Origin of the sequence: Rosistilla ulvae (assembly GCF_007741475.1) — a bacterium.
Classification (GTDB): Bacteria; Planctomycetota; Planctomycetia; order Pirellulales; family Pirellulaceae; genus Rosistilla; species Rosistilla ulvae.
This window is the reverse complement of sequence record NZ_CP036261.1, coordinates 7,209,460-7,324,802: the sequence shown is the minus strand read 5'-3', so window position 1 is coordinate 7,324,802 and position 115,343 is coordinate 7,209,460. Positions and strand designations below refer to the sequence as shown.

General features: G+C 58.7%; 93 protein-coding genes and 1 riboswitch (2 of these 94 only partly in view). Of the genes, 50 read left to right on the top strand and 43 right to left on the bottom strand.

The features are described 5' to 3' along the window. The 13 genes from EC9_RS25815 to EC9_RS25755 form a co-directional block, all read left to right on the top strand. Nucleotides 1-491 carry the 3' portion of a hypothetical protein gene (locus EC9_RS25815; protein WP_145348853.1) on the top strand. Its footprint begins 154 nt before the window's first position, so the window shows 491 of its 645 coding nt (coding positions 155-645); its start codon lies off the left edge, out of view; it ends in the stop codon at nucleotides 489-491. Then, nucleotides 488-1,444, top strand: a complete 957-nt coding sequence (locus tag EC9_RS25810) for an HTTM domain-containing protein (protein WP_145348852.1) — start codon at nucleotides 488-490, stop codon at nucleotides 1,442-1,444. The genes EC9_RS25815 and EC9_RS25810 overlap by 4 nt, the downstream gene beginning before the upstream one ends. A 185-nt stretch (nucleotides 1,445-1,629) precedes the next feature. Next, the gene (gene gpmI, locus EC9_RS25805) at nucleotides 1,630-3,246 is read left to right on the top strand and encodes a 2,3-bisphosphoglycerate-independent phosphoglycerate mutase (RefSeq protein WP_145348851.1); all 1,617 of its coding nucleotides are present in this window, start codon (nucleotides 1,630-1,632) and stop codon (nucleotides 3,244-3,246) included. Nucleotides 3,247-3,306: 60 nt separating this feature from the next. Further along, on the top strand, nucleotides 3,307-4,590 hold the full coding sequence (locus EC9_RS25800) for a glucose-6-phosphate isomerase (RefSeq protein ID WP_145348850.1): 1,284 nt from the start codon (nucleotides 3,307-3,309) through the stop codon (nucleotides 4,588-4,590). 488 nt (nucleotides 4,591-5,078) lie between these two features. Further along, nucleotides 5,079-6,425 carry a sodium:proton antiporter NhaD gene (gene nhaD / locus EC9_RS25795; protein WP_145348849.1) on the top strand — a complete coding sequence of 449 codons (1,347 nt, stop codon included), beginning with the start codon at nucleotides 5,079-5,081 and terminating at the stop codon, nucleotides 6,423-6,425. A gap of 78 nt (nucleotides 6,426-6,503) precedes the next feature. Continuing rightward, the gene (locus EC9_RS25790; protein ID WP_145348848.1) at nucleotides 6,504-7,874 is read left to right on the top strand and encodes an NAD(P)/FAD-dependent oxidoreductase; all 1,371 of its coding nucleotides are present in this window, start codon (nucleotides 6,504-6,506) and stop codon (nucleotides 7,872-7,874) included. A 178-nt stretch (nucleotides 7,875-8,052) separates the two neighbouring features. Beyond that, on the top strand, nucleotides 8,053-8,481 hold the full coding sequence (locus tag EC9_RS25785; RefSeq protein WP_145348847.1) for a hypothetical protein: 429 nt from the start codon (nucleotides 8,053-8,055) through the stop codon (nucleotides 8,479-8,481). A 305-nt stretch (nucleotides 8,482-8,786) separates the two neighbouring features. After that, entirely contained in the window at nucleotides 8,787-10,310 is a 1,524-nt protein-coding gene (locus EC9_RS25780; RefSeq protein WP_145348846.1) for an efflux RND transporter periplasmic adaptor subunit, read from the top strand. A 12-nt stretch (nucleotides 10,311-10,322) separates the two neighbouring features. Then, nucleotides 10,323-13,550 (top strand): efflux RND transporter permease subunit, encoded by a 3,228-nt coding sequence (locus EC9_RS25775; protein ID WP_145348845.1) that lies wholly within the window; start codon nucleotides 10,323-10,325, stop codon nucleotides 13,548-13,550. A gap of 169 nt (nucleotides 13,551-13,719) precedes the next feature. Then, complete coding sequence (locus EC9_RS25770) at nucleotides 13,720-14,241, top strand: hypothetical protein (protein ID WP_246105880.1); 522 nt, start codon at nucleotides 13,720-13,722, stop codon at nucleotides 14,239-14,241. A 129-nt stretch (nucleotides 14,242-14,370) separates the two neighbouring features. Beyond that, a complete protein-coding gene (locus EC9_RS25765; RefSeq protein ID WP_145348844.1) occupies nucleotides 14,371-15,147 on the top strand; it encodes a hypothetical protein in 777 nt (258 codons plus the stop codon). Nucleotides 15,148-15,291: 144 nt separating this feature from the next. Next, a complete protein-coding gene (locus EC9_RS25760; protein ID WP_145348843.1) occupies nucleotides 15,292-16,524 on the top strand; it encodes an ABC transporter permease in 1,233 nt (410 codons plus the stop codon). A 62-nt stretch (nucleotides 16,525-16,586) separates the two neighbouring features. Further along, on the top strand, nucleotides 16,587-17,270 hold the full coding sequence (locus EC9_RS25755) for an ABC transporter ATP-binding protein (RefSeq protein WP_145123467.1): 684 nt from the start codon (nucleotides 16,587-16,589) through the stop codon (nucleotides 17,268-17,270). A gap of 223 nt (nucleotides 17,271-17,493) precedes the next feature. Here EC9_RS25755 and EC9_RS25750 read toward each other — a convergent pair whose 3' ends face one another. The 5 genes from EC9_RS25750 to EC9_RS25730 all read right to left on the bottom strand — a co-directional run bounded on the left by EC9_RS25750 (nucleotide 17,494) and on the right by EC9_RS25730 (nucleotide 22,471). Further along, entirely contained in the window at nucleotides 17,494-18,384 is an 891-nt protein-coding gene (locus tag EC9_RS25750) for a cupin-like domain-containing protein (protein WP_145348842.1), read from the bottom strand. A gap of 1 nt (nucleotide 18,385) precedes the next feature. Continuing rightward, complete coding sequence (locus EC9_RS25745; protein ID WP_218934454.1) at nucleotides 18,386-19,606, bottom strand: GNAT family N-acetyltransferase; 1,221 nt, start codon at nucleotides 19,604-19,606, stop codon at nucleotides 18,386-18,388. Continuing rightward, on the bottom strand, nucleotides 19,603-20,700 hold the full coding sequence (locus tag EC9_RS25740; RefSeq protein ID WP_145348840.1) for a GNAT family N-acetyltransferase: 1,098 nt from the start codon (nucleotides 20,698-20,700) through the stop codon (nucleotides 19,603-19,605). Before EC9_RS25740 ends, EC9_RS25745 begins: the two co-directional genes overlap by 4 nt. Nucleotides 20,701-21,005: 305 nt before the next feature. Continuing rightward, entirely contained in the window at nucleotides 21,006-21,347 is a 342-nt protein-coding gene (locus EC9_RS25735) for a hypothetical protein (RefSeq protein ID WP_145348839.1), read from the bottom strand. Continuing rightward, on the bottom strand, nucleotides 21,347-22,471 hold the full coding sequence (locus tag EC9_RS25730; protein ID WP_145348838.1) for a DUF1559 domain-containing protein: 1,125 nt from the start codon (nucleotides 22,469-22,471) through the stop codon (nucleotides 21,347-21,349). Before EC9_RS25730 ends, EC9_RS25735 begins: the two co-directional genes overlap by 1 nt. Before the next feature lie 220 nt (nucleotides 22,472-22,691). Between EC9_RS25730 and mntR the strand changes: the two genes are divergently transcribed. After that, nucleotides 22,692-23,153 carry a manganese-binding transcriptional regulator MntR gene (gene mntR / locus EC9_RS25725; protein WP_145348837.1) on the top strand — a complete coding sequence of 154 codons (462 nt, stop codon included), beginning with the start codon at nucleotides 22,692-22,694 and terminating at the stop codon, nucleotides 23,151-23,153. Nucleotides 23,154-23,245: 92 nt separating this feature from the next. Here mntR and EC9_RS25720 read toward each other — a convergent pair whose 3' ends face one another. Continuing rightward, nucleotides 23,246-25,015, bottom strand: a complete 1,770-nt coding sequence (locus EC9_RS25720) for a glycoside hydrolase family protein (protein WP_246105878.1) — start codon at nucleotides 25,013-25,015, stop codon at nucleotides 23,246-23,248. Between EC9_RS25720 and EC9_RS25715 the strand changes: the two genes are divergently transcribed. Further along, on the top strand, nucleotides 25,010-25,645 hold the full coding sequence (locus tag EC9_RS25715) for a YaiI/YqxD family protein (RefSeq protein ID WP_246105877.1): 636 nt from the start codon (nucleotides 25,010-25,012) through the stop codon (nucleotides 25,643-25,645). The two genes, EC9_RS25720 and EC9_RS25715, sit on opposite strands and share 6 nt — an antisense overlap. A gap of 236 nt (nucleotides 25,646-25,881) precedes the next feature. On the opposite strand, the gene EC9_RS25710 is transcribed toward EC9_RS25715, so the two are convergent. After that, a complete protein-coding gene (locus EC9_RS25710) occupies nucleotides 25,882-27,360 on the bottom strand; it encodes an SGNH/GDSL hydrolase family protein (RefSeq protein WP_145348835.1) in 1,479 nt (492 codons plus the stop codon). Nucleotides 27,361-27,383: 23 nt separating this feature from the next. On the opposite strand from EC9_RS25710, the gene EC9_RS25705 reads away from it, so the two are divergent. The 3 genes from EC9_RS25705 to EC9_RS25695 all read left to right on the top strand — a co-directional run bounded on the left by EC9_RS25705 (nucleotide 27,384) and on the right by EC9_RS25695 (nucleotide 30,852). Next, nucleotides 27,384-28,985, top strand: a complete 1,602-nt coding sequence (locus tag EC9_RS25705) for an aldehyde dehydrogenase (NADP(+)) (protein ID WP_145348834.1) — start codon at nucleotides 27,384-27,386, stop codon at nucleotides 28,983-28,985. A gap of 101 nt (nucleotides 28,986-29,086) precedes the next feature. Continuing rightward, entirely contained in the window at nucleotides 29,087-30,364 is a 1,278-nt protein-coding gene (gene tyrS / locus EC9_RS25700; protein WP_145348833.1) for a tyrosine--tRNA ligase, read from the top strand. 41 nt (nucleotides 30,365-30,405) lie between these two features. After that, nucleotides 30,406-30,852, top strand: coding sequence for a DUF4430 domain-containing protein (locus EC9_RS25695; protein WP_145348832.1), 447 nt, complete (start codon nucleotides 30,406-30,408; stop codon nucleotides 30,850-30,852). A gap of 160 nt (nucleotides 30,853-31,012) precedes the next feature. Here EC9_RS25695 and EC9_RS25690 read toward each other — a convergent pair whose 3' ends face one another. Next, nucleotides 31,013-31,333 (bottom strand): P-II family nitrogen regulator, encoded by a 321-nt coding sequence (locus tag EC9_RS25690; RefSeq protein WP_145348831.1) that lies wholly within the window; start codon nucleotides 31,331-31,333, stop codon nucleotides 31,013-31,015. Between the two features lie 165 nt (nucleotides 31,334-31,498). Between EC9_RS25690 and hisS the strand changes: the two genes are divergently transcribed. Both hisS and EC9_RS25680 read left to right on the top strand, forming a co-directional pair. Then, nucleotides 31,499-32,836, top strand: coding sequence for a histidine--tRNA ligase (gene hisS, locus EC9_RS25685; RefSeq protein ID WP_145348830.1), 1,338 nt, complete (start codon nucleotides 31,499-31,501; stop codon nucleotides 32,834-32,836). A 140-nt stretch (nucleotides 32,837-32,976) separates the two neighbouring features. Next, nucleotides 32,977-33,963, top strand: a complete 987-nt coding sequence (locus EC9_RS25680; protein ID WP_145348829.1) for an AAA family ATPase — start codon at nucleotides 32,977-32,979, stop codon at nucleotides 33,961-33,963. A 22-nt stretch (nucleotides 33,964-33,985) separates the two neighbouring features. Here the strand turns inward: EC9_RS25680 and EC9_RS25675 are convergent, their stop codons facing one another. Further along, nucleotides 33,986-34,288, bottom strand: a complete 303-nt coding sequence (locus EC9_RS25675; RefSeq protein ID WP_145348828.1) for a hypothetical protein — start codon at nucleotides 34,286-34,288, stop codon at nucleotides 33,986-33,988. A 465-nt stretch (nucleotides 34,289-34,753) separates the two neighbouring features. Here EC9_RS25675 and EC9_RS25670 point away from each other — a divergent pair, with 465 nt between their 5' ends. The 6 genes from EC9_RS25670 to EC9_RS25645 all read left to right on the top strand — a co-directional run bounded on the left by EC9_RS25670 (nucleotide 34,754) and on the right by EC9_RS25645 (nucleotide 45,552). Continuing rightward, nucleotides 34,754-36,946, top strand: a complete 2,193-nt coding sequence (locus tag EC9_RS25670) for a peroxidase family protein (protein ID WP_145348827.1) — start codon at nucleotides 34,754-34,756, stop codon at nucleotides 36,944-36,946. Between the two features lie 1,575 nt (nucleotides 36,947-38,521). Further along, the gene (locus tag EC9_RS25665; protein ID WP_145348826.1) at nucleotides 38,522-38,956 is read left to right on the top strand and encodes a hypothetical protein; all 435 of its coding nucleotides are present in this window, start codon (nucleotides 38,522-38,524) and stop codon (nucleotides 38,954-38,956) included. Nucleotides 38,957-39,047: 91 nt separating this feature from the next. Then, nucleotides 39,048-40,829, top strand: a complete 1,782-nt coding sequence (locus tag EC9_RS25660; protein WP_246105876.1) for a matrixin family metalloprotease — start codon at nucleotides 39,048-39,050, stop codon at nucleotides 40,827-40,829. A gap of 142 nt (nucleotides 40,830-40,971) precedes the next feature. Then, entirely contained in the window at nucleotides 40,972-41,646 is a 675-nt protein-coding gene (locus EC9_RS25655) for a sigma-70 family RNA polymerase sigma factor (protein ID WP_145349352.1), read from the top strand. Then, nucleotides 41,633-44,290, top strand: a complete 2,658-nt coding sequence (locus EC9_RS25650) for a serine/threonine-protein kinase (RefSeq protein WP_145348825.1) — start codon at nucleotides 41,633-41,635, stop codon at nucleotides 44,288-44,290. The genes EC9_RS25655 and EC9_RS25650 overlap by 14 nt, the downstream gene beginning before the upstream one ends. Further along, complete coding sequence (locus EC9_RS25645; protein ID WP_145348824.1) at nucleotides 44,287-45,552, top strand: hypothetical protein; 1,266 nt, start codon at nucleotides 44,287-44,289, stop codon at nucleotides 45,550-45,552. Before EC9_RS25650 ends, EC9_RS25645 begins: the two co-directional genes overlap by 4 nt. A 423-nt stretch (nucleotides 45,553-45,975) precedes the next feature. Here the strand turns inward: EC9_RS25645 and EC9_RS25640 are convergent, their stop codons facing one another. From EC9_RS25640 to EC9_RS25625, 4 genes are all read right to left on the bottom strand, one after another. After that, a complete protein-coding gene (locus EC9_RS25640) occupies nucleotides 45,976-47,277 on the bottom strand; it encodes a DUF1501 domain-containing protein (RefSeq protein WP_145348823.1) in 1,302 nt (433 codons plus the stop codon). Between the two features lie 28 nt (nucleotides 47,278-47,305). Next, complete coding sequence (locus tag EC9_RS25635) at nucleotides 47,306-48,982, bottom strand: DUF1553 domain-containing protein (protein ID WP_145348822.1); 1,677 nt, start codon at nucleotides 48,980-48,982, stop codon at nucleotides 47,306-47,308. Between the two features lie 330 nt (nucleotides 48,983-49,312). Continuing rightward, nucleotides 49,313-49,639 (bottom strand): Rieske (2Fe-2S) protein, encoded by a 327-nt coding sequence (locus EC9_RS25630; protein WP_246105875.1) that lies wholly within the window; start codon nucleotides 49,637-49,639, stop codon nucleotides 49,313-49,315. Between the two features lie 30 nt (nucleotides 49,640-49,669). Then, on the bottom strand, nucleotides 49,670-50,746 hold the full coding sequence (locus EC9_RS25625) for a Gfo/Idh/MocA family protein (protein ID WP_145348820.1): 1,077 nt from the start codon (nucleotides 50,744-50,746) through the stop codon (nucleotides 49,670-49,672). Between the two features lie 431 nt (nucleotides 50,747-51,177). Here EC9_RS25625 and accD point away from each other — a divergent pair, with 431 nt between their 5' ends. The 5 genes from accD to EC9_RS25600 all read left to right on the top strand — a co-directional run bounded on the left by accD (nucleotide 51,178) and on the right by EC9_RS25600 (nucleotide 55,493). Then, on the top strand, nucleotides 51,178-52,017 hold the full coding sequence (gene accD, locus EC9_RS25620) for an acetyl-CoA carboxylase, carboxyltransferase subunit beta (RefSeq protein ID WP_145123441.1): 840 nt from the start codon (nucleotides 51,178-51,180) through the stop codon (nucleotides 52,015-52,017). Between the two features lie 29 nt (nucleotides 52,018-52,046). Next, a complete protein-coding gene (locus EC9_RS25615) occupies nucleotides 52,047-53,000 on the top strand; it encodes a serine/threonine-protein kinase (protein ID WP_145348819.1) in 954 nt (317 codons plus the stop codon). Between the two features lie 296 nt (nucleotides 53,001-53,296). Beyond that, complete coding sequence (locus tag EC9_RS25610) at nucleotides 53,297-54,136, top strand: hypothetical protein (protein ID WP_145348818.1); 840 nt, start codon at nucleotides 53,297-53,299, stop codon at nucleotides 54,134-54,136. Further along, nucleotides 54,114-54,326, top strand: a complete 213-nt coding sequence (locus tag EC9_RS25605) for a hypothetical protein (protein WP_145348817.1) — start codon at nucleotides 54,114-54,116, stop codon at nucleotides 54,324-54,326. The genes EC9_RS25610 and EC9_RS25605 overlap by 23 nt, the downstream gene beginning before the upstream one ends. Nucleotides 54,327-54,554: 228 nt before the next feature. Next, nucleotides 54,555-55,493, top strand: coding sequence for a glycosyltransferase family A protein (locus EC9_RS25600; RefSeq protein ID WP_145348816.1), 939 nt, complete (start codon nucleotides 54,555-54,557; stop codon nucleotides 55,491-55,493). Nucleotides 55,494-55,585: 92 nt separating this feature from the next. Here EC9_RS25600 and EC9_RS25595 read toward each other — a convergent pair whose 3' ends face one another. From EC9_RS25595 to EC9_RS25515, 18 genes are all read right to left on the bottom strand, one after another. Beyond that, on the bottom strand, nucleotides 55,586-56,239 hold the full coding sequence (locus tag EC9_RS25595) for a histidine phosphatase family protein (protein ID WP_145348815.1): 654 nt from the start codon (nucleotides 56,237-56,239) through the stop codon (nucleotides 55,586-55,588). After that, nucleotides 56,236-57,048: an adenosylcobinamide-GDP ribazoletransferase gene (locus EC9_RS25590; RefSeq protein ID WP_218934453.1), complete on the bottom strand. Its 813-nt coding sequence runs from the start codon at nucleotides 57,046-57,048 to the stop codon at nucleotides 56,236-56,238. The genes EC9_RS25595 and EC9_RS25590 overlap by 4 nt, the downstream gene beginning before the upstream one ends. Beyond that, nucleotides 57,048-58,100 carry a nicotinate-nucleotide--dimethylbenzimidazole phosphoribosyltransferase gene (locus tag EC9_RS25585; RefSeq protein WP_145348813.1) on the bottom strand — a complete coding sequence of 351 codons (1,053 nt, stop codon included), beginning with the start codon at nucleotides 58,098-58,100 and terminating at the stop codon, nucleotides 57,048-57,050. Before EC9_RS25585 ends, EC9_RS25590 begins: the two co-directional genes overlap by 1 nt. After that, nucleotides 58,097-62,248, bottom strand: a complete 4,152-nt coding sequence (gene cobN, locus EC9_RS25580) for a cobaltochelatase subunit CobN (protein ID WP_218934452.1) — start codon at nucleotides 62,246-62,248, stop codon at nucleotides 58,097-58,099. Before cobN ends, EC9_RS25585 begins: the two co-directional genes overlap by 4 nt. 119 nt (nucleotides 62,249-62,367) lie before the next feature. Beyond that, on the bottom strand, nucleotides 62,368-62,718 hold the full coding sequence (locus tag EC9_RS25575; RefSeq protein WP_145348811.1) for a DUF2149 domain-containing protein: 351 nt from the start codon (nucleotides 62,716-62,718) through the stop codon (nucleotides 62,368-62,370). Further along, nucleotides 62,715-63,197 (bottom strand): MotA/TolQ/ExbB proton channel family protein, encoded by a 483-nt coding sequence (locus tag EC9_RS25570; protein WP_145348810.1) that lies wholly within the window; start codon nucleotides 63,195-63,197, stop codon nucleotides 62,715-62,717. Before EC9_RS25570 ends, EC9_RS25575 begins: the two co-directional genes overlap by 4 nt. Continuing rightward, entirely contained in the window at nucleotides 63,194-64,936 is a 1,743-nt protein-coding gene (gene bluB / locus EC9_RS25565) for a 5,6-dimethylbenzimidazole synthase (protein WP_145348809.1), read from the bottom strand. Before bluB ends, EC9_RS25570 begins: the two co-directional genes overlap by 4 nt. Then, a complete protein-coding gene (gene cbiB, locus EC9_RS25560; protein ID WP_218934451.1) occupies nucleotides 64,933-65,919 on the bottom strand; it encodes an adenosylcobinamide-phosphate synthase CbiB in 987 nt (328 codons plus the stop codon). Before cbiB ends, bluB begins: the two co-directional genes overlap by 4 nt. A 5-nt stretch (nucleotides 65,920-65,924) precedes the next feature. After that, nucleotides 65,925-66,722, bottom strand: coding sequence for an ABC transporter ATP-binding protein (locus tag EC9_RS25555; protein WP_145348807.1), 798 nt, complete (start codon nucleotides 66,720-66,722; stop codon nucleotides 65,925-65,927). Then, on the bottom strand, nucleotides 66,719-67,723 hold the full coding sequence (locus EC9_RS25550) for a FecCD family ABC transporter permease (protein WP_145348806.1): 1,005 nt from the start codon (nucleotides 67,721-67,723) through the stop codon (nucleotides 66,719-66,721). The genes EC9_RS25555 and EC9_RS25550 overlap by 4 nt, the downstream gene beginning before the upstream one ends. After that, nucleotides 67,724-68,719, bottom strand: coding sequence for an ABC transporter substrate-binding protein (locus tag EC9_RS25545; RefSeq protein WP_145348805.1), 996 nt, complete (start codon nucleotides 68,717-68,719; stop codon nucleotides 67,724-67,726). Further along, nucleotides 68,716-69,384 carry a bifunctional adenosylcobinamide kinase/adenosylcobinamide-phosphate guanylyltransferase gene (gene cobU / locus EC9_RS25540; protein ID WP_145348804.1) on the bottom strand — a complete coding sequence of 223 codons (669 nt, stop codon included), beginning with the start codon at nucleotides 69,382-69,384 and terminating at the stop codon, nucleotides 68,716-68,718. The genes EC9_RS25545 and cobU overlap by 4 nt, the downstream gene beginning before the upstream one ends. Continuing rightward, a complete protein-coding gene (cobO, locus tag EC9_RS25535; RefSeq protein WP_145286146.1) occupies nucleotides 69,384-69,998 on the bottom strand; it encodes a cob(I)yrinic acid a,c-diamide adenosyltransferase in 615 nt (204 codons plus the stop codon). Before cobO ends, cobU begins: the two co-directional genes overlap by 1 nt. Next, the gene (locus EC9_RS25530) at nucleotides 69,988-71,559 is read right to left on the bottom strand and encodes a cobyric acid synthase (protein ID WP_218934450.1); all 1,572 of its coding nucleotides are present in this window, start codon (nucleotides 71,557-71,559) and stop codon (nucleotides 69,988-69,990) included. Before EC9_RS25530 ends, cobO begins: the two co-directional genes overlap by 11 nt. After that, nucleotides 71,552-72,607, bottom strand: a complete 1,056-nt coding sequence (locus tag EC9_RS25525; RefSeq protein WP_218934449.1) for a DUF1559 family PulG-like putative transporter — start codon at nucleotides 72,605-72,607, stop codon at nucleotides 71,552-71,554. The genes EC9_RS25530 and EC9_RS25525 overlap by 8 nt, the downstream gene beginning before the upstream one ends. Before the next feature lie 170 nt (nucleotides 72,608-72,777). After that, nucleotides 72,778-73,002, bottom strand: a riboswitch (cobalamin riboswitch). A gap of 262 nt (nucleotides 73,003-73,264) precedes the next feature. Next, entirely contained in the window at nucleotides 73,265-73,390 is a 126-nt protein-coding gene (locus tag EC9_RS27230; RefSeq protein ID WP_261342915.1) for a hypothetical protein, read from the bottom strand. Nucleotides 73,391-73,403: 13 nt separating this feature from the next. After that, nucleotides 73,404-73,964 carry a hypothetical protein gene (locus tag EC9_RS25520; protein WP_145348802.1) on the bottom strand — a complete coding sequence of 187 codons (561 nt, stop codon included), beginning with the start codon at nucleotides 73,962-73,964 and terminating at the stop codon, nucleotides 73,404-73,406. 85 nt (nucleotides 73,965-74,049) lie between these two features. Continuing rightward, on the bottom strand, nucleotides 74,050-74,829 hold the full coding sequence (locus tag EC9_RS25515; protein ID WP_218934448.1) for an RES family NAD+ phosphorylase: 780 nt from the start codon (nucleotides 74,827-74,829) through the stop codon (nucleotides 74,050-74,052). Between the two features lie 381 nt (nucleotides 74,830-75,210). On the opposite strand from EC9_RS25515, the gene EC9_RS25510 reads away from it, so the two are divergent. From EC9_RS25510 to EC9_RS25490, 5 genes are all read left to right on the top strand, one after another. Beyond that, the gene (locus tag EC9_RS25510; protein WP_145348800.1) at nucleotides 75,211-75,612 is read left to right on the top strand and encodes a hypothetical protein; all 402 of its coding nucleotides are present in this window, start codon (nucleotides 75,211-75,213) and stop codon (nucleotides 75,610-75,612) included. 71 nt (nucleotides 75,613-75,683) lie between these two features. Then, entirely contained in the window at nucleotides 75,684-76,262 is a 579-nt protein-coding gene (locus tag EC9_RS25505; protein WP_145348799.1) for a tetratricopeptide repeat protein, read from the top strand. 430 nt (nucleotides 76,263-76,692) lie between these two features. Further along, on the top strand, nucleotides 76,693-77,028 hold the full coding sequence (locus tag EC9_RS25500; RefSeq protein WP_218934447.1) for a hypothetical protein: 336 nt from the start codon (nucleotides 76,693-76,695) through the stop codon (nucleotides 77,026-77,028). A gap of 98 nt (nucleotides 77,029-77,126) precedes the next feature. Then, on the top strand, nucleotides 77,127-78,662 hold the full coding sequence (locus EC9_RS25495; RefSeq protein ID WP_145349349.1) for a YifB family Mg chelatase-like AAA ATPase: 1,536 nt from the start codon (nucleotides 77,127-77,129) through the stop codon (nucleotides 78,660-78,662). Nucleotides 78,663-79,144: 482 nt separating this feature from the next. Then, on the top strand, nucleotides 79,145-80,401 hold the full coding sequence (locus EC9_RS25490) for a DEAD/DEAH box helicase (RefSeq protein ID WP_145348798.1): 1,257 nt from the start codon (nucleotides 79,145-79,147) through the stop codon (nucleotides 80,399-80,401). A gap of 33 nt (nucleotides 80,402-80,434) precedes the next feature. Here EC9_RS25490 and EC9_RS25485 read toward each other — a convergent pair whose 3' ends face one another. From EC9_RS25485 to EC9_RS25470, 4 genes are all read right to left on the bottom strand, one after another. Next, nucleotides 80,435-81,412 carry a sugar phosphate isomerase/epimerase family protein gene (locus EC9_RS25485; protein ID WP_145348797.1) on the bottom strand — a complete coding sequence of 326 codons (978 nt, stop codon included), beginning with the start codon at nucleotides 81,410-81,412 and terminating at the stop codon, nucleotides 80,435-80,437. A 32-nt stretch (nucleotides 81,413-81,444) separates the two neighbouring features. Continuing rightward, a complete protein-coding gene (lipA, locus tag EC9_RS25480) occupies nucleotides 81,445-82,359 on the bottom strand; it encodes a lipoyl synthase (protein WP_145348796.1) in 915 nt (304 codons plus the stop codon). A 93-nt stretch (nucleotides 82,360-82,452) separates the two neighbouring features. Then, entirely contained in the window at nucleotides 82,453-83,340 is an 888-nt protein-coding gene (locus EC9_RS25475; RefSeq protein WP_145348795.1) for a cysteine peptidase family C39 domain-containing protein, read from the bottom strand. Then, nucleotides 83,337-84,941, bottom strand: a complete 1,605-nt coding sequence (locus tag EC9_RS25470; RefSeq protein WP_145348794.1) for an amidophosphoribosyltransferase — start codon at nucleotides 84,939-84,941, stop codon at nucleotides 83,337-83,339. The genes EC9_RS25475 and EC9_RS25470 overlap by 4 nt, the downstream gene beginning before the upstream one ends. A gap of 615 nt (nucleotides 84,942-85,556) precedes the next feature. Between EC9_RS25470 and EC9_RS25465 the strand changes: the two genes are divergently transcribed. Beyond that, nucleotides 85,557-86,996 (top strand): RICIN domain-containing protein, encoded by a 1,440-nt coding sequence (locus tag EC9_RS25465; protein WP_145348793.1) that lies wholly within the window; start codon nucleotides 85,557-85,559, stop codon nucleotides 86,994-86,996. 289 nt (nucleotides 86,997-87,285) lie between these two features. Next, nucleotides 87,286-89,811, top strand: coding sequence for a S8 family peptidase (locus EC9_RS25460; protein ID WP_246105874.1), 2,526 nt, complete (start codon nucleotides 87,286-87,288; stop codon nucleotides 89,809-89,811). Nucleotides 89,812-89,854: 43 nt separating this feature from the next. Here the strand turns inward: EC9_RS25460 and EC9_RS25455 are convergent, their stop codons facing one another. Further along, nucleotides 89,855-90,103: a hypothetical protein gene (locus tag EC9_RS25455; RefSeq protein WP_145348791.1), complete on the bottom strand. Its 249-nt coding sequence runs from the start codon at nucleotides 90,101-90,103 to the stop codon at nucleotides 89,855-89,857. A gap of 84 nt (nucleotides 90,104-90,187) precedes the next feature. Continuing rightward, the gene (locus tag EC9_RS25450) at nucleotides 90,188-90,703 is read right to left on the bottom strand and encodes a DUF2802 domain-containing protein (protein ID WP_145348790.1); all 516 of its coding nucleotides are present in this window, start codon (nucleotides 90,701-90,703) and stop codon (nucleotides 90,188-90,190) included. A gap of 395 nt (nucleotides 90,704-91,098) precedes the next feature. Between EC9_RS25450 and EC9_RS25445 the strand changes: the two genes are divergently transcribed. The 7 genes from EC9_RS25445 (at nucleotide 91,099) to EC9_RS25415 (ending at nucleotide 105,470) form a co-directional block, all read left to right on the top strand. Continuing rightward, complete coding sequence (locus tag EC9_RS25445; RefSeq protein WP_218934446.1) at nucleotides 91,099-96,093, top strand: neutral/alkaline non-lysosomal ceramidase N-terminal domain-containing protein; 4,995 nt, start codon at nucleotides 91,099-91,101, stop codon at nucleotides 96,091-96,093. A 271-nt stretch (nucleotides 96,094-96,364) separates the two neighbouring features. Next, complete coding sequence (locus EC9_RS25440; protein ID WP_145348788.1) at nucleotides 96,365-98,089, top strand: hypothetical protein; 1,725 nt, start codon at nucleotides 96,365-96,367, stop codon at nucleotides 98,087-98,089. A gap of 117 nt (nucleotides 98,090-98,206) precedes the next feature. Beyond that, nucleotides 98,207-99,397 (top strand): c-type cytochrome, encoded by a 1,191-nt coding sequence (locus EC9_RS25435; RefSeq protein ID WP_218934445.1) that lies wholly within the window; start codon nucleotides 98,207-98,209, stop codon nucleotides 99,395-99,397. A gap of 312 nt (nucleotides 99,398-99,709) precedes the next feature. Continuing rightward, entirely contained in the window at nucleotides 99,710-101,233 is a 1,524-nt protein-coding gene (locus EC9_RS25430) for a sulfatase family protein (protein ID WP_145348786.1), read from the top strand. A gap of 100 nt (nucleotides 101,234-101,333) precedes the next feature. After that, complete coding sequence (locus EC9_RS25425) at nucleotides 101,334-102,491, top strand: glycosyltransferase (RefSeq protein ID WP_218934444.1); 1,158 nt, start codon at nucleotides 101,334-101,336, stop codon at nucleotides 102,489-102,491. Nucleotides 102,492-102,512: 21 nt separating this feature from the next. Continuing rightward, complete coding sequence (locus tag EC9_RS25420) at nucleotides 102,513-103,511, top strand: vWA domain-containing protein (protein WP_145348784.1); 999 nt, start codon at nucleotides 102,513-102,515, stop codon at nucleotides 103,509-103,511. 198 nt (nucleotides 103,512-103,709) lie between these two features. Continuing rightward, complete coding sequence (locus EC9_RS25415; RefSeq protein ID WP_246105873.1) at nucleotides 103,710-105,470, top strand: alanine/glycine:cation symporter family protein; 1,761 nt, start codon at nucleotides 103,710-103,712, stop codon at nucleotides 105,468-105,470. An 81-nt stretch (nucleotides 105,471-105,551) separates the two neighbouring features. Here EC9_RS25415 and dusB read toward each other — a convergent pair whose 3' ends face one another. Further along, the gene (dusB, locus tag EC9_RS25410; protein ID WP_145286189.1) at nucleotides 105,552-106,589 is read right to left on the bottom strand and encodes a tRNA dihydrouridine synthase DusB; all 1,038 of its coding nucleotides are present in this window, start codon (nucleotides 106,587-106,589) and stop codon (nucleotides 105,552-105,554) included. Between the two features lie 199 nt (nucleotides 106,590-106,788). Next, a complete protein-coding gene (locus EC9_RS25405) occupies nucleotides 106,789-107,214 on the bottom strand; it encodes a response regulator (protein ID WP_145348782.1) in 426 nt (141 codons plus the stop codon). Between the two features lie 410 nt (nucleotides 107,215-107,624). Between EC9_RS25405 and EC9_RS25400 the strand changes: the two genes are divergently transcribed. Both EC9_RS25400 and EC9_RS25395 read left to right on the top strand, forming a co-directional pair. Then, complete coding sequence (locus EC9_RS25400; protein WP_145348781.1) at nucleotides 107,625-108,503, top strand: hypothetical protein; 879 nt, start codon at nucleotides 107,625-107,627, stop codon at nucleotides 108,501-108,503. Nucleotides 108,504-108,549: 46 nt separating this feature from the next. Beyond that, complete coding sequence (locus tag EC9_RS25395; RefSeq protein ID WP_145348780.1) at nucleotides 108,550-108,807, top strand: hypothetical protein; 258 nt, start codon at nucleotides 108,550-108,552, stop codon at nucleotides 108,805-108,807. A gap of 75 nt (nucleotides 108,808-108,882) precedes the next feature. Here the strand turns inward: EC9_RS25395 and EC9_RS25390 are convergent, their stop codons facing one another. Genes EC9_RS25390 through EC9_RS25380 form a run of 3 tightly spaced genes read right to left on the bottom strand, consistent with a single transcriptional unit; the run spans nucleotide 108,883 to nucleotide 111,144 of the window. Further along, on the bottom strand, nucleotides 108,883-109,545 hold the full coding sequence (locus tag EC9_RS25390; protein WP_218934443.1) for a TadE/TadG family type IV pilus assembly protein: 663 nt from the start codon (nucleotides 109,543-109,545) through the stop codon (nucleotides 108,883-108,885). A gap of 46 nt (nucleotides 109,546-109,591) precedes the next feature. Beyond that, nucleotides 109,592-110,737 carry a vWA domain-containing protein gene (locus EC9_RS25385; RefSeq protein WP_218934442.1) on the bottom strand — a complete coding sequence of 382 codons (1,146 nt, stop codon included), beginning with the start codon at nucleotides 110,735-110,737 and terminating at the stop codon, nucleotides 109,592-109,594. Continuing rightward, nucleotides 110,734-111,144, bottom strand: coding sequence for a TadE/TadG family type IV pilus assembly protein (locus tag EC9_RS25380; protein WP_218934441.1), 411 nt, complete (start codon nucleotides 111,142-111,144; stop codon nucleotides 110,734-110,736). Before EC9_RS25380 ends, EC9_RS25385 begins: the two co-directional genes overlap by 4 nt. Before the next feature lie 476 nt (nucleotides 111,145-111,620). Here EC9_RS25380 and EC9_RS26810 point away from each other — a divergent pair, with 476 nt between their 5' ends. The 3 genes from EC9_RS26810 (at nucleotide 111,621) to EC9_RS25360 (ending at nucleotide 115,024) form a co-directional block, all read left to right on the top strand. Next, nucleotides 111,621-112,826 carry a peptidase associated/transthyretin-like domain-containing protein gene (locus EC9_RS26810; protein WP_218934440.1) on the top strand — a complete coding sequence of 402 codons (1,206 nt, stop codon included), beginning with the start codon at nucleotides 111,621-111,623 and terminating at the stop codon, nucleotides 112,824-112,826. A gap of 281 nt (nucleotides 112,827-113,107) precedes the next feature. Beyond that, complete coding sequence (locus EC9_RS25365; RefSeq protein ID WP_145348775.1) at nucleotides 113,108-114,022, top strand: dihydrodipicolinate synthase family protein; 915 nt, start codon at nucleotides 113,108-113,110, stop codon at nucleotides 114,020-114,022. A gap of 165 nt (nucleotides 114,023-114,187) precedes the next feature. Beyond that, nucleotides 114,188-115,024, top strand: coding sequence for a hypothetical protein (locus EC9_RS25360; protein WP_145348774.1), 837 nt, complete (start codon nucleotides 114,188-114,190; stop codon nucleotides 115,022-115,024). Nucleotides 115,025-115,140: 116 nt separating this feature from the next. Here the strand turns inward: EC9_RS25360 and EC9_RS25355 are convergent, their stop codons facing one another. Beyond that, nucleotides 115,141-115,343, bottom strand: the end of a protein-coding gene (locus EC9_RS25355) for an ABC transporter permease (protein ID WP_145348773.1). Its footprint extends 1,207 nt past the window's final position; 203 of the gene's 1,410 nt are visible here — the last part of the coding sequence; the start codon falls outside the window, past its right edge; it ends in the stop codon at nucleotides 115,141-115,143.

The window sequence follows — 115,343 nt, the reverse complement described above, 5'->3', positions numbered from 1 at the left end:
CCTTTCGCGCCCCGGTCGGTCGCTACGTCGACTTCCTTTATTTAAGTCACGGCTACGCGTTTTTCGCTCCCGATCCCGGCCCCAGCCATCTCGTTGCGGCCAGCTGGATCGATGCCGATGGCCAGCCGCAAACCGAGACGTTTCCCGATCGCAACAACCAGTGGCCTCGTTTGCTGTATCACCGCCACTTCATGTTGACCGAGTTTTTGCACAACATGCACGAACCGCGGTCGCTGCCGCCCGACGTGCCGCGCGACAGCGTGATCTTTCGCGATTGGCGGTCCGGCCGCGATCGATATGAAATGATCCGCGACGGTTTTGCCAATCATCTGCAACACGTCCATGGCGGTAGCGCGGTGCAGATCGATCGCGTCGAGCATCGCATGCCCGGCATCCCCGAGTTCGTCGAGGAACGGATCGATTTGCAAAACGAGCGGCTGTATCTGACGCTGCCCGATGGCCTGCCGGCTTTCGATGGGATCGCACCATGAACAAACCGCGTCGCTGGATCGCCAGCTATTTCACCGAACTCACCACGCTGTGGGATCGGTTCTGGTTCACTCCCACCGCCCCGCATACCTTGGCCGCGATCCGGATCGCGATCGGGTTGATGCTGCTGTACACGCACCTTGTGCTGGCGTCTCAACTGCTTGCGTTTGTTGGCACCGATGCCTGGGTCACGACCGACACGGTTCGCCAGCTGCACGAAAACGATTACGCCTGGTCCTATCTTTGGTACGTCGATAGCCCAGCGATCCTGTGGACACATCACCTAGTCACGATCGCCGTGACGATCTGTTTCACCTGCGGGATCTTCACGCGGCTGACCGCTCCGGCGGCGTGGTTTCTTCAGTTGATGTACATGCATCGTCTGACCGGCGCGTTGTTTGGCTTGGACCAAATGACGACGATGATCACGATGTATCTGATGCTGACGCCGTGCGGATCGGTCTGGTCGGTCGACGCTTGGCTACATCGTCGCCGTGAAGCCGCGGGTCGACCGTCGCGTTGGTGGTTGCCATCGGCATCCCCTTCGATCGCTGCCAACATCGGCACCCGGCTGTTGCAACTGCATCTGTGTGTGATCTATCTGTTTGGCGGTGTCAGCAAGATGCGCGGCGAGATGTGGTGGGATGGAACGGCGACCTGGTTCGCGGTTTCCAATTACGAATACCAATCGATGGACATGACTTGGATCGTCCACTATCCGATCCTGTTCGCCGCTCTTTCGCACGCCACCGTCCTTTGGGAAACCTTCTACTGTGCGTTGGTTTGGCCGCGGCTGACTCGCCCCTGGGTGCTGTTGACGGCGGTGATGGTCCACGGCGGAATCGCTCTGTTCCTGGGCATGATCACCTTTGGCGTGACGATGATCATCGCTAACGCAATCTTCATCCCGCCAGCGATCTTGCAGACGCTCTGTCGACGGCAACCAAAAGCCTGATTTTTGCGGCGTTAACGTCGCCAGCGGCTCGATTTGCGAGCAACCGCTGGCGCCGGGCCGGTATCGAAAAAAAGACGTTTTCGGTACGATGGATCCTCTCGCTGGCTGCCGGCCGCTGGTCCGATCTCGCGACCACGCCCGTCGTTTGTCAGAGTTTGCCTGACTTATTATTTGGAGAGTCACCTGTGACTGAAGTTCGCCGAAAACCTGTTGTTGTGATCGTTCGTGATGGTTGGGGACAAAATCCCTTTTCGAAATGGGATCAATCCAATGCGGTCCTCATGGGCAAGACTCCAGTCTCCGACGCTTTGATGCAAAGCTATCCCAACACGCTGATCAAGACATCGGGCGAAGATGTTGGTCTGCCAGCCGGCGTGATGGGGAACAGCGAAGTCGGCCACCAGAACATCGGTGCCGGCCGGATCGTCGATCAAGAAGTGATGCGGATCACCCGTTCGATTCGCAAGGGTGAGTTCTTCGAGAACCCCGTGCTGCAAGAAGCGATCGCGCACGTCAAAGCTTCCGGCGGCTCGCTGCACCTGGTCGGATTGATGTCCGACGGACGCGTGCACAGCGACCTGGAACACGCGTTTGCCGTCACCGAATTGGTTAAGCGAAGCGGCTTGGCGGGCGACCGCTACATCGTCCATGCGATCACCGACGGCCGCGACACCGCGCCGACTGGCGGCCTGGGCTACGTGGCAAAGCTGCAAGAGAACCTGACCTCCGAGGGCATCGGGAAAGTCGGCAGCGTGATCGGCCGTTATTACGCGATGGACCGCGACTTGCGTTGGGACCGCGTCAAGCTCGCCTACGACATGATGACTCGCGGCGCCGATCAGATCGCAGCGACAGCTAGCGAAGCGATCCAAAGCTATTACGACAACCCAACCGAATCGAATCGTACCGGCGACGAATTCATCACTCCGGTCACCGTATCGGACGCCGACACCGTCGATCCGAAGCAGCTTGTCAAAGCGGGCGACGCGGTGATCTTCTTGAACTACCGCGGCGACCGAACGCGCGAACTAACTAAAGCATTCACCTACTCCGACACCGAGTGGGCGAACATCGACGGTGGCGGATTCGATCGCGGCGAAAAGATCGACAACCTCTACTTCGCCACGATGACCGGCTACGAAACCGGCCTGCCCGTCCACGTGATCTTCGAAAAACCAGCGAAGATGCCAAACATCCTGGGCCAGTACATCAGCACCTTGGGCCTGAAGCAGTTCCGTTGTGCGGAGACCGAAAAGTATCCTCACGTCACCTTCTTCTTCAACGACTACCGCGACGATCCTTTCGAAAACGAAGAGCGTGGGATGTTGCAGTCGCCGCGCGACGTGTCGACCTACGATCAGAAGCCGGAGATGTCGGCCGCCGGGATCACCGACCGCGTGCTGCAAGAGCTCGCAGCGGGCAAGACCGATCTGATCATCATGAACTACGCCAACGGCGACATGGTTGGCCACACCGGCAACCTGAACGCAGCGATCAAGGCGGTCGAAGTTGTCGATGAATGTGTCGGCAAGATCGTCGAAGCGACATTGGCCGCGGGCGGTTCGCTGATCGTGACCGCCGACCACGGCAATTGCGAACAGATGATCAATCCGGAAACCGGCGGACCGCACACCGCGCACACCACTTACGATGTGCCGTTGATCGTCGTCGAACCAGGCCTGGACGGCAAGCAACTGCGCAGCGGCGGCCGATTGGCCGATATCGCACCGACCGCTCTGGCCCTGCTGGGCTTGGAAAAGCCGGAAGAGATGACCGGCGAATCGTTGATCGCCATCGATTGATCGGGGCCTCCCCGCGGACGATCCCGCCGCGGTTCATGACATCTCTTGCAAAGGCATTTTGTGGGTCTGATTCAATTTGATTTTTCGGGTGCGGTCGACGCCGATTATGGCGTGACCGAAGCTCAAATTGCGGACCTGGCCCCCAAGTTGCTCGACTTGCGACAGCAGATCGTCGACGTCGCGCCGCCGTTCGCCTCGCTGCCGCGCGAACTACTGGACGGCTACACCGAGCTTCGCGACGACAGCCCGCTGGGACAGATCTTCCGCGTCGCCAATCGCTTGCACGATGAAGTCGATGCGGTCGTCGTCCTCGCTGGCGGCGGCACCTATCGCGGCACCCAAGCGCTCCGCGACGCCTGCTGCGATCCCTACCACAACGAATTGTCTCGCGGCGGCCGTGGCAGCAAGCCGCGAATGTATTTCACCGGCAACGATCTCGACAACGATGCGTCGAGTGCTCTGCTGCATCGGCTGGGCCGCGATCTGACAGCGATCGATCCAGTCGTTCGACGTTGGGCGATGGTCGTGATCGATCCGGCGGGGGAAACGCGAGAGCGAGCGTTAGCGCTGCGTCAGTTCCTGCCGGCGCTGCAGGAATCGCTCGCCGACGACGTGGCACAGTGGCTGCCCGAATTGCTCCTTCCCGTGACCGACCAACCGAGCAAGCTGCGCGACCTAGCCCAGGCGATCGGTTGCAAGGAGATCTTCCCGATCCCCGCGGCGATCGATGAACGGTTCAACGTCCTCTCCGCGGCCGGTGTCTTGCCCGCCGCGATGCTTGGGTTGGACTGCGTCCAGCTGCTCGAAGGAGCCGCGGCGATGGACGAACACTTCAAGACCGCCCCTCCCGAAACCAACCTCGTGCTGCAGTACGTCGCCATCCATCATCTGCTGCAAACGCATCGCGGGATCGATCGACGCGTGATGAATGTCTGGGGCTCGGCGCTCGAAACGTTTGGCCTCTGGCACGACCAACTGTTCGCCGGTTCGGGCAACCAGACGCTACCGCTGACAACAGTCAGCCCTCGCGACGGGCACCACCTGGATCCAGCGAACCTGCAGGGCAAAGTCGTCAATCATTTGATCGTCCAACAGCATCGCGCCGACCCGTGGCAGGTCGGCCTGAGCGATGGCGACCACGACGGGCTGAACGCGTTATCCGACCGCAAACTGCCCGACTTGATGACCGAAGCGATCGCCGATATCGACGCCGCACTGCATGCCGCCGGATGCCCGACGACTCAGCTGCGGATGCCCGAGATCGACACGCACTCGCTCGGACAGCTGTTCCAGATGCTGATGCTCGCCACAACCGTTGAATCCCGGTTGCCCCGCGACGTGTAGACTCGTTGGTCGGTGACTCCTCTTCCAGGCGAGCCCAAGGGCATTGGCAGATCGGCCGCGAGCATTTGTTGGTCGTGGCGAGCAGATAGTCCCCAGTCGTTCAGCGGTCGACAGCGGGAATTCTCTCCTTTTAATGCCATTGGACCGATCGCGTGGCGTTTGGCACGGATCGTGCCTATGTGGACGGCGGCATTCCCTTTTACGACGGTCTCCTTTTGGAAGCTCCGCTTCGTTTCCCCGATGCTAGGAATTTTTGTTCCACAATCCCCTCCCACCGACGCGTTTTCTAGGGGCCGCATTTCCGTCGCGATTCCGCAGGCTCACCCGCCAGTTGTTTCGCGGGCGTCGCGGTACTGCCTGCGAACGGTTTGGTATTCGATGGGAAAGGGCGTGAGTCCAAGTGCCTACAGTCCAGTGACCAACCGACGTGCTGAATTTGGATTGTCGGTCCCCATTCACCATTGCTCAACGAACCTGCTTCACCATCTATGCTCACTCTGATCCTCTGCATCTTTGTCGCCGGCTATCTAGCGATCGCGTTTGAACACAAATTGAAGATCAACAAGGCAGCTAGCGCTCTGTTCATCGGTGTCGCTTGTTGGTCGATCTATACGGTTGAGGTCAACGACTTGTTGCCTCGCGATGCGATTCCCGATTGGTTTCGCCAGGAAGCGATCGCCGAACAGGTGGAGAATGTGCGGCTGCATTATGCGATCGATGCCCAGCACCTGATCCAGACCGGCGAGATCGCCAGCATCCTCTTCTTTCTGATGGGAGCGATGACGATCGTCGAGCTTGTCGATTCGCACGAAGGGTTTGCGTTGATCACCGATCGCATCCGGACCCGCAACAAGCGGACGCTGCTGTGGACGGTTGGTCTGCTGACGTTTGTCCTCTCGGCGATCCTCGACAATCTGACGACCACGATCGTGATGGTCTCGCTGTTGCGGAAACTGATCGGCGACCGGGAGGACCGGTTACGGTTCGTCGGCTTGGTTGTGATCGCCGCCAACGCAGGCGGTGCTTGGACGGTGATCGGCGACGTGACGACGACGATGTTGTGGATCAAGCACAAGGTGGGGACCGTCGAAGTGATGCGCGAACTGTTTGTCGGATCGCTTGTCTGCTTGATCGTTCCGCTGATCGGATTTGCCCGTTCGATGCCAGGCAAGTTTCAGCCGCCGGAGGTCGACGAATCGCACGTCGCCAAAGACATTCGCCCCTGGCACCAATGGTTGTTTCTGATCCTGGGAGTGCTGGGGCTGATCGGCGTTCCGATCTTTAAAACGATCACGCATCTGCCCCCTTACATGGGCATGATGTTGAGTCTGTCGGTGCTGTGGGTTGTCTCGGAATTAGTCGGGCACACGTTGGATGAACAGACGCGTTCGAGTACCGGGGTGCTCCCTGCGCTGCGGCGAGTCGACATGTCGAGCATCCTCTTCTTTCTCGGGATTTTGTTGGCCGTTGGTGCTTTGGGAGCCACCGGTACGCTCGCGTCGGCCGCGACTTGGCTCGATTCGGTGCTACCTAATCGCGACGTGGTGGCGGTTGTCATCGGGCTGGTCTCTTCGGTTGTCGACAACGTTCCGTTGGTCGCGGCGGGAATTGAGATGTACGACCTGCCGATGAATCATCCGTTTTGGATGTTGCTAGCTTATTGTGCGGGAACCGGCGGCAGTTGTTTGATCATCGGATCGGCTGCGGGTGTGGCGGCGATGGGAATCGAGCACGTCGATTTCATGTGGTACCTGAAACGGATCGCCCCTTGGGCAGTGATCGGTTACCTAGCCGGCGCGGCCGTGGTTGTCGCGATGCAAACGTTTATCAGCTAACCTATTGGCGATTGTGTTTCGGATAATCAACGTCTTCGGCGTTGCCGTTGTTGAACCATCGACCAAGCAGTTTTAACGATGAACACCCAACCTCATGTCGTCATCGTCGGCGGCGGTTTTGGCGGATTACAAGCCGCCAAGCAGCTCCGCAAGACAAACGCTCGCGTGACGCTTGTCGACCGCCACAATTACCATCTGTTTCAACCGCTGTTGTACCAAGTCGCAACCGGCGGTTTGTCGCCAGCAAACATCGCCACTCCGCTGCGTGCGATTCTGCGGAAGCAAGCGAATTGCCAGGTGCTGCTGGCGGAGGTGACCGATTTTGATGTCGCCAACAAGCGTTTGGTGTTGGCCGACGGCGAACTCACCTACGACACGCTGGTGGTGGCCGCCGGAGCGACGCACAGCTACTTCGGGAACGACCAGTGGGCCGAGTTCGCGCCGGGGTTGAAAACGATCGGCGATGCGACCGAAATTCGCCGCCGCATCTATCTAGCGTTTGAAGCGGCGGAGCGGGAGACGGATCCGGAAGCCCGCAAAGCCTTGATGACCTTCGTTGTTGTGGGTGGTGGACCGACCGGCGTCGAGTTGGCGGGAACGCTTTCGGAGATCGCCGAGCACACGCTCGCCCGCGACTTCCGCAATATCCGTCCCCAGGACGCGCGGATCATGATCGTCGAAGGCGCTCCGCATGTGTTGAGTCATTACGATGAGGCGTTGAGTCAGCGGGCTGCCGACAAAATCCGTCAGTTCAATATCGAAGTGCATACCCACACCCGAGTCACCGAGATCACCGCCGATCATGTCCGCATGAGCTCCGAGGGCTGTGAAACCATCGTTCCGACGAGGACTGTTCTGTGGGGAGCAGGGGTGCAAGCGAACCCGTTGGGCAAGCGACTGGCTGCCGGTTGTGGCTTGGAGACCGATCGCGCGGGGCACATCCCCGTCGATGAATTTCTGAATGTGGTGGGGCACGAAAACATCTTTGCCATCGGCGACATCGCCACGTGTCTCGATGAGGAGGGCAAGCCGTTGCCGGGGCTCGCCGCCGTGGCGATGCAGCAGGGCGGTTATGTCGCCGACGCGATCGCGGCACGTGTCGCAGGGAAAGGCCAGCCGGAACCATTTCACTACAAAAACAAAGGGACGATGGCGACGATCGGTCGCGCCGCGGCGGTGGTGCAGATCGGCAAACGCCAGTTTTGCGGGTTCTTTGCGTGGTTGTTGTGGCTGTTCGTCCACTTGTTGTTGATCGTGCAGTTCCAGAATCGCGTGCTGATTCTGTTTCAGTGGGCGTGGAATTACGCCACGTTCAACCGAAGTGCGCGACTGATCACCGGCGAGGAGCACGTGGTGATCGTGCGACAACCCAAGCCGACGGAATTTGCGGATGAGGACTCGCTGACAGTCCCTGCTGGCAACCTGTCCGCCGATTCTGGGAAAGGTTGATCCGCTACCAGTGCCTGCAAAATGCTGGCAATTCGTGGTGACAGCGTTTAATTTGTCCTTTGGGTTACTTCTTCTTTTAACGAGAAGTAATGTAGACCAAACGATAGGTAACCGATACAAATTAACGTAGCACGGCGCTCCAAATTCAGCGCCGATTCCACTCCAGATGACTTTGGACATGATTCAAAACATCCTCACCCTATCGACCACGGTCGCAATTGTGCTTCACGCACTTTTGGGGTGTTGTGTGCATCACGAACATGCTTGCGCGTCGCAGGAGGTTGCGACGGTTTCCCAATCGATCGATCATTGCCACGGGCATCACCACGATGCTGGCAATCCATGCGGCGATGGCGAAACCGATCAACAGGGCCAAGACGCTCCGCATGCCCCTTGCGATGAAATCGATTGCAGTCTGATCTCGGTCGTTCGCAATCTGGATGTCAGCCTGTTGTTCTCGGTAACCACTTGGGTTCCCGCGATCGACTACGCCGCCGCCCATTCGGCTCAAGCGTCGCTGACCAGCCGCTACGGTAGCAATGATCCACCCGATCTCTTCTTCGGCAACCAGCCGCTGCGCACTCTGACGCAGGTTTGGCGACTGTAGAGCGGCCATCCGTCGATCTTCAACAGATCGATGGGATTGTCTTCCGCTCGTGCTTTGTCTGCTGCTATCGAACTCGCCAATGGCCTCGCCCTGAGGTTGATGTTCGGTCTCGCTTGCGCATGCAAAACGCTTCGGTTCGCCTTCTCACATCCTGTTGATCGATCGACACGCCTGCGCGTTGTCTCTCTACTAATCCTTGGACTGTTACTTCGACGAACCGTAGCGAATCATGCGGCGGTTGCGGCGAGTCGATCCCTGGGCAAGTGGAAAACTCTCTGGCTGGATGTTCCGTTGGAATCATTGCGATGAAGTTCCGTATTCCCCAATCAAAAAAACTCGCCCAATGGGCCTGGCTCGGCGGCCTGTTGCTGGCTGTGCTGGTCGCAGGTTTTACTTGGCAGCGATGGTTTCCCGCGACACAGTCCTGGGTCGGTCGAACCGTTGCGGTTTTCCGGTCGGGCGGTTCCGAATCGGATCATGGAGGTGAAGCCGCAGCCGATCCGCACGCCGGGCACGATCACTCGGGACATGCGCACGCCGGTCACGACGAAGCCTCCTCTTTGGAACTCTCGGCGCAAGCGATCCGCAACATCGGTCTGTCGGATGAAACGATCCAGCCGGTGCGGTTGGAGACCTATCGCAAATCGATCACCGTTCCGGCCGTGATCGTTGAACGCCCCGGGCGATCGCGCGTCCAAGTCGCCACGCCGATGACTGGCGTGGTCTCCCATGTCCACGCGGTTCAAGGCGAAGCGATCGAGCCGGGAGCTCTGCTGTTTCAGATCCGCTTGACCCACGAAGACCTCGTCCAAGCCCAGACCGAATTTGTCCGAACGCTTGGCGAATGGGATGTCGAACAGCGCGAGATCGCTCGGCTGCAAGACGTCACCCGCAGCGGCGCTGTGGCTGGCAAGGTGTTGTTGGAACGGGAGTACGCGAAGGACAAATTGGAAGCCGCGCTCAGCGCCCAACGCGAATCGCTGCGACTGCACGGTCTGTCGGATAAACAAGTCGAACAGATTGCAGAAGAACGTCGCTTGTTGCGCGAACTGCAGATCTATGCTCCCTCGGTCGACAACCATTCCGAAGACGAATTGAAGCTGTCGATGAATCCAATCCAATCCGCAGCGTACACTCGCAATCGCCAGGTCGCGCAACCGGCCAACGATCTTCCGGCGGTGGCTGGACCTTTGATCCTGCAAGACCTGGCGGTTCACAAGGGCCAGTCGGTCAATGCGGGCGAGACGCTGTGCATCCTGGCCGAATACGACGAATTGTTTATCGAGGGGCTGGCCTTCGAACAGGATATCGATCAACTGCGTCGCGCGTCGCAGAACGATTGGACTGTCGACGCCGTCTTCGACCAACCCAATGACAAAAAGCAGATCGTCGCCGGACTGCGGATCGTCTATTTGGACAATCGCGTCGATCCCGATTCGCGAACGTTGAACTTCTACGTCCGGTTGACCAATCAAGTGACGAAGGATCAACGCGGCGACGGCAACCGTTATATCGAGTGGCGATACCTTCCCGGCCAACGACTGCAGTTGCGGGTGCCGGTCGAAGAGTGGCCCCAACAGATCGTCTTGCCGGTTGAAGCCGTTGCCCGCGAGGGAGCTGAGTTTTTCGTCTTCCAACAGAACGGAAACCACTTCGATCGGATCCCCGTCCACGTCAAATACCGCGATCAATATTCGGCGGTCATCGCCAACGATGGCTCGCTGTTTCCCGGCGACGTGGTTGCGATGCGTGGTGCACATCAGATGCAAATGGCCCTGAAGAACAAAGCTGGCGGCGGAGTTGATCCGCATGCAGGCCACAACCACTAAAGGGCATCGCACATGTTAAACGCAATCATCCGATTCGCGCTCCACCAGCGGTTGCTGGTGATCGCCGCTGCATTGTTTCTTGTCGGTTATGGAGCCTGGCAGGCGATGCATTCGCAGATCGATGTGTTTCCGGATCTGAACCGACCGCGAGTCGTGATCATGACCGAAGCACCGGGGCTGGCCCCCGAAGAGGTCGAGACGCTTATCACGTTTCCGATCGAAACGACGATGAACGGTGCCAACGGCGTGCAAGCGGTTCGCAGCGCGTCGGGCGTCGGGATCTCGGTGATCTATGTCGAATTCGACTGGGGCACCGACATCTACAACGACCGCCAGATCGTCAACGAACGGCTGCAACTTGTCCAAGAGCGGATGCCGGAAGGCGTCAAGCCAACGCTGGCACCAATCTCATCGATCATGGGCCAGATCCTGATGCTGGGGATGTGGAGCGAAGATGACAGCACGCCGCCGTTGGAGCTGCGTACGTTGGGCGATTGGGTCGTGCGGCAACGGTTGCTGACGATCCCCGGCGTCTCGCAAGTTTTCACGATGGGAGGCGGCCGCAAGCAGTTCCAAGTCCTGGTCGATCCCGATGCGATGCTGCGATTTGGCGTGGCGCTACACGAAGTGAAACAAGCGGTCCAGAACAGCAACGAAAACGCGACCGGCGGCTATCTGGATGAACAGGGGCCCAACGAATTGCTGGTCCGTGCGTTGGGGCGAGTGCAGTCGATCGAGGACCTTCAAAAAGTTGTCGTTACGATGCGCGAGGGCCGACCGATCGCGTTGGGCCAGATCGCTACCGTCGTCGCCGGGCCGCAGGTGCGCCGCGGCGACAGCGCCGCCTATCTCCGCGATGACGAAGGGAAGTTTTCCGGCGGCCCTGCCGTCATTCTCACGATCAACAAGCAGCCTGGAGCCGACACCCGCCGCGTGACCGAGGACGTGCTGGCGGCGATCGACGATCTGCGTCCTTCGCTTCCCGAGGGACTGCGGATCGAACCGCTGTACACGCAGAAGTCGTTTATCGATCGGGCGATCGCCAACGTTGTCGAAGCGCTTCGCGACGGCGGCTTCCTGGTCGTGATCATCCTGTTTTTGTTCTTGATGAACGTCCGCACGACCTTCATCACGCTGACCGCAATCCCGTTGTCGCTGGTGATGACGGCGATCGTCTTTTCGTTCTTCGGGATCTCGATCAACACGATGACCCTGGGCGGACTGGCGGTGGCGATCGGCGAACTTGTCGACGACGCGATCGTCGACGTCGAAAACATCTTCCGGCGGCTAAAAGAAAACCGAGCCCTCGCGAATCCGAAGCCGCCGCTGTTGGTCGTGTTCCGCGCCAGCATCGAGATCCGCAACTCGATCGTCTTCGGCACGATGATCGTGATCCTGGTCTTCATTCCATTGTTTGCACTGACTGGCATGGAAGGTCGGCTGTTCGCGCCACTGGGCATCGCCTACATCGTGTCGATTTTGTCTTCGCTGCTGGTCTCGTTGACCGTCACGCCCGTGTTGTCGTATTGGTTGTTGGGCAAACAAAAGCTGGTCGATCACCAGCGGGACGGCTTGCTGCTGCGGGGGATCAAATGGATCGGCGACCGCGTGATTCGGTTCAGCCTGCGACTGCCGCGATTGAACCTGACAGTCACCGCCCTCTTGGTCGCGTTGGCGGGGCTGTTTGCCTTTTCGTTGGAACGCGATTTTCTGCCGCCGTTTAACGAAGGAGCGGTTCAGTTAAACGTCGTGCTTCCGCCGGGGACTTCGTTGGAGACATCGAATCAGATCGCCCAACGCGTCGAACAGCGACTGCAGCAGGTCGACGATGTTCAGCAGTTCATTCGCCGGACCGGTCGAGCCGAACTGGACGAACATGCCGAGGGGGTGAACATGAGCGAGTTCATCCTGGAACTGGATCCCGAATCGCCTCGGCCGCGCGAGTCGCAACTGGAAGAGATCCGCGAAGCGATGGCCGATATCCCCGGCATCGTGACTGCTGTCGAACAACCGATCGCCCACCTGATTTCGCACATGCTCTCGGGCGTCAAAGCTCAGATCGGTATCAAAATCTATGGCGACGATCTCGACACGCTGCGTCGCAAGGCGGAGGAGATGCAGTCGGCGATCGGGGCGGTTGCAGGAGTCAAAGACCTGATGGTCGAACCGCAGGTGACGATCCCACAATTGCGGATCGAACTGGACCGCGACAAACTGCTGGTCCATGGTCTGACGCCCGCGGAGGTGAACGAATTTATCGAGACCGCGATGAATGGACAGGTCGTTTCCGAAGTCCTGATCGGCCAGCGGACCTTCGATTTGCTGATCCGCCTGGACGAAGACTACCGCGAAAATCTGCGGTCATTGCGACGCTTGACGATCAACCTGAAAGATGGCGGCATGCTTCCGTTGGAAGCTGTCGCGAAGATCTACGAATCGGGCGGCCCCAACACGATCAATCGCGAGAACGTCCGCCGACGGATCGTGCTGCAATGCAACGTTGCCGACCGCGGCGTCGTCGATGTCGTGCAAGACATTCAGGAACGGGTCGCGCCGGTCGTCGCCTCGCTGCCGCCGGGCTATTTCGTCCAGTACAGCGGCCAGTTCGAAAGCCAGCAATCGGCATCGCGCGTGATCGGGGCTCTGTTCGCCGTCACTTTGGTCGGCGTCTTCTTGGTCCTGTTCACGATGTTCCGCAGCGTCAACCTTTCGTTGCAAGTGATGGCCGCTCTGCCGATGGCGTTCATCGGGTCGGTGATCGCGTTGGTGGTGACCGGCCAGACGTTGACCGTTGCCGCGATGGTCGGCTTCATTTCGCTAGCTGGAATCGCGTCGCGAAACGGAATCCTGCTGCTCAACCACTACCTGCACCTGGTCCGCCACGAAGGCGAAGACTGGACTCAGGAGATGATCGTCCGCGCCGGCTTAGAACGCTTGGCTCCCGTCTTGATGACCGCGCTCACTTCGGGGATCGGACTGGTTCCGTTGGTCCTGGCGGCGGGCGAACCGGGTAAAGAGATCCTCTACCCGGTGGCGACTGTCATCCTGGGCGGATTGATCAGTTCGACCATGCTCGACTTTTTTGTTCACCCCGCTCTGTTTTGGCTGTTCGGAATCGATGAAGCCCGCCGCGTCGTCGAGGAATCGGGCAACGAATTGGAGCTGACAGAAGAGTCGGATGACCTGGACCACGAATCACCAACGAACCCTCCACCGCTCACGGCACCGGTGGCCACCTAACTCAACACCTGTTTATTTCCGCTACGAATTTTCACCCCTTGCCGATGCGGTCGCTCAATACGAGCAACGCATTGGTTGAACCAATCGCTAGCAACCTATTGGCTAGCAAATCCTGTTGCGTTTTGCTCTCACCCCCAACTGAAAAATAGCGTATTCACTGGAGCACACTATGAAGAAACTGACGACCACGTTCGCCATCGGCTTCGCATGTCTTGCCATCAGCCTGACCGGCTGCAAACCCGCACCAACCGCCGATTCCGGCGCGGCCGACGCACATCAAGGAGAGGCCGCTCATGCTCATCCCACCGAGGGTCCGCATCACGGTTCATTGATCGAACTGGGGAACGAGGAATATCACGCCGAACTGGTTCACGACGACGCTGCAGGGACGGTCACGATCTACGTGCTCGATTCGGCAGCCAAGGCGCAGGTTCCAATCGCGGCGACGGAGATCACGATCAACGCCACGCATGATGGGACGCCCGAGCAGTTTCCGCTAGCAGCATCCCCCGACGAGAACGATCCAGAAGGCCAATCCTCGCGGTTCGTTTCGACCGATAAGGAACTAGCGGCACACCTGGATGAAGAGGGAGCCGAGCCGCGATTGGTGTTGAGCATCAATGGCAAATCGTATCGCGGGACGATCCATCACGACCACGATGGAGAGGGCCACCACGATCACGATCACTAGAAGTTAAAGAGCCTTAGCCACTTGGGAATCGCTAGCGTCGATTCTCAGCACACTATTTTGACCAGAATCCGATTGCCGAGCGGATTCTGGTCGGATCGACACCTCGGCAGCTAATGAAGGATGCTAACCATGACACGGAATGTCACCAAGTTCGCACTGACGTTGACTCTGATCGCCACTTGCATTGCCCAGAGTTCGACCGCTCGTGGTGCCAGCCCTGTCGAGCAGATGCTCGACACCGTCGCCAATAATCAACAGTTCGCCTACATCCTGTTCTATCGCAACAACGATGCCGCGACGCAGAGCATGCATGGCGTGTTGCAATCGACCTTCGCCGAACGGCGCGATGCCGCGATCCTGCCGGTGCAAATCACCGACGTCGCCGAACGCGATCTCGTTAAACGATTTGATGCCACGCGTTTGCCGATGCCTGCCGTCGCTGTATTGGCTCCCAATGGCGCCGTCTGCAGCGTCTTCCCACAACGCGTCACCGGGCACCAATTGACCTCGGCGATCGTCTCGCCCGGACAAGCAAAGTGCCTCAAGGCGTTGCAGGACAAGAAGATCGTCCTGCTGTGTGCTCAGCCCGCCGCCGGTGCTGCAATCCCGATGGGAGTTCGCCAATTCATGGCCGACTCGCTTTATCAAGATCGCTCGACCGTCGTCACCGTGGAAGCCAACGATCCGGGCGAAGCGAAGTTTCTGAATCAATTGAAGGTTCGCACAGACCAACCGACATCGGTCGTCGCCTTCATGGCACCTCCGGGCGTGATGATCGGGATCTTCAATGGCAGCGTCACCCACAGCACGCTAGCTGAAAAACTGGCTGCGGCTGGCAAATGCTGCGACGACGAAAATTGCAAGCATCACAAATCGGCTGGCGCTTCCCAACCCGCTCGCCGCTAGCAAGCCCGCGCCTCGACGCGCCGTGGCCTCTTCGCCCGATGATTCGCCAAACCGTTTGCGTTTGGCGGGCGCGAGCGTCCCCGCGGTGTTGCTGAAAATCGCCCCTCTCCAAAAAACGAAAAGCTCTCTCAAGGAACGGAATCCATGCAACTGAAGTCCATGATTTGGAAAGAACTGTGGCAGCGGCCGACCCCGATGCTGACAAGTCTGCTGGCGGTAACCCTTGGCGTGACCGCGCTGGTTGCGATCCAGAACATCACGGTTTTTTCGGAGCGAAAAATCGCAGGGGACATGGAATCGCTGGGAGCCAACGTCTTGGTGCTGCCACCGAACGTTAGCTTGCAAGATTATTATTCGGCCGATATGCATGGCCACACGATGCCCGAATCGTATGTCAGCCAGCTGGCCCTGGCGCGACTGGCCGGCGTCGAAAACCTGGCTCCGAAATTGTGCGTCGCCGCCGACGTCGATTCGATTCCCGTGACGCTGACTGGCATCTTGCCACGCAGCGAATTCCAAGCCAAGTCGGCTTGGCAGGGGCTCGGGATGTTGACTAATGCCGTTGGCACCGACGCCGGTTGCTGTGCCCCCAAAGCTTCCGTTCCATCGGCTGGCGACAACGATCCCGATTCCTTGGCGACCAACCGCACGATCGACGAATTGGGCGATCGCGACGTGATCTTGGGACGCGACATCGCCACACAATTGGGAGCCAGCGTCGGCGACAAGCTGCCGTTGTTGGGCGAAGAATTTAAGGTGCTGACGATTCTGCCAGCCACCGGAACGATCGATGACGGCCGCGTCTTTGCTCACCTGCACAGCGTGCAAGATCTCTCCGAAGCTGGCCCGGTTGTGAACGTGATCGAGATCATGGCCTGCTGTGAAGAAGCCGCCGGCGGATTGATCGGCAAGCTGTCGGCTGAGTTGCCGGACACGCGCGTGATCACAATCGCTCAAGTGGTCGAGACACAGATCGCCGTTAACGGTCTGATGTCGCGATTGTCGTGGGTCTTCTTTTCGATCCTGTTGCTGGTCGGTGGTGCGAGCATCGCCAGCGTGATGTACGCCAACGTAACCGAACGCCGCAAAGAGATCGGCACGCTGATGGCTCTTGGTGCCACCCGCGGCTTCGTGACAAAAATGTTCTTGGGCAAAGCGACGTTGTTGGGCTTGGCCGGCGGCGTCGGCGGGTTTGCTGCCGGAACGATCCTGGCCGCGATCCTCGGCCCTCAATTGTTAGGCGTTCACGTCCAACCGATGCCCAGCCTGCTTGGCGTCGGCATGGCCACCGCCACTGTCGTCGCTGTATTGGCCAGCCTGCTGCCAGCTCGCCGCGCCGCTGGAGTCGATCCCTGCCTGGTCTTCAACGACGCCTGATTCGCAAGTCTTTGCGAACCATCACCACAATTCAACGCTCTCATTTTCAAGGAAGGACTGTCATGTATCGCCTGCAATCGGTCACTCATACGTACCAGCGTCGCGGTCAAATCGTGACCGCTCTGGACGACTCCAATCTCGAAATCGCCGACAATGACTTCATCGCGATCGTTGGTCCCAGCGGCAGCGGAAAGACGACGTTGCTGTCGGTGTTGGGAGGCATGTTGGCTCCCACGACCGGTCAGATCATGCTCGATGGCCAGTCGCTGTACGATCTGTCGATCGAGAGCCGAGCTGAGCTGCGGCGCGAAAAGATCGGCTTCGTATTCCAGTCGTTCAATCTGATCCATTGGCTCTCCGCATGTGAAAACGTGCAGATTCCACTGATGCTGTCGGGACTGAGCGCTCAACAGCAGCGAGAGCACGCGTTGGAGTTGTTGGATCGCGTCGGACTCGCCGACCGCAGCGATCACCGTCCGTCGGAGATGAGCCAAGGGCAACAACAACGCGTCGCACTGGCGCGGACGTTGGCCAACGATCCTCAGATCATCTTAGCCGACGAACCGACGGGAAATCTCGACGCCGAGACTCGCGTGCAAGTGATGGAATATCTGACCGAGTTCCACAACGACGGACGCACGATCGTGATGGTAACTCACGATGCCCAGACCGCGTCGTTCGCCAACCGAACGATCCGTCTAGTCGCGGGCGTGACACAAGAAGTTGCCACAGCCAAAGCCGCCTAGCACGTGTTGGTCGGAGTTGCAGTTGTGTTCGCCACGGTGATCCCGAAGGGATCGCGCAGATGGTAGCCGGAGGTCGACGCGCAGCGGCGCACCTCCGGAACACGATACCACGGCACGCGACGCTCCCGAAGGGATCGCAGATCGACGTGCGTCCCCGCCGGGGGCGGCGTTTGAATTCACGAACGGTTCCTCGCCCCTCAACGGGCCAAAGGCCCGACGGTTACTACGCGTCCGCGGGACGGCGCACGATATTCTTCACCTTCCGCAGCGTCCGCAACATCGCCAATTTTGCGTTGTCGCGACCGGGACGCTCACCGACGTTCGACGGCGTCAAACCGATCCGTCGCAGGTGGCGGTTGAAGCGATGAAGGGTTTGCCGATCCGAGGAGTCTTGGGTCTGGAAGGTGATGCTGAACGAGACCGAGACCTCGGGGCCATTTTCGACGTAGTGCGGCGCCACGACGGGGAAGTGCAAACCTTCGCCGGGTGACAGATCGAACTGCTCGCCACGCTCGCGGAACCGTTCTTCGAACTGCATGTTCCGGTGAGCGCCGGAGAAGAAGTCTTCGACTTGCGTTTCGGGGAGGACTTCGCGATCGTTCTGCCCGAACATCCAGACCTTCTTCGTGCCGCGGATCTGCAGGAGAAAATTGTTCTCCGGATCGATATGGAATGGCGTCACCGAACCGGGAGACGAAATGAAGATGAAGCCCTGCTTGTGCGTCATCCCTTCGGAGACCAACGCCGCCAGTGGCTTGACCTGGTCCAGGCATTGATCCAACAGATCGCCATACTGATTGTTCAGTTCGACATTTTTCAACACCAACCATGACTGGCACTGTTGAATCCGTTGGATCGTCTCTTCCACCGACAGCCCATTTTGTGGCGTCGATGTCGGGTCTTGTGATACCGGCAGGTTGCCAGCGTTGTATTCGACGCGGTCGGCCGGCAAGTCTTTCGACAATTCGATCAACGATTCCAATGCGAACAACGGGTGATCGCTCAATTGATGCCCGATCTTAAACGGACGGCGATTGAAATCGTCGATAAACTTCTGCTGGTTCAGGTCGCACAAATGGTCTTGGCTGAGCGCGGTGGGGAGTGGTTGTAGCATCTTATTTTCCCTTCTTCTTAAATGAGTGACGAACCAGCTGGAGCATCGGTAGGCTGGCCACGGCGACTTGCGACAGCTTGCCGCCCAACGCCACGACGAGACTTTGAAATCGGATCCGGTCGGGCCAGACGCGGTTGATCATCGAGTGGTCCGGATCGGCGCACGAATCGACGATCTCCAATCCACGGTCGTGCATGATCGGGATGTTCTCCAGTTCGGCGATCAAGCCGGGCGAATATTCGTGTAGCGTTTCGTCGAAGGTGGTTTTGAAATGCGCCCCGCGTTCGGATGTCACTAGATCGCACATCATGCTGATCGGGCGATCGTCGAGCGAAACCTTGAGGATCTGCATTTTGTTCTTCTCTAGCATCCGCGTTGCCATCTCGCGAAAGAATTCACGAGATCCATCGCTGCTGTCAAACGCGGTCCCTTGGCGTCCCTTCCATCCCGCCGCTTCCAACGCGATGTACTCTTCGATCCACGTCGCGTGGTCGTCTTGATCGGCGCAACCTGTTGTCAGTGCGCCCTGCTGGGCCAGCTTGCGACTCAATCGCTGCGTTCCCTTTCGCGTGCTCTTGGAGACTTGAGCATTTAGATAGGTTTCCGCATCGGGGGCCGGCTGGAAGCAGGCTCGCGTGAATGCGTCGCGGTGGAAGACTGTCGTCGACGCGGCGTAGAAATGATCGGTGATCAGATTCGCAAATTGGTCCTGCCCGCTGACCGTATTCATGCTCAGCAATTGCACGCCCTGCTCGGTCGCCAAATATTCGAGCGCAAACCGCCAGGCTTCGGCGGCGCAATCCCGGCGTAACAGCGGAGTGCAATCGAAGCACTGATCGTGTTTCCAGATTTCGCGGCCAGACAATGGCAGGCCGTAAATTCGTTTACGGATCAACGGCATCAGCCCGCACAGGACCGGATCCCCTTCGGGATGCATTCGCCGCGGGGCTTCGATCACCAGTACCGCCGCATCGCGATCGTTCAGGTGCCGTAGCGCGGGGATCAGGAAATCGGGGTCGAAGAAGAGATTGGGGTGGATCGCGGTTTCCATCAATCGCTGCCAGCGATCGACGATCGATTCGAGTTCTTCGAGGTCGCGAACGATCCGGCCGTGGAAGTCGAGTTGCGGCAGATCGACTTCGGCCACGCGGTAATGTTTTTGCCCGATTTTGGACTTTGAAGCCGTTGATTTCAGCAGTGACGTCGACAGCTTTTGGATCATCGAGCCACTCCCAGCCCACGCCATTGAAAGCTGCGTAGATCGTTTTTCAGTCGCCGTGCGCCAAGAGCCAGCTTATGCCCAGCAGTCGTGAACAAACTCTTCGACACACACCGCACCGTTGCTAAGTGGACAGGGCGAGCACCCCAGAACTTTTTGTAGGGTTCGTCGCCGCGGAGGAAGTCGAACTCCGCAATCCCTTCACCGATCGTCCGCCGGATGACATGAGTGAACAGCAGATATCCGGGTTCCAGTTCCATTGCATCGCGCGACGCGCCGGACTGATACAACTGGGGACCGCGTGGGCCCTGCAAGTTGAAATGGACGGCGATCGGTTTGCCTTGATGTTCCGCAATCAGGATTTCAGCTTTCCCCTGAGGGATCAAATCGGCCGCGGCGGCATGCAGGAAGCGGACGTATTCGGGATCGCAAAACGCCGACTGCAGCCCCTTGGCATCGGTTCGTTCCAGATGCAGACGGACCAGCGTCGCAAATGCCGATTCGACCGACAGGTCGTCGCGGGTCGAACGGATCTGCACCTCGCCGCCGTCGATCCGGCGGGCAGCTTTGCGAACCTTGCGGCGTAAATTGGAAGCCGATTGCTTGAGGAATTGGTCCCAAGAATCAGGCAGTTCCAAAAGCCAAGACGAATCGACGTCGCGGTCGTATCGCCAGAAGGGAGTTCCCAATTGGTCGACGATCTTGAGGTCGGGGTTTTGGGAGGGATCGGCTAGGACGCCGTCGAGTTCGACCATCCGGATGAACCGCGACTGGCGGACGTCTTCGGCGATCTCGGAAAGGAAATCTTGGCGGTGTTCGTCGGCGACGATCAATTGCGCGTAATCGCTGCATGTGATCCCGCTGCCGAGGAACTTCAAAGCGCGTTGGCCAAGGCGACGGTCAAAATAGAACGGTGCGATTCCGACAACGGTCCCTTGATCTTCGTAGCAATAGATCCGCAGCGCGTTATAGCGGCTGAAGCTTTGCCACCATGCGAAGTTCCAGGCGAAGCTCTGCATCGGTGCGGGATCCAGCGCGTCCCAGGCTTCCTGCAGCTGCATGAATTCAGCTTCGCTTTTGACAATCCGTAGATTCATTCGTCGGCTTACCAGCGTCTTGAGTTGTGAGTGGAGGCTTCATCGCGCCGAGGATAGATGCGCGTTCATCACCTGCTGTCAGCCCATCGCCGGGCGTGTTCAACGTGCAATTTTTGAAGGGGTTGAAGCCGCATGCGATCGCATCGATGGATCGGGCACGCCTAGTAAACGTAGATCACAAATCTGCCGCCAGCCGACTGGGAAGGTTCGAATTATGAGCAACCGATCCGATCGGCCGATCGCTGCGATGAGACTGCACCGATCGCAGCGATCGCGCCGAACATGACGGCAGCACCGCCCGGCGCTCAGCGTTTGACTTGGTCTTCCAACGCCCGACGCGATGCTCGGGCTGCTGATTCCCAGTCTCCGGCTTTCGCTTGAGCAACGATCGCCGCGACGATCCCATGCGATGGATCGCTCGCCGCCGCCGTCGATCGACTCTCGTCCAACAACTCCTCGATCCGCTGCAGCCCCTCGTCGCTGCGTTGGTTGCAAACGCGATAGAGGGCGATCGTCAGGTCGTATCCGTTTTCGCTGAGCGGTGCCGGCGGTTGCATCCACCACCACAGTCCCGCAGCGACGATCGCAACTGCAACGCTCGCCCAGCCGAAACGTGCCAGCGATGTTTCTGATTTCGAAGCTCCCATCACAGCGCCTCCCCAGCGATGACTTCCCCTTCGTTCATGCTCGACAGTTCCGCCCACAGGAACAGATCGACGTATTCGCTGACAAAGCGAACGCTTCCATCGCCCATGCAAACCATCCCGCCGCCGGGATGCTGCGAGTACATTTGACCGACGTGATAGGTGGGGAAGTTGACCGGGTGAATGATCGGGCTGCCGGTGATATCCAGCTCGCCACCCGATGGCCCGGCGTGTACCAGCGTCAGCGTCGCCGCGGCGTCGGGACCGTTTTCGGGCGAAGAAAACTGTGGATGTGTGTAGGCACCGGGCACGACGCCCACCCACGTTTTGTCGCTCAGCGCGGAACTGTGCTCACCAAAAAAGATCGTGTTGGTGGTCCCATCGGTCACGTCGCGGAATCGCGTTTTGGAATTCCGAAAGAACGGCCCGTCGGCCACTCGCCCCGCATCGCCATCGATCGCCACGATCGTTGTCGTCGACGTGTAGATGTTTGTAAAAATCTCTCCCGTCGCTGCCGAACCGCATTCGCCCCAACAACTCTCTTGACCGTGGCTGGCGACATAGTGGCTGCGTCCGACGCGAACCGTCCCGCCACCGATGCTCAAAGGGTTGCCCGACGCGCCCTGAACGTCAAACGGTTCGTCGCCGCCGGTGGCGCTGGGGCACAAAAACAATGGCAGCGTTGTTGCGATCGCTTGTCGGTTCGCAACGGACCAGATCGGTTGATCGATTCGCATGTTGTCGATCAACGTGCTTGCTTCGACAAACGGCAGCAACCCCGTCGACCAACCCCAGCCGGGACCGGCGTCCCAGGTCAGCGGATCGATCTGAACCGAAGCGGGGGCCGAACCGTTCCTTGTCGGATAAGAGACGTAGCCCGAAGGGAACCGTCCGAAGGTGGAGTGGTAGTTGTGCGTTGCCAGTCCAATTTGTTTCAGTTGATTGCTGCACGTCATCCGCCGCGCCGTCTCGCGAGCCGCCTGGACGGCTGGCAATAACAGGCCGACTAGCAGCCCGATGATCGCGATCACAACAAGCAGTTCGACTAGCGTAAACCCTCGTCGGCGAGACCTTTTGTGGTGGGCGGTTTGGAAATCTTTGCGAATGAGAAAACGTTCGACTCGCATGATATGACCCTTCGGTTGTGGTTGATTGAATTTTCAGAGTTAGCGGAGGCTAAGTTTGCATGCAAGTAAGAGAAGCAGGTTCTTCGTCGTGTCTGCCTCGAGTTAGTGCGGGCTAACTTAGGTGGTGCTAAACTAGTGCGGCGGGTGGGGCAAGATCAAGGGGGTTCAGTCGAAAATTCAAAATTGATAGAATCCAGGGTCCCCCGCGAGCCGGGAATTTCTGCCGCCTGACAGCGGAACCGACGCCGCATCCGCACCTTTAAGGGATCCTGGTTTGCCCTCCAAGACGCATCAACGCACTCGATCCGACCACGCTAGCGAGGTTGCGGAGGACTATGTCGAAGCGATCGCCGACGCGATCGCTCAGCGTGGGGTCTGTCGCGCCGTCGATTTAGTCAATCAATTTGCTGTTACGCACGCCACGGTCAACAATACGATCGGGCGTTTGCAGCGGGACGGGTTGGTGCAGACCGAGCCGTATCAGCCGATCGAACTTACAGCGAAGGGGAAGCGATTGGCGACGCAATCGCGGAAGCGGCACGAGATTGTCGAGGCGTTTCTGCGTCGATTGGGTGTCAGCGAGCAGACGGCCGCCGCGGACACCGAGGGGATCGAGCATCATGTCAGCAAAGAAACGCTGGCTGCGATGAAACGCGTCCTGACCAAAGGCTGGCCCGAATAATTCGGGCGCATTGGCTGGGTTGACCAGCCTCTCACCGCTTGAATTCAAGCGGCGGAGGCTATGTTGCAGCACGGTTATCGAATCGGCGATGGCTACTTCGAGACAGCGGTTCCGATTCCGGTGGTGCCGTAGCCGTTGCCGCAATAGAACATCCGCAGATGGTCTCCTTCGCGGATCACGGTTGGGTATTCGACCATCTGTTTTTCCCAGCCCGAACCGTTGGGAGTGAGTTGCAGGTTGTCGTCCGATTTAACTCCGCGGCGCCAATAGATGCCATCGTCCGATTCGGCGTACGCGATCGAATAAAAGCCCCATCGCGTGCCGATCGCTGAATACCACATGCGGTACAGGCCGTCGTCATCCCGCAGCACCACGGGGCCAGCGACGGCGATGTTTTCGTAGTCGCGTTCGGGGTTGCGGAGCATCACGGCGCCACGCTTTTCCCAGTGGATGCCGTCGTCGGAAACCGCCAGGCAGATCGTCTTCTGCTGGTTGAGCGCATGCGCCTTGCCGGTCGTTGGACATCCGGTGTAATAGAACCACCACTGCTTCGACCCGTCGGGCTGATCGACCGCGATCAACGATCCGCCAGCGATCCCGATCGCGTCGGGAGTGCCGTATTCTCCGCTGGGAGCTAGAACCGGCGGGCGATCGCTGCGAGTCCAGTTGATTCCATCGCTGCTGGTCGCCACGCCAAGTCCTGGAAAGGAGCTCAGCCCCACGCCACGCCCGGCGTTGCCGGTGTAATACAGATGCCACTGCGCCTCGCCAAATTTGACAGCATGTGGCAGCACGCACCACTTGGCGTCAAACGAACCGGGGGCGCCGGAGCCGAACAGCGGACCTGTTCGCTCCCAATCTGCGAGGTCGCCAATTGCCGACGTCGCCATCCCGAGCGTGTGCGTCCCCGCCTTGTCCCTGCCGGCGTAGAAGACGCGATAGTTGTCGCCGCTGCGGACGACCCATGGGTTCATGCAACGCGTGGCATCAAATCCTTCGCCCCGCGGCGGTATCACGGGATTGTTTTTATTGCGAACCCACTCCACCGGACGCTTCAATTTCGTGAACTCTTCGGTGTTGGACATCTGCATCGCAACGACTTCTTTGTTGCCACGGACGATCCCGTACAGCGATCCGACGTCGCTGCGGTCCCATGCGATGCCCTGCCCCGCGATCGGCGCGGCCAGTGTGTTGACATGGATCAATTCGCCGTCGGCCTCAGGAACGTCCAAAACATACAGTTCGCCGCGATCGTGCCCGGTCACGTACAGGTTGCCGTTGGGGCCAAAGCTGCCGCCGGAGTTGCTGTTGGGCAGGAATCGCTGAACGACCGGTTCCGGGAAACTCCAGTGGCCTGTCGGTTTCCAGTTGTCGTCGTATCGAACCAGCTGGGTTCGGCTGGCCTCTTCGCCGTAAAACGCAAACACGATCCACCACGCGTCGTGTTGGCGATCGATCCAGTTGATCGCTCCTTCGCTTTCGGGAAACGCCTTGCTCTCCAAAGGTTTCAGCGTCGCGGCGTCAAAGATTTCAAGCGTGTTCTTCAGCGGCGAGGCGGGCCAGTTGGAATGGGCACAATACAGACGGCCGTCGTAGACGAGACCGCTGTTCAGATGCTGGATCGTCGAATCGGCGGGTGCTGTCCAATTGGCGATCGGTTTGTTGGTTTGTTTTTCATAGCGACCGATCGATTGGCTGGAGATCGCGCAATAAGAAGTCGCGTCGACGGCGACGGCCTGTTGGGCTTCGGCGGCGGCGAAGCGGTTCAGTTCGCGGATCGATGGTTCAGCGGCACCACAGGCGGGAGCCACGAGAAACAAGGCGACCGCGACGACAATGCGGTTTGAGAAGGAGAGTTGCATGCGATTCATTTGGGGCAGGATTTTCAAAGGTGGGCAGACGAAGGTAAGCTGGAACTATGTTACACGACTGCCGTTGTCGGTTCTTTGGCTGCGGTTGGAATCTTGGAAAAATTGAAGTGCCCCGTCCGTGGCGGCGACGCTCAGGAGCTCAGCGAAGTGAAGATTTGGATCGATGCCGATGCGGCTCCCATGGATGTCAAGCAGATCGTATTTCGCGCCGCCAAGCGATTGGATGTCGAAACGATTTTGGTCGCCAACCGAATGATGGAGGTTCCCGCCAGTTTGTCGATGGTTCGATCGATCCAGGTTCGCGAGGGAGCGGATCAGGCGGATCGCTACATCGCAGCGGAGGGCCAGCGAGGCGATCTGGCGATCACGGCCGATCTGCCGTTGGCGGGTGACTTAGTCGAGAAAGGGTTGTTTGTGATCGACCCGCGCGGCGAAGAGTATTCGCCCGAAACGATCACCAGCCGGTTGTCGATGCGTAACTTTATGGACGACCTTCGCGGTGCGGGGATGGTTGTCGGCCGAACCGCTCCCTACGGCGAGACCGATAAAAAAGCGTTTGCCGCCACCTTCGACCGCCTGTTGACCCGAGCCCTCCGGTTGGCCGAGCGTGCGAAGAAGTAGCGGCACTTGTCAAGAGTTTCGGTTGTTGGGTAGGAGCGTCCCGAAGGGGCAGTCATTTGCATAGCCCAGGGCAACGCCCTGGGTGTCATCGGGTGTGTCGGAATCGCTAGTCCTGAAAGGGCGGCTCTTCTTCGCTTGCCCTTACAGGGCGTCATCCATTAAATGCTTTTCCGGCCCCCAGGGCTTCGTCGCCCTGGGCTATGCAAATGGCTGCCCCTTCGGGGCGTATCGCGTCACTATCTCGCTCGGCCGGCGGCCCATTGCTTGAGTCCTTCCAGACGCTGTTGGCCGCGGACGAAGTAGCTTTCGTCGAGCGATCGCAGGTGATCGGCATAGGCTGCTTCGCGGTTGCTTTGGCAATCGACGTCGCTTGTTGTCAGACGCTGGTCGACGAAGATCTCCCGTAGAGCGTCGGCGATCATTTGATGGCCGTGGACCGTCGGGTGGACATGGTCGACCATCCACTTTGCCCCGACCAATCCGTTGCGGCTGTGCGATTGCATCAGTCGATCGACGTCCAGCAGCGGCACCTGTCGTTGCGCGGCGATCGCACGGATCTGACTCTGCATCGAACTGCGAATCCGCAACGGGCAACTGTCGTTGTCGGCGGCAAGTGTCAGTTGTTGCCGCGCCGTCTCGATTTCCCCGGCCTGCAACATCAGTCGCCCCAGCCGATACGCGACGCTTGGGTTTGGGGGATCGATCGCTTGCGCCGTGCGAAGCGCCGCGATGCGGTCGGCTGCCGCGGCCTGTTCGTCGGTCGCTGTCGCCATCGCCACGTCGAATGCTCGCTGATCGGAATCGTCCAGCGGCACCAGCGGTTCCGATTTGAATGGCGGACAATCGACAAGGTTCCTCGCCGGACAGCAGACGATGACCGGCACATTCCGCTGCCTGCAATAGGCGATCATCGCGTCGAGGTTGTCGGCAAACGCCTCTTCCACCGCCTCGCGCGGCGGCGCATCGGGATGATATTCCGCCAGGCCGCCTTGGTTGTCCAGCAGTGCGTCGACGTTGTGAGTCAGCAATTCGCGGGTGCTCGGTTCCAACGCGGCGTCGGCGAAGATCTGGCTGCGCAGCAATTGAAACGTCCTCATCCGCTCCACCGCACTCAGCGACGGGACTAGCCAGTCGGGCAAGCGTTGCAGCTGGCCGAACGACTGACGCTCCAGAAATTCATTGTGTCCGATGTATAAGATGATCGCATCGGGTTGGTATTGGAGCACTTCGTCGAGGATCGCCGCCACGCGATAGCTGGCATATGAAACGCCGCCGCAATTGACAACTTCCCATCGATGTCGGGGATGACACGACTGCAGCGCCAGCCCCAGCCAAGTCGAAAACGCTGTCTCGATTTGATAGGGGCGGCCCTGGACGGTCGAACCTCCCAGCACAAAAACGCGTCTCAGGTCGGCTGGCTTTTCAGCGACAAAAGAATCGGGGCGGAACAGGTTCAACCGATCCGGAGCGATCTCATACCGTCCGGTCGCCCGATTGAGAAGGAACAGGCGACGCGTGCCGTTGGCTTCGCCGATCGCTTCGATCCTCGATTCGGCTCGCGGCAAATCGAGCACCCAGAGGGTCGATTCGATCATCAGCAATGGCAGCAAGCCGATCGCGAGGGCGATCAATCGAAAGGCGATCCCGCGGGCTCGGCACACTCGCCAAAAGCCAGCTCGGGCGATATGCTTGGAAGCCTTATTGATTGGATACAAGTCCCAACGAATCCTGGAAAATCATGTCCACAACAGCCCAATCCGAACCTGTATTGATTGCCGGTCAATGGCGGCCCGCTTCGCTCGACACCGCGAATACTAACGTATTTCAAGCGACCGATCCAAGCAACATGGAATTGCTGAGCCCTGTTTTTCCGGTCAGTTCGTGGCAGGATTGCGACGAAGCGCTGAACGCTGCCGCTGCCGCTTATGCTGAACTGCGTCAGCTGCCACGCGAGCGAATCGCTGCGTTTTTGGAAGCCTTTGCCGACCGCATCGACGCCGCCAAAGATCGCTTGGTCGCCGCGGCGAACCGCGAAACCGGGCTGCCTGCCAGCCCGCGATTAGCCGACGTCGAACTGCCGCGGACGACGAACCAGTTGCGTTTGGCGGCCGCCGCCTGCCGCAGTGGCGATTGGGCCGCCGCGACGATCGATACCAAAGCGGGCATCCGATCGTGTTACCAGTCCTTGGGGCCGGTCTGCGTCTTTGGCCCCAATAACTTTCCGTTCGCCTTCGGCAGCCTCAGCGGAGGCGATTTCGCCGCCGCGATCGCAGCGGGCAACCCCGTGATCGGCAAAGCGAACAGCTCGCATCCCGAAACGACCAAGATCTTCGCTGAAGAAGCGTTTGCCGCGCTGCAAGCGACCGACCTGCCGACCGCAACGGTTCAATTGATCTATCGTTTGAACCACGCCGATGGCGAGCGATTGGTCGCCGATCCTCGCGTTGGCGCGACCGGATACACCGGTTCGCGTGGCGCCGGTCTGGCGCTCAAAGCGGCTGCCGATCGGGCTGGCAAGCCGATCTATCTTGAATTGTCGAGCGTCAATCCCGTCGCGATCCTGCCCGGTGCGATGGTCGAACGCGGCGATGCGATCATCAAGGACTTTGTCGGTAGCGCCTTGATGGGAACCGGCCAGTTCTGCACCAGCCCGGGGATCATCTTGATGACCAAGGGTGAGAACGCGGACAAATTTGTCGAAGCGGTCTCGGCTGCCTATCAAGCGGCTACGCCCGGCACGTTGCTATCGCCCGCGGTCACGAAGTCGTTGGGGGCGGGAATCCAAACATTGCGCGACGCAGGGGCGGAATTGGTCTGCGGCGGAGGCGATCCGGTCGAAGGTCGCTGTGCCCGATCCAACACGCTGCTGAAAACAACGGGCGGGAAGTTCCTGAGCGATCCCGAAACATTCCAGACCGAAGCGTTTGGCAACGCATCGATGGTTGTGGTTGCCGACGACATCGATCAATTGACCCAAGTGATCGATTCGTTGGAAGGTAATCTGACCGGGTGCATCTATTCGGCGAACGACGGATCCGACGACGCGGTTTATCCGCAAGTCGCCTTCGCGTTGGAACCGAAGGTCGGCCGGATCTTGAACGACAAGATGCCGACCGGCGTCGCTGTCAGTCCCGCGATGAATCACGGCGGTCCCTATCCATCGACCGGCCACCCCGGCTTCACCGCCGTCGGCATTCCAGCCGCGTTGCCACGATTTGCCAAACTGACCTGCTTCGATGCCGTTCGGCCAGCACGCCTGCCCGAATTACTGCAGGACAAAAATCCGACCGGGTCGACTTGGCGGTTCATCGACGGCCAGTGGTCGCAAGCCGACGTTTGATTCGACTTGTTCGATTTTCGTGAACCAAATCGCAGGCCCGGCTGTTGGGCCTGTGTTCGTATTGTTTCCATTCTCTACATCACGCTGCTGTTTTCAGACCTATGACCGACATCCTCTCGGAACTCCGCTGGCGGAACCTGATCCATCAAGTCACAGATGAAGCGGGACTTGCGAAACTCTTGTCCGAAGGTTCTCAAAGCGTCTACGCGGGCTTCGACCCGACGGCCGACAGTCTGCACGTCGGCAGCCTGTTGCCGCTAATGATGCTGCGTCGTTTTCAACGCGCCGGGCATCGTCCGGTCGCGTTGGTCGGCGGTGCGACGGGAATGATCGGCGATCCGAGTGGGAAGAGCGAAGAGCGGAACCTGTTATCGGCCGACCAGCTTGAGAAGAACGTTGCGGGGATCGCGTCGCAGGTTCAGAGTTTCCTCGACTCCGACGGCGACAACGCCGCTCAGTTGGTGAACAACTTCGACTGGATGAAGGACTTTAGCTACCTGAACTTCCTGCGTGATGTCGGCAAGAACTTTCCCGTCGGTGTGATGATGGGGAAGGAATCGGTTAAGTCGCGACTGACTAGCGAGGCGGGGCTCAGCTACACCGAGTTCAGTTACATGCTGTTGCAGGCCTACGACTTTGTCGAACTGAACAAGCAGCTCGGTTGCCGAGTGCAGTTGGGTGGCAGCGATCAATGGGGCAACATCACCGCCGGCATCGACCTCGGTCGCCGGATGGGGACGCCGCAATTGTACGGCATGACCTCGCCACTGCTGCTGACCAGCGATGGCCGCAAGATGGGCAAGACCGAACGGGGAACGATCTGGTTGAGTGCCGAACGGACCAGCCCTTACGAGTTCTTCCAATACTGGCGAAACGTCGACGATAAAGACGTGATGACCTGCTTGCACTACCTGACCGAGATCGACCGCGAGGAATGCGAGTCGCTGGCCCAAGAGCTGGAAACCAATGCAGGTGCCGCGGTCGCACAGAAGCGGCTGGCCGAATGGCTGACGCAGCTGGTCCATGGCGAAGCGGGGCTGAAGAGCGCCCTGAACGCTTCGCAAATCCTGTTTGGTGGCGAGATCAGCGACCTGTCGGATAAAGAGCTGACGCAGATCTTTGCCGATGTCCCGAGCAAGGAGCTGCCGAAGTCGGCGCTCGAAGGTGAGGGGCTTTGGATCGTCGAAGCGTTTAAGACATCGGGGCTCGTTTCCAGCAATGGCGAAGCGCGTCGGGCGGTGCAAGAGGGAAGTGCCTACGTCAACAACCAGCGGCAGCAGGATATCGATATCAAGTTGACGCGTGCCGATCTGGCCAGCGAATCGGTGATGGTGCTGCGTCGCGGCAAGAAGAAATACGCACTGCTGCGATTCGTCTAACGATCGCTAGTGTTCCGCCCCGTCTGCTCGAGGGAGTTTTTATGGTCTTCGTTTGTCAAACCGCCTCCGCGGCGAGGGTTCGTCGCATCGTTGCGATCACCTGTTTGTTGTTGCTTGCTGTGGCCGGATGCCAGAATGCGGACGATCCCGTCGCAGCTCCGCCGGCGGATTCAGCGAAGATCGCGGTCGGGTTTGTCTTCGAATTTGGCGAAGGAGAACCTGTCGAGATCGCACTCGACGCGGTGCCAGCTGGTTCGACGGTCGCCGATGCGATGCGTCAGATCGCGGAGATGCCCGGCACGGTCCAGCTGGAGATCGTCGGGAAGGGCGACATGACGTTTGTCCAATCGATCAACGGCAAAACGACTTCCGGAAACGAAGGCTGGTCGTATTACGTGAACGAAGAATGGGCTCAGGCGGGCGTCGGGGCGATCGAACTGAAAGAGGGCGATCTGGTTCGCTGGACTTATGGCGAGTCGGAGTTCTAAGCGGGCTAGCTTTTCGTTTAACCGCGTGGGCAACGCCCCGCGTTTTTAGTCTGGCACAATCTTGAAGGCGCTTGATTGACCCAAAATGCGATGTGATGAGCGTTTGATCGCGCGATCGGTAGCCGCTGGCGGCGTTTCAGCGGGCCAGAGCGATCGGCGGCTAGGCACCGCTTGGTTCTTCCAGGAACCCGAGCACCGGCATCACGAAGATCTTGCCGTCTCCCATCCGACCGCTGCGGGCGACGGAGACCAGTTTCGCCAGGATCTCCTCGACGCGAGCGTCTTCGACCCACGCGGTGATCTCGACTTTGGGCAGAAACGCCTCGGAATATTCGCTGTCTCCGTATTGGTCGAGATAGCTTTTCTGGCGTCCAAAACCTTTGACCTCGGTGACTGTGATCGCTTCGATCGGCGCACGTTCCAGGCTGCCCAGGACTTTCTGAGCGAGATACGGCTTCACGACGGCGATGACTTGTTTCACGAAAGGGAATCCGTAGGCGACGACTGGAGTTGGGACTCGATCGTCCACTATAACCGGCCTCGCTAGGGGAGAACAAGCGCGGCGGTGGGTTGCTTACGCCCTGGGGCGGTTCGCGTTAAAATCCCACCTTACTGAGTGTTTCCTCCTTCACGCACCCACAATCGTATGTCATTAATCACGCCGCGAACGCTTCGAGGCTTCCGCGATTATCTGCCCGAAGTCATGATGCCGCGGGAACGCTGCATGGAGATCGCTCGCGAAGTTTTCCGCAGTTTTGGCTTCGCGCCGATCGATACACCGGCGCTGGAATACCTTGAGGTTTTGACCGGCAAGGGGAGCGACGAGACCGATCGCCAGTTGTACCAATTTGTCGATCAAGGAGATCGTCACGTCGGGATGCGGTTCGATCTGACGGTCCCTTTCGCCCGCTTTGCCGCCCAGCACATCAACGAATTGGGAACGCCGTTCAAGCGGTATCACATCGCGCCGGTTTGGCGAGGTGAGAAATCGCAAGCGGGCCGATATCGCGAGTTCATTCAGTGCGATTTCGACACGATCGGCACCCAAAGTGTTGCCGCGGACATCGAGACGCCGCTGGTGATTCACTCGCTGATGCTGGCGCTCGGATTTGAAGCGTTCAAGATTCACATCAACGATCGCCGCGTGTTGACCGGTTTGTTGGAGCACTTGGGAATCGCTGAGCACTCGGTCTTGGTGCTTCGGGCGTTGGACAAGCTGGCCAAAATTGGAGCGGACAAAGTCGCTCAAGAGATGCAGGATACGGCTGGCGTCTCCGAATCGCAGGCCCGCGCCGTCCTCGGCTTGGCTGAGATCGATGTCGACGCCAACGATCTCTACGCTCAATTGAGCACGATCACCGGTGAAAACGCCACAGCTGCCCTGGGGATCGAGCGTCTGCAGCAGATGCGCGAAGGGCTCGCTGCCGCTGGCGTTCCTGCGTCGCGAGTGAAGTTGGACCTGACGATCGCTCGAGGACTCGATTATTACACCGGCGTGATTTTCGAGACCTTCCTGGATGCGTTGCCATCGATCGGCAGCGTCTGCAGCGGCGGTCGCTACGACAACTTGGCCGAACTGTTCACCAAGCAGCACCTGCCGGGCGTCGGGGCTTCGCTGGGACTCGATCGCTTGCTGGCGGCGATGGAACAGTTGGAGATGCTTCCGCAAGTGCGAACGCCGGCACCAGTCTTCATCCCGTATTTCGACAAGGGCCAACTGAACGCTTACCTCCAACTGGCGGCAACGGTCCGCGCGGCGGGGATTGGAGTGGAAGTGTTCCCCGAGCCGAAGAAACTGGGGCAGCAACTGAAGTACGCCGATGGCCGCGGGTTCACGCTGGCGCTGATCGCGGGGACGCAAGAGTTCGACGCGGGGACGTGCCAAATCAAAGACCTCCGCGATAAATCGACAACGGAAGTTGAGTGGTCGGCTGACCAGCCCGAACCGTTGCTCGACGCGATTCGTAGCAAATTGAAATCCTAAGCAGCAAGCAGCAAGCAGGAAGTTATCTAGTTTAACCGCGCGGGCGTCGCCCCGCGTTTTTCAAGGCCGCGCGGCCCGATGGGCTCGCGGTTAAACGAAAAAATACAATACGACCTGCTCAAGAGATCCCAATTCACGATATGACTGCTCCACAAATCGACGAACAAATCGCCCAATATTCGCAAACCTGCACCAAGCTGATCGATGAGGTGGGCCGGGTGCTGGTGGGGCAAGAAGCGATGGTGTCGCGTCTGTTGATCGGCATGTTGACCGGTGGTCACATCCTGCTGGAAGGTGTGCCGGGACTGGCCAAGACGCTGACCGTTAGCAGCCTTGCCAAAGCGATCCACACAGGGTTTTCGCGGATCCAGTTCACGCCTGATATGTTGCCCGCCGACGTGATTGGGACCGAGGTCTTCAATCCCAAAGAGGCGACGTACAGCATCAAGCAGGGGCCGATCTTTTCGAACTTGATCCTGGCCGACGAGATAAACCGAGCCCCTGCCAAAGTGCAAGCCGCGTTGTTGGAAGCGATGCAGGAGCGGCAGGTCACGATCGGCACCGAGACGTTCCGGTTTGAGGATCCGTTTCTTGTCATGGCGACACAGAACCCGATCGATCAAGAGGGAACGTATCCGTTGCCCGAAGCTCAAGTCGATCGCTTCATGCTGAAGGTGATGGTCGATTACCCGACTCGCGATGAAGAGCGCAAAGTGGTCGATCGGATGGCCGGTGGCAAACCGATGCCGGAGATCAGTGCGATCGCGACTCCCGAGGATATCATGGGAGCCCGCGGCGTCGTCGAGAAGATTTGGTGCGATGACAAAGTCCGCGACTATGTCGTCGATGTCGTTCGGGCGACGCGGAATCCGGCGGAATTGGGCGTCCGCGGCCTCGAAGGGATGATCGAAACGGGAGCCAGCCCGCGCGGTTCGATCAATCTAATGAAGGCGAGCAAGGCGCATGCGTTCCTGCAAGGCCGCAACTACATCACACCGCACGATGTCAAATCGTTAGCTCCCGACGTGCTTCGGCATCGCGTGATGTTGAGCTACGAAGCGGAAGCCGAAGGCAAAACGGTCGACGACTGCATCCGGCAGATCTTGGACAACGTTCCCGTTCCATAACCGGCGGCAATGGGCACGCGATTCAGCTGGCCAACAGGCGATATAACAACGCGGTAAAGGGGATCACCAACAGCCCCAACGCCGCGGTCAGCAATGCGCAAGCGAACAGAGGGAACTCACCGCGCTCTCTTTTGAATTCCCAATAGGCAGCTGTCACTTCGTTGACCTTCTCGAGTCGAACTCGCATGTTCAGCGAATAGGAGAGCCAGCGGATCGGCACGCCTCGCCGTCGCAGTTCGATCCCCATCGCGGCGATCGACAGGTTGGTCAGCATAAATGAAAACCAGGTCGCCATGCCAAAGCGGATCAGGATCGGGTCGGTCATTATCGAAGGGACTGTCAAAATGTGTGCGTCGTTTATCAGCTTGCGGGGTTCGGTGAGTTCGCGTTGAGATATCGCCGCGAGCTGCATCGATTCTACTCGGAGTGCGATTCACTTTAGCAAAATACCGCGGAAGGGAAAGCGTGTGGCGGTCGGTGTGTGCAGTGGGAATCAGCCGCCACGCGTTAACGTCCGGTTGGCTGGAGAACCGAACGGTAGAGCGTGCCGGTCGATTCTTCAGGCTGAAAAAGACTGAATATCTCTAGAGCGTGGTGACCCCTCTGGTTGTTGCGGGCTGCCTGGTGTGACTGCTTGCAAGGTGGCGTGAGGCGCCGCTGCGAGGGACGTCCGATCTGTCGACTCAGAAAAATTTGTCCTTCGCGCGTGACAAATGAGCCCGGCAAATTGCCTTTCAAGAGAAGCGTGACTCTCTTCTTCTCTTCTCCAGTCATTGGACAAAGGTGTGGTATGAAACCTGCAGATACCTTTCGTGCGCTTTACAACTCGTTGTGGTCCAAATCGAATCGCGCTTCCAAACGGTCGCGCCGCCGCCGTCGCCGACTGCGCAGCGAAACGCTCGAATCGCGTCAGATGCTGGCTGCCGATCTGAATCTGTTCCAACACAACTACTTCGATGCCGAAGATGTAAACGACGACGGAATCGTTTCGCCGGTCGATGCGTTGGCCATTTTGAATGCGATTCAGCGGAATCAACGCGACGAAGGGGGGATGTTCACCGACGTTAACAACGACGGTCGACGCGGTCCGATCGACGCGCTTCGCGTGCTCAACCGGATCAATCGCGGTGGCCAGGATCGCCACGACTCGCCGATCGACAATGGCAGCACGATCCCCGACCTGCCCGATGAGGTCCGTTCGATCGACGGCACGGGGAACAACTTGGAGGATGAGAACCTTGGGGCCGCTGGAACGACGTTGTTGCGAGTCGCCGATGCCGACTATGCCGATGGGATATCGGAGCCCGGTGGCGAGGATCGGCCGAGCGCTCGAGAGATCAGCAATGTGTTGAGCGATGCCAGCGTCGATAGCGAGGGGAACGATCGTGGCCTGTCGGCGTTCCTCTACGTTTGGGGACAGTTCATCGACCACGACATCGATCTCTCGCTGTCTCAAGAGGATGGCGAAACGTTCGACATCGCAGTACCCGCCGGCGATCCGTACTTCGACCCGAGTGGTTCGGGCGACGTGACGATTGGGCTGAGTCGTTCGGTGTACGATTTGACCACCGGCACCTCGGTCGACAATCCGCGGGAACAGGTCAACGCGATCACCGCCTACATCGATGGTTCGCAGGTCTATGGATCGGATCAAGAGACCGCCGACGGATTGCGTTCGTTTGAAGGAGGCCGCTTGGTGATCACCGACGATGGCCTGCTGCCGTTGGATGAATCGGGAATGGTGATCGCGGGCGATATTCGTGCCAGCGAAAACATTTCGCTGACCGCGATCCAAACGTTGTTCGCACGCGAACATAATCGCCTGGCCGACGAAATCTCTGCGGCGGATCCCGATCTGACCGACGAGGAGATCTACCAACAAGCCCGCGCGATCGTGATCGCAGAAATCCAATCGATCACCTACAACGAGTTTCTGCCGGCGCTGTTGGGTAACAATGCGGTCGACTCCTACGATGGTTACGATGCGTCGGTCAATCCTTCGATCGCCAACGAGTTCTCGACTGCCGCGTTCCGGTTTGGCCACAGTACGCTTAACGACGACATCGAATTTTTCGACAACGATGGGCTTGAGGTCCGCGACGAAATTTCGTTGACCGAAGCGTTTTTCAACCCCTCGCTGTTGGAAGAGACGGGGATCGATTCGATCCTGAAATACGATGCTTCGTCGCAATCGATGCAGATCGATTTGGAGGTCGTCGATAGCCTGCGGAACTTCCTGTTCGGGCCTCCCGGTGCTGGCGGTTTTGATCTGGTGTCGCTGAACATCCAACGCGGCCGCGATCATGGCTTGGCTGATTACAACAGCACCCGCGTCGCTTATGGGCTCGATCCGGTCGAGAGCTTCGCCGACATCACCAGCGATGTCGAACTGCAAGGCAAGCTGGAGTCGCTGTATGGCGACGTCAACAACATCGATCTGTGGGTCGGTCTGTTGGCGGAGGATCATGTTCGCGGAGCGTCGGTTGGCGAAACTCATCAAGCGATCATCTCCGATCAATTCGAAAGGATCCGCGACGGAGATCGGTTCTGGTATGAGAACGTCTTCGAAGGTCGCGAGCTGAAAGAGTTGCAGCAGACGACGTTGGCCGACATCATCGAGCGAAACACCAACGTCGAAGGCTTGCAGGAGGACGTCTTCTTCATGAACGCCACGGTCAGTGGAACGGTCACGCAAGCCGTCGACAATTCCGCGTCGAATCGGTCGCGAAGCTCGTCGTCGAATCGGAACAACCATTCGAGTCGCGATGTGGCTGTCGAAGGAGTCGAATTGGAGTTGTTGGATGACGAAGGGAACGTGATCGACAGCACGACGACCGATCGCAAAGGGAGCTATCGCTTCAGCAACTTCGTCCACACGGGCGAGTATCAGATCCGTCTCGCCGAGACCGGTGAAACACTCGACCTCCTCGTCTCCAACGGCGCCACCCGCTTGCGAGGCCTCGATTTCGAGATTGTCGTCTAACGAGTAGGGGCGAGGGGGGATCACATGGAAATGTAGAGACGGACAGGCAGGCCCAAAGCGATTGGGCCTGTTTTCTCGTTTTGTCACCGAGAGAACGGAGCAAGATGCAAGGGGAGGGTTTCCATTCAGGAGGGTGTTGGTTGAACGGAGTTCGCTCCCAATCAACACGATGGTTCTGAGTGACTAACGGCTCCGAACCTTCAGTTGCTCCAACTCCTGGTGCTCCTGTCGATCAGTGAAGATCAGCGGGTCGTAAACAGGAACACTGATCCGCCCTAATCGACGCTGATGACTTCGTGTGAAAAGTCGCCGAACAATAGCTCCGAAACTTTAGTCGCGCCAACTCCTGTCGATCAGTGAAGATCAGTGTCGATCAGTGAAGATCAGTGTCGATCAGTGAAGATCAGTGAAGATCAGTGAAGATCAGTGAAGATCAGTGAAGATCAGTGAAGATCAGTGGTTGGAAGTCAGGAACACTGATCCGCCCGAATCGACACTGATGGCTTCATACGATGCGTCGCCAATCAACGGGGCCGAAACTTTAGTCGCTTGAATTCCTGTCAATCAGCGTCGATCAGTGAAGATTAGCGGTTGGAAGACAGAAACACTGATCCGCTCTAATCGACGCTGATGGCTTTTTGCGAATTGTCGCCAATCAACGGGGCCGAAACTTTAGTCGCTCCATCTCCAGTCAATCAGTGTCGATCAGTGAAGATCAGCGGTTGGAAGTCACGAACACTGATCCGCCCGAAGCGACACTGATGACTTCATGCGAAGAGTCGCCGAACAATGGCTCCTTAGCTTCAGTCGCTCCACCTCCAGTCAATCAGTGTCGATCAGTGAAGATCAGTGAAGATCAGCGGTTGGTAAACAGGAACACTGATCTGCCCTAATCGACGCTGATGACTTCATGCGAAGAGTCGCCGAACAATGGCTCCGTAGCTTCAGTCGCTCCACCTCCAGTCAATCAGTGTCGATCCGTGAAGATCAGCGGTTCGTAAACAGGAACACTGATCCGCTCTAATCGACGCTGATGACTTCATGCGAAGAGTCGCCGAACAATGGCTCCGTAGCTCCAGTCGCTCCACCTCCTGTCGATCAGTGTCGATTCGTGAAGATCAGCGGTTGGTAAACAGGAACACTGATCTGCCCTAATCGGCCCTGATGACTTCATACGAAGAGTCGCCGAACAATGGCTCCATAGCTTTAGTCGTTCCGACTCCAGTCAATCAGTGTCGATCAGTGAAGATCAGCGGTTGGTAAACAGGAACACTGATCCGCTCTAATCGACGCTGATGGCTTTCTGCGAACCATCATCGACGCAGTGATAGCAACAACTTCGATCAGCAAACACTCAGGTGCAAAACTTTTGCGGTGCGTTCCTGCCCGTTGTCGCAAGCGAGCGGCCTTCCAAAGGAGCAGCAACATCCGGTGAGTCAAATTTTTAGAAGAAAGTTGAATTTGACTGTGGTCTTGCCGGTCGGAAAACGCCCCTATTGCCTGAGCCTTGTCGGTTGATGTCGACTGCGCGAGGCGACTGCTTCTCTTTTCTCGCTTTTCGCAGGAAGGTGTTCGATGACGTTTAAACGAGCCTTGACGTTGGCTGTGTTGGTGACCGCAACGATCTTGTTGGCAGGCAACGATGCCCAAGCCCAATGTTCTGGTGGACGCGGAGGTGCGTCGGGGGGATCGGCGGGCCCCGGTTATGCCTTGGGGCAACGCTACGATCCGCTGGCCTATCAACGCGACTACGCCTTGCAACAACAGAGGTACTTGCAGAACCAACAGTTGTATGCGATGCGGCAGCAGACATATCAACAACAGGTGGCGCAGAAGTACCAGCAGCGACAGGACTTATTGGCCGCACGCAAGGAACGAGCGATGTTGAAGCGAGAAGCCCGCGACGCACGGATCGCTCAACTCAAAGCAGCTCGCCAAGCTGAGCGCGAAGCGGAGGCCTCGGCGAGCGAATCTTACGCGTCGGCCGAGACCGTCGTCGCCATGCGTTAGCGAAAGGTCGATCGGTGCGGCGCCGCACTCTGTGGCGTCGCTTGGTTTTGGAAAACCATCAGTCATCCCCTTTGACAGGAAGAAGGTCCCCATGTTTCGTCGTTCAATCATGTCGCAAAAACGCAAGCCACTGCAGCGCCGCAAGTCGCGAATCCTTGTCACCGAGACACTTGAATCGCGCCGCGTGCTGGCTGCCAGTGTCGGCTGGGATGGCCCCGGCTTGGGAAGCGCCGAACTGACCTACAACATCTCCGGCAGTCCGAGTTCGCTGTCGCAAGCCGAGACCACCGCGGCGATCGAAACGGCGTTGAACGCTTGGTCGAGTGTCGTCGATGTCAGCTTTACCCCCACCGACCAATCGGGGTTGCGCGATTCGATCGACATTTCGTTTACCAATATCGATGGTGACGGCGGCACGCTGGCGCAAGCTTATTTTCCCGACGACGTAAATCCCGCGAGGATTGCCGGCGACATCCAATTTGATTCCTCCGAGGTTTGGGAGGTTGGCAATTCGCTTGGCAATCAAGCCTTCGATCTTGTCTGGGTCGCGGTCCATGAGATCGGTCACGCGCTGGGACTGGATCACCTGGATGACGCCAGTGCGGTGCTGGCCCCGTTTGTCTCGCCGAGCCAAAGTTTTGCGGGATTATCGAGCGAAGATATTGCCGAGATCACCAGCCTTTACGCTGCGGCCGACGACAACGTCTTGCCAACCGACGATTCGGATGACACATCCGATCCGGTCGACACATCCGACGACGATACGACGAACGATTCCGATCCAACGGATTCGGGCGATACCGACAACAATCGGTTCAATCGCAACCGCTGGCGTCGCGGCGGCAACTGGCATCGCTTTAGCGGCCGGATCGAAGCGGATGTGCCCCAGAACCACAATCTCTATAACCCAACCGACGTCAATGGCGATTCCGCGACCACGGCGATCGACGCTTTGATGATCTTGAACCAAATCAATCGTGGCACCGCGGCTATCGAAAGCGATTCCGATGCGATGTACGACACCAACGGCGATGGAAGCGTCACCGCGATCGACGCGTTGACGGTGATCAACGCGCTGAATCTTGGAACCGTCGACACCAGCCAGGTCGCGACGATCGAAGGTGAAGAAGAGGCCGAACTGGATGACAGCTTGGACGGCGAGACCGAAGAGATCAGCGACGAGGTCGATGTTGAACTCGATCCGGTCGATGATGTCGACGATACACTCGATTCCGGCGATACAGAGAATGAAGAAACGCTTGATCCTGTCGACGACGGCACCGAAACCGTGGACGATCCGACCGCCGAAGATGATGACTCGCTAGAACCGGTCGATGACGGGGGCGTGTTGGACGATGGTGAGACCGAAGAGACCGACGAACATTGCCTCGACGGATCGCAATTTCGGTTTGGCGTAGGGCTTGGTTTAACCGGTCCGACGGCGGAAGATCTGCTGACGCGGTTGGACACCAACGAAGATGGCGAACTGACCGAGGAGGATGTTTCCAGTCGGTTGTGGGATCGTTTGGTCGATGCGGAGATCGATGCCGATGGAGACGCGGTGATCACGTTGGCGGAAGTCGAAGCGGCGTTGGCGACTGCTCGCGAAGACTTTTTCAGTGCCCTGGACGCCAACGAGGATGGTTTGTTGACCGCCGACGAAGTGAGCGATCGGTTTTGGGAAAAGGTCTCCGATGCCGATAGCGATGCAGACGAAGCGGTTTCGCTGGATGAACTGTCCACTTGGTTGGACGACGGCAATTCGCTTCGCAGCCGCGGCGGGCATCACTCCCATCGCGGATTCCACCACCGCGTCGATGCAGCGTTTTCACTGTTAGGGCGTGCATCGAGCCAACGCGGATTCTTTCGATAAACCGTTTGACTTGGGGTGAACTGGCACGCGGATCGGTCGGCTGTGGAAATTTGATTTTCTCAGCCGCGTGGTTGAAACAAACCGCGACGTTTCCGTTCCTCATTATTGGAAGCCGGTAAACCCTTCAGCGCAGGCAAACATCGTGATCGCAACCGATTCGACCCACCGTTCCGATTCCAGCAGCCAGTCGGGCCAAACGCAGGAATTTCAATCGTTGCTGGAAGCGGCTCGTGATGGCGATTCGGAAGCCTTGGGCCGTTTGCTGCAATGGTACGCCAACTACTTAACGTTGTTGGCCAGCACGCAATTGGATCGCCGACTGCAACGCCGGTTGAATCCGTCGGACATCGTTCAGGAAGCGATGTTGGCCGCCCACCGCGACTTCGGCGATTTTCGCGGCCAGAGCCAAGGAGAGCTGTTGTGCTGGCTGCGACAGATTCTGATCCATACGCTGCATCGCGCTTTTGCCGCGAATGTCAAAGTCGCCAAGCGGGACGTCCGCCGCGAGGTGTCGTTGGACGCCGTGGCCAACGGACTCGAAAACTCCGCCATCAACCTCGCTTCGATCCTGCCCAACCGAGGTGAATCGCCGAGCGCTCCGATGCAAGCGCGTGAGCGCGCCGTCTGGTTGGCCGACAAATTGAGCGAGCTGCATCCGCCCTATCGCGATGTGATCGTCTTCCGCGTCCTGCAGGGAATGTCGTTCGACGAGATCGCCAAGCGGATGGATCGTTCCGGCGGTGCGGTGCGGATGCTTTGGCTGAGAGCACTGGAAGCCTTCAAGACGCAGGGAGAAGCTCGCGATGTCTGTGAATGATTCGGTGCTCGATTCCTGCGACGAACCGGAATTGCTGCGAGCGTTGAACGAGGATCAGAAGCAACGCCTGACCGAACAACTGGATCGCTATCTCCAGTCGCTCGAATCGGGCGAGCCGTTGGATCTGGAGACGCTCGATCGCGAGAACCCCGATCTGTCGGAGGTCTTCGCCAGCTATCTAAGCAAGTTGGACGCACTGTATGGCGTCGCGGTCGGCTTCCAAGACCCGAGCGATCAATTCAGCGACTTGCAGCCAACCTCGGGCAGCCCGATGACGTTGGGCGATTTCACGGTCCAGCGTGAGATCGGCCGCGGTGGGATGGGAGTCGTTTACGAAGCGAATCAGAAGTCGTTGAACCGCCAGGTCGCTTTAAAGCTGTTGCCGATGGCGTCGCTGTTGGACGCTCGCCAAATCGCCCGCTTCAAAAACGAAGCCCGTGCCGCGGGATTGCTGCAACATCCGCACATCGTCCCGGTCTACAGTGTCGGTTCGGAGCGTGGGATCCACTATTTTGCGATGCAGTTGATCGATGGGCTGCCCATCGACGCTTGGATCTTGCAGCAGCGAGAGACCGCCGCGACGTCGCGCGATTGGCGATCGATCGTCGCTTGGGCGATCGATATCGCCGACGCTCTGCATTATGCCCACACATCGGGCGTCGTCCATCGCGACGTCAAACCGTCGAACCTGCTGCTCGATTCGGCGGGCAAAATCTGGATCGCCGACTTCGGTTTGGCTCGCTGCCAAGACGATCGCTCGCTGACCGTCAGTGGCGATCTGTTGGGAACGATGCGTTATATGAGCCCCGAACAGGCGACGGGCAAAGCCGAAGCGGTCGACCATCGGACCGATATCTATTCGCTGGCCGCGACGCTGTTCGAGATGTTGACTTTGCGAACCGCCGTTGTCGGCGACGACGGACCGACCTTGCTGCGAGCGATCGAGCAGGACGAACCGCCACGGCTGCGCAGTCTGTTGCCCCACACGCCCGCCGACTTGAGCGTGGTGTTGCAAAAAGCGATGGCTCGCCGCAAGGATGATCGCTACGAATCGGCCGACCAATTGGCTGCCGATCTGCGAGCGGTCCTCGATGGTCGACCCACATTGGCTAAGCCGCCGACGGTCGTCGCCCGCATGGGACGCTGGACCGCGCGGCATCGTCGCTCGGTCGCTGTTGCCGCTTCGGTCTGCGCGGTGGCGATGTTATGGTTGGTCGCCAGCAGTTTGATCATCTTGCAAAAGAGCAACGACGCCAAATGGAGCGCCGTCCAACGCGATCAATATTTCCGGCACGCCCAATCGGCGGTCGATCATCTGGGAACCGAAGTCGCTGAGCAATTGGCCTCCGTGCCGGGAGCTGAACAGGTGCGGCACGCGCTGTTGTTGCAGACGCTGCGGTATCACGAACAGTTCGCCGCGCAAGCGACGGGCGATCCTGAACTCTCTGCGGAAGTGGCTCGGACCCATTCGCGGATCGGAACGATCGTCAAAGAGTTAAAATCGCCGCGCGATGCGATCGGGCATTTTCGCCGCGCCGCCGAAGGTTATGCGGCGATCATCGAAAGTCCTGAGTCGATTCCTGTCGAACCATCGGCTGTGGAAACGCGGTATCATGCCGCGCAAAACCTGAATCATCTAGGGCTGGCACTGGCCGACATCGGCGAGCCCAACGAGGCATTGCAAATCTATCGGCAGGCTTTGGCGATCCAGCGCGCCTTGGTGCAGAGCGATCCGGAAAACGAGCGTTACGCGGCGGAGTTTGCGTTAACGACAAACAATCTGGCATTGTTATTCATTCAGCTGGGTGATGTCGCTCAGGCGAGGCCCCTGTTGGATGATGCGATTGCGCGGCTGACGACAATTGTCGAAAGGAAACCCGATAACGAACTGGCGGCTCGCGGACTCGCTTCCGCGCTGGCCAACCGGAGCGCCGTCACCGTCGACGATCCACGCAGCGAGATCGAACTGTTGCAGCGAGCGATTCAAATCCGAGCCGCTTCGGTTGGCGAGTCATCGAATCGGTTGAGCGCTTCGGGCGAACTGGCGACGCTTTTGAATAACCTTGGTTCCGCGAACATGCACGCGGGACGCTGGGCTTCGGCGGAGCAGGCGTTCACGCGCGCTGCCGGACTGCAGCGTCAACTGTTGAGCATCGCTCCGGCGATCGATCAGCATCGCCGCGATTTGGCGACCAGTTTGAACAACGTCGCGATGGCGTTTCAGAAACAAGCCAAACATGCTGAAGCGATCGAGGCGTTGGACGAAGCGATCTCGCTGCAGCAGGCGAGCCTGGAGCTCAGCGACGACGACGCCTCGGGGCACAGCCGCATCGGCGCGATGCTGCACAATCGCGGCAGTTCGATGCTGGCGATCGGTGACTTGGCCGCCGCGGAAACGCAGTGGATGCGAGCGATCGAGCAACAACAGCAGGCATTGGCTATCGACCCGCAGCACGCCGAAGCGAAACGTTTTTTGCCGACGCATTATTCCAGCTTGCTGCGCTGCTTGGCTCGCGGCAAACGTTGGCAAGCGATCGATGCGGTGGCTGGCAGCTATCGCGCGGCGGCTGCCGGAAACGGAGCCGCCGAAAAACAAGCCGATCGCGATTTGGCTGCCGTCAACGAATTGGCGGTGGCCCAATGAAAGCACCACTGAAACGATCGTCATCGCGTCGACTGAGGCTCGAGCAATTGGAGGGACGCTGGATGCTGAGCGCCAATCCGTTGACATTGGCCAGCGACGACCTTGGATATCGCGGGGATCAAGGCGATCGATTTTCCGACACGCAGATCGTGGATGGTGGATCGCGCGATGCAGGCCCACGCGACGCAGCCGCTCTAGAGGGCAACGATCGCGGCGGCCCCGAGTCACGCGATTCGGGGGATCGCGAAGAATCACGGTTAGGCCGTTTGGATGACCAGCGTCCCGGGGGAGAGCGCCGCGGCGAGGATCGCAACGGAGAACGTCCACCACGTCGCGATCGCGGCAGCAACGACGGCACGCCAACCATCACGGACAACGATCAATCGTCAACGACGCTCCCCGACGCTGTCAACGTGACGATCCGCAACGAAACATCGTCGACGTCGATTGGCGATTCGACATCGCCAATTCGCACGCCTGTCGTTTCTTCATCGGGGCCTGGCGTCGACTCGAACCCTACGGTTCCCGGAATTTCGGTCGAACCAAACGTTCTTGGCTCCATTCCGGCCGACGGCGCCGGCGAAACCGTGTTGGTATCGGTCACGCCGCGGGGAGAGTTGTGGGAGCTGAGTCCAGAGAGCTTCGATCAAGTCTTGGAAGCCGAGAGCGATACGTTCGCAAATCCGTCCACAGCCGAGGCGGTCGATCAATGGTTGAATCAATCCGACGCGTTCCGAGATCAAATCGAGCAATTGGACCAGGCGATCGAAGACCTGGCCGAAGAGGATCCGGCGGCGGAGCCCGAGGCTTTCGAATTGCACGAAGGGACCGAGTTGCATCCCGATACTGCAGCGGAAGCTGTCCCATCGGAGAGCAATAGCCAGCAGTGGTTATTGGAGACCAGCGGACTGCTGTTGGAGAACGATTCCAGCTCGCGAACGGTCGCCGATCCGCAGCCGACTCGGTCGGGCGAATCGATCGCCAACGCCAATGCAGGCTGGAATGTTGGCATTGGAGTTTTTAAGGCGTTCGAAAGCATGCTGCCCGCCGCGCCACAGCGTTCGCTGTCGGCGGCGCTGTTGCCCACCGTCGCGACGCCACCACGGATTCCATCGCCGGTCGAACCAACGGCCGAAAGCGATTCGCAGCGGAGCCTCGCCTGGTATCAAGGAGCGTCGTTGGCGGTGATCACGATTGCCGGAGTGGTTTATGTTCGGAGGTCGCGAACTGAGACAGTCCGAAACCCGGCCGATTTTGTTTAACCGCGTGCCCATCGGGCCGCGCGTTTGGGTTGGTCTGGTGTTTGGACGCGCGGGGCGTTGCCCACGCGGTTAAACGAGCGCGGCGGGCGTTGAGGATTTTGTTTAACCGCGTGCCCATCGGGCCGCGCGTTTTAGGTTGGTCTGGTGCTTGGACGCGCGGGGCGTTGCCCACGCGGTTAAACGACAGCAGCTGTGCGTTGGGGATTTCGTTTAACCGCGTGCCCATCGGGCCGCGCGTTTTGGGTTGGTCTTGTGTTTGGACGCGCGGGGCGTTGCCCACGCGGTTAAACGACAGCAGCTGTGCGTTGGGGATTTCGTTTAACCGCGTGCCCATCGGGCCGCGTGTTTTGGGTCGGTCTGGTGTTTGGATGCGCGGGGCGTTGCCCACGCGGTTAAACGAGTGCGGCGGGCGGAGGCGATGCGTTAGGAGAGGATCGATTCGATCGGCGTTCCTTCGCTGAGCTTCAGCGGGCGGCCGATCGGCGTGATCAGCTCGCGCTCGAAGCGGACTTCCAACGCCTTCAGAATCGTGGCGTGGATATCTTGAACCGTCACCGGATCGGCGACGTTGGTCAGTAGATCCTTTTCCTTATTGTCGAGCTTGGGGTCGGGGGAGGTTGCGCCGTGGACGATTCCCTGCCGCAAGCCGCAACCGGCCAATGCGATCGAGAAGCCATGCGGCCAGTGATCACGACCGCCGACGGGATTGATCTTCGGCGTCCGACCAAACTCGCCGCCGCAGACGACCAATGTCGAATCGAGCAGATCGCGATCGGCCAGCACCTGCAACAGCGTCGCATAGGCGGGGTCGAGGATTTCGCACTGCGTCCGCTGGCCGTTGTGATTGTCGGCGTGGGTGTCCCAGCCCGACAGGCCAACTTCGACACATCGCACTCCCACTTCGATCAACCGGGCTGCGGCAAGGCATCCACGGCCAAAGGCTGTCTCGCCGAACTGAGATCGCAACGCTTTCGATTCTTTGTCGACTTCAAACGCTGCTAATTGATCGCTGTCCATCATCGTCAGCGCACTCTTGGTGGCGATCCCGTGCAGGGTGCGATCGCGATCGAGATCGCGCAACCGGCCTTTGCGGAAATTCGATTCCACCACGTCCATCAAACCATCGACGCGGCGCTGGAACCGCTTCTCACCGACATAAGGCCGAATGTCGGGGACTTTATTAGCCGGATCGTAGACTTTAAATGCGTCGTATTTCGCTCCTAGATAGCCGCCGCGTCCGGCGGAGTTATCGGGCAGGATCGAGATGTGCCGAGGAATGTCCGCGCCGCCGGGAAGCTCATGGCAAACGATCGATCCGATCGATGGATGGACCACGGTCGGGTCGGGACGCCAGCCAGTTTGGATGTTGTAAAACGCACGTTGATGGTCACCTTCTTTGCTGGTCACCGAACGGACCAACGCAACGCGGTGCATTTGTTCTGCCGTCTGCGGAAGAAACTCAGAGATCTGCACGTCGCGAGCCGTCGTGTCGATCGCTGCGACTTCGCCGCCGTATTTTGTGCCGGCGTGAGGGTCGAAGGTTTCGTATTGGCTGGGAGCTCCTTTGAGCCACAAGATGATGATCGATTTCGGCCGCACAGGCTTCGAGGATTGTTCGCTGCCGCGAGCCAGTTGGTTGGCCAATGCGGTCATGCTGAGTGCGCCGGCGGATTGCAACAGCGAGCGCCGCGAGAGGTGAGCGTGTGAACCACAGTCGATGTTCATGGAATGGACTTCCGCAGGCGAGTGGGGGTTAATGGTTCCAGCTGAATTCGCTGCTGTTGATCAGGATCCAATACAGGTCTTCGACGAACTGTCGACGCGAGACGCCCTGTTCGGATTGTCGAATCCAAGCGGCCGACTCTTCGTCGGTCGGCCGCCGATTTAAGATCGATAGATACGTGATCTCCACGGCGTGGGCGTCGTCGGTGGCGAACATCGCGATCTGCGACGACGCATTCATGAACGGGTTCTCCCCGGTCCGCTCGTTGACAAGTTTGCCATTCATCGCCAACAGCCGTTGCGTAATCGTGATCGCATCCTGTCCAAATTCGTCTTCGCCGGTGTCGCCATAACGATTGATGAAGTCGTTCTTCTCGCCGAAGGCTTGCAGTTGAACCAGCAGAGCCGATTGGCGATCGAGCGTGGCCAGACGGCACGACTGGATGATCGAACTGGCAACCTGTTCGGGACGCAGACGAATCAGCGGGTAGACCGCCCAAGCCTGCTCGTGTTCGCTGGTGACTTCGAAGTCGCAGCGACTGTCGAGTTGAAAGGTTTGCAGATGACTGATGATCCGGATCAAGCGACGCAGGTCCCAGTCATGCTCGGCAAAATCGTGAGCCAACCGATCCAGGCCAGCCGGGAAGGGACCGTGCAACGGGATGTCATCGACTGGATCGGACAACGGTTTACCAAACATCAACGCCCAGACGCGATTGACCGCAGCGCGGGCGGCGGGGATGTTTTCGGGATGGGTGACCCAGTGGGCGAGCTGTTGCCGCGTGGGAAGGTCGTCGGCGGCGGGATCGGTCGTCAGCAGTTCGGGCAGAAACGGGACGATCGGTTCGACCTCTTCGGTCTCGTCCTCGTAAAGGAATTGATATTCGTAAGCCTCGCCGTCGTCGCGAATCCCCTGAATCGAATTCGCAGCGGTGCTGTAGAAGGCGGCAAGGTGATGGAAGTCGCGCTGCGTTCCTTCGAGCGGTTCCGAAGTGGTTCCCAAGTTGACGTTGCCCAGAAAGTCGTCGTGACACTCCAGGCAATCGATCCGCATTCCCAAGAACGCGCGGCTGGTGCGGGCTGCCAGGCGGACCGGATCGACGCGGCCTTTCTCCGTGGTGTCCAACGTCACGGTGAGGAAGTTGACTTGCGGATTTTCGGTCCAGATCCCTTTGGCGGTTATCAGTTGGCGGACGATCTGCGAGTAGGGAACTTGATCGTGCAGTTGTTGCGACAGCCAGGTGATAAAGCGTCGGCGGCGGTAGACGATAAAAGGGCCTTCGTCGGCGCCGACGTATGCGCGGCCCAGACGTTCGGCCCAGTAGTCGGCGAAGCGGTGGTCGGCTAACAAGCGTTCGGTCAACGCATCGACCTGCGTCCCTTCGGGCAGCGACTCCAACCATCGCATATCCTCCAGCGAGATGCTGCTGCCGATCAGCGCCAGCGAGACGCGGCGACTGACCGTCTGCCAATCGGCGGCCGGTGCTGTCGACAAACTCTCGCGAGTCCATGTTGTTTCGAATTCGGCGTCGACATCGCGAACCACCTCCATCCAATCGGCGGTCTCGCTGGCCGTGGTGCCTTTCGGTATCGGCGGCGGCTGCGTCGATCGTCCATCGCCCGATAGGCCGTTGGCAAGGTAGCCGACGCCCAGCAAGCCCACGGCTGCCAGGAGCGTCCAACGTGCGAGCGATTGATACCATTTCATGTTGTCATCACCGGACGCGATTTGTGGTTTCGCAGGGGAATGTGGTTATCGAAACGGTCGTGAGACGTAATCCAATATAACGTTCGCCAGCATTCGTTGCGGGTTTATTGCTAGCACGAATTACTAGCACGAAGCGCAAGCGAGTGTTAACGGTTCGCTCACGAAACGCAGGCGAGGCGATCGTTCCTACGCGTATCACTCGCTTGCGCTTCGTGCTGGTATGGCGGACGCATCGAACGCACTTTCGCGGAGCGAAAGGCGACCATCACACTGTTCGTTGAGCGGTGGGGAAGCTTGGTCGGAAAAAGCGATATTCGAAAGAAAGTTTGTTCAGACCTCGTCGGCGACTATTAATTCGACGATGCCGTCGCGATCGCGGATCGGGAACGTTTCGGCCAAGTTGCGGCCGCTGATCGTATGCCGCCCCGAAGTGAGTTCGAATTGCCAGCCGTGCCAGGGACAGGTGACGCAGCCGTCGCGAACCGCTCCATCGGCCAACGGTCCGCCTTGATGCGGGCAGATTCCATCGATCGCAAACAATTGGCCATCGACTCGAAAGACGGCGACGATCCGCGTGCCGACAAGGAACTCGCGGCCAATCCCCTCTTCGATCTCTTCGGATTTGGCGATCGTTGTCCAGTTTTCAGCGGCGTTCATATTCGGTTCCGTCATCGGGCAGGTATGCCTCTAATTTAACAGCGGCAGCGTTTGCTTGGCCGCGGCGCTGGCGATCGCTGTGTCGACGATCTGTTGTCCGATCCGCGAGGTTTCCGGTGAGAGTGGCCCTTCGATCGGCAATCGGTTTTCCAAACAGTGGATCAGGTAGGCGACGGGATTGCTGTCGATCAGCGGCATCGCATCGACGGGGATCTCCACGCCGGCGGGCTCTTCGCGGGTCTGCAGTCGGACCGTCGGTTGGTAATCGAAACATCCGATCGTTCCTTCGGTGCCGACGATCACAAATCCGCATCGCGGTTGCGGTTGGTGTGTCCAAGGATCGGTGAACGTTCCCCAACGGGTCTCCAACTTGCTGAGTCCGGTTGCATAACGGAGCACCGCCACGCAGTGCTCGTCGACTTCCAGCCCCGCCGGTTGGTCGACGACCGCCGTGACTTCGATCGGGCGTTGGCCGCCGTTGAACCATGTCGCCAACGTCGCTCCATAGCCCAGGTAATCCAACAACGCTCCGCCGCCAGCCGCCTTCTGATAGAACCAGCTGTTCGGTTTGTCGGCGGCAATCTGCTCCGCCGTTCGCTGCTGCTTGCCGGCCGCATGGTGCAGCGGTCCGCGATTGCCGTCGTAATAATGAACCTCGATCACGTCGCCGATCGTCCCTTCGCGGATCAATCGATGAGCGGTGCGATGGGTGGGAAACCAGGCCATCGGCCAATTGATCGCCAGCGTTCGATCAGCCCGCTGCGCCGCGTCGATCATCGAATCGGCTTCGGCGAGCGACGCCGCCATCGGTTTTTCGATCAGCACATCAACTCTATGAGCCATCACACGCTCGGTCCACAGTCCGTGCCCCGCAGCGGCCGGGCACAACAGCACGATGTCGGGCTGTGTCTGGTCCAAGCAAGCCTGCCAATCGCTGAAGACCTTTTCGCTGGGCAGTTGCAATTCCTCGATCGCTTGCTGCATGCGATCGGGTTGTTCATCGCACAGGCCAACGATTTCGACGTCGGGAATCGCCGCGGCCAGCCGCAAGTTGTCGCCCATGTGAAAATGTTCGAAGTTGATACCGGCGATTTTCCAACGTGCCATCGGGTGTGTCTTTCAATAGGTTGGGGATGCACGCCAGTTCCACTTGAGGGGGTGCGAGAGCGATTGAGCGGTCGGTCAGCCGCTTCGACGAACGTGGAGAACTGACGACTTGGGGATGACGGCAGTTTGGGGCGGCAAGTTTGCCGAAGCTCAAACATTTATCAGCCCTGCCGAAACGTCCTTTTACGTGCGACGCAGTGAAAGCTGATTACAATAATCGTATGCTCGCACGCACGCAGGTCGCACGCTATATGCCTAGAAGAAAGTGCAGCGGTATCGTAGGCTAACGGGAGTCGAAGCGTTGCCGGGCCCACTTCTGAATGCGGGCTGGTGAAATCGACGCAGCGAATAATCGCGATTACCGATACACTTGGATTGCGAACAAGGCGAAATTAGTTACTTCACTGACCCTTTGATGGGTGAATAATTGCATGGCGACCGTCGAATCGAACAGCGAAGCCCCGAATACCAAAAAACGCGGTATTCCTGAGGGATTGTGGATTAAATGCCCCGGATGTCTGTCGAGCGTCTACCGCAAAGAGGTCCAACGGCGGCTGAATGTCTGCCCTAAATGCGACCACCATCTTTACGTTTCGGCAGCCGATCGGGTCGAACAGGTCTTGGATGAAGGGACGTTTGAGGCTTGGGACGAAGAGCTGAGGCCCACCGATCCCTTGGAATTTGCTGACCGAAAACGTTATGCCGAGCGATTGCTAGCCGAACAGAAGCGGACCGGATTGGTCGATGCTGCTCTGACCGGCACCGGGATGATTCGGGCTCGCCGGGTTGCGTTTGGAGTTACCGACAGTGCGTTTATCATGGGGAGCATGGGCTCGGTTGTTGGCGAGCGGTTGACGCGGTTGATCGAACGAGCGACCGAACAGAACCTACCCTTGATCATTATTAGTGGCTCCGGCGGCGGGGCTCGGATGCACGAAGGGATCTTGTCGCTGATGCAGATGGCGAAGGTCTCCGCGGCGTTGGCTCGGTATCACGAATCGGGCGGCCTGTTTATCAGCGTACTGACCAACCCCACTATGGGTGGGGTTGCTGCCAGTTTCGCTTCGTTGGGAGATCTCTGTTTCGCTGAGCCCAAGGCGCTGATCGGTTTCGCCGGACCGCGGACGATCAAAGCGACGATCGGCATCGAATTGCCCGAGGGCTTTCAGACCAGCGAATTCCTGTTGGAGCACGGTTTTATCGATCGTATCGTCGCTCGCGATCGACTGAAATCGGAGATCGCTCGCGTCATCGACTACTGTGGCAAATAAAACTCCTTCTCTCGACTGCGATTACGTTTATGGGACTGCTGGATAAAATTCAATCGCTGATCGGCAAAAAGAAGACGGAAGAGGGAGATTCCGACGCCGCTGTGGCTCCGGCGAGCAAGCGGACCAAGGGGAGCAACAGCCTGGACGTCGAAGCCCGCTTTGAGCGGATGCGGTCGGCCGTTTCGGGGACGATGAGTAACTTCATCACCGCCCGGGATCGGCAATACAACCGCGTCGTCGGGCTGAAATTGTGCGACGCCGAAAAAGTAGCCACCTTCGAAGCCCGCTTCAAAGGCCTCAAGAAACCGATCGAAGGGGCGATCGCTGTGCAAATGCAGCACCCCAACGTTGTCGAGACCTACGAATATGGCACCACCAAGCAGGGGCAACCCTATCTGGTGATGGAATATGTCGACGGCCCTGGGCTGTTGCAGGTCATCCAGACGCGGAAAGAAGAGACCTTGGCGGGGAAGCGTTTATCGTTGATCCGACAGATGGCCGAGGGGATGAAGTACGTCCACGAGAAGGGGTTCATTCACCGCGACATCTGCCCTCGCAACTTCATCTGTTCCGCCGACATGGAGCGGGTGAAGCTTATTGATTTCGGTTTGACCGTTCCCGCGTTGCCCCCCTACATGCAGCCGGGCAACCGAACCGGGACGCCTCTTTATATGGCACCGGAAATCGTTCGCCGCCGGCAGACCGATCAACGCGTCGACGTGTTCGCCTTTGGCGTTTCGATCTACACGTTGTGTGCTTTCGATTTTCCTTGGCCGGTCAACGACACCACCGGCAAAGCGGCGCTACAGCACGACACCCATCCGCCGACTCCGATTTTGGAGTTCCGCCCCGATCTGAATCCTGTGCTTGCGACGGCGATCATGCGATGTATCAGCCCCAACGTGCAGGACCGGATGCCATCGATGGAAGCCTTCTTAAGGCAGATCAAAGGGGTCAGGTCGGAGCAGAAGTCGGCGACCTAATTCGAAACCGGGCTCGCAAACCGGTGGACTCATGAGTTCCCCAACCGGCAAACTTGGGGACGATTCGGGGGCGGCGAGTCGCTGTACAGCTGGTAATTCGCTCATTCGCTGCAACCACACCCCCTCTTGCGAGGCATTTTGGGATTCGTGGTTTAATGTTTGAATCATTTTCTGGCGCTGACTATACTTCAAACGTGCTTCAATATTTGTCCGGTCCTAACCTTGTCTGTCGTCCAATTCTCGTGCGACCTGACGGGCAAACTCGGTTCGCTCCGTAACGTGTAGGGAAACCTTCCATGACCTTTCTGGGAAAGATATTTTCAGCGCTGATTTTTGTGCTCAGCATGAGCTTCTTGTTGCTCGCCATCATGGTTACCGCAACGCACAAAAACTGGCGCGACGCCGCAATCAATCCATCGACCGGTCTCAAGCAGATGGTCGAAGCGAAGGAGCGGGGAATCAAACAGTTGCAGGAGTCGTTGACTCGTGCCGAAGTCGCGTTGGCTCACGAGCGAGCTGCTCGGCGGACCGCGCTTGCGGCGCTGCAGACCGAAGCTTCGGAGCTGAAAAGCAACCTGCAGAATGCGGTCAGCGAAGTTCAGACGTTAGAAGGTTTGAAGACTGCGTTGACTCAAGAGGTCAACACGCAGACTCAAGAATTGACTCGTCTAACGACCGAGAACTCCGACCTGCGGATGCAGATTCGCAAGGAACGCGAAGATCGCGATCAATTGTTCTACACCGCCGCTCGGGTCAGCGATGAACTGAACGCGACCAAGGGTGTCGTTTCGGAGATGCAAGAACGCAACGGTCAATTGATCGCTCAGAACACTCGTTACAAAGAAGTGATCACGGCAGCGGACATCAACCCCGAGGATCCGATCGACAACGCTCCGCCCAAACGTAATGGCGTCGTCTTGTTGGTCAGCCAGCCCAGCCGTTTGGTGCAGGTTTCGATCGGTTACGACGAAGGCTTGCGAGAGGGACATTTTCTGGAGGTCACGCGCGGTGGCAAGTATCTGGGACGGCTGCGTGTTCGCAAGACCGAACCGAATCAAAGCGTAGCTGAGATCCTGCCCGAGCTGCAGAGCGGAATCATGAAGGAGGGCGACCGTGTCGACACAAGCATCAAATAGCGTCAAGCAGAAGCAAGCGTTAAGTGTTTATACGGTGATGTTGATCTGCAGTGCTTTGGCCCTGTTTATCGCCTGCATCCTGCTGTATTACGAACTCAAGGCCTACGGTGATTTCCCTTATTGGAACACTCGCGACGCTCAACCGGCATCGGCATCGATCGCCCCCGTCCTACGGACCTTCTTGGCATAGCCAGCTGGCATATTGCTAGCAATTCTTCCTGCACTGCCAATCGGTAAACTGTACCGATTGGCAAAGTGGCGACCTTGGCAGAGTGCATTTTATCTGCCATCTGAATTGGATTGATTGCGTTGTCTTGCATCGCGTTCCGATCAAATCCGCATAGTGCGAGCGACAACATTTGAGGCCCGCCATTCAGGTCCATCCGCTATCTCAAGCGATGTGTGTCAGGAGGTAAACGTGCCACGTTTATCGATCATTATTCCGCTGCGATCCCATTCCGAAGACTTCGAAACCACATTGGTTTCCGTGCTGGAGAATCGTCCCGATGATTGTGAAGTGATCGTTGCCCACGACGGCAATTATGAAGACCCCTTTGAACTGGCCGGTGAGGTTTGTTTTGCTGTCGGTAACGACTGCACGCTGCTGAACCTCGTGCGGGCGGGCAGCGAAATCGCCACCAGTCCAATCGTTCACGTGTTGGCAGATGGCTTTCAAGCCACCTCCGGCTGGACCGATTCGATCGACGAAACCTTTGCCGATCACGACGTTGCTTGCGCTTCGCCGTTGGTTTGCGACATGGACGATCACGATCTGATCCTGGCTGCCGGTTGGACCACCAATGCGCTGCGGTTGCGACGTCCGATCGCCCACGGTGCGACGGCGGTTGGTCGCTTGGAAGCAGACCGGATCAGCGGACTGTTTCTGGCTGCATCGTTCTGGAGAGTTTCGGCGCTCCGGCAGTGCTTAAAAGCCAGTTCGGTCGCCACCGCAGTCGACTTCGAAGCCTTCGCATCGCGGTGGGTGAAGAAGGCGGCTTACGATATTCAGATCGCTGGCGAATCGCGAGTCACGACGTACGAAGATGCCGTCGAGATCGAGAGCGTTGGATTCCGCACGGGATATCAATTGCAATCGGCTGGCCCAGCCAGCGGTGCCGCGGCAACGATCGGTTTTGCGATGCTGTCTTGTTTGACTCAGCCGCATCGGTTCGGAACCTGGACCACGGCAGCAGGCCGGGTTGCAGCTTCGATCTTGGCCGGCAAGCGTCGCCAAGAGATCGATCGCGATCTGCGAAAGCTTGCCTCGGCGTCGATCGAATCGCCCCAGGCGTTCGTGGAATCCCAGCCGCAGACGCTGGCATTCCCCGTCTCCGAACCGCTTCGCCGCGCAGCGTAACGCTGTGCCGTTGGCGGCGGACAAATCAGGGTTTCCATTTGAGGTATCAGCCGGCACGCGCTAGCGTCCGGTTCGCTTGGACAGCCGGCACGCTAACGCATGCCGGCTGTTTGTCGGTCGATCTGCCAGCGTGTTTGCTCTCCGCTGGCGATCTGTCTCACCCGGATCGATTCAAGCGTACCGATCGTGTACGGCTGCCATTGTGTCGGTGGTGTCTTGTGTAGGTGACCTGCCAACGCTGCGATCGGGCCGCTGTGCGAGACGGCGATCAGAGTTTTCGGTCGATCGTGGCCAGATGGATTCAGTTGTTCGCTGAACCACTGGGCGACGCGCGCTTGCATCTGGGAAGTGGTTTCGCCACCGGGCGGTCGATAGTGATCGGGATCTTCGATGAGGCCATCGAAGTTGTCGGGATCGCTCGCGTAGGCGGCGTCCCAGGTTTGCCCCTGCCAATCTCCGTAGTCGCGCTCTCGCAAGCGATGATCCTCGATGCAGGGAACTGCGCCGCCGTACGCTTGGGCGATCTCTTCCGCCAAGAATCGGGTGCGTGACAGGCCGCTGTGGAAGATGACCGACGGGTGAAAGCGTTCGCTCAGCTGTCGAGCTGCCTGCCGAGAGTCGCTGTATCCCTGTTCGCTCAGCGAAACATCCATCGCACCGTAACAGATCCCTTTCCACTGCGGATCGACGGCGCCATGACGCACCATGATGACTTCTTGAACGATCGTTTCTTGTGGGACTGTCATCTTGCTGCAGATCCGATCGTGACAACAAGTTGAATCAGGAATCCGCTGGCCCCCAATAAGTCGCCTGTGGTGCCGCCGATCCGCCGCATGATCTTGCGACGAAACAAAATCAGGGTTATCGCCGATACCAACATCGAAGCTGCGGCGCACGAAGGGGACAACATCAACCAGGCACTCCAGAAAGGAAGGCTCGCCAGGGTGGCTGCGATGACTGTCTTGAGAGTCTGCGAACCGGCGACATCTCGGGCTTGCGAAGCGCGATCGTCGATGGGCGACGTCGTGGCCATCATCACAACGATCGCGATCCGTCCGATCGCTGCCGCGGCGACGATGGCAACGATCGACCAACGGATGTCCGTTTCTCCCATCGCAGCGATCGCCGCGGCGCGGGCTCCCACGCCGGCAACCAATGCGATGGTTCCATAGGTCCCCAGCCGGCTGTCCTTCATGATTTCCAGGACTTGGTCTCGCGTCCATCCACCACCCAACGCGTCACACGTATCGGCAAACGCATCTTCGTGGAACGCGCCGGTCAGCAATGCTTCGAAACCAACCGCGACCAACGCGGAAACCAACGCGGGGACTCCGGCCAGCAGGAGAGTCGCAAAGGTCACTGCCGTGAAGAGCCCGACGAATCCGCCGACGATAGGAAAGAAGAGGACCGATCGGCGAAGGGCCAGCCGGTATTGGTCGCTCGAAAGCTGTCGCTGACGAAAAATCGAAACGCGGGTCAGGAACTGAACCGCGATCACAAAGCATTCCCACAGCGAACAGGCTTGCCGATCGCTGGATTGCGTTGGTTCTGACATCACAGGTCCAGCTCGCCGAGGGTGGCCATCTCGCATAGCATTGCCGCGGCAAGATCCAGGATCGGCAATGCGGCGATCGCGCCGGTCGCCTCTCCGAGCCGCATTTGCAAATCGAGGATCGGCGTCAATTGCAACTTGGCGAGCGCCGCGGCGTGCGCAGGCTCGGTCGACCGATGACCGGCGATCATTTGACATCGCGTTCCGGGATGGATCGCATCGGCCAGCACCGCCGCCGAGGTCGCGATCATGCCATCGATCAATAGAGTCCGGCCAGCTTGGGCGGCTCGAGCGTAAAAGCCCGCCAACGCGACGATCTCCAATCCGCCAACTTCGCATCCGATTTGTTTTGCGTCGGGCGTTCCCATTCGCCGTACCCGCTCGATCGCCGCGATGACGACCTGCTGTTTTTGAGAGAGCTGTCGATCGTCGAGTCCCGCACCGCGGCCGACGATTTCAGCAACGCTTGAATCGATCTGCGACTCGCACAGCAGGCCGATCAAACAGGTTGCCGACGTCGTGTTTCCAATCCCCATCTCGCCGCCGATCAGAACCTGGCAGTTCTCGGCGATCGCCGCTTCGGCTCGTTCGACGCCCACGGCCCAAGCGTGGTCGAAATCTGCATCGCCCATCGCCGGCTCACGCATTAGATTTCCCGTCCCGCGTCGACCGGCGTTATCCCGCAGGCATGTGGTGGAAACGTCGTCCTCGTCGCTGGGGGCGATCGCTTGCAACAGACCGACGTCGACGACTTCGTAGCTCGCATCCAACGACCGCGCGAAAACTCCGCTGGCCGTGCGATGGGATTGCATCACCTTGACCACGGCGCCGGTCACTTCGCTGGGCCAAGCTGTGACGCCTTCGCAGGTCACCCCATGGTCGGCGGCAAAGACCGTCACCTGCCGTGGACGCGTTTGAGGTTGCAGCGTTTGTTGGGTTTCGCAGAGCCGCGTTGCCGCGAATTCGATCATCCCCAAGCTCTCGGGCGGCTTGCACAGTTCGGCAAGCCGCGATCGGATGGCGTCGCTGTCGATGTGTGGATGGTTGTTCGTCATGTCCGATTCCCATTAGTTTTTACGAGACGACGCAGTTGCAAAAATGCGCCGAGGATCATCAACAGCAACGCGATGCCAACCACCATGGCGACGTTCCGATTGGTTTCTTGAGAGGCTTCAGAGGCCGCGGGCTCCGGTCGCAGTTCCTGTCCCTGAACGAACTTCGTCGCTGCGGGCGGTTCGACTTCGGGAGCCGCTGCTGCGGCGTCCACTGTCGGTTCGGGCGTTGCAGAGGGCGCGTCGTTTTGCGACGGAGGAGCCGCGGTGTCGGCGGCCTGCTGCGTCGGCGAAAACTGTTGTGATACGAACTGCTGCACCTGGCGATTGCTTTCGATCAATCCGCTGGCTCGTGCCGCTTGGTCGTAGGCTGCAAAGAGTGCCTGTTGGGTTTCCGAGTCGGGTTGCCAATAGTTCAACCGAACGGCATCGACCATCCGCTCTAAGACCTGAGCCAATGCGTGATGGTTGTGTTCTTCAAGCCACTGCCGCGTTCCGAGTTCATATTGATCGTTCACATAGGTATCGAGCATCGCTTGCCATTGGTCTTCTCTTACCGATTCGGGCGATGTGACTTGCCAGCCCCAGAGGAATTGTGTCGCTTTGAGGACTTGCAGTGTGCCGCTGTAACCCTCGGCCTGTTGAGCTTCGATCCACTGCGGGTGCAGATACCGCGTCTGCATCTCCTTGGCGATCGCGCTGGCGGCGGAATCGAGGATGATTTCGGATTCATCTCGCAAATTTTGTACGTAAAGCTCGGGTGATTCTCCGCCGGCAGCGCGTGCGGCCAGAGCGAATCCGCCGAGATAGGCAAATGGGTCATCGCTGGTTAAGACGCCGTAGGTGTGGGAAGATCGCGAGAGAAAGGCGGCATCTACGCCAGCTAGCTGCTTGGCAAACAGCTCCGACGCCGCGACGCCATCGAGCCCATCGCCGTAGGCGTATCCCATGCGATCTACGAACAGCCGCGCCATTTCCGCGTCGCCACCGTTGGCTTGCTGATATTCCCAGAGGTCGCTCGCATAGGCGGCGTCGTTTAGTCCGGTGCCGTAGTTTCCCGATTCGTTGGAGAAGACGCGGGCGGTCGACTGGCGGTTCGCTTCCTCGTCGGAGACGCCTTCGGCGATCAATTGTTCTCGAAGCCAGCGGGCATGGTTGGCAACGAAGTTCGTCGCCGATTCGTCGCCGTCAGATTCGGTTTTCGGCGACTCATGATTTGCCACCAACACGACAGCTTCGTCGATCCACTTCATCAAGTGAGGGAACTGATCGCGGTACGATCCGGTGACAGTCATCAATACATCGATTCGCGGCCTCCCAAAATCTGAATCGCTTACCAATTCGATCCCCTTCATTCGTCCGGTGTCGTCCCACCGTGGACGCACTCCCAACGCATGAAAAATTTGCGATTCCATCACGCCGTGGTGCCGCATCGTTTCACCAGCCCACATTGTAAATGCGATCTGTTGCGGGTAGGCATTCTCGTGTCGCAGGCGATAGTCGGCGATCCAGTCGTCCAAGACGCCGACACCGATTTCCCAAGCCTGCCGCGTAGGGACGCGAGAGGGATCGAAACCGTATAGATTTTTGCCGGTCGGCAGGCTGTCGGGATTCCGCACCGGATCGCCTCCATAGCTCGACGGAACATGTTGGCCGTCGAGTGCGGTGATCAGGGCGGGGATTTCGTTGTTGGTTGCCAACAACGCATCGAGTCGCTGCGCTTCGAGGGCGAGTTCGAGAAGTACGTCTGCGTCCAACGTTTTCTCCGCAGCGCGGTTCGGGACCGAGGTCTGCTTGCTGGAATCGAGGTTGTCGATCATTCGCAGGTCCAACCGGCTCGCCGCATCCGCATCCTGCAACGCCATCCGCAACCAACGCGCCGGGCGCGAATTGCCGACCTTGGCCGCATCGAGCAAGAAGACCTCGTCGATATCTTCACCCAACGCATCGATCAACCGCTTCCTTAACATTTGCATCACCATGCCAAACCGGCGCTCTCGATCGGGCACCTGCCCCAGTACCGCCAGCCCTTGCGGCTGTGCCGTCTGCGCGATGTCGTCCAGGTAGGGATGCAGCACTTCCATGAATTCTTCGAAGTGGTCGGCGATCCGATCGGTCGACCAGCCGAGGTCGCGATCGAGCTTCTGCTCGGCGAACCAATCGACAAGCTGTTTCTCCATCTGCTTGCGAACCGGCCCGTCGGCAATGGTTTCCCAGTCGTGCATTAGGTCGTGCATCTCGTGCAGCCCCGGTCGGAATCCGGCTGGCGAAAACATCGGTGTCATGTGGCTGATCATCACCGCACCGGAGCGTCGCTTCGCCGTTGTCGCTTCCCCCAGGTTGTCCATGATGTAGGGATAGACGTTTGGCAGCGAGCCGAGTGCAAGCAGCGGATCGTCGTCGACCGACAGTGCTCGTTGTTTGCCGGGAGCCCATTCGAGTGTTCCATGCGTGCCAAAATGGACGACCGCGTCGGCCCTCCACTGTTGTCGCAAGTACAGATAAGTCGCCAGATATTTGTGGCTCAGCGGGACCGTCGAGTTGTGATTGATCCGCTGCTTCCGCAGTTCGGCCTCCGTCGCCGCAGTCACTTCATGGCGGAGCGGTTGTGGGATCACGTGGATGTTACCCAGTTGGACGCCGGGGATCACAAACCCGCTATCGCCCGATTCGGTGCGAACGGCCGCAGAGCGTGGATCGCCCCAGTGGTTCTCGATGCGGTGCCGCGTCGGGGCCGGCAATCCGTCGAACCAGGTTTGGTATTCGGCCAGCGGCAGGAAGCCAGCCTTGCCGGCGGCGTGCTGCGAAATCAAGGCGTCTGAATCGTAGAGTGCTCGCAGCGACGTTTGGACCGCCGACGTGAGGCTTGATTCATCGATTGTCTCGGTCGTATATCCCGCCTGTTTCATCGCGGCGATCACGTTCACCAGACTCTTGGGAACATTGAGGAACGAGGCGCCGAAGTTGTTTTCGCCTTGCGGATAGTTGTAAACCATCATCGCGATCCGCCGCTCGCCCCGCTGACTTTGTTGCAGTCGGCAGATCGCCGCAGCGCGATCGGCCAGGGCCGCGATCTGTTGATTGATCGGTTGGAGCAAACGCGTGTCGGCGTTGCGAGCCGAAATCAGCATTGGGGCAATCATGCCCGCCAACTCGCTCGACGCGTAATAATAGGAGATATTGGCCATCGCCAGCCCATCGTCGCTGGCTCGCCATTGCTCTGCATCGCGATTCAGTGAAGGCAACGTCTGCATCACCGGCACGCCGATTTGGTCGATTTCGGCCTTGCGTTCGGCGGGACGGAAGATCAACGCCGCATTGATGATCAGGTCGGCGAAAGGCTTCGCTTCTCCATCCTTATCGCGGCAAGTCATCTCGGTAAACAGTTGGCTGTTCTGTCGCGGCCCGTAAAATGCATAGCCATTGATGTCGCGCTGCTTCAGAGCCAATAGGATCGCATCCAACCAATCGGTATCGCCCGAGGAAAGGGTGGCCGAATTGATCGCGATGGCGACGATCGGCTTGGCATCGCCGGCCAGCTTCGACTGGATGACTTCGCGACTGGTTTCGATCTCGGTCCAGTCGGGGTGATAAAATCCCTGTTCGGGAAACGCGATGGCGGCGGGCAGATCGGCGGCGGGGGGGTTGCTGAGATCGGTCGCCAATGCCGCCATTAGAAGAAGCGTGTTGCCGTCGCCTCCGTATCGGTAGTACTGCCGAATCCGCGCGGCGGTCTCGTCGGAAACCTTGTGTTGGCTTTTCAAAGAGGCCGCCTGCATCAGCTGCCCGCGACGCACGCGATCCAGTCCCGGCACCAGGATATAGGGCAGATCGGACTTCTCGATGTCCTCCGCCGATTTGGAAACGATCGGCGTCAGCACACTCTCATGAGCAACATCCAGCAGGATCAAGTCGGCCCGTTCGATTTCCGCTCGCAGCGTATCGGTGTCAGCTGAGTCCGCTGCCAAAAAACGCAAATCGACGGGGGCCTCTTTCGCCGCCGATTGCAGCGTTGCGATCTGCGCCGGTGAGATCAAATAGGAATGCAGGACCAGCACCGACTTGTCGTCTTCGGCGGCGATCGCTTGCCGGTTGGATGCCATGCAAAGGACCGTCGCCAACGCGATGACGACGATTGAACAGTTGGACAACCAGGGGCGTCGAGCGTTTCGTAAAACCAAGGAGCACCGTTCTGTTTGTGAATCGTAGCGTGACAACCGAGAGCCTTTGAGTGCGAAGTGTCGAATGAAATCGTGTACTGACGAGGTTATCATTTCGATGTGGTTTCGTTGTCCGAGGGTGTTGATCGGGGGACGTAGACCATCGATCCGTCCTTCATGCGATAGGCGGTGCCGGCTTCGGTGCCGTTTCCTTCGGATGACAGTCCCGTCGATTGAAAGCGTGTCAGCTGTTCGCCTTGTTTGACGATGATCTCCATCGTCGGTTTCCCTTCATCGCGGATGAGGGTGAAATCGCCGCTCGCCAATTCGGCTAACGGATGGTTCATCAGCGCGATCATCAGAATCGCCAACGCGACCAAAAAGACATCGACCAAGTTGATCGACGAGAGCATCGGATCGCTGTCGTCGCTGCTGAGGATTTGTAGACGGCGTCGGTTCATGTCGATTCCAGATCGCTGGTTTGAGATTCCATCCAATGCGTTAATTCCTGCATCAACCATCGCCGCCGGACCGTGTAGATCGCAAACGTGATCGACGCCGCGACCAGCGCGATGATCACTGCTGCAAACGCGCCCCCCATGCTGTTGGCGGTGATTTGCGACTGCCCCGACGACACGGCGGCAAGCGCAGGCCCAAGAGGGATCATCGTCGCGACAAGTCCCAGCATCGGTGCGATCCGGCTGCACAGTCGCAACCCTTCCAGCTCGCGAAGGACGAGAAGTTCCATCGATTCGAGCGAACCGGTTGCATCGGTCGGCACGACCCAATGCCGCTGCGGCAGCCGCAGTCGCAGGAACGCTTCGATCAGGAAGCCGCCGAGTTTGAACAGGGCGTAGGCAAACGCGAACAGGACCAGCAGCAGCACCGGCCACCAGAACAGTTGTGCCATGTCGAACAACAAATTTTCGATCGATGTCATGAATGAGTCCACAATTGGTTTGTCTGCATGCGTTCTTCCCATCCGGCAAGCTCAAGCGTGGGAATCTCTTGGGCGGGACCGCTCGGGTACCCTAAGCACAAATAGGCGATCAGTTGCCAGTGATCGGGGACCGCCAGGATCTTACTGATTCGTTCCGGTCGGAGGATGGAAACCCAGCCGACGCCTACGCCGTCGCAGCGGGCTGCCAGCCAGAGGTTTTGGATTGCCGCGACGACGGAATAGACAACCGTTTCGGGCATCGTTTGCCGCCCCAGCCCACGCCCTTGCGACGGTTCGGGGACAACAAAAATAGCGAGCTGTTCGGGGGCTTCGCGAAGGCCGGCAAGCTTTAGTTTTTGATACTGCTGGCGTTCGGCATCCTCGTATCCGCTTGCTGCCGATTCGTTCTGCAATTCAAATTCCGCCAAGACCCGCTCGCGAAGCGATGGTTGATCGACCGACATGAATCGCCACGGTTGCGACAGCCCAACCGACGGTGCCATGCAGGCCGCCTCGATCCATTGAGCCATCAGCTGTTGGGCGATGGGGTCGGTACGGAAGCGTCGAACATCGCGTCGCAGACGAAACAGTTGGTGCAGCTGGGAACGAAAATCGTCTCCCCAAGTCGGCGCACTGCCGGACTCAACCGCATCGCTTGGCGTCGTGGCAGCTAGCGGTCGACCATCGATCGCGGCGAGCAAACGGTCGGTTGCCGAAGCGTCACCGATCGCGATCCGGACATGCTCGGGAAGGCCAAACGAAGTGCAATCACGCACCAGGACTCTGCTTGATAACAACCGATCGCGAAAAGCCGTGGCATCTCCTATCGGCAGCATGAAGAAACCGGTCTCGCTGGAAATTGGATCGTAGCCGCGTTGTCGAAGTTCACCGATCAAACGCGTTTGTTCGGTTTGTAGACGCTGCATCGCGGCATCGTAATGGGGCTGCGACATGAGCGCGGCGACGCCGGCGGCTTGCGCCAGTTCGTTGACCGACCAAGGGATGCGTCGCGCGGTCAACGCTTGGATCTGCGGCTCCGATGCGACCAGGTATCCCAATCGCAGACCAGCCAACGCGTGCGACTTGGTCATCGAACGTAGGACTATCAAATTTGCGGCTTCGTTTCCGACAAGACTCTGCGTCGACACGGAGAAGTCGATGTAGGATTCGTCGACAACAAAGGTCGTTTGCGGACAGGACTCCACCCAATCTTGGATCACCGATGCGTCGACCGCTTGTCCCGTCGGATTGTTGGGATTGCAAATCCAGACAAGACGCGGCGACTGACTTTCCAGATCGTTCTGGATCGCTTCGGTGGGAACTGCAAACGCTTCGGACGCTTTCGAACGCACTTCATAAGTAACCGCACCAGCGAGCCGCGATGCCCGCGCGTATTCTGAAAAAGTGGGGCCGACCATCATCGCGCGGTCGCTGGAATTCAACAGCGTGCTGGCGACCAAGTGAATCAGTTCGCAGCAACCGTTCCCCGCCAAGATGCGATCGGTAGGGATCTGGTGTCGCGCTGCCAGCGCATCCAACAACGGACCACAATCGCGATCGGGGTAGTGCGAGAATTGGGATGTCTGGATCGCATTTTTGACGCGTTGCGGATGGTCGACAAACAACAGGTTGCTGCTGAGGTCGAGCACATTTCGCGGATCGATCTGGCGTGCTTTGAGTTCGTTCGAATCGATGCCACCGTGGTGCTCTTCGCCAGTCGATGCTGGGGACGCTTTCATGTAGTGCTCCTGGATGGAAGGAACATTGCGATCTGACAGGATGCGGATGCGAGAATCACGGCAAGCCAAACCGTGCGCCGGAACAAGACCAGCATCTGGGAGATGTCAGCACGAGTTGGCGGCGGGAATTCCCAACCCAGCCGATAATGGTTTCGCTTCTCGAGGCAGACCTGCAGCAGTCCCGCAGCGACGCTCATCGGATGCCCTGCGTTGGGGCTGGCTGTCGCGCGGGCATCGCGGAGCCACGTTTTTAATGCCGACGACGCTTCGCGGCGAAATGGATTGTTCGCAACGATCATCAGAACCGCGGTGATGCGTGCGGGGATCAAGTTCAGGAGATCGTCGAAGCGAGCAGCTGGTTTTCCGAGCCACTCCAATTCCGTTGTGCGATAACCCAACATCGCATCGCAGGTGTTGGCAAAGCGATAGATCAAAACGCCTGGCAAACCAGCGGTAACATAAAAGAAGAGCGGGGCGACAATCGAATCGGATGTATTCTCTGCGACCGATTCGATCGCGGCGGCCGATATCTGCGACGCGGATAAATGTTCGACGTCGCGGCTGACCAAGTGATAGGCGAGCTGCGTTCTCGCCCGCGGAATGTCCTCTTGGCTGAGTGCCTCGAAGACCGATTGTCCAGCACGATAGAGTGCCGAAATGCCGAAGCACGATTTCAGCACCAACGCTTGCACCAACACGACGATCACCCAGGCGAACGGTTTTTGGAAAAATTCCCCCGCGATCATTCGCGAGCTTCCGACCTGGATGATCCAACCGACCAGTCCAACCAGACAGGAACCGACGACAACGATTGCGATGCCCCACAAAAAACGGAGCTTGTTGCCGTGACGATCAGTGCTGTCGCCGGGGCATCTCTTTTTCGCCCATGCGATCAGCGATCCCATCCAAACCACAGGGTGGAAGCGGTTGGGCGGTTCGCCCCAACGAACGTCCAGCAAAACAGCAATCAGAATTACAAACATCGGTATCATCCCGGTGACCTTTCCTGGCACAGAGGGACGATCAGCGGCGTGTCGTGAATCGGGTGCTTCGCAACGGTCACACGGATGCCATAGGTTTGGTAGATCAAGTCCTCGGTAAAGACCGACTCGCAATCCCCCATCGCCAAGACTTGCCCGTCGGCCAACAATGCAACTCGATCGGCAAACATCGCCGCTTGATTTAAGTCGTGCATCGAGACGACGGCGATCAGGTTCCGCTCTTTCGCCAGCTGGCGAACTTGGTTCAAGCAGTCGTATTGATGTTTTAGATCGAGCCCGCTGGTCGGTTCGTCCAACAGCAAGACCGAAGCGTGTTGGGCGAGCGACCGCGCCAAGATCGCTCGTTGCAACTGGCCTCCCGACAACGTCGTGACCTGCCGATGATGAAGCTGATGCATGTCGGTGACCCGCAGTGCTTCGTCGACCGCTTGTTCGTCCTCCTCGGTCAACGGCATCAACCAACCGCGATGAGCAGCTCGGCCCAGCCGAACCATCTCGCGAACGGTAAGCCCGGCTTCGCACCGCTCCGACTGTGGCATCAACGCCACGCGTTGGGCAATCTCGCGCCGCGACCACGCTTGCATCGGCATTTCATCCAGCAGGATCTCGCCTTGCTGAGGCACCAATTGCCCAGCCAGCAGACGCAACAGCGTCGTCTTGCCAGCGCCGTTGCCGCCCAACAACGCCAGCACATCGCCATCGGCAAGATCCAGCGACAAGTCGCGAATCACGTCGTTGTCGCGATGGAACCCAAAGCGGATCGATCGGGCTGACAGAGTCGTCATGCGGATGCTCCCGTTCGGCGGCTGAGTAATAACCACAGGAAGACAGGACACCCTAGGAGTGCGGTGACGATGCCGACTGGCAGTTCCGCCGGAGCGATCACCGTACGAGCCACGGCATCCGCCAGCAGCATCAACGTCGCCCCGATGCAAACGCTCATCGGAATCAACACAGCATGTCGAGGTCCGACGAATAGCCGCGCCATGTGGGGTGCGATCAGGCCGACAAACCCGATCACTCCGGAGGCAGCCACGGCGCCGGCGGTCGCCAAGCTGGCGGCGCCGATGATCAACCAGCGGAATCGGGACAAGTCCAATCCGAGTGATTGCGATGCGGTGTCGCCCAAGGCGAATGCGTCCAAAGGCCTCGACAGTAAACCGATTCCGATCATCCCTGCGCCACCCAAAGTGCCCGCCAAGATCGCCGTTCCCCAGTGGCTGCTGGCAAGCGATCCCATCAACCACGACAGGATCACCACCGCTTTCTGGTCGAACAAAAACATCAGCGCCGAGACGATCGCATTGACCATGCTGCTGATCACAACTCCCGCCAGCAACAGCGAGGTCGTCGATGTCGATCGCATCATCGCGCCGACCAACAACACCAACATCACGACGCCGACCGAACCGAGCATCGCCAGCGAGGCGACCGCCCCGATCGACCAGACCGACGCCCGCAGGCCGCAGATCACAACGATCGCCACCCCCAGCCCTGCCCCGCTCGATGCGCCGATCACATACGGTTCGGCCAATGGGTTGCGGAACAGTCCCTGAAATCCGACACCGGCTGCGGCAAGCGATCCGCCAACAAATGCGGCAGCCACGATTCGCGGCAGACGCAGTTGGAACAAGATCGCGCGGTCCGATTCGCTTAAGCTAGCTCCACCGGTCGCCGCAGCAAACAGTTCGCTTGGCGAGATCGAGGTGGCTCCCACGAGGCAGACGCAAACCGCCACAACTAGCATCACGATCGACGCAAACAGGATGTTCCAGCGAGCTGACATCTAGGGTGCTACCTTCGTTTGGTCGGTTGCATCCAACTGCAGGTCCTCGCGTGTTTCGGGGTATGCCGCCACGATGATCTCTGCCAACGCATCGAGAACTCGCGGACCACAGCGAGAGATTTCGTCGCCCGAGATCAAGTAGATTCTCTGGTTGGTCACGGCGGTGATCAAATCCCAGCCCGGTCGGGAGCGAATCTCCGCGAGGTCGACGGTCTCAAAATGGGTTGTTGGTGCCAGGATCAACTGGGGATCGCCTTGCAGTACCGTTTCGGAACTGATCCTTGGGTACCGAACCGCCGTGTCGGAAACGATGTTTTGCAGCCCGGCCATCGTCAGCAATTCGTCGATAAAGGAATCCGGTCCCGCGGTCATCAATGGATCGTCCCAAACTTCGTAGAAGACGCGGATCGGAGGATCGTGTTTGACGCGCGAGACGACGTTCAACAGATGCTGTTGTTGGTTTTGCATCCTGCTGACCAACGCTTCGGCCTCCGCGGTGCGGTCGGTCAACTTTCCGATCCACCTCGCCTCTTCGAACAACTCCTGCAGATTCTTGGCACCAATCGCCATCGATCGGACCTGCAACCGATCCAGTGATTCGATCAACGGTTGATGATAGTCCCATTTGCAAAGTACGAGGTCCGGCTGAGCCGCGACGATGACTTCGGCGCTGATGCTCTCCAGCGTGCCGCCGCCGACGCGTGGGATTTCGAGTGCTGCGGGGGGGAAGTTGCAATGTTTGGTTGCGCCGACAACCGAGTCGCCGAGTCCGAGAGCGAACAACAGTTCCGTGGTCGCCGGTGAGAGGCTAATGATTCGCTGTGCGGGTTGCTGTACGGGAACTTCGCGATCCAGGCGATCGGTAATCGTTTGGAAGCTCGCCGACGGCGAGGTCTCGTGTGTGTTGGACGTTTCCTGGCGACAGCCCGCGGCAAATGCGAGCAGCGTTAGGAGAGGCAGCAACCAAAATCGGAGCGTACGATGAGCGTGGTTCATTGGGCTGCTCCGTTGGCGAGATGCTTGATCTGTTGAGCCGCGTGTTCGGGGGACGCTGCAATCGCTGTCGCGTTGATCGCCAGTCCGGCGACCATCCAGTAGGTTGTCGCGCCGGAGGCGGCGAGGCGTTGGTTCGCCAAGCCGAGCAGATCGCGAAACGTGCGTCCCAGTGGATGTTCGGGGACGATTCCACAACCGACTTCGCCCGAGACGATGATCAAATGTGTCGGTCGTTTCGCAGCGACCTGGATCAATGCATCGACCTCCGCAATCACGCGAGCTTCCAAATCGTGGAGCCCACTTTTTGAGTGGTCGCCGTCGCAGATGACGTTGCTGACCAACAGGGTCAAGCAATCGACAAGCACGACGCTTGCCAGATGCGATGTCTGCAAGATCGCTTGTCCCACGTCCCGTGGTTGCTCGAGCGTTGACCACGCCGACGGACGCGACCGCCGATGATGATCGATACGGCGCGTCATCTCTTCGTCGGCCGGCTGGTCTTGAAACGAAGCCTGTGCGGTGGCAACAAACAGCACGTCGGCGCCGCCGATTTGCGCGGCGAGGTCTTGCGCAAACCGACTCTTGCCGCTCCGCACGCCTCCGAGAACCAGCGTCACCGAGCCGGCCGGCCCGGAAGATTGATCTTGCTCGACAGCCTGCGACATTAAAACTCGACTCCACGTTGCGGTTGGATGCCGTGGGCATACGGATGTTTGATGACCTTCATCTCCGATACCAAATCGGCGATCTCGATCAGTTCCGGACTGGCGTTGCGGCCGGTCACCACAACGTGCAACATCGGCCGCTTCGCCAACAATTCGTCGACGACCACCGACGCGGGGACGTAATCGTATTTGGTTGCGATGTTTAATTCGTCCAACACGATCAGGTCGAACGACGGGTCGCGCATCAGTTGGACCGCCTGATCCCAGCCTTTCATCGCGGTTGCGATATCGCGCTCGCGGTCTTGAGTCTTCCAAGTGAAGCCTTCGCCCATCGTGTGCATTTCGATCGGCATGCCGGTGGCGGAGATCTGTTTGATGAATTCGGCTTCCCCCGTTGGGATCGCGCCCTTGATGAACTGCACGATCCCGACCTTCATGCCTTGGCCGAGGGCGCGAATCGCCATCCCAAACGCTGCCGTCGACTTGCCTTTGCCCGCACCGGTGTGAACGATCACCAGCCCCTTTTCCTTGGTGGCGCTGGCTAGTTGCCGATCTTTGATCTCGTTGATCCGAACCATCCGCTTGCGATGTTCTTCGTTGGTTTCATCCGTCATGTTGGGGCTCTTGTGGAGGGGAGGATTCGAACACAATGTCCATCAATCGATCAAAGTCGACGTGTGCCTCAAAGGCATTGGCGAGCCGATCGAGAGAGTGTTGCAGTTGGTCGTGCGATGAGAGGGCTTGAGCGGGGCCGGGCGAGATTCCTAGTTTCCGCAACAATGCGCTGCGCCACGGATCGTTGTGGAACAGACCGTGCAGATAACATCCCCAGATCCGGCCCCCGGCGGCGCTGGCACCGTCGACCACGCCCGCTGCTTCCGAAGGTTCTTGGGCATCGGTCTTTTTCAACCAAGCGGATTGAGTTGCTGTTTGGCCGTGGTGAATTTCGTAGCCGACAACTGTCTGTCCTTGCATCCCTTGGACGACCGATTCGTCGAGGACTTCAAACCGAACCTGGCGAGTCTGTTTGGCCGCTCCGAAAGTGGTCTCGGCATCCAGCAGTCCCAGGCCTTCGACGCGATGCGCTCCGCCTTCCAGACCTTGCGGATTGTTGATCTGTCGGCCCAGCATCTGATAGCCACCACAGATGCCGATGATGTGCGTTTCCTTTTCCGGCAATTGCTTCACTCGATCGGCTAGCCCGACGTCGCGCAACCATTTCAGATCGCCAAAGGTGTTCTTCGTGCCGGGCAGAATCACCACATCGGGATCCCCCAGTTCGCTGCACGAGCGAACGTAGCGCAGCCGAACGTTGGGTTCCGTTTCCAACGGATCGAAGTCGTCGAAGTTGGCGATGTGAGGCAAGCGGATGACCGCGACGTCGACACGTCGCCCGTCGTCAGTCTCGGTTGGAGGATCGCTGGGCTGGGCCAGACAGTCCAGCGCCACCGCATCTTCTTCGGGCAAGTGCAGCGATCCGATCCAGGGGAGAACGCCAAGCACGGGAACTTTCCCGCGCTGTTCCAGGATCTCCACTCCCGAATCAAAGAGCGAAAGGTCGCCCCGAAACTTGTTGACGATCAGCCCACGGACCAGTGCGCGATCCTCGGGAGACAGAAGCCATAGCGTGCCGAGCAATTGCGCGAACACTCCGCCGCGTTCGATGTCGCCAACCAGCAAGACGGGAGCCTGGCAGTAGCGGGCAACCGACATGTTGACCAGTTCGACGCCCGCCAAATTCAACTCTACCGGACTGCCAGCCCCTTCGATCACGACAACATCGTTGTTGGCCCGCAGTCGGTCGAGAGCCGATGTGACGATGGGCCACAATTGTTCGCGGCGTTGAAAGTAATCGGTCGCCTCACGCGTTTGCGTCGGCTGGCCATTGACCACAACTTGCGAACGGGTCTGCCCTTCGGGTTTCAATAAAACCGGGTTCATGTCCAAGCTGGGTGCCACGCCCGCGGCAATCGCCTGCAACGCTTGCGACCTGCCGATTTCGCCTCCGCCGCTGCAGACCGCTGCGTTGTTGGACATGTTCTGCGATTTGAACGGTGCGACGCGCAAACCGCGTCGAGCGAAGCAACGGCAGATCGCAGCCGTCAACAGGCTCTTGCCCGCCGACGAACTGGTTCCCACGACCATCAACACTTTGGCTTGCGGCGGATCAGTCAATCGAAACGACCTCCCGCCCATTGCGGCTGACCAACGCGACAAGCTGCTCGATCGGGAGCGATTCGCTTATAAACCGCACCGCCCCATCGGACATTAAAACATTGGCTCCGCCGGGATGGAACGCATAGACCTCGTTGTCGTTGCTGCAATTCACGCTACACAGACCGGGACGAATCGCGGTGTTGCCATCGGGTTGGGATCCGTACACTAGGAACCCTTTGTTGTGGCTGGCCCAGACGCCACCGGTCGGCAGGGGCCGCGTCACGCTGGAGCTTCCGCTCCATGTTTTGGGAGTGACACCGTCGGGTACCGCACGTCCCTTTTGGTACAGCACAGGCCGCCCGGCACACTCCACCAGCAAGACGGTGTTGGACAAGCCGTCAATGATTTCAGCCAAGCGTACGGCGGTTGATTTGAGCACGCCGCAGTTGCTTGGGTCGGAGAGTTGCTGCTGTGGTGGAAGCGTTGCACTCAGCTGCGATCCGACACCGCCGACGTTGGCGTAGTCGGTGGTGGCACCGTAATAGGTGTCTCTCGCGGTAAGCGAATAGGTCGACGAACCGTTGGGGTAATCGACAAGCACCGTCCACTCAAACCCCGTCCGATCGGGAGCCGAGGGGCAGCGAAGCATTGGGACTTCCGTCGACACCGCTTCGAGATTCTCCGGAGCGTGCCAGTGATAGTCACTGTCGAAGGAACTGAAGAGTCCATCTTGTTCGATGAACGGAAGGATCGACGTGAACCAGCTGCCCCGCTGCGTCGTCCACTCTGCACCCGGCCCCGGCGATGACGACTGGGACGGGAAGACTCGGAACGCCGATTCATAGTTGTGAAGCGAGAGGCCGATCTGTTTTAGATTGTTGCTGCATGACATCCGTCGTGCAGCTTCGCGAGCTGCTTGGACGGCAGGCAATAACAGGCCGACGAGGACCCCGATGATGCTGATCACAACCAAAAGTTCAACGAGCGTGAAACCGCGTTTTGAATTTTTGGCGAGGCTGGTTGGGGCAACTGCGTACGAAAACTCGTGTTTGATGGAATGGGGCATAAGAGATTTGGGCGTCGTTGGCCACAACCGCACTCTTGCCATCGCGCTCGATAGCGCAGCGGATGAGAGACGAGGATGGGCTGTACGCCAAATTGGTCACTGCAAGAAAATCATTCCGATCGAATGGGATGACATTCGATCGCGACAACCGCCTCAATCCGAGAAGGCACAGAATCGTCTAGATCGAGGTAGGTCTTCTGACTCACCACCGTTTCGATAGCTCCACGCCTTCTCACTCGCAAACCGAGCAATGGCTAAAAAGAAGAAGCAATCGACGCAACCCGATTGAGGTTGCCAGTGACATACAGCGGCCGGACCGTCCCGGAATTTCACCGGAGTTCCCTGTTCACGGGCAGTGCTACAACACTCCCGTCACCTCGAACGGCCCGAGTATTATCGATTGCATGGCTGTCGTCAATCGTCTTTTCTTATAAGCCATCCACCCCAGATGGGAGGGCGGAGTCGCCTTCGTTGGCGATCGCGACGCAACAACGATACAGCTTTTTGTTGTTGAACTGATCCTTGGCCTCTTTGAACTCCAGCCTTTGGTGTTCTGACCGGGGACGACAGCCATGTATCAATCTGTTGTGGCGAGGTGATATTCATGCGGGAAACTCAGTGGGCTGATCCAGAAGGACATGCATGAGCGGCAAGTCGCTAGCCCAACCAAAACTCGCGGCTAGCCCCTTGCGGCTCACGAGTTTCGCCCAACTTCCCACCGCCGGCGATCATTTGGTCGTTGCTGTCCTGCCCGAAAGCAGATTCTTTGGAGTCAGAGTTCATTGCAATCTTTTCATTATCCCGGCATACCTGTTTGCAACTCGAACACCATGTCCCAGAGTCGATCGATTTCGCCACGCTCGATGACCTCGACCGGTTTCAGTCCATCGAAAGAATCGTTGGGAGTCTGGAACCATAGGCCAAGCGACTCGGGGTCAACCAAATCGCCTAACGCTTCCCACAGTCGATAAACCTCGTTGTAAGGTCGTATCAACTTGTCGGCGTCAGCGCTGCCCGATTCTACTTTGGCAATCGTTCGCTCCGCCACGTTCACGATGCGCCCGAACATTTGCCGGGGCATTCCTAAACGATCGCGAAGTTCAAGCTTTTTCACTTGTCCAACTTGAAGTAGTCCTTGTCCCTTGAGGCCGCGTACTCCCGTGCTGACGATCACGTTTTTAGCACCGGAGCGATTTCCAGAAACAATCGTACCGTCGGTCGACACTGTTTTCATCGCCACCGTTCGCTTGCCCGTTTTGCTGGATCGTGCCTGGACTTTACCCCCTCTCGCGGTCACTCTTTTGGTTGGTCGGTTCTTTACCGCCTTGGCTCTTGGCGTACGCTTTTCGGTTGTCATGCTCAAATCCTCCTGTTGTATTCTATCGGACACAAGCAGATCGGCAAGCATTATTTCCTGCATTTGTGCATGCTTGAATGCATCGTCACGTCGGCAGTTGGTCGCTGCCGAGAATGTCGAGAATGTCGAGAATGTCGATCTTGCTGGTGTTGGAGAGATTCTCGGGAAAGATGACGATGTTCTTACCGTCGATCTTTCGCGCAGAAGCAACAATTAGGGCCTCGAATTTTGCGATGCAGGAATCTCGACCAATGGCTTGAGTCCAGGACTCCTCGCCCACTTCTTGCAAGGCTCTCCAATCTTCCTGGATCAACGTCTTCTGGGTGAATCCTAACGTTTTCAGAATATTGGAATCGGTTAGGTCAAGCACTTTGCTTAGCTCGACTTTTGCCGCCGCAGTTACCCGCGGCTCAATCGCCGTCATCGGAAACCCACGATAGATGAAGTCTTGATTAGCTTCGAGCGTCGCGGTCTCAACATCCAACGATGCGTAGATCGCCTCGAGCCCTTTTGGATTCCAACGCCCGCCAGCTTTGGCAGCACCAACACCCGAATAGAAACTGTTCATGTTCGCATACTTCGCTCCAACGGTGCGCACAATCACATCGTCAAAACCACCCGCGTCGGGATACAGACCGGCAATCAGCTCAAATCGCTCGATGACTTCGGGTGGATCGGTTGGTATGACTTTCTTCTTGCTCATTGCAATGCCCTGCCGGACTAAGTCAGCTGATTTGTGGTGGTAACCCGTTCCCTGACCACCTTCTGCGGCGGTTGGCTGCGGGACTGTTTCCTGAGTCACGTCTTGAGTGGTGTTTTGTTCTGCCGGTGCTTCAGTCGTGGAAGCTTCGTCGGCACTAATCATGTTGTTTAGGGGGTCTGGCATTTTTTGAAACCGGGGTGTTGTGGACTGGGGATAACCATAAGTCCTTACCCAGCGACAACTTGGCTATGTGATTCTCGCGGACTCCCGTGGATAGAATGCGATCGTCGAGTTCAAAATTTCACAAACTTTCATCGGATGTCATTTGGCGTGAACAAAAAACCAGAAGCATTGGGGGGCGTTCTCCTGGGAAACCGGACGCTAGCGCGTGCCGGCTGATACCTCAAATTGAAACCCTGAATTGCCCAGGCCCTGCGATCATTCGCTCTTGCCACCAGGAACGGCGGGCCGATAATAGGGAGCGTGTGCGAAGCCTTTGAGTTTCATTTCGGCTGTCGCCTTTCTTATTGCTTGTTCTCTACGATGCCGCGTCAAACATCTCCTCGCGATCTTAAACCCGTAGGGGCTCAGCCCTCGGGGAATCGCTGCGCCGCCGGGTCGGTGATCGGGTTGCTGATCTGTGTCGCGGTCGCTCAAGTCGCGCCGTTGGGGCTGCGTCCTGCGTCTTCGCGCGGTGGAGCTGCAGAGCAGGCAGCGATCGATGGTGCGGTTGTTGCCAAACCGTACCTGAGAGTTGAGCTGCCCGGCGGCGCTCAGCAGGGGGAGTTTCGACAGCAAGAGGCCAAACTGTTTGGCAACGCGGTGGCGGTGCTGGACTCTGTATCGAGCCGATGGAGTTCGTCGGCGATCGCGGCATCTTCCCAGCGATCGATGCCGGGCTGCGGCGCGACGCTGGTCGGGCTGAATGTGCGTTTGCAGATTTAAACAACCTCCACGGTCTGTTTGAAATCTGTTTTTATCTACGCATATTCCTCTTTCTATAGAGAGCTGTCTCGATGTCTGCGCGCAATTTATCCAACGTATCGAAGAAGCGTCACGAGGGGGCGAAGAAGCACCCCAGCCAATCGCAACAGAGTCCTACCAAAGCCGGGTTCAAGCATCAGGTCTTTGAACGCGTCGCCGGTCTGATTCGGGAATCCGATTGCGACGAAGCTGTCGAAGTCCTGCGAACCGCCGGTTTTGATATCCAGATCCGCAACGCCTTGGGCGTCTGCCTGATGCGGGCCGGGCGAGCCGAAGAAGCGGTCGCCGTCTTCCGTCAATTTGTCTTGAGCGCCGATGGGGTCTCCGAGAAACGGGAGATCTGCAACGCGTACAAGCGAAATTTTGCCACCGCGCTGCTGATCAAGGGCTCTCCCAATGGCGCATTGTCGGTGCTGCGCGACACGCGTGAACCGGAGCATCCGATGGCCGTTTGTATCTCCGCCGCGATTCGCAACTGGGGCAAGTCGTTGCCTTGGTGGCCGAGATTCAATTGGACGGTCAGCATGCTCGAGCCGGCGAACTGCCACGTCCCGCTCGACTTTGAGCCGGGCGAATTGGATTTTGAGATCGTCGCCCCCATCCCGGCGTAATCGTCCGGCGAAGCCAAGTTGGTGCCATCGCTCGCGTTTTGAGACGCGGGCCCCGGTGCCATGCAATTTATATCGCTGCCCTTTCCAAGGGCAGCGATTGGTCTGTTGTCGAAGATTTCGAAGTCATTCGCGTGTTGTTTGACGCCAATGTTAGGCTGTTGGCAAGCTGCTGACGCGGCATTTCTCTCACGCTAGCAATTCTTGCAAGTCGCTGCCTTTATCTGCGGTTGCGTTCTCATCGGGGGGGGGCTGTCTCCATCCGCTTACGAAGATCGGTTGTTCTCGCGGTCGATTGTTGGCTAGACTTTCCGTCGCTTGTTGCGAGCGGAGGCGAATTGAATGAAGTTGTTTCAACGCGACCGCTTGGCTTTTCCGGATTGTCGCCAGACGATCTTTGCACCATTTAGAAAACAAACTCGGAGAGTGATCGATGTTTATGAGACTCCTGTTGGTAGCCACGATCTGCGTCGGCTTGATGGCGACCGTTGGTGCAGAGCCTGTCGCTGCGGAAACCAAAGAAGTGGTGAAGTATCAATTGTTGGAATGGAAGAACAAGCACACGAAGAACAACGAGGATGCCGAAAAGCTGATCAAGACATTTAAAATGCTGAAGGTGGAGACAGAGGTCAGCGATCACGGCAACCACAAAGATGTCAAATACCGCTGCCCTAAGTGGAAGCAATTGACGGTCAAGGATCACGACACCGCCCATCAATGGGAAGCTTGGTTGAAGAAGCTCGGTTTCAAGACGATTCACGAACACTGATCCGCCGCTTGCAGGGCGACTGCGCCGACGGGGGGGCTCGCTCGCTTCAGGGGTAAAAATGCTTCCCCGTGGCACCAATCAGCGTTATGTTAAATGGCATGCTTGCCAAACTCAAAACGTTTACGCTGCTTGGGATCGATGCTTTGCCGGTCGATGTCGAAGTCGACCTTTCCCCCGCGGCACTCCCCAAAACGATCTTGGTTGGATTGCCTGAGACGGCGGTGAAAGAGAGTACGCATCGAGTCGAACGTGCGATCGTTAACAGCGGTTTTACCCGGCCGCAAGATCGCGTCGTGATCAATCTGGCCCCAGGCGATCTGCCGAAGCAAGCTCCTTCGTTTGATCTGCCGATTTCGATCGGCGTGTTGATTGGCAGCGGGCAATTTCAGTCCGATCGCTTGGACGATTATGCGATCGTTGGTGAGTTGGCGTTGGAGGGCTACACGCGACCGGTCAAAGGGGCTCTGTCGATGGCGATCGCCGCGGCGGCTGAAGGGATGAAGGGAATCATCGTCCCCGCCGAGAGCGCGGCGGAAGCGGCAGTGGTCGAGGACATCGAAGTGATCCCCGTCGATAGCTTGGTCGCGGCCGTCGGCTTTTTGGCCGGATCGTTGGACATCGAACCGGCGCCAAGTCGGCTAGAGCAGTTGTTCGATGAATTCAGCACCTATGAAGTCGACTTCTGCGACGTCCGCGGTCAGGAGGTCGCCAAGCGAGCGTTGACTCTAGCAGCCACTGGCAAGCACAACCTCCTTATGATTGGGCCACCTGGGAGTGGCAAGACGATGTTGGCGAAGCGTTTGCCGACGATTCTGCCTCGCCTGACGGCGGCCGAATCGATCGAAACGACCCGCATCTACAGCGTGTTGGGGCAATTGCGAGCCGGCCAACCGCTGTTGGCAACCCGACCATTCCGTAGTCCTCATCATACGATCAGCGAGCCGGGGTTGGTGGGGGGAGGCAGCCCGCCATCGCCTGGCGAAATCTCGAAGAGTCACAACGGCGTGTTGTTTCTCGATGAGTTGCCGGAGTTTAATCGCAAAACATTGGAAGTGATGCGGCAGCCGTTGGAGGATGGGATCGTGACGATCTCGCGAGCCCTGCGTACCAGCACGTTTCCATGCAACTTCATGTTGATCGCCGCCGCCAACCCGTGTCCTTGCGGGTATCGTGGTGACACACGCCGCCAGTGCAATTGCACCCCACCGCAGATCGAACGCTACATGGGGCGAATCTCGGGGCCGTTGTTGGATCGGATCGACATCCATATCGAAGTTCCCGCGGTTCCGTTCGATGAACTGTCGGGGCGCGCCTCGGGGACCAGCAGCGCTGCGATGCGCGAGGAGGTGTTGGCGGGGCGTTTGGCGCAGGCCGAGCGGTTTTGCGATCGCACGACGCGATGCAACGCCGATATGACCAGTCGTGAAGTCCGCGAATTTTGCAAGCTCGATAAATCGAGTCGGGATTTGTTGCGAGACAGTGTCGAAGAGATGGGCTTGTCGGCGCGGGCTCACGATAAAATTCTGCGCGTCGCGCGAACGATCGCCGACCTCGACGGCACCGAAACAATCCAACAGGTTCATCTGCAAGAAGCTGTCAATTATCGGCTGTTGGATCGCGATCTGTGGTCTTAGTCCGGTGGTGGGCGCAGCCGCGCCGATCGCGTTCTCGTTCGCTTTTTCCTTTCTTTTGCGGTGTCGCGAGCCAGCGAGCGCGATTCCCGGTCGGCGAGTTCGCGTTTTGATTCATCCTGCCGGTGCTGTTGGGGGTGTGCGGGCGCCAGCGGTCAGGAAGCCAGTTCCCCCCCTCGGCATCAGCGGTACAGCCAATCCTCTCCCCCGAAAATTGGCCCCAGGGCTAATCACTTTTTCAAACTGGAGCGTTTCGGGAAATGGTAACCCGAAGCGTACGCGAGGATTTCACACGGCGTCTTGCTTGCGCGTCGGGTTACCAGGAATACCTAATTTGAAACACTTAGTAGCCCAAAAAATAGCCCGATGTTCAAAGGCTTTGATTCCCATTACAACTTACGGTACAAAATTTCCTGCTAACAACGTCAGCACTGGATAGGCCGGTGCCTTCGTCGCGCGAACGCGTCTCCATTCTCAGTCAAAACATGGAATCTAACTCTTCGGAGCCATCGCTGTCCTTCAGCGATCTCGATCTTTCGCCCATCATGTTGCGGGCGTTAAAGATTTGCAAGTTCGAGAACCCCTCACCGATCCAAGCGGGGCTGATCCCGCTTGCCCTGGAAGGGGAGGATGTGATCGGTCAAGCGAGGACCGGTACGGGCAAAACCGCTGCCTTTGGTATCCCAATCCTGGAACAGCTCGACCCGCTAGAGGATCACTGTTTGCCGCAAGCCCTGATCCTCGTGCCAACTCGCGAACTGGCCGATCAAGTGGGGCAAGAACTGACCCGGCTAGCCAAAGGCGTGCCGACCAGCATCGCTGTCCTGGCGGGGGGCAAAAACCTTCGCAAACAAACGCAACAGTTGAGCGATGGCGTGCAGGTTGTTGTCGGAACTCCCGGCCGCGTCCATGATCATCTGCAGCGCGGGACCTTTAAGACGCACGACATCTGGTGTGTTGTGCTCGATGAAGCCGACCGGATGCTCGATATCGGATTCCGGCCGCAAATCGAACGCATCTTGCGTAAATGCCCCAAAGATCGACAGACTCTGCTGCTGTCGGCCACGATGGCGCCGCAAGTCCGGATCTTGGCCGAGCGGTACATGTATGAACCGAAGACTGTCGATTGCAGTTCGAAGGACATGTCGGTCGAAACGATCGAGCAGCATTACTTCACCGTCGCCGCCGACAAGCGACTGGAACTGTTGATGCGTCTGTTGGACCGCGAATCGCCCGAACAAGTGATCATCTTCTGCCGCACCAAGCGCGGCACCGACAAACTGCATCGCAAGCTGAGCGAGAAATACGACGGCGTCGGTTGCATGCATGGCGACATGCAGCAGCGAGAGCGCGACCGCGTGATCAAGCAACTGCGCAGCAAGGATCTGAAGGTCCTGGTAGCGACCGATGTCGTGGGCCGCGGAATCGACATCACGACGATCTCACACATCATCAACTTCGACGTCCCGCAAGACTGCGACGACTACGTTCATCGCGTCGGACGTACAGGGCGGATGGGACGCGATGGCGTCGCCTTCACGTTCATCGTGCCGGGCGAAGGAGATGTGCTGACCTCGATCGAGCAACGGATCAACAAGCAGTTGATCAAAGACGTGATGGATGGTTTCGACCACCCAGTCCCCGTCAACCGAGCTGCGGAGGCCGAAGAGGCGGCAAAGCCCAAGGAGCCGGGCCGGCCCCGTTTGAATCGGATCGTTCGCCATACGCGGAAGCGGTTCTAGCCTGCGGTCTTCCAGGCTGCGAAGTGGCTTGGGTTAACCGTGTCGTTCGATGCCAGCGACATGGAATGCGTTGGCCATCCGACGGTAAGATTCTTTGGCGGCAGCGATTGGATCGTAGCCCGGTTGTCGCCAGATCTGTGAGCTGACTTCGGCGCAGACGTCTCCGATGTAGCCGTTTTCGGACAGTTGCTTCAGCAGTCGCGGGTAATCGATCTGCCCCGTTGAACCGGGCAGTGCGAACCGCACTTGGTCTGATTCGCGGACCACATCTTTGACGTGCACGAAGTGGATATGTGAGGCCAGGTCGCGTACCGATTGGTCCATGTCGATCGCTTGCGAAGCGTAATGGCTGTAATCGTAAGCCAGCCCGATCCGGTCGTTGTTCACTTGGCGCATCAGCCATCGCGCCTTCTCGGGGGTGTCGACCGCGTGGTTCACGTGTGGTTTGACTGCGATCTGGATATCTTCTCGTTCTGCCAGAACGCTCCACTGACGAAGTGTTTCGGCGAAACGGTCTCTCTGTTCCAGCCAGTCGCCGCTACCGAGGACGGTTTCGATCAATGGCGGGGCATCGACCGACAGGTCGTGTGCTAGAGATGCGGCCTGCTTTAAGCGTTCGGTGGTTTGTTGGTTCTTCTTTTCGTCGGTCGTTAGCGGCAGATGCTCCATCATCGCGCGAACGCACATGTTGTACTGAGCCAATGCGCCGCGAAGCTCTCGGCGGCGGATCGCGGCGAGTTGGGCTGGGTCGGTGTCGAAGCCTCTCAAGAGGCAGAGTTCGACCGAATCGTAGCCGATCTTGCTTAGGGTTTGGATCGCGGTCTCGGTCTTGAGTTCGCGCATTCCGTAGAGGCTGAAGCCGAGCGAGAACTTGCCTCGGCAATCGGCGACCGAAGCGGCAACGGATGCTGTCGACCCACTGGCGGCGGTCGCGGCGAGGGCCGCGCTGGAGATCAGGAGTTTTCGTCGATCGATCCGGTGGGCTGGATCGAGAGGAGGAAGGTGGTGCATCGCGGCGATTCTCCGGAAGGGGCGATCGCTCGCTAGGCTTCGGCCATGTCGCGGGCGTGGTAGCTGCTGCGGACAAACGGGCCGCTGGCGACCTGCTTGAAGCCGAGTTTCTTGGCGATCTCGCCCAATTCGTCGAATTCCTCGGGCGTGATGTAACGCTGGACCGGCAGGTACTTTTCGCCCGGTTGCAGGTATTGGCCCAGGGTGAGGAAATCGATGTCGTAGGTTCGCATGTCGGCCAATGCGTCGAGTAGTTCGTCTCGCGTTTCGCCGAGTCCCAGCATTAAACCGCTCTTGGTTTTGATCGTCGGGTCGAGTTCCTTGACGCGACGCAGCAATTGCAGGGTCCAGTTGTAATCGCTCTTGGGGCCCCGCACGCGGCGATACATTCGCGGCACGGTTTCCATGTTGTGGTTGAATACCTCGGGGCGTGCTTCGACCACCCGATCGAGCGCTTCCTTGCATTGCACGAAGTCGGGGGTCAGTACTTCGACGGTCGCTCCGGTTCGTTCGCGAACCGCTGTGATGCACTGGTAATAGTGGTCGGCACCGCCGTCGGGCAGGTCGTCGCGGGTGACGCTGGTGATCACGACGTGCTTCAGCCCCAATCGGGCGGCAGCTTCCGCCAGGCGCTCCGGTTCGTCTTGTTCGGGCTTTTCGGGGGGGCGGCCGCGGTTGACTGCGCAGAAACCGCAAGGCCGGGTGCAGATCGCCCCCAGGATCATGAAGGTGGCGGTTTTTTGCGAGTAGCACTCCGAGCGGTTCGGGCACTTGGCATTGTCGCAGACCGTTTCTAGCCGCAGTTCGTCCAACAGACCCGCGGTGAAGTTGTTTGCGTTTCCTTTGGGGACTTCGCGTTTAAGCCATCGCGGCAGGCGGCCAGACCCTGAAACGGGTGTTGTCGGATCGGGGATTGGGTCGGCGACAACTGGTAACCGAAATGCCATCTTTGAAATGCTCTTGCTGAATGATTTTCAAGGTCGGGCTGAACGCAGTTCGGATCGCGCCAGCGGGGTGGCGCAAATCGAACGAACTGCATTCTAGTGCTTCGGGGCGTTGGCGTCGAAGGGCTGCCCTCGCTTATGTAAGCGAATCCCATCGCCGTGCCATAAGATTTCCATGTCGCGTTGGGTCCACAGTTCGCGACCGATCGAAGGGTCGCCGATCATGAAATCGCCGTTGGGGCGACGGCCGAAGCAGACCACCGAATGTCCTAGGCCTGGGATCCAGCCCCAGTTCTGTTCGTAGCGTGGATCATCGACACCTGTCTTGGGCAGCCGAACCATCAACAACACTGGCCATTGGTTGTCGGCGATCAATTTGTCCAGCGAGGGGGGGACGATCTCGACTTCCAAGTCGTTGGCATCGGCGTAAAGTTTGACCCCTCGATAGAGCCCCAGCGAAACGGTGCCGCGATTGTCGGTCAGGCAGGCGGTCATCAGGTCGCTCTCGTTCACGTCGACCCCGTTGGCACGCAGCAGTGTGGCCGCAGCCGCTGGACTGCACGAGGACCAGGAGGTCTGCAGAGCGACCCCTTGGCTCCAAGTGTTGCCGCCCGGTTGTGGCGGCCGCAGGACGAACCCTTGCAGCGGCCAGAAGACCGTCCCGAAGGAAAGCAGTCCCAGCAGTCCCGATGCCAACAGTTGTCGCCAGTGGGGCGTGTTGGGCAGTCGGTAGGCGAGTCCGGCGGAGATCGCCGCAGCGATCGGGACGACGTTGGCCCAGACGATGACTGCAGAGTGGGGGATGTATTTAGCCCAGACGATCATCCCGGTGCTGTAGAAAACGTTTCCGAACGCCCCCAGCAGCAGGATCGCCATCGCGGCGGTTCGCCATCGCCCGCTAGGCTGGGGGGATCTCGCAACGAGCAGTCCCAACGCCAGCGAGGCGATCAGGACGATGCCGATTGCGGAGAAGATGTCGGTCATGGGAGGTTGGAGACCAGTCGCTCGTAGGTCCGTTCGGCGCTTTGCGGACGGCCCTCGTTTTCCAGTTCCAGTTGATACAGTTTTTGGCCGCAGGGGGTCGGGTATTTTCCCGTGATGCATGCCTGGCATAGTTCGCTGGCGGGCAACCCGATCGCGCGGGCGATTGCGTCGACTGGCAGGTAGCGAAGCGAATCGGCCCCTAGTTCCCTGGCCATTTCCCGTTGCCCCGATTCGGTCAGGGTCGCGTTTTCGAAGTAGCGCGGGGCGATCAATTGATCGATCGTGCTCATGTCGATGCCGTAAAAACAGGGGGCGACGATCGGTGGACTGGCGACGCGTACGTGAATCTCGCGGGCCCCACCCATGTCGCGGATTCGGTCCAGCAGCACGCCCATCGTCGTGCTGCGAACGATCGAATCCTCGACCAAGAGTACGCGTTTTCCTTCGAGTACTTCACGCAGCGGAGTGTATTTGGTCGATGCTTTGACGCGCCTCGCCCGGCCGCCTTCGATAAACGTTCGTCCGGAGTATCGATTTCGAATCAGCCCTTCGCGGCTGGGGATGCCCAATTTGTAAGCCATCGCGTCGGCGGCGGCTTTGCTGGTGTCGGGGACCGGGACAACGATCGTGTCTTCGGGATCCAAGGGGATTTCGCCCGATTCAATTTCGATTCGAGCGAGTTCTTCTCCCAATCGCGTGCGGCTGAGATAGACGCTCTTTTCGTCCATCGTGCTAGCGACGTTGGCGAAATAGATCCACTCAAAGAAGCAATGCGCTCGGCTCTTGCTTTCGCAAAACGGCTCGATTCGTAAACCTTCTTCGGGGGTTACCAGGGCGGCGTGGCCGGGGGGCAATGTTTTGATGTCTTCGGGTTCGAAGCCCAGGTTCACAAGTGCCACGTCTTCGCTGGCGGCGGCGAACAGGCTGCCGTCAAACGCGTAACACATCGGTTTGATGCCCAACGGATCGCGGGCGACAACCATCTCCCCCAGCGCCGTCAGGAAGGCCATGCTGTAGGCACCATCGAAGTCTTTGGTTGCTTTGCCAAGCAGGTCCAGCCAGTCGGGCTTGCCCTGGCTGTCGCTCAACAGACGGCCGACTTCGTGAAGAATGATCTCGGTATCGGTATCGCGCGACAGGTGGTGGTCGCCATCGGCCAGCAACCGATGTTTAAGAATTTGGTAGTTTGCCAATTGCCCGTTGAAGCAAAAACTGAACCACTTCCGCTTGTGGATGTGCTGGCGTTCAAAGGGTTGGGCGTAGGAGCGATCGTCCTGGCCGCAGGTGGCATACCGCACATGACCGATTGCCGCTCGTCCCGCCAGCGATCGCATCATCGATTCGCTCTTGGCCCGATGGCTCAACTTAAAGACTTCCGAAACGGTGCCGATGTCTTTGTAAGTCGCCAAGATCTCGGGGCGTTTGGGGTGGAAGCTGGTCATTCCAGCGGCCAGTTGTCCGCGATTTTGAATGTCCAGCAGCATGCGTGGCATCAGCCGCGAGATCTGCGACGGACCTTGGTCCGGGCACATCGGGCTTGGGGCCGTGCGTGGTAGATGGTAGATCGCCGCAACACCGCACTCGTGATGTATTTCGCTCATCCAGGCCTTCGCCGTCGTTGTGCATTTGAGGACTCGGCGAACCGAGCCGTTCATAAATGGGACACTATCGTCTTTATAAAGTCTACTCATCCACGCCGTTTCGGCAATTCCGCCGTATTGCTTCACGATTGGTTAATCTGACTTCGGCCTCGGTTGAGTAGGCGAATCGCTCGCTAGAACGATATCGTGAACGTCGGTTTTCTTTCCCAGCAGCTCGCGGTTCCTCTCCGAACCGGCAAGATACTTCCGTTACGTCGATCGTCACGGTCGCTTGCCACACTTGTTGCCAGGCCGCCTTGCAGTGGGGTTGCGTGGCTCGGATTGGTGGGGGCGTCGAGTGTTGTCGTCCAATCGGTGGGGCCCCGAGGTGTGGTCGATGCCGCGACCGGTGAATGGGCACACGCGGGGCGTTGTTTGGTGCCGGGCACGATCGACGCTTCCCATTGTCGATGTGTCTGTTGAACCGACGTGCTTTTTAATAATGAAGTTGTGGAGTCACTCGAGTATCAAAATTGGAGATCGGGAGAATTATTCGAGTTTACCCTCCATGCAGGGACGCGATGGCCTTATAAAAAGGTTGCCGTCTTCTCCTCTTGTTTGTAATGGGCCCCAACGATGCTTGCCTCATCTCGCTCCATCGTCCTTCTGTCGATAATCGCTTTCGTGTTTGCTGGGGTGGCCGGTGGGCAAACCTATGATCTTGCGGTGCCGGGCAGTTCGGTGCATTCGACAGCGAGGTTCGTTGGCGATCAATTGGTGATCGTCGACGCCCAAGGTGATACTTCGGTCTACGATCGCAATGCTCGATATGACGCCAGTGGATATGTGGCGTATGCAAGTCGTACGCTGCGACAAGCCATCCGTTGGCCCGTCGGCGGCGCGGGGAAAATGCAAGTCGCTGCGTTGGGCGGGACGTCTGCCAGCGTGCAATTCCGGCCTAGCGAAATGGTTGTCACGCCGCGTGGCAATCCCGGCGGTCCGCACGTTGCGAATTTTGTTCCTCTGCCCGGCGTCGCAAACCCAGTCCAACCGGCCGCAAGTAATCCCAGCAATGATCCGCAATCGGCTTACGTTCTCGAATCGGCGCTCGGTCGTGGTTTGTTGCTTTCGGTTACACCGAGGGTCGGTGCGGGCGTGCGATTGGGAACCCAGGCGACCGACGGGCAGAACGTTCTCTTTCGCTTTCTGCCCACCGACAATGGCTATGTTTATATCGTCCCTCAGCAATCGCCGAATCTTGCGATCGGGATGGCGGCGGCGGTAGGGAGGAATCCGGGACGCGCTCAACTGTACGATCTGCGGCTTGCCGGGGGAGATGCGACTCAGTTTCGAATTGTGCCTGGAAATTCAGGCTTTGTTACGCTTGAGCTGCGGGCGGATCGAGACTATGTCATCGACGTCGACCGATCTGCGGGGATTGGTCGCGGCGCAAACGTGCATGTCTTCACTCGGCACGGATTGCAGAATCAACTGTTTCGGGTTGAAAGAGTTGGGGGAGCCGTGATTGGAAACCGGCCCCAGCCCGGTTGGTCGCCGTCGGTCGCGGTCCCGTTGCCTGCTTCGCGCGTCCTGGTCTCAGAGAGGGTGGAACCCTATCAACCACTGGAACCGGTGCGGGTTCAGTTGTCGAATTCTCATGAAAACGAATTGTGGGTGTTGGTTACCAACCTTCGCGATCCTGCCGATTCGCAGAGGTTAAAGATTCCGCCGGGAGAGGCCAGGTCGGCAATCTTTCGACGCGACGCGGGGTCTCGGGTGGTGAGTGTTTTTGAAGTGCAGCAGCCTGGTGGCCTGATCGTTCGCGAAGAATCGGTTGTCGAAGTGGCCCCGCAGCCGCTCTACGACGTGAGTGTCTATGAGTTGGCGGCGCAGTCGATCTATATCGACCGCACTCGCCCCGGTTCGTCGCCGGAGATCCAGCGTGCGCCGAGAAGCGTTGGCGCCTTTCAAGTGCCAGCAACCTTTGAAGGGGGACGCAGCGATGTTTATCAAGCGGCCAAACGTCGGAACAATTCCGGCGGCGTTCGCCGGCTGAATCTAAAGGACTGGGATTGAGAAGATCCAGTCGATAAGAACCGAGTTCACCGACCGGCCAGGCTGCGTTGAAGTCAGCCCCGCGTCGAGTTTCGGTTGAGGGGCGACAGCAATCGCCCTCCTCTTTCTTTATGGTTCGGGGCGTGGGCTGTCGCAGCCCCGCGTCCATCTTCAGCCGTGACTGTCGGCAGGACCGTTGTAATCGTCGGGGTGGTCTTTTTTTGAGAGTGGTTTGGGAGCATCTTTCGGAAAGAAACGTATGTTTGCGGTGATGGCGTTCCAACACCGCATACCAATGATTTCCAAAACTATGTCCTCTTCAGACCGCCGCGATCCGTTATTGCGAGGCACCAGCCGATTGCTGCGCTTTGAGACTCGGTTGGCATTGTCGGCCAGTGCGACTGCCGATGTGTTGATGGATCTGTGGGATATCGATCCCTTGTCGGGGGCCCAGGCGAGCGACACCACATCCTTTGAACAGTTGTTGAATCAAGCCAACGAGATCCAACAGAACTTTGGCTTCGACGGATCGGGGCAGACCGTTGCGGTGATCGATAGCGGGATCGCGTACGATCACGTTGCGCTGGGGGGCGGATTTGGCCCCGGATATCGCGTGGTCGGCGGATGGGACTTCGCCGAAAACGATGCCAATCCCTACGACGATGGCCCCTCCGGTTTTCATGGCACTCATGTCGCAGGGACGCTAGCCGGTTCCACCGATTCGTTTACCGGAATCGCGCCGGGGGCCGACCTGGTCGCGCTCCGCGTGTTCGACGACTACGGCGGCGGGAATCTCGATTGGATCGAAGATGCGTTGGCTTGGGTTCACGAGAATCGGTTTGCATTCGAAAACCCGATCACGACGGTCAACCTGTCACTTGGATCGGTCTTGCCGGCGGAACTGGCTGGCCAAGTGCAGGCGCAACTGGAAGACGAATTAAGTTTGCTGAAGGCCGATGGAATCATGGTCTTCGCCGCTGCCGGAAACGCCTACGACGCCGATACGCCGACGCAGCTGGCTTACCCTGCATCGAGCCCTAGCGTGACGCCTGTGGGAAGCGTTTCGAGCGATGGTTCGCTGAGCGATTTTTCCCAGCGAGCCGATGGGATCTTGGTTGCACCGGGAGAATTGGTCAACAGTTCGGTTCCCGATCACGTGCTTGGCCGCGACGGCCGGATCGACGATTTTGTCAACGCCACCGGTACCAGCATGGCGTCGCCGCAGATTGCCGGCGCTGCGGTATTGGTACGCGAAGCCATGTTGTCGGCGGGAATCGATGCCGATGGCGATTCCGTCTTGGCTCATCTGTACGACACGGCTGACCCGCAGACCGACGAAGCGACGGGGGTGACCTACTATCAAATCAATCTAACCCGGGCGATCGAAGAGTTGATCGTCGGGGATGGTGGCGGCGATAGCGAGCCGATCGATCCGCCAGTGGTTGAACCGGAACCGCCCGAAGTCCCCGACGCTGTCGAGGATCTGGGAACGATCCTTTCGACGCAAACCGAACTGGAAACCGGCCGATGGTATGCGGTCGAAGCCCAACACGACGGCCTGCTTTCCATCGCCTTGGGCGATGATGACGCCGACGCGTTGCCGATCACGATCCAACGCGAAGCGAGCGATCTTGTCGTCGAATCGGGGAACGGGGCGCAGCGGCAGTTCGATGTGAACGTTAGCGCGGGGGAAACGATTCGCTTTCGAATCGAATCCGATGCCGACGAGACTCTGGCAGTTGGGATCGCCAACTTGGTTCGCGTTTCCGGCGGGACTGCTTATTTCACCGGAACCGACGCCGCCGACCAGATCGAAGTCGATCTGCGAGCCGAAACGATGTTGCGATTTGGACAGTTCGAGTACCAATTCGACAGCGGCACGGTATCCAATCTGCAGATCCTCGGCGGCGGTGGCACCGACACGGTCGACGTGATCGGGTCGCAAGCTGTCGAAAAGGTGACGCTGCGCACCGGGAGCGGCGAGATCGAAAACGGATCGATCATGGTTCAAATGACCAGCGTCGAAAAGATCTCGGTCGCTGGTGGTGGAGGTTCCGATCGGGCCTATCTATACGATTCCGCTGGCAACGATACGCTTTCGGCGAGTCCGGGCGATACGAAACTGTCGGGCGTTGGATACGAGCACGCCTTGACCGGGATCCGTAGCATCTACGTCCACGCCACTGCGGGTGGTAACGACACCGCGTACCTGTACGATTCGGCGGGAGACGACCGGTTGGCGATTCGCCCCGAGTTCACCAGTCTTCGCGGCGACGATTTCCTGAGCCTGGTCTATGGCTTCGATCGCGTTAACGCCTACGGCACCGCGGGTGGCAACGACACGGCGGACCTCTACGATTCGGCCGGCGACGATCGGATGAGTGCCAACGCGACCAACGCTTACATCAGCGGGCCGGGCTACTACAGTCAAGCGCGACACTTTGAATCGGTCGTCGGACACGCGACAGCTGGCGGTACCGATCACGCGACGATCTATGCCGATTCATCCGATCAAACGCTGCACAACATCGGTGGCTTGGTTCAATTGGATGCTGGCGGAGGAGCGGTCCGCGCGGCTCAAGGCTTTGAAATCGCCGAGACCTTCCTCAACGGATCGCCGATCGTTGTCGCTCCGCAATCGCTTGGGATCCCGATCGCCAACGAACCGAGCGAAGAATTAGAGCATCACGGCGTGGTGACGTTGGACGAAGATCCGATCGAACAGTCGGTCTTCAAGCGTTCCAGCGAGATCATGGGACTCGCCCAGTCTCTCGTCGATCGTGTCAGCGACGATGACGATCGCGAACTGTTGGATCAATTGTTCGCCGAACTGTGATCTCGCACCCGCAGTCGATTCACCGCTGCTGACGCGGATGAAGTTATGCCGATTGAGCTTGGACGCGAGCCATCGCGGCGCGGCGTTGTGCTTCGCGGCGGCGGTGAACCATGTCGTAGCGGGCGAGGACCAAGTGAGCTAGATTGCCCATCCGTTGCGGTTCGTCGCGCGACGTGTTGGCGGCGTAGCTGGCTTGAGCTGTGTAGCGTGACTCGACGTTGGAACGACTGGCAACCGAAGCGACGGGAACGTTGGTTGGGACGGGAGCGTCGAACAGCATCAATTGAGTCATCGGATAGTCTCCAGTTCGTGGCACATGACAACAAAGCAAATGTCTTATGTCCACAATCATTGGCGACCGTCGTGACACGTCAGGTCACGCCGAATTGGAAGGCTGAGGAAATTCAGCCTGTAGCCCCAGCGATAATTCGATTTCCGCCTGGGGAATATCGAGCTTTTGCGAGATCTCTTCGGCGGAAAATCCGATCGCAGCCAGGCGTCGAACCTTGCTGTAACTTGGCCCCGACGCGGCCGGTTTGCCGCTTTGGGCCGAATTTTCCAGTTGCAACGACCGCAGTTCTTCGACCCGCTGGTCGACGCGTCGAAGCAGCGATTCGACAACCAGGACCCGTGAATCGAGTTCGGCTTTCAGTTCGCGCTGCAGATCGAACATCGATGCCTGCCAACGCAGGACTTCCTTGGGGGCGTCTGCTAGCGGAGCTCCCCGGACCGGCTGATGAGCCTCTATTTTTTGGGCTTTCAGTTCCCGGTCGACAGCCCGGCCGCGACGCCGCATGTTGATGTTGCGTCGAACCAAGATCCAGGCCAGCAGGATCATCCCTACCAACAGCATCATTTGAGGTAAGAAAGGGGCAGCAGCTAGCAACAACATCGAAGCACCATCGGGTTCGAGAGGTGGGAACACAAAACGTTCGCATCGTTTGCTATCGACCGCCAGCTAGCATTTGCGTGAGGCCTCTGGCAAAAAAATCGGGTCGTGCCGATTGTAGCCCGCGGTTGCATCCCGCTCCTTCGTCGTGTCCGGAAGGGAGTTGCGGTTTCCGCTACGACCTGGAGCGTCGCTGGCGAGGCGAACCGTTACCGTTCATTGGTGGGGGTAAGGGGGCGGAAAACCCCGCCAAAACTAACAAAGGGGCTGGGCGATCATGTAAAATCGCAGCATCGACGGTCCCTGCTGGGCCGTTTCCCACCCGCCCTTCTCTCCTCCCTCGTGTTGCCCGCCCAATGAAGATGATCTCGGTTTGCGTGAAAACGTGTGCGTCACTATTGCTTCTGTTTCTTCTAGCACCAGCTGCGGTTGTTGCTGAGGAGGTCTACCAAGTTGGTTTTGCCAAAGTCGACATCACGCCCGACTATCCGGTGCGGCTCAACGGCTTTGGCTTCCGCCGCGAAGAATCCGAAGGCGTTTCGCAGTCGGTCTTTGCCCGCGCGATGGCGATCTCGCAGACCGACGCTCCGCCGCTGGTGATCGTCGCGGTCGACAGCCTCGGGGTGCGGTTGCCGCAAGTCGACCGGATCGCCGAACAACTGAAGCAGTCCCACGGGCTGCCGCGCGAGAACTTTGCCCTCACCTTCAGCCATTCGCACTGCGCCCCCAAGGTCAACGGTGCCAGCGACAACATCTTCAGCCAAGCGATCCCGCCGGCGCACCAGAAACATCTCGACACCTACAGCGAAGAGATCATCGGGTTGATCGTCCAAGCTGCCGCGAAAGCTATCGATTCACGTCAACCCGCGACCTTGCACCGATCGACCGGAACGGTTGGGTTTGCAAAAAATCGGCGGCCCATGGGCGGACCGACCGATCACGATCTGCCGACGTTGATCGCTCGCGATCCCAACACGCAAACCGTCCGCGGCGTCTACGTTTCTTATGCCTGCCACTGCGTCACGCTGCGTTTCAACAAGATCAGCGGCGATTGGGCGGGATACGCCGCCGAAGGGATCGAGCGACAGTTTCCCGACAGCATCGCCCTGGTATCGATCGGAGCCGGATCGGATCAAAACCCGATCGATATGTCGGTCGACGACGTCTCGATCGCGCAGCGGCAAGGGGCGGAGATCGCCAGCGAAGTCAAACGCCTTGCCGAAACCAAAGCCCTTCCGATCAGCGGCCCGTTGAGTGCGCAACTGCAACGCATCGCGCTGCCGTTGAATCCGCTGCCGTCGCGGGAACAATTTGCCGAACTGGCCGAAAAGAACTCCAATGTCGCGGTTCGCTACAACGCGACGACCCAGCTGGCGAAGCTCGATCGCGGCGAATCGCTGCTGACCGAGATCGACTACCCGATCCAGACGTTTCTGTTCGGCGACAGCTTGTGCATGAGCTTCTTAGCCGGCGAGGTTTGCGTCGATTATTCGATCCGTTTGAAAAGTGAAATCGATAGCAAACGTTATTGGTTGAATACCTACAGCAACGACTTCTGCAGCTACATCCCATCGGAACGACTTGTCGGTGAAGGAGGCTACGGCGGCGGAGCGGAGGTGCCTTACTTCGCTTTGCCAACCACCTTGGCTGCCGGCTTGGAACAGCGGATCGTCGACGAGGTGCACCGCCAGGTTCCCGACGAGTTTGTGATCCCCGAGGGAGTCCAAGGCGTAGCGCCAAAGTCGCCCAAGGACGCGCTGCAAAGCATGCGGACGCACGACGATCTGGAGATCGAACTGGTCGCCGCCGAGCCGCTAGTCCGCGATCCGGTCGCTATCGATTTTGGCGCAGACGGCAGCCTCTGGGTTGCTCAGATGAGCGACTACGGCCGCGGCGTCTACGAGAAATTTGAACATCACGGCCAGGTCCGCCGACTGAGCGACACGACGGGCGACGGACAATTTGATAAAGCGGTAACCTTCGTCGACGGGCTGCGTTTTCCAACCGATGTCAAGGTTTGGCGCGACGGTCTGCTGATCTGCGATGCTCCCGATATCCTGCTGGCTCGCGACACCGACGGCGATGGCGTCGCCGATTCGGTCGACAAGCTCTTCTCGGGTTTCGAAATCGTCAACGCTCAGGCGCGTGTCAACAGCTTGCGGTGGGGCATCGATAACTGGATCTACGGTTCGTGCGGACTCTTCGGCGGAAAAATTCTCAGCCACAAGACGGGTCAGACGCACAACATCGTCGGCCGCGATTTTCGTATGAATCCCGATACCGGCGAGATCCAAGCTGTCGCCGGTCGGACGCAACAAGGCCGCAGCCAAAACGACTGGGGCGATTGGTTTGGCTGCACCAACAGCTCGCTGTTGCTGCACTATGCAAGCGACGCACGCTACGACAGCCGCAATGCCTTGGTCTCGCTGCCGACTCCCGCAGGGCTCAGCGGCGGCGCGGAAACCCGACGTCTGTTCCCCCCCGAGGAGCTCGTTCAATTTGCACTCAGCGGAGCCTCCGGAAACGCGACAGCCGCCTGTGGCTTGGACATCTACCGCGACAACCAACTGGGCGAAGAATACCTCAACAACGCTTTCACCTGCGAACCTGTGAATCAACTTGTTCATCGCAGCGTCCTGCAACCGACCGGGATCGACTATCAAGTTTCGCGAGGCGAAAACGAAACCGAATCGGAGTTCCTGACCTCGACCGACCGCTGGTTTCGTCCGGTCCAAGCCCGGACCGGCCCCGACGGCAGCCTGTGGGTCGTCGATATGTACCGCTACGTGATCGAACACTCCCGTTGGATCCCACAAGCGACGTTGGCCGAACTGGACGTCTACGCGGGGCAGTCGATGGGCCGGATCTATCGCGTTCGTCCCAAGTCGAATCAGCCTGCCGCCCCGGCGTCGGAAGCCTCTCCGGCCCCGTTCGATCTGACGGGGAAGTCGGATCTGCAGTTGGCGACGTTGCTAAAGTCGAGCAATGGAACGGTCCGCGATCTGGCGCATCAGATGCTCTTCTGGAATTCCCCCTCCGACTCGGTCGCCGATCAATTGCGAGCGATCGTCGCCGAAGCGCCGTTGGCCGCGTCGCGGATTCACGCCATCGCACTCCTTTCAGCTTGGCAGACCTTGGACGCACCGACGCTGCTCGTAGCTCTCGCCAATACGCATGATGAAGTCGTCCGCCACGGGATCCACTTCGCCGAACCGATGCTCGACGACGACGCAGCCCTCCGCGACGCGGTGATCCGACACGCGGCCCACGCCAGCCCGCGCGTCCGACGACAAGTCGCCTGGTCGTTGGGCGAACTGCAAAACGCAGCGGCGATTCCCGCTCTGACAGCGTTGGCATCCAAATCGGAAACCGACCGCTACGTCCGCGCCGCCGCCATCTCGTCGCTCAATCCGAACAACGTCTCGTCGATGCTCGCCGCGTACGTCGCGCTGCCGACAGCGCAGCAGCAGCCCGAATCGTTGCAGCAGATCTTGCGAACGGCGATTCGATTGGGCGATGCCGAGGCGATCGACGGCTCCGCATCACAAGTCCTTCCCGCGATTGCCAACGAGGCCGCCTCGGCAAACCGCTTGCTGATCGAACTGCTCGATTCGGCAGACGCTCGAATTGGCAACGCCACGATCGCCTGGACACCCGAGCTGAAACTGACGGTTCAACAAGCCCATCGCCGCGCGATCGAGACGCTCGACCCCACTGCGTTGGCATTGTTGGGCCGCTACCGTGGCGCCGCGACAGCTCAACTATTAATGTCCGCTGACGAGCCTTCGGTAGGGGAGGAATTGTCGATCGCAAACGTCCTCGACGCGATCAGCGAACGCGTCAGCGCAAGATACGCCGCACCGCTGCAAGTCGCCGCCATCAATGCCTTGGCCAAGACGCGGCATCCCGACGCGGCGGAGTTGATGTTGGAGCGGTATCGCGAAGTCAGCGCGTCGGCGCAAACGGCGATCCTCGACAATTTGATAGCTCGCAACGACTGGTCCTTGACCCTTTTGGACACGATCGCCGAGGGAGATTTGCGAGCCAACATTCTCGACGCAGACCGCCGCGGCAAGCTGTTGTCGCACGCCGATGAAACGATTCGCCAGCGAGCCAAAAGCGCCTTGGAGATGGCCGGCTCGCCCAGCCGAGCTGCGATCATCGACACGTTTCAAGCTTCGCTGAAGCTCGCCAGCGACGTCGACCGCGGCCGCGCCGTGTTCCGTAAACAATGTTCGGCCTGCCATCGCGTCGAGGAGCATGGGTTTGTTGTTGGTCCCGACCTGACTGCACTCACCAACCGCGACCCGCAATGGATGCTCTCGGCGATTTTGGATCCCAACCGCGAAGTCGATGCGCGTTACGTTTCATGGTCGGCGCTTTCCGAAGATGGCCGCGTCGTTTCGGGCTTGGTCGTCGAAGAGAACGCGGCGATGATTCGGCTGCGTGAATCCGGCGGCAAGGAGCACGAACTGCTCCGCGATTCGATCGAACAACTGCGAGCCAGCGACCGTTCGCTGATGCCCGAAGGGCTCGAAAAGGACATGACGCCCCAGGACGTCAGCGATCTGATCGCCTACGTGATCCATTCGATCGGCACGCCCGCGCCGATGGCGGCGGACCAGCCCCTGCCGCGACAAGCACATCAAATCGCTCCGTTTCTGTTGGACGAATCCCAACCGATCCAGCGGCGTCAGCAAGCGATCGACCAGCGGCCGGGAATGGGGCCCGCGATCTTGAACCTGTTGGCGGTCGATCTGCGAGCCGATGATCTGGCGACGCAGTACAAACGGATCCCATGGATCTGGCGGGTTGCCTTGGCGATCGGTCGCCGCAGCGACGACGGCGAACTTCGCGACGCCTTGGCATCGAGTCTGCCCTCTTCGGACCAGCCGCTATTGGATTGGCAAGCGGTTGTGATCGGTGGCGGCCTGATCAATGGACTGACGCAGATCGGCCAATGGCCTAGCGATCGAATCGCAGCAATTTTGGACGCCGATCCGACGCTGGCTCCACGCTGGCAGCAGACGTTGGCGATGTCGGCAGCGATGGCCGACGATGACGCGGTGAAGAAGGGAACCCGCTACGACGCGCTGCGGATCGTGGCGTTAGACGATCCAGAAAAAGCGATTCCGCACCTGAAGCGTTATCTGGGCGCGGACGTCGACGGGGAACTACAGATGGGAGCGGTCAGCGGATTGGCCGACATCGACGCCCCGCAGATCGGGGCTCTGCTGATCGAAAGCCTCCCCGGGCTGACACCACGAAATCGCCAGCTCGCGATCGAAGGCCTGTTGAGAACGCCCAACCGTCGCGACGCCCTCGAGTCAGCGTTTGCGAAAAACGCGAAGCTATTGACAGCCGAAGAAGCCAAGCAGCTCGCCCAACCGTAACCGCCCAGAACGGTCGAAGGCCAGGCAACGATCCCGCCAGCGATCGCAAAAGGTAGCCGGTGGTTTGAGCGCAGCGAATACCATCGGAAAAGATCTTGCCCAACTGGCCGGTGGTCTTAAATGCCGTTGTCGATCCAGAAGGCTCGACAGCGAAGTAGATATTGGCACAGGCTTTCGCTCGGCATCCTGATCGATTTCCGACCACAATCCGCCTTGATTTACGTTACAATTGCGTCGTGCGATTTGGACTAACAAGAACAAGAGGGCAATCATGAATCGAGCAATCCTTTTCCTATTATTGACCGCAACAAACGGTTCACTATTCGCACAGGAATCCGATCCCTTTGCACCCGCCGGAAAGCTTGCAGATGGATGGGAGCAGATTGATCAACGATTGGTTTTCTTGATGGTTCGGCTCGTCGATGTGGAGGCGAATCTCGAAGCCGTTGATATTGCGATGCTAAAACACGGTGCGCGGGCTGGAGCCGCTCGGGGGCGGGCGATTCGAGCGCAGCGTGGCAGCGATCGAATGGACCGCAACGCAGGTGGGCCTGTCCGTTGGGATCAGTTCTATGGGCGTACAGCAGAAAAGTTCTTTTATCATCCGACACAGAACCACACATACCACACCCAGACCATCCTCAGTCATCAGTCGCCATCGAGAGACAACAAAGGAGAAGCGGGCGTTCCTTCGAGCCAAGGTTTACCAGTCCATCAACGTCCGCCTCAGTTTGATTACATCTATCGGGCAAATGAAAATGCCCGACAACGGGCGACCACCGAAGTTGCCAAGCTTGGCAACAAGATTGATGTGTTAGCAGAACGTCGCCATGAATTGGAATTACAGCAATGCAAGCTGTGGTGTGAAGTTGCGTTTCGAGCGGTCTCAAGAAACGATCTCGACAAGAAGCCTTTGTATCGATTTCAGCCAAAGAGTACGGTGGACGAAGGTCTTGAGGAATCCGCCAAGTTCGTGATGGTCTCTCTTTCCATCGTCGAGAATGCTCAGAAAAATCAAGCTAGTACGTTTCGGCAAATGAAGCCGTTGATTTCAGAAGCACGAGACAATCTAGCAAACAACTGGTCGCAACATGGCGTTAAGTATCGAGTGCAGTCATCGAACGAATGGAAGTTCGCAATGCTGGCACGCCACCTCGAAGATGTTGCCAGCAATCTTTCGGATAGTTACACCGTGTCGGTAGATAGCGCCAGAAACAGCGACGATGATCGTCGAGACATGTATCGTGGACTGCTCCAGCAGTCGTTGGTCCAATATGCCGAGGCGGTTCTCGCTCTTGATGAGATGGCATCAGAGATGGCAAAGGTGATTCGTTACGAGCCCGATTTTGACAACGCTATTGAAGTGCCGTTCACACCAGCATCGGCCTCAACCCCATACAGCGAAATGGCAACTCCATCGGTAGTTGCGGCGCAACCCAGCGTTCTACCGAGTCTTGTCGGTACTTTCCGAATTAAGTGGTTGGAAGGAAGAACGGGAAACTCAGGGTTTTCAAATTATCAATTCACGTCGGATGGCAAAGCCCTAAAAGAGGGTGAAGAGCTAGGCGCATGGACGAAGCAACGTGACGAGTTCATGGTTAGGTTTAGTGATTCGAAACGGGGGCACGTAATCATCCGTTTCGCTGACGAATCTACAATCCTGGGAACCCATTTTTGGACAGATGGGTCACAAAGCACTTGGGACGGCAAGCGAGTCGCACAGCCTGATACACGAAACTCTCCGCTCGTTGGATACTGGGTGCAAACGAACGGATGGGCAATCGAAATATTCAGTAATGGCCAAGCGAAAAACACTTCACCGAAAGGTACGGTAGACGCTATCGGTACATGGCAGGTACTTGGCAACGGGAAGTTCGTCGTTCATTTAGGTAAGCAATGGGAATGGAGAGTCTCGTTGCAGCGGAACATTCTATATGCAGAGACTTTTCTAAGTGGGGCGAGGAAAGCACACCTAACCTTTACGAAGAAGCAATAGCTAAATGTGATGCCCTTCTCCATGATTCCTATGGCAATTGCAACGCAATTCAATGAATAGCGAGTTTCAACATTGAGGTCTCGCCGGTCGCCTGGGGGAAGCAACGGCGGCATCGTTGTGTTCCGCAAACAATGTTCGGCCTGTCATCGCGTCGAGGAGCATGGGTTTGTTGTTGGTCCCGACCTGACGGCACTCACCAACCGCGACCCGCAATGGATGCTCTCGGCGATCCTGGATCCCAACCGCGAAGTCGATGCGCGATACGTTTCCTGGTCGGCGCTTTCCGAAGATGGCCGCGTCGTTTCGGGCTTGGTTGTCGAAGAGAACGCGGCGATGATTCGGCTGCGTGAATCCGGCGGCAAGGAGCACGAACTGCTCCGCGATTCGATCGAACAACTGCGAGCAAGCGACCGATCGTTGATGCCCGAAGGACTTGAAAAGGATATGACGACGCAGGAGGTCAGCGATCTGATCGCCTACGTGATCCATTCGATTGGCACCCCGGCACCGATGGCGGCTGATCAGCCGCTGCCGCGGCAAGCGCATGCAATCGCTCCGTTTCTGTTGGACGAATCCCAATCGATCGAGCGACGTCAGCAGGCGATCGACCAGCGGCCGGGAATGGGACCTGCGATCTTGAACCTGTTGGCACTCGATCTGCGAGCCGACGATCTGGCGACGCAGTACAAGCGGATCCCGTGGATCTGGCGAGTCGCGTTGGCGGTCGGTCGCCGCAGCGACGATGGCGAACTTCACGACGCCTTGGAATCGGGCTTGCCTCGCTCGGGCGATCCGTTATTGGATTGGCAAGCGGTTGTGATCGGTGGCGGCCTGATCAATGGACTGACGCAGATCGGCCAGTGGCCGGGAGATCGGATCGCAGCAATTCTGGACGCCGATCCGTCGCTGGCACCACGCTGGCAGCAGACGTTGGCGATGTCAGCAGCGATGGCCGACGATGACGCGGTGAAGAAGGGAACCCGCTACGACGCGCTGCGGATCGTGGCGTTAGACGATCCAGAAAAAGCGATTCCGCACCTGAAGCGTTATCTGGGCGCGGACGTCGACGGGGAACTACAGATGGGAGCGGTCAGCGGATTGGCCGACATCGACGCCCCGCAGATCGGGGCTCTGCTGATCGAAAGCCTCCCCGGGCTGACACCACGAAATCGCCAGCTCGCGATCGATGGGCTGCTGCGAAACGACATCCGTCGCGCCGCGCTCACCGCAGCGTTTGACAAGCAGCCCGAGATCTTGACCGATGACGAAGCGAAGCGGTTGAAGCATGGGAAGGCTGCGTCGCAATAGCGGGATGGGCGTCGCCCGAATGTCTGGGCGCCAACGTTATCCATGTCGCGGCGGCGGGCGTGATTTGGCCCCCGTTTGGGGGCGTGTGAGCGTGCGGTTTCTTCCCGGAAAAGATCCCCCCTTCGTCCCCCATGGGAACGGCCTCTCCTCTCGGAACCAATTACAATAGACGACGCTCGTCTCCCAGGTTTTCTCTTGAGGGCTAACCGAGTGTTTGTGTTCAAGCGAATTAGCCGGCCTGTTCCGACTGATGCCTCGAATTGAAACACGGATTAGCCTTGGTTTTCTCTTGCCGTCGAAGAGTGGTATTTAATGTCCAAGCATCTGATCGTACTTTTTTCGTTCAGCCTGTTTACGCTGCCATCCAGCCTGGCGTTTGCTGCCGATGCCCGACCGAACATCGTCGTGATCTACGCCGACGATCTTGGCTATGGTGATGTTAGTTGTTATGGCGCGACGGCGGTTGCGACTCCACACATCGACCGGATCGCCGCCGAAGGAATTCGATTTACCGATGGCCATGCTCCCGCGGCGACCTGCACGCCGTCGCGATACGCGATGCTGACCGGCCAATACGCTTGGCGTCTGAAAGGAACGGGCATCGCACGCGGCGACGCGCCCGCGATCATCAAGCCCGGCCGCGTCACGCTCTCTTCGATGCTGCAAGATTCCGGCTACAAGACCGGCGTCGTCGGCAAGTGGCATCTGGGACTGGGCCCCGATGAAGGAGCCGATTGGAACGGCAAGATCGCTCCGGGCCCACTGGAGATCGGATTCGATTATTGTTTCCTGATTCCCGCCACCGGCGATCGCGTCCCCTGTGTTTATGTCGAAAACCATCGCGTCGTCGATCTCGATCCAAACGATCCGATTCGCGTCAGTTTCAAAAAGAAGGTCGGCGACGAACCGACGGGAGCCGAAAATCCCGAGCTCTTAAAGATCCATCCCAGCCATGGGCACGATCGAACGATCGTCAACGGGATCAGCCGGATCGGATACATGTCCGGCGGCCAGCGGGCGCGTTGGGTCGATGAGGATATGGCCGATCGGATCACATCGAAAGCTGTCGCGTATATCGAAGAGAACAAAGCCGATCCGTTTTTTCTGTTCTTCTCGCTGCACGACATCCATGTTCCGCGAGTTCCTCATCCGCGGTTTGTCGGCACGACGGCGATGGGCCCGCGCGGCGATGCGATCGCGCAGACCGATTGGTGTACCGGCGAGATCTTGGCGGCGCTGGATCGATTGAAATTGGCCGACAACACGATCGTGTTGTTTACCAGCGACAACGGTCCGGTTGTCGACGATGGCTACCAAGACGAAGCGGCGGAGAAGTTGGGGGATCATCGTCCGGCGGGGACTTTGCGAGGTGGCAAGTACAGCAGCTTTGAAGGGGGAACGCGAGTGCCGTTTGTGTTGCGTTGGCCTGCCAAGGTCAAAGCGAATCAGAGCAGCGACGCGTTGGTCTGCCAGATCGATCTGCTGCATTCGTTTGCCGCGCTGACAGGACAAACGTTGGCTGCCGATGCCGGTCCCGACAGCCACAACATCCTTGGTGCCTTGCTGGGCGAAGATCCCAAGGGGCGCGAGCACTTGGTCGAACATGCTCGTACGCTGGCGCTGCGGCAGGGAGTCTGGAAATACATCGAACCGGGCAAGGGGCCGGCGGTCAACAAAAACACCAACACGGAGGTGGGTGTCGCCCCCCAGTCTCAACTGTACAATCTACGTGCCGATTTGAGGGAACAAAAAAATCTCGCGGATCAGCATCCGCAGCGTGTGGTTAAAATGAAGGCGATGTTGGACGAAATTCGATCCGACGGTGCCAGTCGATAAACAGAAACCGCGACCACGACAGAAACCGCGTGGTCGCATCGCAGCGGAAGCCGGGTGTCGGCGATTGTGTGCGTTAACAATGATCGGTGACAGGCCACCCATGGCAAGACCGTACAATGTATTGCTGATGGCCGGGTCGATGGACGGCGGCGGCAGCGAACGACAGACCTTGCATCTGCTGCGTCATCTCGACCGGCAGCGCTTTGCGCCTCATTTGTTCCTGTGCTACCGACAGGGGAGCCTGTTGGACCAGATTCCCGACGACGTGCCGGTGACCTCATTTTGGGATCAACATCGCAGCCCGCGAGTCTGCGTTCCGGGGACGATCCACCGGATGCAAGTTCGGGCGCTCCGCGATTTGATCATCGCCAACAAGATCGATCTGATTTACGACCGCACGTTTCACATGTCGATGCTCGCCTCCCCGGCAGCCCGCGGCCTTCAGTGTGGGCGAGTCGCCACGATCGTCAGCCCACCGGATCGCGACGTGCCGGCGGCCGAGAGTCGTTTTGTGGCGGTTAAACGCTGGTTGTTGAAGAGGTCCTACCGCCGCGCCGACGCGATCGTGACGGTCAGCGAAGCGGTTGCCGACGCCTCGGCTCGTTATTACGGCATCGACCGGCGGCGTTTTCAAACGATCCACAGCCCCGTCGATCTGCAAGCGATTCGCAACGAAGCCGCGTCGGCCAACGGCGATCCGGCGATCGATCCAGTCGACGTCAACATCGCCTGTGTCGGGCGAATGACCGAAGAGAAGGGACACCGATTTTTGATCGACGCGATCGATTCGTTGCGCGATCATCCCGTCTTCGATTGCTTGCAATTGTGGATGGTCGGCGACGGGCCGCTGCGGTCGGCGCTGACCGCGCGAGTCCGCGAATTGAAGCTCGATCGGCAGATCCATTTTGTTGGCCAGCGAGCGAGCGCGGTGCCGATCATTGCTCAGTGCCAACTTGCCTGTGTCCCTTCGCTGTACGAAGGCTTGCCCAACGTGGTGCTTGAATCGATGGCGCTGGGCGTGCCGGTGATCGCAACCACCGCCGGCGGGTCTCCCGAATTGTTTGGCGATCGCACCTTCGGCGACCTGGTTGCTCCTGGGGATAGCGCGGCGCTAGCGTCAGCGATTTTGCAATTTGCCGAAGAGCCCGAATCGGCGCAAGAGAAATCGATCCAAGCCATGCAGTATGTCTGCGACAAGCATTCGATCGAGGCGATCGTTCCACGTATCGAACAGGTGATGTTGAGTGTCATTGAATAAAATTTTGCGGAGGCTTGGCCGTTGACACTCGCATATCGCCCCGATGACTTTGTGCCAACTCATCGCCGCTTGCCCGGATGGATGCTGTCGACGCTGCTGCATATTGTGGTCTTGGTCGGCCTAGCGTTGATGATGGGGCAGGATTCTCACGGAACGGGGGACGCGCCCGATCGGCCGGTGGGGATCGCGATCGTTCACCGGATGCCCGACCGAACCGAATACGAGACGGCTGCGGAACAATCCCAAGCGACCGAACAAGCCGCTGCGTCGCAGGCCGCATCGGCCGCACAAGGTTCTCAAGCTGCGCTCCCCGCCGACGCCGCTCCGCCACTGGATCTGGACGGTCTGCTGGCCGCTGCCCTCGACACGCCTCTGCCCTCGGGCAATCCGGGAGAGTCCGACGCGATGCAAGCCGCGGCGGCATCAGCGGGCAAACCGGGCATGAACCTTGGTCCCAGCGGGTCGCAGCACACGACCGAAGTCTTTGGGATCTCGGGGACGGGCAGCCGGTTCGTCTACGTCTTCGACCGCTCCGAAAGTATGAACGGTTTCGGTGGCCGGCCGTTGCTGGCGGCCAAGATGCAATTGGTTCGCAGCATCGACTCACTCGGCCCCGAACAAGAATTCCAGATCATTTTTTACAACAACCAACCGCGGCCATTTGTCCCCGGCGGCCAGATCGTCCGTCTGCTCAACGGCGACGAACAGACCAAGCGAAGCGCCGAGCAATACGTTCGGGCGATGACCGCTTTTGGCGGCACGCGGCACATGGATGCGTTGCTGATGGCGTTGCGAATGAGCCCCGATGTGATCTTCTTTTTGACCGATGCGCGAATCCCCCGCCTTAACGGTGCTCAATTGCAAGAGATCAAGGCCCGTGCGCAACGCAGCGGCACGACGATCCACACGATCGAGTTCGGCGACGACCTGGAACCACCCCGAGACAGCTTTCTGCGCAACTTGGCGACCGACAACGGAGGCCAATATCGCTATCTGTTCGTGGGAGCCCTGGATGGCTAGTTTTGCCCAACTTAATTCCAACGTATGGGTTTTTTTGTGCTTCACCTACGATACGATAGCACCTCGTCCAGCAATACTTTGCTGACCCGTTCGGGTTGCGACGCGGAAGCGTTCCCCAATGAAACCCGAACCGACGCACCTCGCCCACCACGGATCATCTTCCACAGCGTTCTCATTTCAACGAAGGAGCTAGACGGAATGTCGCTCACCTATTCTCGCTTACGACTGCCGATCACGACTCTATTGCTAATGCTCTGTTTCACCGGGATGGTGATCGGGCAAGACGATCTCCCCGCGGATCCAGCCGCCGCAACCGCAACGGAGGTCGACATCGAGACAATCGCAGCAGAACCGGCCACCGATCCGCCTGTGAGCAAGAAGGCGGCCTGGGTGGTCGCCGTCGACACCTGGTTCGGTGAGCATCTAGTCGGCCCGTTGGCGACGTTGTTCTTCTACGATTTTGGAACGGGAGTTCCCTTTGTCGTCGCTTGGCTGTTGGTCGCGGGGATCTTTCTGACGCTCCGGATGATGTTCATCAACATCCGCGGATTCTGGCACGCGATTCGGCTGACACGCGGCGATTACGACGATCCGGCCGACGTCGGCGAGGTCTCGCATTTCCAGGCGCTTGCGACGGCGTTAAGCGCGACGGTCGGCCTGGGGAACATCGGCGGCGTCGCTGTCGCGATTGGGCTGGGGGGCCCAGGAGCGGCGTTCTGGATCTTTGTCGTCGGTTTTCTGGGAATGAGCACGAAGTTCGCCGAATGCACGTTGGGCCAGCTGTACCGTACGAACGATTCCGACGGACATACGCTGGGCGGCCCGATGCGTTACTTGAAAGCTGGCTTGGCAGAAATGCGGCTCGGCTGGCTGGGGATGCTTTTGAGCACGGTCTTTGCGATCCTTTGCATCGGTGCCAGCTTCGGCGGCGGCAACGCCTATCAAGTCAGCCAATCGTTGTCGGCGATCAAAACGGATGTCGTCTTTTTGCAAAGCTATCCCTGGGTCTACGGCTTGGTGATGGCGATGGCTGTTGGTGTGGTGATCATCGGCGGGATCCAATCGATCGGTCGCGTGGCATCGAAGATCGTCCCCTTGATGTGTTTCGCCTATTTCGCGGCGGCATTGTGGATCCTGTTCCAAAACGTTTCGGCGCTCCCCGATGCGTTTGCGTTGATCGTGTCGAGCGCGTTTGAACCCTACGCGCCGCTGGCGGGCGGAGCGATGGGCGTGTTGGTGATTGGGATCCAACGCGCGGCCTTCAGCAACGAGGCGGGGGTTGGTTCGGCGGCGATCGCTCACTCCGCCGCCAAGACCAACGAACCTGTCAGCGAAGGGATCGTGGCGTTGTTGGAACCCTTCATCGATACGATGGTCGTCTGCATGGTGACGGCATTGGTGTTGGTCGTCAGCGGAACCTACAACCCACGCATTCAAGACGCGGATTCGCCCGATAGGTTCGCGTTTGTCGAAACCCATTCCCCCGAAACCGTCGTCGCTTCGGTTATGGGATCGGTCGATCCCGACCAACCGCTGGAAACTCAAGTCGACGCGGCACGGGCAAGACTGGCTCATATGGTCGAGCACAAAGAAGGTGCCGGGATGACCTTGATCGCCTTCCGCAGCAGCGGATTTCATTGGTTCGGCTACATCCTGTTTGCCGCGGTCGTGCTGTTCGCCTTCTCGACCTGCATCTCGTGGTCGTATTACGGCGAACGATGTTGGGTCGGACTGTTTGGGACGCGGTCCTCGGTCCTCTACAAACTGCTGTTCGTCTCCTTCACCTTCCTCGGATCGATCGTCACAGCGAACAACATCCTGGAGTTCAGCGATCTGATGATCCTTGGCATGTCGCTGCCGAACCTGTTGGGCGTCTTCTTGCTCAGCGGAGTCGTCAAGCGTGCTCTGGATAAGTATTGGCAGAAGTATCGCTGCGGATCGCTGGAGAGGATCCTCTAAGCGAGCCCCACCCGATTCCAGCCGCTGGCGACCCAAGCCTCGGCAGCCACTTCGATGGCGACCGCTAAACAGCAGCGGTCGCTATTGAGCTGCCGCTTCGATGGCGTCGAGATCGCGAGGAAAGTACTCCTCGACGACGCTGTAGAATTCGCTTGCGCTCGAGACGCGAGCGACATGGGTTCGGAAGTGCCGAGCCCCAAACTTGCCTTGTGCGTAACAGCAAGCAAACTTGCGCATCAAGACGGTTCCCTTCGCTTCACCAAACCGCTCGACGATCATGTCGTAGTGACGCAGCATGCATTGCCGCTGCAATTCCAACGTCGGTTCGGCAGGGATCGGTTCGCCGCGGAGCGCCGCGTGAGCTTGAGCGAACAACCACGGTCGGCCCAGCGAAGCCCGGGCGATCATCACGCCGTCGACTCCATAGTTCTCAAACGCCGCGACAACTTTGTCGGCGCTGTCGAGATCGCCGTTGCCGATCAACGGGATCGAACGCAGATGTTGTTTGATCTCCGCGATCCGGTCCCAGTCGGCGTTGCCGCTGAAGAAGTCTTGGGCGGTGCGGCCGTGAACCGTCAGCGCCGCCGCTCCCGCCTCCTCGACCACCTTGGCAACATCGTCGCAATTGACGTTGTTCCGCGTGCAGCCCAATCGAATCTTTGCGGTCACCGGGGTCGGCGCGCACGCCTCGACCAACCGGCTGATGATCTCGTACATCGTCTTGGGATGTTTCAGCAGATAGCTGCCGCTGTGCGCCTTTTCGGTCACCTGTTTCACGGGGCAACCGAAGTTGATGTCGACGACGCTGACTTGGTAATCGTCGACCAACCGCTTGCCGACCTTCGCCATCACGTCGGGCTGGTTGTCCCAGATCTGAACCGCCAGCGGGCGAGCTTCCTCGCGGACGCCCCACAGTCGATCGGGATGTTCGGCTTCGTTTTCGTCGAGCCAGACAAAACCGCGGGCGTTGACCATCTCGGTCGCGTGCAAACCGACGCCGCCATATTCGCGGACGATCTGCCGGAACGCGTAATTCGTGAACCCAGCCATCGGCGCCTGAAGAATCGGCGGATCGACTTTGATAGAACCGATCCAAAGAGGTGGGGGAGTCGATGTCATGCTGAAGAATTTGCCGAGCCAGAGGGTCGAGACTTGTCCGTTACGCGAGCTACTCAGCTTATCAAGCCGAGCCGCGTTTCAACAAGTGACGCCCGCCGCACAGCCGCCTGAAAACGGAGGCTCAGCAAATCGGAACGGGCTCGCCGATCGATTTCGATGCGATCGGTCGCTGCGGAAAAGAATCGCAGCGACGCGGCGGCTAAGTCCCGATGCAGAAGGGAGTCAGCGTTTGGGTGATGTGGCGTTGCAGGCTGGGCCACATTCCGGTCGATTTGGGGACAAAGTGGGCGTTGTCATCGCGGACTCGTTGGATCATCGATGGCGTTGCGCCCCCGCTGACGATCACCACCGGGATGTCCGACCAAGTCCATTCGCTGCGGATCATTTCCAGCACGCACATGCCGTTGCCCGCCGGCATATGGATATCGAGAACGATCATGTCGGGGCGATCGCGTTTGATCAACACCAGCGCCGAGATCGCATCGTGAGCGATCGTTACGCGGAAGCCAAGATGCATGATCCGCCGCGACAATGCGGCGACCAATTCGCGGTCGTCATCGGCGATCAGAATCGTCGGCACGTTTTGCGGATTGGGATCGGAATCCCCGCCGGTGCTATCGAACATCAAACAATTCAGATCCGGTCTCGAATCTGCCCTACGAATAATGGAAGTCGGCACAGCAATCGCCGTTGCCCGATCGCGGATCTCCCCTGATCCACCGATCTGTTCATCGCGAGTATACGTTGCAAAATCGCATCGGCAGGGAAAGTTGAAAAGAACCTACGGCGATCCCCGCCGTTGCAAATCGGCGACATCCGATTCGCTGTGGCGTTGATTATTCGCCTCATCAGCCGCCGTGCGACGGGGCGTGGCGATCGCCTAAGCATTGCGTTTACCTAACGTTTTGCCGATCCAACGCTCGATCGCCGCCCCGTTGCCGGGCCCGTTGGCATAGATTCTGCTTTGCTTGATGTCGCAACAGCCTTCGGGCCTCTCCCAATTCCATTTCGCCCCCCGCCGAAGTAATCCACCTCATGCACGCTGCAATGCTGGCCGAACTGGCTTCCTCTCTCGCTCTTCACGGCCCGAGTTTGCTGGCCGATGGAGCTTCGATTCCCCCCGCCGCCCTGCAAGACTACTGGGTCGTGTCGCGGAATCGCTCGACCCGTTGGCATCAGACCCTGGCGCTGCACCGCCAGCTCGATCGATCCGGCGATCGGATCGGTTTGCAAGCCTGGTGGGAACAGCACCTGCCGACGCTCGAGGAGATCCTGGTCAGCGAGATCCTGACGCGAGTCTACGCGGCGTTGGGGCACGGATTGGACGCAAAGCACGCCGAACCGGAGATCTATCCTGTGGTGCACAGCGTCCACATCAGTCACTTAGAGGCGCGGAATCGGGTGCTGGGGCTGATGGTCGCTCAACGTGGCGGATCCAGCCAAACGACGGCTCGGCTGAATCAGTTGCGAAAATCGGTCGAACGCTGGACCGACGTCTTGGTTGCACAAATTGCGGCGGTCAATCCCGACGCTGCCCGCTATGGGATCGTGCTGGAACGAACGCTCGAGTTTGCCGATGAAGCTGCCGACCAGGCGGGAGCAGTTCGCCAAACTCATCGCCGTTTATTGACAGCAACGCTTCGCAGCAGCTTGCTGCGTCAGCTGCACGCAACCGCAGCCAACCCCGATGAAAACGGCAAGATCAGCGATGCGGTCTTGGTCTGCATTCGCCCCGATATGTTCGATTCGCTTGGCACGCTGCAGTCGCTGTGGCTGCATCGCCTGCGGCATTCGGCGGAACAAACCGACAGTGTGTTGCAGCAATTATTGGTGCCCAACATCGACCAAACCGACTTGTTGGGTGACTTCGAAGCGGTTCGCGCTCCTGCGTTTGCACGTCATCGGCCGAGATAGCATCGCGAGTAAAAAGAGTCAGCGATTGTAGAGAGAACCAGCGAGGATGTCGGTCGAAAGCCAACAAGTGGCAGCGGCTGTTATCTCCAAGCTGGTTCCGGATCAATACGCGTCGAGATTGGATCGGGCCCGCAGCGGTAATTCAGGATTTTTCCAGAAACTTGGAAATGTCATCGGTAACGGGAGAATGGTCGCCTCTGTTGTGCTGTCAGTGGGCGAGGGCGTCGCCGGTGCGTTGCGTTCGTCATTGCTGAGAAACAGTGCAGCATCTTCTCATTTCCTCTCGCGCGACGATCGGAACTGAGCTGTTTGCGGCAACGCTAGCATTCCACCGCTGCGCCCGTCGAGGAGGCAGCGATGGCCGCACCGTGGGGGCCGATTAGAGCATCGGTTTCGGTGGAGGGGCAGGCGTCGGAGTTGGTTCCGGCTCGGGCGTCGGAGTTGGTGTCGGCTCGGGTTCCGGCTCCGGTTCGGGTTCCGGCTCTGGCTCCGGCTCCGGTTCGGGGGTAGGCGTAGGTGTCGGTTCGGGCTCCGGCTCGGGAGTTGGAGTTGGCTCGGGTTCAGGCTCGGGTGGTGGTGGCGGTGTTGGGATCGCCGACGCCAGGATCGTCGCAGCGCGCTCGGTCAACAGAGTCGTTTCGGCAGCCAGTTTGTTGCCACCGGTATATTTCGTCAGGTACCACGCGTTGTCGGCAGCCCGCGCCGAAATCGCAACTTTGACTTCCGGAGTGCTTTCGAGGATCTCCGACGGTGTGACTTGAATGTCGGCGACCGAAAGGCCGTATCGATTAAGTATCTGGTTCGCTTTGTCTTTTGCTTCCGCAGTCGACGCCCCGGGAACGATCACGGTGCGGCAAGCTTCGTACGCTGCCGAGTTGAGGGCGTGGCGAATGTTCGAGATCCGTACAAATTCGATCGATCCAAGAATCAACATCAGCAGGATCGGAAGGATCGCCGCGCATTCGACGACATAAGCTCCATGGCGGTTGGTCCGTCGAAGCCTCGGAGTGATCGGGGCGTGGCGGCAATCGTTTCTCTTCATTCGGTGATCCATCTCGTTGCAGTGTCTCTTGGTGAGGAGTGGCGTCTTATTTTGTTAGCAGCGTCGGCATGCGTTTGGCGATCTCTGCAAAGACGACCTTCAATTCGTCGCCGTTTTGCGCATGGAAGTGTTTGCCGTAGCCCTTCTCGGCAACTTGCTGCATGCGGTTTTGGTCGGCTTCATCGGAGAACGTTACGCTGAAGATCAACGCCCCTTTGCCACCTGCCTCCTTGGCGGCGTACACGGGGTCCGTGCCGATGTTGTGAATTCCATCGGTCAAGACGACGATCACCTTGCTGGCACCGTTTCGTGATTCAACGCGATTGACTAAAGCGTCGACTCCCTGGACGATTCCTCCGCCGATGTTTGTCCCGCCTGCACACAACGATTGGGTGTAGGTGTCCAGTGCGGTGGTGATCTTTGTAAAGTCGGCGGTCAGTGGTTGGTCGAGGTCTGCCGATTCGTTGTAGGTGACCACGGCGACCCGTTCATCGGTCGGTGAGTTCGTGATTTCCGAGGCGAAGACGCTGATCGCGGCCAACATGTCGCGCCAACGAGAAACGGGAGGGGCGGGATCGCAGAAGTCCCAGCCTGCCGGTGCCGAGCTAGGGGCGGGAGGATAGACCGCCGGTTCGTCCGATGCGTAGGCCATCGATCCAGAACGGTCGATGACCAGGGCGATATCGACCTGGACTTGGGTCGAGATTGAATTCCATTCGGTGTCGACGGTGTTGCGTCCCAGGATACTAGGGAATGGCAGCGATAACGGGCCGTCCGCCGAACCGGTGTTGCGGCGTGCGAAGATCCGGACCGAATTAGGATTCGCCGTTCCTTCGGTGAAGTCGTAACGTGCGGTTCCCAACCGCAACGCAGTGCCAAATTCGATGTCGCTGTCCTGCAGTGTCAGTGGAACGTTGCCGACTTTGTTCAGCTGGGCCACTCTTTTTGCACGTCGCCGCGCCGCCTCTTCGCTCTGCGACATCGTCAGTTCGCGGCCGCCGGCGCGAGCCGCAACATCGCTGGCGATCGCCATCTCGGTGCGTCGCAGTTCGATGCTGGCGGTGTTGATTGCAAACGCGGCTAGGATGAGCATCATCGGTAGAACGATGCTCATCAAAACCAACACGCTGCCGCGTCGATGCAAGCGGGCCGGTTTCCCGCGAGATATTCGATAACTCAAGTTTCCAATCATTCGCCGTGCTCCTTCATTACGGTGACCGCACCAACAACCTTGCGGTTTGGCAAAACCAACAATGGGCCCAAGCTGTTGCCCGATAGATCGGCGCTGACCGTGACGGTGATCTCCGTCCCGTAGGCCTTGGTGTGAAAGTCGCTGGGGGTTACGTCGACGTCGACGTTGACGACCTGACGCGACAGCAAGATCTTGTCGCATGTCGCTTTGACGTTTGCTTCGGTCGTGTCGGGTTGCAGGGCAACGCGAGCTGCTTCGTAGGCGCAGATCTTCAGCGTTTGTTGCAGATGGATCGCCGCGGTCACCTCTTGGACGCCAAAGGCGATCACCAAAATGACAGGGGCGACGATTGCCATTTCAACCGCTGCTATCCCTCGTCGGGCACGATTGTCGACAGTCTGTTTCACTGCTGGATCACCTTGGTTGATTGTAAAGATTAGAAAGGAAATCGATCCCGTCATATCGCTCGAGACTCTCCGATCGGCGCTCTGCGTGGGATGCGGGTTGCCGCAATGTGAACCTAGATCAACCGAGAACGGCTGGCGTTGCGGTTCAAGCGATCGACCGCTGGAACTCGACGAACCAGGCCAGAAGGAAGCTGTTCGTGTCGGTCGAATTGGTTATGCGAGTGCGCGTTTTTTGCAGAATACGCTGGAAAACTAGGTGTTTTTGCTCGCGAGGAGGCGTCCTGTCTTGCCTGTTTTTCGTATCTTTCGCTTTTGGCCCCCGCTGGGAAAATTCTGCAAGTTACTTGCCAGAGAGGTAATGGATCGCTACTTTCGGTGTAATTCCGTATACAGTGTACGTCCGGGCCCGTCCCTTCGGTTTGTTGGCGTTGCGGGGCTAGTTGATTGAAAGCGGCGAACTCATGGAGATTATGAACATGCGATTATGTATCCCAATGTTAACGACGTGTGTCGGCATCGCATCGATGCTGACGGCGTTGAACTCTACCGCAGCGGCCGAGCCGTTGCCTGACCCTGGGCACTTTCCAGCTCAGCACTGGGTGACGCTCGATGCCACTGGATCGTTGGCCGGCGTGGTTGCGATGGGGGATGGGGATGAATCCGTAGGTGTCTCAGAAACCCAGGTGATCTTGGTTCCTCTTGCGGCGCCAGACCAGCGAATTTGCACGCGGACCGATGCGAAGGGGAGGTTCCGGATCGACGATGCTCGCGTGGGGGTCTACGGCCTGGTGGCCTATGGCAAACAGGGGCTTGCCAGTTACACCGTGCATGTGCTCGGCGGCATGGGGGCCGATTCTGCGCCACCACATCCCCAGTCGCTTTTGCGGATCACGATGGCGACAGCGGATCGGGATCTTTCGAAGCGGATGCTTCGCAGCTATGGTCCCGTCGTCGCAGTTCGGCCGCCAACGCATCGCTATCAATTGGCCAGTGCGAAAACTGCTGCTGTCGAAAATCGTATCGGCCACCGGATCGAACTTTCCGCCGATGGCGAACTCCAGGGTCAGCTTCGCCTGCCCCACGCCGCTGCGGGGCAGACCGAAGCGTTGGACAGCTTGAATGTAATGCTGGTGCAAGCCAGCAAGGTCGTGGCGCGAACCACCGTCGACCGCGACGGTCACTTTCGCGTTTCCCAACTGAAGCCTGGCGCATACGGTCTGATCGCATCGGGAACCGCTGGATTTGCCTCGTTTGGATTTGAGGCGGTGGCCAGCACAAAGAGCACCGCAAAGAGTTCCAGCGATGCGAATTTCAAGCTGGCGGCGATGCAAGGGCCGTTGGGGCACAATGTGGGCTGTTGCGAACCGATGGTCTGTGAGATCTGCCCCAGCCCTGTGATTACGGTCATCGAATCGTGCGTCGAGCACGTCGATACCTGTGGCTGCTGTGTCGAGGAGGAGGTCATCGTTGACGAAGAAGTCGTCGTAAGTGAAGAGGATCTTGGGCCGAACAATTCCTTGGGAGGGGGCGGATACTCTTCCGGAGGTTTCGGTGGCGGCGGCGGTGGTGGCAGCGGTGGTGGGTTGGGAGGCCTTGGTGCCCTGGCTGGGCTTGCCGGGCTCGCGGCGGTGCTGGCCAGCGACGATGACGACGCGCAACCGGCGAGCCGTTCCTTTCCGTAGGGGCGAGCAATACGAGGATCCAAGCCGCCGGCGGTGCACTCCGTCGGTGGATCGGGGCGATCCAAGCGTTCCGCCAAGCTCGGGACTTCATCTTTATGCCGAGTTTTCTTATCTCTGCTCGGCATCCCCCAGCCTCTCCGTTTGAGCAGCCCGCTGTGCTGCAATCCCTTGAAAGTCTATAGATTTCCAGTAGACTCCTCTGCTTCGATCGGCAATCTGTTGACGCTGGCTCGCATCGTCATCCGTTGACCGAACCCAATCTGTTTGCTGTGGAGGAAGCTATGAAGATCCAAGGTATTGTCCCGCCGTTGGTTACGCCGCTGTCCGATCAAGACGCGCTCGATGGCGAGGGGCTGCAGCGATTGATCGGGCATCAGCTGGATGCGGGAGTCGACGGGCTGTTTGTGCTCGGTACAACCGGCGAAGGTCCCAGTCTCAGCGCCTCGCTGCGGGCCGAGATGATCGCCCAATCGGGCCGATTGATCGACGGACGCGTTCCGATGTACGTCGGGATCACCGACACCTCGCTGGTCGATGCGGTGAAGTTGGCCGGAGTTGCCGCCGACAGCGGAGCCGCTGCAGTGGTCGCCGCTCCGCCGTTCTACTTCCCTGCCGGGCAGACCGAACTCCGCGGCTGGTTCCAGCGACTCGCTGATGCCTTGCCGCTGCCGCTGCTGCTGTACAACATGCCCAGCTGCACCAAGATCGCTATCGAACTGCCAACGGTCGAAGCGCTGATCGATCACCCCAACATCGTTGGCCTCAAAGATAGTTCCGGCGACCTGAAATACCTTGGCGAAGCTGTCCAATTGGCCGCCGCTGGTCGTCCCGATTGGCCCGTCTTGGTCGGTCCCGAAGCCCTGCTGGTCGAAGCGATGGGATTGGGAGCTGTCGGTGGCGTTGCCGGTGGTGCCAACTTGGCTCCGAAGCTGTTCACCGAGCTATTCGCGGCGGTGCAACGCAAAGACCAAGCGACGATCGACCGGCTGCAACCGATCGTGATCCAGCTGCAGACGCTGTACGGTTTTGGCAAATATGGATCGTCTTACCTGAAGGGGCTCAAGTGCGCGTTGGATCTCCGCGGCATCTGCTCCGGTTTGCTAGCTGCACCATTTGACGTCTTCAAGCCTGCCGATCGGCAACGCGTGGCGACCTGGCTGGATGGCTTCGCCGACTCCGGCTTCCTGGCTCAGTGATCGGGTAACGCCTGAATTTTTTTCAGCAATTTCGGCCCCCCCTCTGCTTATCGCGTGCCGATTTTGCCGATCCGACCCTAGTGCGGATGTGTGTCGACCGAACCGGTCGGCACACGCTAGCGTCGGACACCGCGGCGCGACTAGATTTTTCTCGGGGGGGGAACGATGCGCGTCGAAACCGAAAATCCATTTCTGACTCAACGATCGCAAGTCTTGCAGCAGGACCATCAGGTCCAAGATCTCTTCAGCCAGATCCTCGAATCGGTGGGTCGCCAAGGCTACGCATCGGCCGAACCTGTCGGCGAGGAACCAATCACAAGCGATCAGATTACCGAATCGTGGGGGACGTGGTTCGACGTCCATCGCAGCGGGCAATACTCCAGCGCAGATCAGCCCGATTCTCTGCGGCAAGCCTACGGTGAAGTGCTGGTAGGTGCCTACAGCGACGGCGGCTACGTCGACCCCAAAACGTTTTTGAAGGGGCTCTCGAAGGAGCAACTGAAAACGGTGCAGGAGGTCAACGCATTAGCCGATCCGATCAACGTCGACAATTTGACCGAAGAGGGTGCGTTGAACCTGTTGTTACCCCGCGCGGCGCAGGTCGACATCAATCGCGATGGTTTCACCCAGTCGGGACGCGGCTACGGTTTCCGATTCCCCGACAGCACGACACCGGCCGACGTTGTCCAGGCGTGGGAAGAGACGACCGCCGGGATGTCGTGGGGCGAACGTGCGATGCATGAGTTGCAGATGAAGATGCCGCTGATAAGTGCGAACTTCTTCGTCGACGCCAACGGAGCCTACTCGCACCACTACGAACCGGGAGATCCCGAGTTCACCAACCCGATGACCAAACCGGGTTACTCCTATCAGGAAGTGGCTCAAGGCTGGTTGGACCACTACGAATACCTCAAAAACGAAACGCCTCCAGAACAATACGCCCAACAAACCGACTTCTGGAGCCGGTTTAAGTCGGCATTGATCGAGCAGGGGGCCGAATAAGATCGCCTTGGATGCGCATGGCGCGGGCGTTTCCGCGGGGCGTTGCACCAGCAGCGCCCCTGCCCTTCTCGTCGCAAGCCGATCGTCACGCGACCGGTCGCGGTTTGTCAGTTCGGCTAAGATGCCAGAGCGCGGCTGACGTCGGTTCGGTAGGCGACCAGTGCGGGGACAAAACCGGCGATTGCGGCGAGTCCCAGGACCAGCGGCAGGACGTACAGTTCGGCTGATGTGGTGCTGAAGAAGTTGACGGGGACGCCGGTTCGATCTTCGATCGTGCCGCTAGCCAGAGCGATCGCGCCGTGCGCGGCGATCCAGCCCA

Coding starts and splice junctions, on each gene's coding strand:
- EC9_RS25650 (WP_145348825.1), top strand. CDS start 41,633: ATGTCTGTGAATGATTCGGTGCTCGATTCCTGCGACGAACCGGAATTG.
- EC9_RS25485 (WP_145348797.1), bottom strand. CDS start 81,412: ATGCACCACCTTCCTCCTCTCGATCCAGCCCACCGGATCGATCGACGA.
- EC9_RS25505 (WP_145348799.1), top strand. CDS start 75,684: ATGTCTGCGCGCAATTTATCCAACGTATCGAAGAAGCGTCACGAGGGG.
- EC9_RS25400 (WP_145348781.1), top strand. CDS start 107,625: ATGCACGCTGCAATGCTGGCCGAACTGGCTTCCTCTCTCGCTCTTCAC.
- EC9_RS25785 (WP_145348847.1), top strand. CDS start 8,053: ATGATTCAAAACATCCTCACCCTATCGACCACGGTCGCAATTGTGCTT.
- hisS (WP_145348830.1), top strand. CDS start 31,499: ATGTCATTAATCACGCCGCGAACGCTTCGAGGCTTCCGCGATTATCTG.
- tyrS (WP_145348833.1), top strand. CDS start 29,087: ATGACCGACATCCTCTCGGAACTCCGCTGGCGGAACCTGATCCATCAA.
- EC9_RS25450 (WP_145348790.1), bottom strand. CDS start 90,703: ATGTTGTTGCTAGCTGCTGCCCCTTTCTTACCTCAAATGATGCTGTTG.
- cbiB (WP_218934451.1), bottom strand. CDS start 65,919: ATGTTTGTAATTCTGATTGCTGTTTTGCTGGACGTTCGTTGGGGCGAA.
- EC9_RS25395 (WP_145348780.1), top strand. CDS start 108,550: ATGTCGGTCGAAAGCCAACAAGTGGCAGCGGCTGTTATCTCCAAGCTG.
- EC9_RS25695 (WP_145348832.1), top strand. CDS start 30,406: ATGGTCTTCGTTTGTCAAACCGCCTCCGCGGCGAGGGTTCGTCGCATC.
- lipA (WP_145348796.1), bottom strand. CDS start 82,359: ATGGCATTTCGGTTACCAGTTGTCGCCGACCCAATCCCCGATCCGACA.
- EC9_RS25545 (WP_145348805.1), bottom strand. CDS start 68,719: ATGAACCACGCTCATCGTACGCTCCGATTTTGGTTGCTGCCTCTCCTA.
- EC9_RS25430 (WP_145348786.1), top strand. CDS start 99,710: ATGTCCAAGCATCTGATCGTACTTTTTTCGTTCAGCCTGTTTACGCTG.
- dusB (WP_145286189.1), bottom strand. CDS start 106,589: ATGACATCGACTCCCCCACCTCTTTGGATCGGTTCTATCAAAGTCGAT.
- nhaD (WP_145348849.1), top strand. CDS start 5,079: ATGCTCACTCTGATCCTCTGCATCTTTGTCGCCGGCTATCTAGCGATC.
- EC9_RS25510 (WP_145348800.1), top strand. CDS start 75,211: ATGCCGCGTCAAACATCTCCTCGCGATCTTAAACCCGTAGGGGCTCAG.
- EC9_RS25550 (WP_145348806.1), bottom strand. CDS start 67,723: ATGTCAGCTCGCTGGAACATCCTGTTTGCGTCGATCGTGATGCTAGTT.
- EC9_RS25670 (WP_145348827.1), top strand. CDS start 34,754: ATGAAACCTGCAGATACCTTTCGTGCGCTTTACAACTCGTTGTGGTCC.
- EC9_RS25385 (WP_218934442.1), bottom strand. CDS start 110,737: ATGATTGGAAACTTGAGTTATCGAATATCTCGCGGGAAACCGGCCCGC.
- EC9_RS25465 (WP_145348793.1), top strand. CDS start 85,557: ATGCTTGCCTCATCTCGCTCCATCGTCCTTCTGTCGATAATCGCTTTC.
- EC9_RS25405 (WP_145348782.1), bottom strand. CDS start 107,214: ATGTTCGATAGCACCGGCGGGGATTCCGATCCCAATCCGCAAAACGTG.
- EC9_RS25425 (WP_218934444.1), top strand. CDS start 101,334: ATGGCAAGACCGTACAATGTATTGCTGATGGCCGGGTCGATGGACGGC.
- EC9_RS25740 (WP_145348840.1), bottom strand. CDS start 20,700: ATGAATCTACGGATTGTCAAAAGCGAAGCTGAATTCATGCAGCTGCAG.
- EC9_RS25640 (WP_145348823.1), bottom strand. CDS start 47,277: ATGAACATCGACTGTGGTTCACACGCTCACCTCTCGCGGCGCTCGCTG.
- EC9_RS26810 (WP_218934440.1), top strand. CDS start 111,621: ATGCGATTATGTATCCCAATGTTAACGACGTGTGTCGGCATCGCATCG.
- EC9_RS25760 (WP_145348843.1), top strand. CDS start 15,292: ATGCAACTGAAGTCCATGATTTGGAAAGAACTGTGGCAGCGGCCGACC.
- EC9_RS25750 (WP_145348842.1), bottom strand. CDS start 18,384: ATGCTACAACCACTCCCCACCGCGCTCAGCCAAGACCATTTGTGCGAC.
- EC9_RS25755 (WP_145123467.1), top strand. CDS start 16,587: ATGTATCGCCTGCAATCGGTCACTCATACGTACCAGCGTCGCGGTCAA.
- EC9_RS25575 (WP_145348811.1), bottom strand. CDS start 62,718: ATGAACCGACGCCGTCTACAAATCCTCAGCAGCGACGACAGCGATCCG.
- EC9_RS25675 (WP_145348828.1), bottom strand. CDS start 34,288: ATGACCGACCCGATCCTGATCCGCTTTGGCATGGCGACCTGGTTTTCA.
- EC9_RS25585 (WP_145348813.1), bottom strand. CDS start 58,100: ATGACGAACAACCATCCACACATCGACAGCGACGCCATCCGATCGCGG.
- EC9_RS25730 (WP_145348838.1), bottom strand. CDS start 22,471: ATGCGAGTCGAACGTTTTCTCATTCGCAAAGATTTCCAAACCGCCCAC.
- EC9_RS25475 (WP_145348795.1), bottom strand. CDS start 83,340: ATGACCGACATCTTCTCCGCAATCGGCATCGTCCTGATCGCCTCGCTG.
- EC9_RS25490 (WP_145348798.1), top strand. CDS start 79,145: ATGGAATCTAACTCTTCGGAGCCATCGCTGTCCTTCAGCGATCTCGAT.
- EC9_RS25515 (WP_218934448.1), bottom strand. CDS start 74,829: ATGATTAGTGCCGACGAAGCTTCCACGACTGAAGCACCGGCAGAACAA.
- EC9_RS25705 (WP_145348834.1), top strand. CDS start 27,384: ATGTCCACAACAGCCCAATCCGAACCTGTATTGATTGCCGGTCAATGG.
- EC9_RS25360 (WP_145348774.1), top strand. CDS start 114,188: ATGCGCGTCGAAACCGAAAATCCATTTCTGACTCAACGATCGCAAGTC.
- EC9_RS25415 (WP_246105873.1), top strand. CDS start 103,710: ATGTCGCTCACCTATTCTCGCTTACGACTGCCGATCACGACTCTATTG.
- EC9_RS25665 (WP_145348826.1), top strand. CDS start 38,522: ATGACGTTTAAACGAGCCTTGACGTTGGCTGTGTTGGTGACCGCAACG.
- EC9_RS25495 (WP_145349349.1), top strand. CDS start 77,127: ATGCTTGCCAAACTCAAAACGTTTACGCTGCTTGGGATCGATGCTTTG.
- EC9_RS25595 (WP_145348815.1), bottom strand. CDS start 56,239: ATGACAGTCCCACAAGAAACGATCGTTCAAGAAGTCATCATGGTGCGT.
- EC9_RS25390 (WP_218934443.1), bottom strand. CDS start 109,545: ATGAAGAGAAACGATTGCCGCCACGCCCCGATCACTCCGAGGCTTCGA.
- accD (WP_145123441.1), top strand. CDS start 51,178: ATGGCGACCGTCGAATCGAACAGCGAAGCCCCGAATACCAAAAAACGC.
- EC9_RS25810 (WP_145348852.1), top strand. CDS start 488: ATGAACAAACCGCGTCGCTGGATCGCCAGCTATTTCACCGAACTCACC.
- EC9_RS25735 (WP_145348839.1), bottom strand. CDS start 21,347: ATGGGAGCTTCGAAATCAGAAACATCGCTGGCACGTTTCGGCTGGGCG.
- EC9_RS25720 (WP_246105878.1), bottom strand. CDS start 25,015: ATGCAACTCTCCTTCTCAAACCGCATTGTCGTCGCGGTCGCCTTGTTT.
- EC9_RS25765 (WP_145348844.1), top strand. CDS start 14,371: ATGACACGGAATGTCACCAAGTTCGCACTGACGTTGACTCTGATCGCC.
- EC9_RS25790 (WP_145348848.1), top strand. CDS start 6,504: ATGAACACCCAACCTCATGTCGTCATCGTCGGCGGCGGTTTTGGCGGA.
- EC9_RS25775 (WP_145348845.1), top strand. CDS start 10,323: ATGTTAAACGCAATCATCCGATTCGCGCTCCACCAGCGGTTGCTGGTG.
- EC9_RS25455 (WP_145348791.1), bottom strand. CDS start 90,103: ATGACTCAATTGATGCTGTTCGACGCTCCCGTCCCAACCAACGTTCCC.
- cobU (WP_145348804.1), bottom strand. CDS start 69,384: ATGTCGCAGGCTGTCGAGCAAGATCAATCTTCCGGGCCGGCCGGCTCG.
- EC9_RS27230 (WP_261342915.1), bottom strand. CDS start 73,390: ATGAACTCTGACTCCAAAGAATCTGCTTTCGGGCAGGACAGCAACGAC.
- EC9_RS25590 (WP_218934453.1), bottom strand. CDS start 57,048: ATGTCAGAACCAACGCAATCCAGCGATCGGCAAGCCTGTTCGCTGTGG.
- EC9_RS25470 (WP_145348794.1), bottom strand. CDS start 84,941: ATGAGCGAAATACATCACGAGTGCGGTGTTGCGGCGATCTACCATCTA.
- bluB (WP_145348809.1), bottom strand. CDS start 64,936: ATGAAAGCGTCCCCAGCATCGACTGGCGAAGAGCACCACGGTGGCATC.
- cobO (WP_145286146.1), bottom strand. CDS start 69,998: ATGACGGATGAAACCAACGAAGAACATCGCAAGCGGATGGTTCGGATC.
- EC9_RS25680 (WP_145348829.1), top strand. CDS start 32,977: ATGACTGCTCCACAAATCGACGAACAAATCGCCCAATATTCGCAAACC.
- EC9_RS25555 (WP_145348807.1), bottom strand. CDS start 66,722: ATGACGACTCTGTCAGCCCGATCGATCCGCTTTGGGTTCCATCGCGAC.
- EC9_RS25630 (WP_246105875.1), bottom strand. CDS start 49,639: ATGAACGCCGCTGAAAACTGGACAACGATCGCCAAATCCGAAGAGATC.
- EC9_RS25610 (WP_145348818.1), top strand. CDS start 53,297: ATGACCTTTCTGGGAAAGATATTTTCAGCGCTGATTTTTGTGCTCAGC.
- EC9_RS25460 (WP_246105874.1), top strand. CDS start 87,286: ATGTCCTCTTCAGACCGCCGCGATCCGTTATTGCGAGGCACCAGCCGA.
- EC9_RS25520 (WP_145348802.1), bottom strand. CDS start 73,964: ATGACAACCGAAAAGCGTACGCCAAGAGCCAAGGCGGTAAAGAACCGA.
- EC9_RS25780 (WP_145348846.1), top strand. CDS start 8,787: ATGAAGTTCCGTATTCCCCAATCAAAAAAACTCGCCCAATGGGCCTGG.
- EC9_RS25645 (WP_145348824.1), top strand. CDS start 44,287: ATGAAAGCACCACTGAAACGATCGTCATCGCGTCGACTGAGGCTCGAG.
- EC9_RS25365 (WP_145348775.1), top strand. CDS start 113,108: ATGAAGATCCAAGGTATTGTCCCGCCGTTGGTTACGCCGCTGTCCGAT.
- EC9_RS25440 (WP_145348788.1), top strand. CDS start 96,365: ATGAATCGAGCAATCCTTTTCCTATTATTGACCGCAACAAACGGTTCA.
- EC9_RS25615 (WP_145348819.1), top strand. CDS start 52,047: ATGGGACTGCTGGATAAAATTCAATCGCTGATCGGCAAAAAGAAGACG.
- EC9_RS25770 (WP_246105880.1), top strand. CDS start 13,720: ATGAAGAAACTGACGACCACGTTCGCCATCGGCTTCGCATGTCTTGCC.
- EC9_RS25625 (WP_145348820.1), bottom strand. CDS start 50,746: ATGGCACGTTGGAAAATCGCCGGTATCAACTTCGAACATTTTCACATG.
- EC9_RS25570 (WP_145348810.1), bottom strand. CDS start 63,197: ATGACATCGATCGAAAATTTGTTGTTCGACATGGCACAACTGTTCTGG.
- EC9_RS25500 (WP_218934447.1), top strand. CDS start 76,693: ATGTTTATGAGACTCCTGTTGGTAGCCACGATCTGCGTCGGCTTGATG.
- EC9_RS25660 (WP_246105876.1), top strand. CDS start 39,048: ATGTTTCGTCGTTCAATCATGTCGCAAAAACGCAAGCCACTGCAGCGC.
- EC9_RS25745 (WP_218934454.1), bottom strand. CDS start 19,606: ATGATCCAAAAGCTGTCGACGTCACTGCTGAAATCAACGGCTTCAAAG.
- EC9_RS25635 (WP_145348822.1), bottom strand. CDS start 48,982: ATGAAATGGTATCAATCGCTCGCACGTTGGACGCTCCTGGCAGCCGTG.
- EC9_RS25525 (WP_218934449.1), bottom strand. CDS start 72,607: ATGCCCCATTCCATCAAACACGAGTTTTCGTACGCAGTTGCCCCAACC.